Source organism: Ferrovibrio sp. (assembly GCF_046297895.1).
Classification (GTDB): domain Bacteria; phylum Pseudomonadota; class Alphaproteobacteria; order Ferrovibrionales; family Ferrovibrionaceae; genus Ferrovibrio.
The window spans coordinates 50,561-164,079 of record NZ_JBKBHC010000002.1; the positions used below are offsets into that span (position 1 = coordinate 50,561).

Here is a 113,519-nt window from a genome sequence, read left to right on the forward strand (position 1 = left end):
GCGTGCTGGGCTCGCCGTGGCCCCCGGCCGCTCCCGGCTCGCGGGCTGGCGGGGGGGCGCCGGACGCGGCCGTGGCTGATGAAACGCTGAGCGAAAAAGCCAAGACCGGCCTGAACAGCCTGCTGGCATCGCTGAAAAAGCTGAACTGAACCCGCAGCCGCGGAAACGTATCAGGCCGCGCGGCCGCCGCGGCCCCGGCCCTTCGCCTGCTGCAGCGGCGGCGTCTCGTCGAACAGCTCGGCCAGCTTTTCCATCATCACGCCGCCGAGCTGCTCGGCATCCACGATGGTGACGGCGCGCCTGTAGTAGCGCGTGACGTCATGGCCGATGCCGATGGCGGTGAGTTCGACCGGCGAGCGTTTTTCGATCCAGTCGATCACCTCGCGCAGATGGCGGTCGAGGTAATTGCCCGGATTGACCGACAGCGTCGAATCGTCAACCGGCGCGCCGTCGGAGATCACCATCAGGATGCGGCGCTGCTCCGTGCGGGCCAGCAGGCGGTCATGCGCCCACATCAGCGCCTCGCCGTCGATATTTTCCTTCAGCAGGCCCTCGCGCAGCATCAGGCCGAGATTGCGCCGGGCGCGGCGCCAGGGCGCATCGGCACCCTTGTAGACGATGTGCCGCAGGTCGTTCAGGCGGCCGGGCTGGGCCGGCTTGTTGTCGGACAGCCATTTCTCGCGGCTCTGACCACCCTTCCAGGCCCGCGTGGTGAAGCCGAGAATCTCGACCTTCACGGCGCAGCGCTCCAGCGTGCGGGCCAGGATGTCGGCGCACATCGCCGCCACCGTGATCGGGCGGCCGCGCATGGAACCGGAATTGTCGATCAGCAGCGTGACGACGGTATCGCGGAAATCGGTGTCGCTTTCCTGCTTGTAGGACAACGGCAGGGTCGGGTTGGCCACCACGCGGGCCAGGCGGGCGGCATCGAGGATGCCTTCCTCAAGATCGAAATGCCACGAGCGCGACTGCTTGGCCATCAGGCGGCGCTGCAGCCGGTTGGCCAGCTTGCCGACCACGGATTGCAGGTTGGAAAGCTGCTGGTCCAGATGGTGACGCAGGCGGGCAAGCTCCTCGGCATCGCACAGGTCGTCGGCGCCCACCACTTCGTCGAACTGCTTGGTATAGGCCTTGTAGGTCGCTTCGCGGTTATGGCCCATCATGTCGGAAGCCGGCGGGCGACGGCCCTTGCCGGCTTCCTCGCCGGAGCCGGCCACCTGCTCTTCCATGCCGGCCTCGGCATCCATCTCGACCGCCTCGCCGCCCGCGGCATCGGCCGCATCGGCCTGCTCCATGCCGCTGGATGAGGCTTCGCCCTGTTCGGACTCGGACCCGTCGGACTGGCTCTGCGGCTGCTGGCCCTGGCTGTCCTGATCCTCGCCTTCGTCCTCGTCGTTCAGGTCGCCGTCTTCGTCGTCAACCAGCTCAAGATCCTTGATCAGCTTGCGCGCGACCTTGGCGAAGGCACGCTGATCGTCGATGCGCGCCAGCATGCCGTCCAGGTCGGCGCCGCCCTTCTGCTCGATCCAGTCCCGCCACAGCGACACCATCTTCTGCGCCTGGGCCGGGATCGGCTCGCCGGTCAGACGTTCGCGCGCCAGCAACCCCAGAACATCGGCAAGCGGCGCTTCCGATTTTTCCCTGATCTTGGCGTAGCCCTTGCTGCGGCAGCGTTCTTCCAGCGCTGCGTTCAGGTTCTGCGCCACGCCAGCCATGCGGTTGGCGCCGATCGCCTCCACGCGCGCCTGCTCGACGGCATCGAACACCGCGCGTGCCGTGCCGCCCTGCGGCAGCAGGCGGGAATGCAGGCCATCGTCGTGATGGCGCAGCCGCAGCGCCATGGCATCGGCCATGCCGCGGATCTGCGCCACTTCCGCCGCCGGCAACTCGCGGCCCGGCACGGGCAGGCGCGCGCGTTTGCCACGCAGGCCCGGCGTCTCCGGCCCGAAACTGACCTGCAGGTCGCGGTCATGCGAAATGGCCCGCGTCGCCGCGGTCAGCGCGCGCTTGAAAGGCTCGATCGGGCTTTCCGGCTTGTTGGCCATGCCAGGAGGTCCAGACTACGATGCCGCTGCCGGTTCAGTTCAGGTCGGCCTTGGCCGCGGTTTCCGGCAGTTCCTCGCCAAAGCAACGCTGGTAGTATTCGGCCACCATCGGCCGCTCCAGCTCGTCGCACTTATTGAGGAAGGTGAGCCGGAAGGCGAAGCCGACGCTGCCGAAGATGCGCGCATTCTCGGCCCAGGTGATCACCGTGCGCGGGCTCATGACGGTGGAGATATCACCGTTGATGAAGCCGGCGCGGGTGAGTTCGGCCACGGCCACCATGTTCTGGATCGTCTTCTTGCCCTGCTCACCGGTATAGCTCGGCGACTTGGCCATCACGATGGCGACCTCGTCCTCGGCCGGCAGGTAGTTCAGCGTGCAGACGATGCTCCAGCGGTCCATCTGGCCCTGGTTGATCTGCTGCGTGCCGTGATAAAGCCCGGTGGTGTCGCCCAGGCCGACGGTGTTGGCGGTGGCGAAGAGGCGGAAGGCCTTGTGCGGCCGGATCACGCGGTTCTGGTCGAGCAGCGTGAGCTTGCCCTCCACTTCCAGCACGCGCTGGATCACGAACATCACGTCCGGACGGCCGGCATCGTATTCGTCGAAGACCAGCGCCACGGGCGACTGCAACGCCCAGGGCAGGATGCCTTCGCGGAATTCCGTGACCTGCTTGCCGTCGCGCAGCACGATGGCGTCCTTGCCGACCAGGTCGATGCGGCTGATATGGCTGTCGAGGTTGACGCGCACGCAGGGCCAGTTCAGGCGGGCGGCGACCTGCTCGATATGGGTGGATTTGCCGGTGCCGTGATAGCCCTGCACCATGACGCGGCGGTTGTAGGCGAAGCCGGCCAGGATCGCGAGCGTGGTCTCGCGGTCAAAGCGATAGCTCGGATCCAGATCCGGCACATGCTCGGTGGGCTGGCTGAAGGCGGGCACCTTCATGTCGCTGTCGATGCCGAACACGTCACGCACGGAAACGGTGATATCCGGCAGATCGTTCGCCGGCATGGAAACGGGCTTGGTCTGAAGGGCCGTCATCGTCACTCTCGGGTTCTTGCTTGGGCTTGAATTCGCGCCGTGGGGGAGATCATTTGTTCAAGTATAGCCGCGTGTCTGGAGAAAGGCATAGGCCTGGTTAATGCTTTTCAGCCGTTCTTCGGCCTGTTTGTCACCGCCATTGGCATCCGGATGGTAGCGTTTGACCATCAGCTTGTACTGCGCCTTCAGGTCGGACTTCCGCAGCGGCAGCGTCACTTTGCCCAGATCGAAGCCAAGCTGCAGCAGCGCCTCGCGTTCGCGCGGATCGATCTGCAGTTCGGCCTTGGTCTTGCGGCGGCCGGCGCCCAGCGTGATGCCCACCTCGGCCAGGATGCCCAGATCGTCCTTGACCCAGACCTGAGGCTCTTCGCGCTGCGGCTTGGTGCCCAGCCGCCATGTGGGGCGATGCCCCAGCACATCCTGGCGCTGATAGCGTTCGACATCGTCAGCACTCATGCCGCGGAAGAAATCCCAGCCGGCATTGTACTGCCGCACATGATCCAGGCAGAAATGCCAGCGCCCGTCGCGCGGCTCACGGCTTTTCGGCGCGGGAAAACGCCCTTCTTCGCGGCAACCGGGATGATCGCAGCGCCGCAGCCCACGGCGGCCGAAAGCGGCTTCCGCCTCGGCGTCGAGAAAGATTTTCTGCTGGGCGGAACGGGCACGCGTCATGACCGATAAAGTATGGGTCCAAGGGGTGACACTGGCAAGGCAATAGCCCCTGCCATAGGGTTATGGCCGACCTGCATTTTTCTTGAGCGATCGGGGAGATTTCGTCATGTCGCTGGCCGAGCGGATCCACACCAACCTGACCCGGGCCCTGCAACCCCAGATGCTGGAACTGATTGATGAATCCGCCATGCATGCCGGCCACGCCGCGATGAAGGGCCTGCCGGCGGGGGAAACCCATTTTCGCCTGAAAATCGTGGCCGAGGCCTTTGCCGGCATGACCCGGGTGCAGCGCCAGCGGCGGATCTACGCGATCCTGGAGGCTGAACTGGCCGACGGCGTGCATGCCCTGGGCATCACCGCCCTCACCCCCGCCGAGGCCGCAGCCGGAAAATAAGTCGCGCGATTCTGCATCTAGTTGATTCTCCAGCACAACTAGTCGCGACAGATTCATGTGGATAATGCAACCTTTTCATTTGATTATTTCACGACTGCCCATTATAGGTTGCAACATGCCGATGACACGCCGCCCTCAGCATGCAAGTGCAGCCACAACCAACGCGCCAAGCCTGGTGACGCGCAACCTCAGGCTGGGCCGGGGCCGCACCAGCATCCGCCTGGAACACCTGGAATGGGCGGCGCTGGATGCCATCTGCGCCGTCGAGGGCATCGACCGGCATCAATTCGCCACCCAGGTCGACCGCGATCCCATGCGTCGGGAAAAGACCCTGACCTCGCGGGTGCGCAGCGCCATCCTGGCCTATTTCGTGGTTCGCTCCGGCGTCGGCGTCACGGGCATCGCGGGAACCGGCATTGCCGGCGCCCTGCAGGCGGCCACCATGCAGAATGCCGCCCTGCCCAACGGCCATGGTGACCGGCACGGCTTCAGCGCAAAACCGCCAGCAGCAGGACAGGAAGAGTCGCGAAACTGAGCAGGGTGGATATCACTACCAGGCTGGCCGTGGCGGCCGGATCGCGATTGAAGCGCACCGCGAACACGTAGTTCACCACCGCTACCGGCATGGCGCACTGGATGATGAATGTGCCGCGCGCCGCCCCCTCCAGCCCGAACAGCCCGCTCAGTCCGAAACCCACGGCGATACCCAGGCCCAGCCGCAGCAGCGACAGGATCAGGCCGTTCTTTAAGTCCTGCACCTTCAGGGTGGCCAGCGATACGCCGAGTGTGAGCAGCATCAGCGGAATGGCAATGCCGCCGGCTACCTGCAGGCTGCGCATGATCCAGAGCGGCGGCTGCAGCGCGATCATGTTGCCCAGGATGCCGAACAGGATCGCATAGATCATCGGCGAGCGCAGCACTTCGCGCAGGTTGCCGCGGCCGGCCATGATCGACTGGCCGAACGTCCAGTTGCCGAGCGAGGCGACGGCGAAGAACAGGATGCCGAGCGCCAGGCCCTGCGGTCCATAGGCAAAGAGGCAGAGCGACAGCCCGGCATTGCCGGCATTGGGAAAGGTGAGCGAGGAGACGAAATTGCGCACCGGCAGGCCGAGCAGCTTCAGTGCCGCGGCGCTGACGGCCATCACCGTGGCCAGGGCGATCACGCTGGCCAGCACCATCGTGCCCAGCATGCCGCGGTCGATCTCGGATGACAGCAGGCTGTGCAGCACCAGGCAGGGCGTGCCGATATTGGTGGCCAGCAGGCTGACGGTCTCGACCTGGAACGGGCGGCCGCGCTTGGCCCACAGCCAGCCGAAGCCGGCCAGCACGAAGAGCGGCGCAATGACCGAAAAAACCTCGGCGATCAGGGTGAGCGGCATGGCGGCGCTTATGCGGCCGCGGCGAGTTGCTCGCGCAGCAGGGTCTCCACCGCCTCGGGCGCCACGTCGTTGCGCTGCACGGCGCGGCCGATGGCCTCGGCCAGGATGAAGACCAGCCTGCCGTCGCGCACCTTTTTGTCCTGCTTCATGTGCTCAAGCAGCACTGCCGGCGAAAACAGCCGGGCGCCATCGACATCGCCGAGCCGCGCCGGCAGGCCGCTTTCGGCCAGGTGCCGCTCCACGCGCGGCGCCAGAGCGGCATCGCACAGGTCAAGCATGGCCGACAGCCGGAAGGCCAGCCCCATGCCCACGGCGACGCCTTCGCCATGCAGCAGGCGCTGGGAATAGCCGGTCTCGGCCTCCAGCGCATGGCCGAAAGTATGGCCAAGATTGAGCAGGGCGCGTTCGCCCTCCTCGCGCTCGTCGGCCGCCACGATGCGCGCCTTGTGGGCGCAGCAGCGCGCCACGGCCTGCGTGCGCAGGACCATGTCGCCGGCCAGCAGCTTCGCGCCGTTAGTCTCCAGCCAGGCGAAGAATTCGGCATCGCCGAGCAGGCCGTATTTCACCACCTCGGCATAGCCCGCGCGCAATTCGCGCGGCGACAGCGTATCGAGCAGGGCGACATCGGCCAGCACCAGCCGCGGCTGGTGGAAGGCGCCGATCAGGTTCTTGCCCTGGCGGCTGTTGATCGCGGTCTTGCCGCCGACGGAGGAATCCACTTGCGCCAGCAGCGAGGTGGGCACTTGGATGAAATCCATGCCCCGACGCAATACCGACGCGGCGAAGCCGACCAGGTCGCCGATCACGCCGCCGCCCAGGGCGATGACGTGGTCGCGCCGCTCGACCTTCAGCGCCAACAGCGCTTCGCACAGCTGCTCGAAACCGGCATAGGATTTCTGCTTTTCGCCCGGCGGCAGGATCACGGCCTCGCAGCCGACATTCTTTAGCGCCAGCGCGCGCTTCAGCGTGTCGAGGTGTTTCGCCGCCACGTTCTCATCGGTGACGATCACGGCATAAGGCCGGCGCAGCAGCGGCGCGATATGTTCGCCGGCCCGCTCCAGCAGGCCGCCGCCGACCAGAATGTCATAGGCGCGATCGCCCAGCGCAACGCGCACCTTTTGCTCTGTCATTGCTCTTACTCGGTCGGGAAAGGCGCGACCGGCTCGGCATGATGCCGCTCGGCCAGCTTGCGATAGGCTGGCGGCAACGCCAGCAGAATCTGTTCGACCACCGCCTCGTGCGGCCCGTCGATGCTGGTGACGGTGATGTCGGCCTCGGCATAGACTGGATAGCGCTCGCGCATCAGCCGCTCCAGCGTTCCGCGCAGGTCGCCGTTGGCCAGAAGCGGCCGGTTGCCGCGCCGCGCGCAGCGCTTGGCCAGCACATCGAGTTCGGCCTTGAGCCAGATCGAGATGCCGCGCTGGCCGATGCGGACCCGCGTTTCCGGATTCATGTAGGCACCGCCCCCGGTGGCCAATACGATGCGCGGCTGCTCCAGCAGGCGGGCAATCACCTTGCGCTCGCCGTCGCGAAAGGCCGCTTCGCCATGGGCGGCGAAGATTTCCGGGATCGTGGCCCCGGCAGCCTTTTCGATCTCGGTATCGGCATCGATGAAGTCGAACCCCAATCGTCCGGCCAGGCGACGGCCAACCGAACTTTTACCGGCGCCCATCAGGCCGACGAGCACCAAGCTGCGCAGACCGTCCGCATCAGCCCCCGTCTTGTCGGACCCGGCCCTGTCGGACACGGCCTTGTCGGACCCGCCCGTCTGCGCCCCGCCGCTCGAGTCGGACGGCGCGGCAACGGCAGCGACGGTATCGATAAAGCTCACGCCCATTCCCGTGATCCAGGCCCGCATTCTCGGGCCGGTTTCCGCCGGCCGCTTCGACATACCCATGCGGCCCGCGATTGCCTCATTCGGGCCGCGCCGGTACAATAAAGCAATTGCGTCACAATTCCAGCGCGCACCCCTCCATCTGGTCGCGCTGCAACACGGAGTCCGCGCCGCATGGCCCGTATGTCGATCATCCTGCTCCTGTTTCTCGTGCTGCTGATCGGCGGCGGTGGCGCCTTCCTGGCTAGCTGGGACATTCCGGCCCCGCGCGCCAAGGTCGAGAAGGTGATCCCCGCCGACCGGCTTGGGAAATAGGCGATGCGCGACGGGCCCGCACACCGCCGTCGCCGCCTCGCGGGCCGCGGCATCCTGCTTGCCGGGATAACCCTGCAGGCGGTTCTGGCAGCGGGCTTCGACCTGCAGGCCCAGCCTATACGCCTGACCCCGCCCGGAACGGAGCAGCGCCCTGACACGCCGCCGCAGGATAGTACCCCCCCTATCGGCCAGCCCGGCATGGGCCAGCCAGGCGGCGTACAGACAGCCCCCCTGGCTTCGCCGCAGCCCTCCACCGAGCTCGCCCCGCCCAACGGCAAATCGCCCGAATTCGTGATTCAGCCGCTGTCGGCCCCCGATCCATCGACGGCTGGCCTGCTGGACGACACCAATGGCGGGCTCGGCGCCGACATGTGGCAGGGCACCAGCCGCGCCCAGGCCGTGCAGTCAATCGGCATACTGCCCGCCCCCGTGAGCGCCAGCGCCCTGCGCGACCTGCAACGCCGCCTGCTGCTCACCACCGCCCAGCCGCCGGCCGGCAGCGGCGGCACGCCCAGCCTGCTGGGCCTGCGCGTGGAGCAGCTCTATCGCCTGGGCCAGATCGCCGCTGCCGAACAGCTTGGCACGCCACAACCGCCCGATCTGAAGGACCCGATCTTCCGCCAGATGCCCTTCGAGGTGGCGCTGCTGAAAAACGAGCTGGCGCGAGCCTGCGACCTGGCCGCGGCGGCCCTGCGCGAGGATGCCTCGCCCTATTGGCAGAAGGCGGCCGTGTTGTGCCGGTACAGCGCCAAGGACATTGCCGGCGGCGACCTGGCGCTCAGCCTGTGGCGCGATGGCGGCGGCGGCGAGGATCCCGCCTTCAACGCGCTGGCCGCCGCATTGCGCGGCGATGCGCGGGCCAAGGTGGAAACGCTCGGCGGCGCAAGCCCGCTGCATTTCGCCATGCTGCGCACCGCCGGCCGGCCGCTGCCGAAAGACACGCTGGATGTCGCACCGCCGGCCCTGCTGGTCGCGCTGGCCGCTTATGACAAGGCCGATGCCGAATTGCGGCTGAATGCCGCCGAGCGCGCCGTACGTTACGGCGCCCTGCCCGCCGAGTTGCTGGCAGAGGCCTATGCCGCCGCCGAGATACCCGAGGCGCAACGCGCGGCATTGACGGCGGCGATCGCCGGCGGCAAGGACAAAAGCGCGCGGGCCGCTGCCTATCTGTATCAGTCCGCCCGGGCGGCCGGCGATGCCAAGACACGGGCCGAACTGGTGCGCCGGGCCTACGATCTGGCGATGGCACGCGACCTGCTGCTGCCCACGGCGGCCGCCTACAAGCCGCTCCTGAACAACCTGGTGCCCAACGAGGCCAGCATTGCCGCCGCGCCCGCCGTGATCCGCATGGCGCTGGCGGCTGGCGAGACCGGCACCGCGCGGCTGTGGCGCAATATCCTGATGGCCCTGCCGCCCGAACGCGACAATGCCGGCGAGATCGCCGCCGAAGCCTGGCCATTGCTGCTGATCGCCGGCGAAGACGGCGACTGGCGCGACAGCCGATATGAGGCCTGGCTGGCCGCACACAAGGACATGCCGGCGGCGCAGCGCAATGCCCGCGCCGCGCTGCTGCTCAGCCTGGCCGAAGGCGCCGGGATCGCCGTGCCGACCGAGCGCTGGGACAGCCTGCTCAACGCCGCCGTCACTGGCGGCAGGGTGCCGCCGGTAGCGGTCTGGCGCAACCTGCTGCGCGCTTCCGAGGCCAAGGCAAAGGGTGAAACCGTGGCCCTCGCGCTGGCATTGCTAGGCCCCAATGGCGGCCTGGATGCCGACGGCCAGAGCCTGGCGACCGCGCTGGGCGCGCTGCGCAATGTCGGGCTGGCGGCGGAGGCGCGCCAGATCGCGCTGGAAGCGGCGCTGCTGCGCGGCTTCTGATCCCGCCATGGCCAAGCCATGAGGCATTCGGCCGACCGGCATATCGACGCCTTTCTGGAGATGCTCAGCGCCGAACGCGGGCTGGCGAAGAACTCCCTGCTGGCCTATCAGACCGACCTGGCCGATTTTGCGGGCTTCCTGACCGCGCGCAAGGAAGCCGTCGAGCATATTGGGATCGACAGCCTGCGCCTGTATGTGCAGGGCCTGGCCGATGCCGGACTGAAACCGGCCACGGCGGCGCGGCGGCTGTCGGCCCTGCGGCAGTTCTTCCGCTTCCTGCTGCAGGACGGCATCCGGCGCGATGATCCCGCCGCCCTGCTGGATGCGCCGAAGCGTGCAAGGCCGCTGCCCAAATTGCTGAGCGAGGACGAGGTCGACCGCCTGCTGCAGGCCGCGCGCGCATTGCGCGACGATCCAGCCGAGTCTGCACGCCTCGCCGCCCTGCTGGAGGTGCTGTATGCCTCCGGCCTGCGGGTAAGCGAGCTGGTGTCTCTGCGCTGGCCGCCTTTCGGCGACGATCCGCGTTTCCTGGTGATCCGCGGCAAGGGCGGCAAGGAACGGCTGGTGCCCTTAAGCGAGCCGGCACGGCAGGCCATCGAGGATTATGCCGGCTGGCGCGGCGATTTCATCACCGGCAAAAGTTCACCCTGGCTGTTTCCCTCGCGCGGCGAAAGCGGCCACCTGACGCGCCAGCGGTTTGGTCAGCTGCTGAAGGACCTAGCGGTGGCGGCCGGGATCGATCCCGCGAAAGTGTCGCCCCATGTGCTGCGCCATGCCTTCGCCAGCCATCTGCTGGCCCATGGCGCCGACCTGCGCGCCGTGCAGAAGATGCTGGGCCATGCCGATATCAGCACGACGCAGATCTACACCCATGTTCTGGAAGCGCGGAAGCAGGCGCTGGTGCGCCAGCATCATCCGCTGGCGAAAAACTGACCAACGGAAGTAATTTTATTTCGCAAACGCTTCTCCCAACGTCAGACTTGCCAAGCCCCTCCGCTCCAGTTAGCAGATGCAGCAAGACCAAAGGGAGAGTCAGTGCCATGAGCTTCAAGACCATCACCCCCGCCCCGGCCCGGCTGAACCGCTGCGAACTGGCGGTGCCGGGCAGCAATGTGAAGCTGTTCGAGAAGGCGGCAAAAAGCGCCGCCGACGTGATCTTCCTCGATCTTGAAGACGCCGTGGCGCCCGACGACAAGCCGCAGGCGCGCAAGAACATCATCCAGGCCCTGCATGACGTGGATTGGGGCAACAAGACCATGTCGGTGCGCATCAACGGCCTCGACACCCATTACATGTACCGCGATGTGGTGGAGGTGGTGGAGGGGGCCGGCGACAAGCTGGATCTTGTGATGGTGCCCAAGGTGGGCACGGCGGCCGATATCTATGCTGTCGACATGCTGCTGACCCAGATCGAGACGGCGAAAGGCTTCAAGAAGCGCATCGGCATCGAGGCGATCATCGAGACCGCGCTTGGCATGCAGAATATCCATGAAATCGCCGCCGCTTCGCCGCGCCTGGAAAGCCTGCATTTCGGCGTGGCCGACTACGCGGCCTCGACGCGGGCGCGCACCACCTCGATCGGTGGCCCGAACCCGCTCTATGGCGTGCTGACCGACAAGGACGGTGACAAGCCGCGCGAGTATTTCTGGGGCGACATGTGGCATTACGCCATCGCCCGCATGGTGGTGGCGGCCCGCGCCAACGGCCTGCGGCCGATCGATGGCCCGTTCGGCGATTTCTCGGACAACGAGGGCTACACCGCCCAGGCCAACCGCGCCGCCATCCTGGGCTGCGAAGGCAAGTGGGCGATCCATCCCAACCAGATTCCGCTGGCCAACGCGGTCTACACCCCGCCGGACGAGGAAGTGAAGAAGGCCCGCCGCATCCTGGAAGCCATGAAGGACGCGCAGGCCAAGGGCCAGGGGGCCGTGGCGCTGGACGGCAAGCTGATCGACATCGCCTCGATCCGCCAGGCCGAGGGCATCGTCAGGCAGGCGGAACTGATCGCAAAAGGCTAGAAATACAAGGCCGGGGATACGCGGCGCGGTCAGCCCGCCGCAGCAGCGGCGGGCCTGCCCTGGACAACCTTGTCCTGCCCTTCAGGCGCATGGTGGAATTCCGGCACCAGGGTATTGAGCAGGGATAGCATGGCCGCGTTGTCGCGCTGTGCCGCGGCAGCCGCCAGCTTCGCCAGCGCCTGCTCCAGTTCGTTACTGTCGATCACGCGTGGCGAGGCCAGCAGCACGCCTTCCTCCGGCGTCTTCACCAGGCTTTCATCCTGGTGCAGAACTTCCTCATAGAGTTTCTCGCCCGGCCGCAGACCCGTGAACGCGATCTTTATGTCGATATCGGGCCGCTTGCCGGCGAGGCGGATCATCTGCCGCGCCAGATCCTGGATGCGCACGGGCTCGCCCATGTCGAGCACGAAGATCTTGCCTTCGGCATGCAGGCCGTCGCGCGGCATGGCTGCGGCCTGCAGGATCAGCTCGACCGCCTCGCGGGTGGTCATGAAAAACCGCGTGACATCGGGATGCGTCACGGTCAGCGGACCACCATTGCCGAGCTGGCGCTGAAACAGCGGCACCACGGAACCTGAAGACCCGAGCACGTTGCCGAAGCGCACCGTGACAAACTGCGTGCCGGCATTGCCGCCGACGGAGCGATCGAGATCGAGGCTCTGGCAGACCATCTCGGCGATACGCTTGGTGGCCCCCATCACGTTGGTGGGGTTCACCGCCTTGTCGGTGGAGATCATCACCATGACGGCCACATGATGGCGACGGCAGGCATTGGCGATGATCTGCGTGCCGATCGCATTGGTCAGCACCCCCTCGCCGATATTGGCTTCCACCAGCGGCACATGCTTGTAGGCGGCAGCATGCAGCACAATGTCCGGATGATACTGGGCGAAGGCAAGCTCGACCGCTTCGGCATTGCGGACATCGCCCAGATGGGCGATGCGCGGCACCGTCGGCGCATGCTCGGCCAGCTCCATGTCGATCTGATACAGCGCATGCTCGCTCTGCTCGAACAATACGATCAGGGCGGGGCCAAGGGCCGCCACCTGACGCACCAGCTCAGATCCGATGGTGCCACCAGCCCCGGTGATCAGCACGCAGCTGCCGCCAATCAGTTGCGTCACCGCACGGCGATCCAGCACGCGCTGCGGCCGGCCCAGAAGGTCTTCTACCGCGATCGGCTGCACGTCCTGCCGCCCATCGCCCTCGCCGCGAAATTCGGTGAGGCGCGGCAGGCGCGCCACCGTGACGCCGAGCTGGGCCGACGTTTCAACCAGGTCACGGATGACGCGTCCGCTGAAGCGGTCGTCGGCCACGATGATGCGGCGCGGGCGGTCCATTTCACGTAGCTGCCCAATGATGGCCTGCAGGTTCGCGAGGCTGCCCAGCACCCGCACGCCACGCAGGTCGCGGCCATGTCGGTGCTCGGATTCATCTATGATGCCGACCACGCGATACACCGCGTCGCTGCGTTCCATTTCGCGAATGAAGGCATCGGCGGCCTTGCCCGAACCAAGCAGCAATACTGGAATGCGCTTATCCTCACCGCGCTTCAGAGCCTGGATCAGGCTGCCTTCCTTCCAGGTGCGGTAGAGCAGGCGCGGACCGGCCAGAAGGGTGACGAGAATAAAGAACTGCAAGACCAGGGCACTGCGCGGATAGGCATCCAGCCGGGTGACGAAGAACAGCAGAGGTAGGAAGATCAGCAGCGACAGGATGGTGGCGCGCAGGATCGCCATCATGTCGCGCAGGGAAGCGAAGTGCCATATCCCGCGGTAAAGACCGGCATACCGGAACACCACCGCAGCCACGACCGCAAAAGCCAGCATACCCTCCCAGGCATCCACCGGCGACCAGGGTATGTCGGCCAGCCAGTAACGCAGCCACAGCGCCAGGACGAAGGAGGCCGCCGCCATGACGATGTCATGCAGGGCCACCAGCAGAATGCGGCGGTTCATGTGCGGGATTTTCAACAGGTCAGCAGCCAAGGGTTTCGTGCAAAAGTGGCATATTGCTTCATCTTAACCGCTTCGCCCATTCAGCGAAATGCCCGCAAAAAACGACAGACCCCGGCACCGCGTTGGCGACATTGCCTTACCACGAACAGTGGCTGCATAAAAATACCGTAGGCCGCCCCGGCGAATCGCGATGCCGCCCTGGCCCGGCATTCGGCACGAGGAGGGCTTTCTGAACGACAAAGAGTAGACGGCGGGGCATCTCCGCGCTCTACCGGCTGGCCTGCAACCGGTCAAGTCACCTTTTGGCTTTCCGCCAAAAACCGCTTTCCTGGTCCGGTTTGTTGACAGGAAGGGCCGGCCGGGCTACCCCCCTTGACAGTCGCAACCGAAAGACCCCCTGTGACCCCTCGCGCTGCCGAAACCATTGCCGTAATCGGCCTGGGCTATGTCGGCCTGCCGCTGGCCGTGACCCTGGCCCGGCATTTCTCCGTTCTTGGCTTTGACATCGACCAGAGCCGAGTCGAGGAGTTGCGCCGCGGCGAGGACCGCACCCGCGAGGTTGCACCGGATGTCCTCCGCGCCTCCAGCCTGCGACTGAGCGCCGATGCCGCCGAACTGCCTGGCAAGACCGTCTATATCGTGACCGTGCCGACCCCGGTGGACGAGAAGAACATTCCCGACCTCAACCCGGTACGCTCGGCCTCGCGCACGGTTGGCCGCGCCCTGCGGCAGAACCCGGCGCCGCAGGCCATCGTCGTATACGAGAGCACCGTCTACCCCGGCGTGACAGAGGATATCTGCGGCCCGATCCTGGAGCAGGAATCCGGACTGGTCTGCGGCAGAGACTTCTTCCTCGGCTATTCGCCCGAGCGTATCAATCCCGGCGACAAAGTGCATACCGTGGACAAGATCGCCAAAGTGGTGGCCGGCCAGACACCGGAAAGCGCGGCCCGCCTGGAACATATCTACGGCAAGGTCACGTCGGGCGGCATACATATGGCGCCGACGATCAAGACTGCGGAAGCCGCCAAGGTGATCGAGAACGCCCAGCGCGACATCAACATCGCCTTCGTCAACGAGATCGCGATGATCTTCGGCAAGATGGGCATTTCAACCTACGATGTGCTGGAAGCGGCCGGCACGAAGTGGAATTTCCTGAAATTCCAGCCCGGACTGGTGGGCGGCCACTGCATTGGCGTCGATCCCTATTACCTGGCCCATCGCGCCGAGGAACTGGGACACCATGCCCGCATCATCCTCTCGGGTCGCGCCATCAATGACGGGATGGGCGCCTATGTCGGCAACGCGGTATCGGCGCGCATCAAGCCGGGCAGCAATGTCCTGGTGCTGGGCCTGACCTTCAAGGAGGACGTGCCCGATCTGCGCAATTCCAAGGTGGCCGATCTGATCGGCAGCTTGAAGGATCTGGGCCACAGAGTGAGCGTGCATGACCCGCTCGCCGACCCTAACGAAGCACAGCACGAATATGGCGTGATGCTCAGCCCCCGGCTCGATCAGCTTGGCGGTTTTGATGCCGTGGTGGCCGCCGTGCCGCACTGGGAATACCGCGCCATCGATCAGGCCGGGCTGGCCCGGCTGGCCTGCGAGGGCGGCCTGATCGCCGACCTGAAGGGCATCTGGCGCAGCCAGCCGATCCCGCCCGGCCGACAATACTGGACGCTGTAGCAGGATTTGCCCGCGGCCCACTGGACATCGCCGGTGCGCTGACCGAAATATCCTGTGCCAACAGGAGTCGCGCTATGTCCGAACAGATCGATACCCGCATTCCGGTCTCCGTGATCACCGGCTTTCTCGGGGCCGGCAAAAGCACTCTGCTGAACCGGCTGCTGCGTCACCCCGACATGGGTGAGACGGCCGTGATCGTGAACGAGTTCGGCGAGATAGGCCTGGACCACGCGCTGATCGCCTCCAGCCAGGAAGACACCATACTGCTCAGCTCCGGCTGCCTGTGCTGCACGGTTCGCGGCGATCTGGTGAACACCTTCCGCGACCTGGCCGCAAAACGCGACCGCGGCGAGGTCAAGCCATTCAAGCGCGTGGTGATCGAAACCACCGGCCTGGCCGATCCGGCCCCCGTGCTGCATACACTGATGAGCGATCCGGTGGTGGCCGAGCGCTGCCGCCTTGAGAGCGTGGTGACGCTGGTGGACGCCGTGAACGGCGACGGCACGCTGGATCACCACAAGGAGGCGATCAAGCAGGCGGCGGTGGCCGATCGTCTGGTGCTGACCAAGGTGGATCTGGCCGAACCCAAGGCCGTGCAGCACCTGCGCCACCGCCTGCGGCACCTCAATCCGGGCGCCCCGGTCCTCACCGCGATTGGCGGCGACATCGCGCCGAAGCAGCTCTTTAATGCCGGCCTTTACGACCCTGCCACAAAGAGCTTCGATGTACAGAACTGGCTGCGTGCCGAGGCCTATGGGGAGGATCACCACCATCATCACGATCATCATCACGATCACCATCATGATCACCATGGCCACGATCATGGGCACGATCATGGGCACGATCACGACCATGACCACCACGATGATCACGGGCATTTCCTCAAGCCGGATGGCAGCGTCGATGTCAATAGGCACGATACAAGCATCCGGTCTTTCTGCCTGACCTTTGAACAGGCCTTCGAGTGGAACACGCTGGCCACCTGGCTGGACCTGCTGGCCGCCTATCGCGGCGACAACCTTCTGCGCGTGAAAGGCCTCGTGAACGTGCAGGGCGTCGACCGTCCGGTGGTGATCCACGGCGTGCAGCACCTTTTCCATCCGCCGGCGACCATTCCGGCCTGGCCCGATGCGGATCGCCGCAGCCGCATCGTTTTCATCACGCGCGACCTGCCGCAGGAAGTGATCGAGCAGACTCTGAGCGCGTTGCAGCAGGCTGCACCGGATACCGCCGCCGCACCATGAAATTCCAGACATGAACGGCACCGTAGAGCACCCGGCCGATCCGGAGCTTACCGCGCTGATCAACGGCCTGCGCAAGACCGCGCGCGACCGGGTCTTTGCCGTCACCTATGGCGGCCGCCGGCTATGGGTGAAGACGGCGGGCATGCCGCGTCTGCGCTCCGCCGTGCTGATGCAGCGCGCCATCGCCACTCTGTTCCGTCTGCCGATCCTGCTGCCGCCGCGCAACCAGACCGGCGCGCTCGGCCTGGCTGCCGAGGCCGCGGCGATCCGGACGCTGGCGCAGGCCGACCTTCCGGTGCCGGCCGTGATCGCCTGCTCTGGCCAATGGCTGGTACTGAGCGATGCCGGGGAGGCGCTTGAGCCGCGACTGAATGCCGCCACTGATGCCGCCGAACGCTGGCGCCTGATCGCCGAGGCTGGCGCGCTGCTCTGCCGGCTGCACGCCGCCGGCCACTGGCATGGCGGAGCGCAAATCCGCAACTTCAGCCTTTCCGACGGCAGGCCCGGGCTGCTCGATTTCGAGGACCACACCCTGCCCGGCATGACGCTGGCCGAACGCCAGGGCCGCGACCTGCTGCTGTTTCTCTATTCGCTGGTGCGATACGATCGCGGTACCGTCGAGCCTCAACTTCCGCGCATCGCAGCCGCGATGCTGCGCGAAGCCATGCCGGACACACGCAACGCCATACGCCGACTGCGGCGCCGCATGGCCTGGCTGCTGACGCTGGCGCGTTGGCTGGCGCCCTATGCCGGTCGTGACGTGCGCCAGGCGGCCGCGGCCGATGCGGCCATAGGCGCTGCGCTGGCGCAGTACGTCGACTGACGCAGGGCGTCAGTCGACGGTCAGAGCCGTTATTCCATGAACAGGCTGAGTGGATCGGGACGATAATCGCCGAACGGCCCGATATCGCGATAACCGGCTTTCCGGTACAGAGCTATGGCCTCGGGTTGGCGGATACCGGTTTCGAGCCGGATGCAGGTCAGGCCGAGTTCGGCCACCCGGGCCTCCAGCCGCTCCAGCAGGCGGCGGCCCAGTTTAAGCCCGCGCGCAGCCGGCGCCACATACATGCGCTTGATCTCGGCATAACCGCCCTGATCCACCACCGCGCCATAGCCAAGCAAAGCGCCGTCCGTCTGCCGGGCCACGAAGAAACTGACCTCGGTTCCCTGCAGGCTGGCGACATCGAGCAGATGGTTGCTCTCGGCCGGATAAAGCTTGGCATACCATGCATCGGCCGCCTGCAGCAGCGCGATCACATCAGCCTGAGCGGGGTTTTCGATGGCAATCATCGGCATGGTCAGAACCCGGGCGCGGCCAGACCGATGCTGCCCACGCTGATGCCGCGCCAGTTGTTCAGCGGCTGCTCGACCAGCGGGCGGATCGCCTCGCGGCCGGCCTCGTCCAGCCAGCCGAGATGCTCGAGCAGCCCGCCCAGTGCGGTCTGTGCGGCGCGTGCCGTGCCATCGAGGACCTTGAGCGCGATGCCAAAGCCGGCCTCGGCCGAGGCGGCCGTATAGACGCCCTCGGCGCCGGTCTTGGCGATAAAGCGGCCTTGGCCGGCTAGCATCACCGCCGTGCAGAAGCGGCCCGTGCCGGCCACGAAAAAGGGTTCGGCCGCCACCGCGGCCGCAATGCGCCGCGCCGCCCTCGCGCGTTCGGGCGCCAGACCATGGCCGGTGACGAAGCGCGCGAAGCCATGGGCCAGCGCATGCAGCGGCAGGGCGATGGTGGGCATCGAACAGCCATCGGTGGCCACCATGCCAGGTGCCAGCTTCACGGCGCAGACATCCTCGATGGCGGCCGTGACGCGCCGCTGCACCGGATGATCGGGGCTGACATAGCCGCGGATATCCTCGCCCAGATGGGTGGCGACCGAGACCATGCCGGCATGCTTGCCCGAGCAGTTGTTGTGCAGGCTGGTGGGCGACAGGCGGTCGCGGGCAAGCTGGCGTGAGGTTTCCTCGTGATAGGGCCAGTGGGCACCGCATTCGAGGTCATCCGGCTGGCGGCCGATGCGGGCGAGCCAGGCGGCAACGGTTTCGGTGTGGCGTATTTCGCCGCCATGACTGGCGCAGGCCATGGCCAGTTCGGCCTGACTCAGGGAAAAGGCATCGGCCGCACCGGTCTCGACCAACGGCAGGGCCTGCAGGGCCTTGTTGGACGAGCGCGGGAAAATCGCCTGCGCCACATCGCCCCAGGCCGCCACGGTCTTGCCGTCCGCATCGACCACCGCGGCAATCACCGGATGGCGGCTTTCCACTTGCGAACCGCGCCTGACCTCGACGATAAAGGGCCGCGTGCCGGGAGCCGGCAGGGGGCCGAAGGGATTGCCCATGGCTGTACTCCTGAATTGTCTCCGGGCGCTTATACACGCAAGGCCCATACAGTCAAAGAACGGGCAAGCAGAGAACGGGGTTGCCGATGCGCGGCTTTTTCGGGATCGGCGTCGAACGCCTCAGCAAGCCGATGAATGCGGGCAACCTGTTCCGCACGGCGCACGCCTTCGGCGCCAGTTTCGTCTTCACCATCGGGGCGACCTATTCGGTGACGGCGGCACGTTCGGACACCAGCAAGACGCCTGAGAATCTGCCCTGGTATGCCTACGACAGCGTGGCCCAGCTCAGCCTGCCGCAGAATTGCCAACTCGTCGGCATCGAATTGCTGGATGAGGCAGTGGAACTGCCGCGCTTCCGCCATCCATTGCGCGCCGCCTACGTGCTGGGCCCCGAGATGGGCTCGCTGAGCCCCGAACTGGTTGCCCGCTGCGATCATGTGATCAAGATTCCAACCAGCTTCTGCGTCAATGTCGGCGTGGCCGGCGCCATCGTGATGTACGACCGGCTGATCACCCTTGGGAAATTCGGCGAGCGGCCGCTCTCCCCCCTGGCCAGGGACAAGGCCGGGATCGGGGCCGGGATCGGGGCCGGGATCGAGGGCGGAGCCAATCCGGGCGGCCGGCACCCCAAGAGGACCACCCAGCCTCGCGACTGAGGGCCGGCCGGACCGGTCGCGGCAATCTCCGGTTAAGCAGCAGGGTGTTGTGCCCGATTTCTAATAGAATCAAGGCTCTGCTCATTCCCTTTTAACCCTCTGCCTGCCATAGTAGGCCGTAATTGGCTCGTAACAGAAGGCCAGGGGTGAAAGCAGGCACGCGGCCATGAATGTAAGCGCACCGACGGGCATTACCGAAGCCACCGGCGGCGTCGTCCTGTGCCAGGATGCGCACGCGCTGTCGGAACGGCGTGCACGCGCCATGATCGGCCGCGTCTGCCGCGACTATCTGGACGAAAACATCCTGATTCCGATCGAGCTGCTGCATCACAGCGGCCATGCCAAGCTGCTCAACGGCGCCGAGAACCTCTGCGCCGCGCTGGTGCAGAAGGCCGCCGTCGCCCAGGCCCAGGCCACCAATTCGCCGGTTCGCGACAAGGTCAAGAAGCTGTATGCCATCACCACGGCAGCCATCACGCAGGTGGAGACCTTCGAGAAGCGCCTGCCGTCCACCCCGCTGACCCACCGCCTGCTGGCCCAGCTGATCGCCTCTGACCCGCTTTACGGCACCCGCATCGCCTACTCCGCCCTGGCGCATCACCTGGAATTCTCCAAGAACTGGACGGAAAAGGCCGACCGCTGCCTGGCGCTGTTCGACACCGGCATCGACCAGGGCGCCATCGGCATCCTCGATGAGGCCCTGGCGGAAATCCTGCAGGCCAAATCGTCGGTCCCCGAACTGCTCGGCAAATTCCGCGATGCCCGCCTGCGCATCATCCAGCTTATGGCCATCCTCGACAAACGCTATGCGATCGACGATGCGGCCTACGACACCGAGTTTGCCCAACGCCTGCATGCCGTGGTGGCCAAGCACAGCATGCCTGCCCTGCGGGACGCGGTGATCCAGTTGCTGCGGCGGCTGCTGATTTCATCGGTGCCGCTGCTGTCCGAGGAACCGGCAGAGGAGTTCCCCGCCACGCGCGAGGTCTATGCGCTGCTCACCAAGGACCGCGATTTCGCCCTGGAACTCGGGGCCGCGGATCTGTTCGAGAAGCGCATGGTGCGCCTGGTGACGGCCGAGAAGCTGAACAAGCTGGTACCGGGCTATTACTCCGCTCCCAAGCTGATGACCGCGCTCAAGCTGTTCGAGGAAGTGATCGGTGACGGGCCGAAGGAAATCCTGCTCAAATACATCGCCTATCTCTACGAGCACCGCGATCTGGAGAAGGAATTCGTCGATCCCGCCTACACCACAGAGGAAAAGGTCGAAATCGCCAACGAGCTGCGCAAGCTGACGATCAGTACGGGGCTTTCCGATCACCGCCGCGAGCAGTTCCTCGGCATTCTCGACCCGCTGATCCAGCGCCTGTCAAAGGGCGACCAGCGACGCTCGACCCGCAACCAGTGCGGCCCCGAGGATCATGTGGTTCTGGAAGGCGCTCGCATTCCGCTGAAGAACTGGAGCGCCATCGGCCTGCTGTTCGGCCCGATCAGCGGCACCTTCCTGGAAGGAGAGCTGCTTAAACTGACGGTGAAGATCAAGAATCCGAAGCTGCAGATCACCTTCGATGCCGAGGGCGATGTGGTGCGCTACACCGACGAGGGCTTCGTGGCGATGAAATACCGCTGCCTCGATACCCAGGCGGCCAAGAAGGTGGCGCTGTATTTCGACCCGCTAGCCGGCGCGAAGGCCTGAGACGAGCGTGGCCGCACCGGGCGGCTTTACAGCGAACGGCCCAGATAATCGGCCACATTCTGCGGCAGGAAGCCCGCCTTGCGCACCGCTTCCTTCAGCCGGTCTTCCGCAACACCGAACCTGTTTGCCCAGTAGCGGACATCCTGCTCGGTGCTGACATTCACCCGGCGATACCGGGCCGCCAGCACTTCCCGCGCCCTGTCGCCAGCCCGCGCATTGCGATGCCCCTCCTGCGAGGGGGTCGCGGTGGTCGGCTGGCTCGCCGCCACCGGATCGCTGGCAGGGAAACTGTCGCGCAACCCGGCATCGAGGGCATCGTCCCGGCTGGATTTACGTTCCGGCATGGCATCCTCCTGTTTGCATTACAGTACGGAAACGCCGGGCCGGACCCCGGGTTCCTGCGCGGGGCAGAAGACCGCTGGCTTCGGGCCGCAACCAGAAAGCGCGATGCGGGAATGGCAACCCGGCATTCGCGCAGGCCGGCGATCGATCATCACCCCTTCTCAAGCACTGGCAGGAGGGTTAGCCTGTGGGGCAACTACAAATCAAAATTCGGGGGCCGTCATGCGCCGCTTCTTCGCCGGGCTGGCTGTGAGTGTCCTGGGGCTGGCGTTCGCACCCTGCTGGACCGTGGCAGTGGCACAGCAACAGCCGGCCGCCGCGCTAGCGGCGCCGCCGCGCAGCATCGCCGATATCGTCGCCATCCTGGACCAAGAAAAACCCGATCCGGCGCGCCGCGCCCGGCTTGTTGCAGCCGCCGAAGCCGCCGAGCCCCCGGGGCTTGATGCCCGCGAGCGCAGCCGCTTCCTCTATGGGCGCGCCCAGGCAGCCAACCAGGTCGGGCGCACCGAGGCGGCGCTCGCGGATACCGAGACGGCGATCAGGCTGGGCCAATCCGTGGGCGACGACGTCTATCGCATGCAGCAGCTATATGCCGGATTGCTGCGCATGACCGGCAAGCCGCAGGAGTCGCTTCGTTACTACATCGAGATTGCCGAGACCGAAAGCCGAGGGCGGCAGCGCGGCCGACTGTTCAGCATCTATCGCAGCATCGTGCAGGGCGCGACGGTAGGCGGCGATTTCGCCATGGCGCAGCGCTACCTCGGCTATGCCGAGCAGCAGTTGCGCGAAATCACCAACAATGTACGAAGCCAGAACGTATTCATGTTCGTTTCGTCGTGGCAGGCCGATATCGACACTGCAAAGTCGATCCTGGCCACCAATCGCGGCCAGTATGCCGAGGCAGAAAGCCATCTGGTTTCCGCCCTCGCCAACAACCGGGAAGCCCTGAACCGTTCGAAACACTGGCCCGACCCTCCGGCGGCCGGCACCATAGAATCCGGCGGCGACATGCTTCTCTCCAACCTCGGCGAAACCAAGCTGGCGCAGGGCCGCATGACCGAGGCGGAAGTCGACATCCGCCAGGCCCTGCTCAGTGCGCTGCGACGCGAAGGCAAGTACACGTTCCGCACGGCGATCTATGTCAGCAGCCTGTCGAACGTGCTGCTTGAACAGGGCCGCCTGGCCGAGGCGGAAAAGATGGCGCGCACTGCGGCCGACATCTATCGCGAGATCGGCTATGACGAGAATGCGCCGGCTGCGCTGGCCACGATGCGCGCCGTAGCCAATACGCTGGTGCTGCAGCGCCGCTGGCAGGAAGCCGCCGAGCTGTATCAGCGCATGATGGCCGCGACCGCCGACTGGAGCGATGCCCGCGCCAGGGCGGTCCGCCGCAACCCGGCCCGCATCCTGACCATGGCGCGCACGGGGCAGGGCAGCGCGGCGGCCGAGGTCGCCGCGCAGACGGTGCAATACAAGTCCGAGCGCATGGGCGACAAGCATTTCGAGGTGGCGATGGATCGCGGCCTGCACGGCATCGCGCTGGCCGCAGCCGGCCGCGACCCCGAAGCGATGGCCGCCTTCCGCGATGCCGTGCCGATCCTGCTGTCGGCCTCGCGGCAGGCCGAAACCGAGGAATCCGGATTGGCCACGCGCGATTTCTTCGTGCAGACCATCATCGAGGACTACATCGTGCTGCTGGCGCGCGTGCAGGGTAAGCCGGCCGGCGCCGGAATCGACGCGGGCAGCGAGAGCTTCCGCCTGGCCGATGCGGCGCGCGGCCGTAACGTGCAGCGCGCCCTGGCGGCCTCGGCGGCGCGCGCCTCGGTGCGCGACCCCAAGCTGGCCGAGCTGGTGCGTCAGGAACAGGACCAGCAGAAACAGATCGCGGCCCAGTTCGGGCTGCTGTCGAACCTGCTGGCCCTGCCGCCGGAACAGCGCGACGACAAGACGATCCAGGTCATGCGCAAGGATGTCGATGCCCTGCGCGACAGCCGTGCCCGGACGCGCCAGCAGATCGAGAAGCAGTTTCCAGATTATGCCAGCCTGATCGACCCCCGTCCGCCGGCGGTAGACGAAATTCGCGCCACGCTGCGCGAGGGCGAGGCGCTGGTGTCGTTCTATCTGGCACAGGAAAACAGTTTCGTGTGGGTTGTGCCAAAGCAGGGCGCCGTCGCCTTCGCGACCGCGCCGCTGGGCGCGAAGGCCATCGAGGCCAAGGTGCAGAAACTGCGCCTCGCGCTGGAACCGCAGGCGGAAACCCTGGGCGATATCCCGCCCTTCGATCTCGCGCTTGCGCATGAACTCTACGCGGCCCTGCTGCAGCCGGTGGAGGCCGGCTGGAAACCGGCGAAAAGCCTGTTCGTCGTCACCAACGGCGCGCTCGGCCTGCTGCCGCTGGCCTTGCTGCCAACCGCGCCCGCGCAAGCCGACGCCAAGGCCGCTCCGCTGTTCAGCGGCTACAAGTCCGTGCCCTGGCTGGCGCGCAGCCATGCCGTGACGCAACTGCCCTCCACCGCGGCGCTGAAAACCTTGCGCGGCCTGCCGGCGGGCGCGACGAAGCGCGAGCCGCTGATCGGCTTCGGCGATCCCTACTTCAGCGCCGAACAGGCCGCCGAGGCCGCCACCGAGGCTCCGCTGCAGATCGCCTCGAGCGATCCGGTTGCGGTGCGCGGCGCCAAGCTGAAGCGCCGCAACGCGCCGCAGACCACGGGCGTCGACAGTGCCGAACTGGGATTGCTGCCGCGACTGCCCGACACGGCCGACGAACTGCGCTCGGTGGCGCTCGCCATGCAGAGCGATCCGGCCAAGGCGCTGTTCCTGGGCAAGCAGGCCAATGAACGTACCGTTCGCCAGACGCGGCTGGACAATTATCGCGTGGTGGCATTCGCCACCCATGGCCTGATCCCGGGCGATCTGAACGGGCTGACCCAGCCGGCGCTGGCGCTGACCGCACCTCAGGTGGCCGATGTGGACGGCGACGGCCTGCTCACCATGGACGAGATCCTGGGGCTGAAGCTGGATGCCGACTGGGTGGTGCTGTCGGCCTGCAACACCGGCACCGGCGCGGGCGCGGGCGCGGAAGCGGCCTCGGGGCTTGGTCGGGCCTTCTTCTATGCCGGTACCCGCGCCCTGCTGCTTACCAACTGGTCGGTGCATTCGGCCTCGGCGCGCGATCTGGTGACCGACCTGTTCCGCCGTCAGTCCGCCGATGCGCGGCTGGGTCGCGCCGAGGCATTGCGCCAAGCGATGGTCGCGCTGCTGGACGGGCCGGGCTATCAGGAGGGCGGCCAGACGCTGTTCAGCTATGCCCACCCGATCTTCTGGGCGCCCTACAGCCTGATGGGCGACGGCGGCTAGACGGTCACTTCTCGGTCAGCGCGCGGGGCGCGATGCCCGCGCCCGGATCGCGGTCAAGGCGCGCGATCCAGCGCTGCGCGGCGGCATCGTCGGGCAAGCCGCGCAGGATCGCCTGCGCGCCATTGGCATCGCCGGCCGCCAAGGCCTTCATGGCGGCATCATAGGCAGTGAGAATCTGGTTCTGCCATGCCGTGGCCCGCCCCTTGCGCGCCAGCGGTTCGAAGATCTGCACGGCGGCCAAGCGGCCCACCACCTGCACGCTGTCGATGCGCCGCGCCAGCACGGCATCGCCTGCGGCATTCATCGTCGCCTCGCTGGCCAGGATCGTGGTGCCGTATTGCTTGTTGGCGCCTTCCAGTCGGGCCGCCAGGTTTACCGCATCGCCCATCGCGGTGTAGTTGAAGCGGCGCGGCGAACCGATATTGCCGATCAGGGCGCGACCGGTATTCAGTCCGATGCGGGTATGCAGCACGCGGCCCTTCACGGCGAAGCGCTCGGGCTCGCGCAGCAAGGCGTCGCGCATGTGCAGGGCCGCGCGCAGGGCATGGGCGGCATGCTTGGCGTCGTTCAGCGGCGCGCCAAAAACCGCCACGATGGCATCGCCTATATACTTGTCGACGAAACCGCCATGGCCCTCGATGATTGCCGTCATCGTCGAGAAATAGCCGTTCAGGGCCTGTACCAGCTCGGCCGGCGAACAGCTTTCGGCAATCGACGTGAAACCGGCGATGTCGCTGAACAGGATGGTGACCTCCCGTTCCTCGCCGCCCAGGCTGGGCAGGCGGCCGCTGGCCACCATGCGGTCGACCATGGTGGAGGGCAGATAGAGCGAGAACAGGCGGGCGATCAGCCGCTTGTCGCGATCGGCCACCGTGAAGCGGTAGGCGATGGCGGCCCCCAGCACCAGCAGCAGCGCAGCAGCAACGTTCAGCCAGGGCATGACCATGTCATGGCGCAGCAGCAGCGCGGCAATGAACGGCAACGACACGCCCCCGCCCAATGCCGCCGCCAGACCCGGCAGCAGCGGCAGGAGAAAGACTGCCAGCCCGCCCGCCAGGGCCGCCAGCAATGCCGCGATGAAAAGCGCGGCGGAAGACCATTCGCGCAGCTCGCTGCCATCCAGCAGGTTGTTGATCGCGGCGGCATGGATGAACACGCCGGGCAGGCTGTCGCGCGCGAAGGGCGCGGGCTGCGGGCGCGGCAGGATGCAGGGCGGCGGCGGATTCGCGCCGTCGCGCGCGGTCACCAGCCGCTTGGACGTGAGGCGGCGGTCTTCGACATCCAGCACCGTGCCAATCAACACGACGCGGCCGGCGAAATGCCGGCGAAAATATTCCGTGTTGCCGGCCGCGGCGCAGGCCTGCAGATCGGCCAGCGAGTAGCTGGGCACATCGCCTGGCCCGGTATTGAATCCAATCAGGATGTTGCCATGGGCATCGGCGGCAATCCGGCGCGCTCCCAGCGCATAGCCGCCGGTATCGCGCACCAGGGGGGTGCCGGCGCGGCGCTGTGCCAGTTCGGCGGCGATGCCCGGCTCGCGCCCACCATCGGCGGTGGCGAAATCGAGCGGCACGCGGCGGATGATGCCGTCGGGGTCCTCGAACACGTTCAGCGCGCGGATATTGCCGCCGCCGCCCACGGCGACCTGCTGCGCCTGATGCGGCAGGATCGGCTGGTGCGAATGCTGCACCTTGCCCAGTACCAGCTTGCCGGCGCGAGCGGCATTGCGCATGGCGACCAGGAAATCGCGCTCAAACCCACGCTGGAAGGCATCCAGCGTGGTGGGGTAGACCACGTCGAAGCCGATCACAGCCGCCTCTGCGGCCACGGCGCTCAGCACCGGCGCCAGCAGCGGCGGCCAGGCGGCCTGCGGCATGTCGCTGAAGGGTGGCGTGCGATAGGTGGCTTCGTCGATCGCCACCACCACGGCATGGCTGCGCTCCGGCTCTGCCTGCGGCCCGAACAGCAGGTGGCGCAACGGATAGGCGAGATCGAGGGACGGGCCGCGCAGCCACATCCCCGCAGGGCTGGCCAGCAGGGCTGCCGCCCCCAGCGCCGCCGCGGCGATGACGGCCAGATCGCGCAGGCGCTGGCGGCTCATGCCGGGATCAGAAGCGGACGAGGCGCAGCAGCAGCGGCCCGCCGCCATCCGCGGCGCCGGGATCGATGCGGAATATGGTGGTCTTGCCGTGCAGAACGGCACGATAGATGCCGCCGGCATAAAGCGGCTTACCGGCCTTGGCCAGATCGAACAGCTTGCCGCCGGCCTTGTAGACCAGCACGGTTTCGGGCTGATCCAGCCGCTCGATGGTGAGTTCGCCCGGCTGCTCGACGGCAAAAACCGGGGCCGTGTAGAGCAGCGTCACGCTGGGCTCGGGCACATTGGCCGGCGTCTTGCCGGTGCCGGGGCCGCGGCGGAACACCATGGCGCCGCTCTTGCCGGCCTGGCTGCCGCCGAGCGCCAGGTTGGCGGCGCATTTGAGTTGTTCCTGCTGGATCTTGCCGCCGCTGACGGCCGACGATTGTGCGCCGATGGTGACAGTGCCGCCGGTGATGGTCTCGCGCAGGCAGGACTGCATATAGCCCAGCGTGATCCGGCCGTTGGCAGGCAGCGTGATGACGCGGCCAGGTTCAAGGAAATCGAATACCTCGATGCCGGCCACCGGCGCCGATAGGTCCTCGACCACGGCGGCGGCCTTCTGCTGGGCCAGCGCCGGACCAGCCATGATCAGACCGCCGATGAGCGCGACCAGTACAAGACGAATTCCCATAGCATCCCCCTGCCCCGCCTGGCGCCAGTATACCGCCAACCGGGCGGGGGACGGCAATACGGCCGCTTGCCGGCAAAAAAGAAAACCCCGGCGGATCGCTCCGCCGGGGTTCCATCTTCGGTAGAGATACGCGCCTTACTGGGCGGCGTCTTCGTCCTTCTTCTTGCGCATGGCGGCACCCAGGATGTCGCCGAGCGAGGCGCCCGAGTCGGTGGAGCCGTACTGCTCCATCGCCTTGCGGTCCTCTTCCATTTCCAGCGCCTTGACCGACAGGGTCAGCTTGCGGGCCTTGCCGTCGATGGTGACGATCTTGGCATCCAGCTTGTCGCCGACCGAGAAGCGGTCTGGACGCTGCTCGTCGCGGTCGCGGCTCAGTTCGGCCTTGCGGATATAGCCCTGCACGCCGTCGCCGACGGTGACGGTGATACCGCGCGGATCAACGGCCGCCACGGTGCAGGTGACCACGCCGCCCTTCTTCAGGTCGCCAAGCGACTGGAAGGGATCGTTGCCAAGCTGCTTGATGCCGAGCGAGATGCGCTCCTTCTCGACGTCGATGTCGAGAACCTGCGCCTTCACCACCTGGCTCTTCTGGTATTCGCCGATGACCTGCTCGCCCGGCTTGTTCCAGTCGAGATCCGACAGGTGCACCATGCCGTCGACACCGCCATCGAGACCGATGAACAGGCCGAATTCGGTGATGTTCTTGATCTCGCCCTCGATGGTCGAACCGACCGGATGCTTCTCGGCGAAGGCATCCCACGGATTCGACATGCACTGCTTCAGGCCCAGGCTGATGCGGCGCTTGGCCGGATCGACCTCGAGCACCATCACTTCGACTTCCTGCGAGGTCGAGACGATCTTGCCCGGATGGACGTTCTTCTTGGTCCAGCTCATCTCGGAGACGTGCACCAGACCCTCGACGCCCGGCTCCAGCTCCACGAAGGCGCCGTAGTCGGTGATGTTGGTGACGCGGCCCATGAAGCGCGCGGTGACCGGGTACTTGGACTTCACGCCCTCCCACGGATCGGCCTCGAGCTGCTTCATGCCGAGGCTGATGCGCTGGGTTTCCGGGTTCACGCGGATGACCTGCACCTTCACGGTCTGGCCGATGGAGAGAACCTCCGAGGGATGGTTCACGCGGCGCCAGGCGATATCGGTGACGTGCAGCAGGCCGTCGACGCCGCCCAGGTCAACGAACGCACCGTAATCGGTGATGTTCTTGACCACGCCGTCGAGGATCTGGCCTTCCTTGAGGTTGGAGACCAGCTCGCTGCGGGCTTCGGCGCGGCTTTCCTCCAGCACGGCGCGGCGCGACACGACGATGTTGCCGCGGCGGCGATCCATCTTGAGGATCTGGAACGGGGTGGGCTGGCCCATGAGCGGGCCGATATCGCGCACCGGGCGCACATCGACCTGGCTGCCCGGCAGGAAGGCGACGGCACCCGACAGGTCGACGGTGAAACCGCCCTTGACCTTGCCGAAGATCACGCCTTCGACGCGCTGGTTGGCGTTGAAGCTCTGCTCCAGCTTCTCCCAGGCTTCTTCGCGGCGGGCCTTGTCGCGGCTGATCACCGCTTCGCCCATGGCATTCTCGATCCGGTCGAGGAACACCTCGACCACGTCGCCGATCTTGATCTCGGCGGAACGGCCCGGACCGGCAAATTCCTTCAGAGGGACGCGGCCCTCGCACTTCAGGCCCACATCGATGAGGGCGAAATCGTTTTCGACGCCGACAACGATGCCCTTGACCACCGAGCCTTCCATCGCAGACGAGCTGGTGAAGGACTCTTCGAGCAGGGTCGCAAAATTCTCGTTATCCGCGGAATAGGTTTCCGCAGCCTGAGCTGCACTACGCTTAGCCATATTTTCTCCTAGACGCCCCTGTATGTTGGGCCTGCCGGGGTGCTGATCAAAAAGGCACCGCCGCGGGGCAAGCAGGCATCCGGCGCCGACGCAAGCGAACCGGGTGGGTTGAGTGGGCCGCCTGAAGCGGGCGTCAGCGCTTCAGGATTGCCGCGACGGCCTCGGCAGCCGCAGCAACGGCGGCTTCTATAGCCAAATCCGAGGTGTCCAGCAAGTGGGCATCGGCGGCGGGCTTGAGTGGCGCGGCGGCACGGGCCTGATCCTGGGCGTCGCGCTGGCGCAGATCGGCCAGCACCCGCTCAAAACTGACATTTTCGCCCTTATCCACCAATTCCCTGTAGCGCCGCTCGGCCCGCACCTCGTCGCGGGCGGTGACGAACAGCTTCACGGGGGCATCCGGGCAGACCACGGTGCCGATATCGCGGCCATCCAGTACGGCGCCGGCCTTACCATGGGGCGGCTGGTGGGCGAAACGGCGCTGGAATTCCAGCAGGGCGGCACGCACACCGGGGATGGCCGCCACCTTCGAGGCCGCCAGCCCGACCACCTCGCTGCGCAGTTCCGGGGCGGCGCGATCCGATTCATCCAGCGATTCCGCAGCCTTGGTGGCAATCACCGGATCGGCCGGATCGCCGCCCTGGCGCAGCACTTTCGCCCCCACGGCGCGATAGAGGGCACCGGTATCGAGATAAGCGTAGCCGAACCGCTCGGCCAGCCGGCGCGCCAGGGTGCCCTTGCCGGCGGCAACCGGGCCATCCACGGCAATGACGACCGATTTCAAGGAACCCGGGTTGCGCGGCGTTTTTTCAGGCATGTTCATGCCTCTTGGTAAACTGCCCGCGCCGCGTGAAACAAGGGTCGCCCGGACAATTCTGGCAGCCGTCGGCTGCGCGTTCAGAACAACAAGGCAACAGGAAATCGGGCTATTCCCAGCGCTTCAGGATGGCCGCCAGCGTGCCGTCGCGCCGCATGGCGGCCAGCGCCCCGGCCAGCCGTTCGGCGCGATCGGGCCTGGTTCTCGGCACGGCGATGTAGCGCGGCACCTCAGCCAGCGGCGGAGCGAGCACATGCAGCCGCACGCCCTCGCGCCGGGCGAAGAATGTAAGCGTCTCGCGGTCGCCGACGATCAGATCGACGCGACGCGCGGCGAGCATGCGCACGAGCTGGCTGTTATCGCCGGCGGCGGCCTCCTTCGTCAGGCCGAGGGCGGTGTCGAACGCCTCGCCATAGGTGTAGCCACGGATCGTGCCGATGCGATAACCGCGCAGGTCGGACAATTCGTTCCAGCGCAGGTCGCTGTCTGGCCGTCCCGCGAAGACGGTCTGACCCGTACGAAAAGGCCCGACCATGAAATATTTCTCGAAGCGGTCGGGCCGACCGACGAACTGGAAGGCGGCATCCACCTCGCCGCGTTCAAGCAGATCCTGCACCCGCACCCAGGGCTGGGGATCGATCTGGGGCACGGCGCCGGCGCGCCGCACCAGCGCATCGATGATCTCGGCATCCAGGCCGGCCACGCGTCCCTGTTCGATGAAATTGTAGGGCGGGAAATTCTCATCGCAGGCAATGCGCCAAACCTGCGCTGCCGCCGGGCTGGCCAGAAGCAGCGCGATCAGAATCAGCACAAGCCTGCGCATCGAGACATCGCGTTCCGCGTGATGGAGACGACACTTCACCCGGTTGCGGTGCAGCATGCAAGTAAATCCTGCACGCGACGAAATGTTTTCAAGCCGATACGGAGCGCTTCTCATTTGCCAGCGTATCGGTGTCCGGCTACGCCTGTGCCCATGGAGTGGGCATGGATACCGATCACGATCTGGGCCGCTTTCTGCCAGACCATCCGCACCGGCCTGCAGAAGCAGCTGAAAGGCCGCCTGAGCACCAATGGGGCCAGCTTCACCCGTTTCGCCTACGGCCTGCCGCTGGCTGCCGCCTATCTGGGCGCCACTATCTGGGCCACCGGCAAGGCCATGCCGGCAGGCCATGCCGAATTCTATCTATGGACCACGCTTGGCGCCGTGGCGCAGATCCTGGCCACCAACCTGCTGATCCTGGCGCTGACCATGCGCAATTTCGTGGTGGCTACCGCCTATTCCAAGACCGAGGCCCTGCAGGCGGCCGCCTTCGGCATGCTGATTCTGGCCGAGCCGGTATCTCCGGGCGGCGTGGCCGCCATCGTGATCGGTACGCTGGGCGTGCTGCTGATCTCGCTGAAGGGCAGCGACAACCCGACAAGGGCCTTCCTGCTGGGCTGGACCGAACGTTCGGCGCTGATCGGCATCGGCTCGGGCGCGCTATTCGCTGTCTCGGCCATCGGCTTCCGCGCCGCCTCGCTGTCGCTGGGCGAAGACTTCCTGCCGCTGGCCGCGGCAACAACCCTGGTGCATGCCATCCTGCTGCAGATCGCATTGATGATGGGCTACCTCGCCTGGCGCGAGCCGGGCGAACTGCGCCGCGTGGCGCAGGCCTGGCGGCCGGGCCTGATCGTAGGCATGGCCTCGGCTGCCGGCTCGGCCGGATGGTTCACCGCCATGGCCCTGCAGGTGGCGGCCTATGTGCGCATGCTGGGCATGACCGAAATGGTCTTCACCTTCCTGATGTCGTATCTGGTGTTCCGCGAACGGCCGACGCGCAGCGAGATCCTTGGCGTGATCGTCCTGCTGGCAGGCATCCTGCTCGGCCTCGCCGTGCGGAAATGAAAACGGGCGGCAGGTTGCCCCGCCGCCCGTTGACCGGATTCAAGACTGGCGTCGTTACGCCACGATGAACTTGATCAGGAAGACCAGGGAAACGACCGCCATCACCGGATGGACGTCCTTGACGCGGCCGGTGCAGGCCTTCAGCACGACATAGGTGATGAAACCCAGACCGATGCCGGTGGCGATCGAGAAGGTGAAGGGCATCATCACCGCGGTAACCACGCCCGGCAGATATTCGGTGATGTCCTCCCAGTCGATGCGGGCGAGGCTGCTGGCCATCACGCAGGCCACGAAGATCAGGGCCGGCGCGGTGGCATAGACGGGGATCGAGCCGGCGAGCGGCGCGAAAAACAAGGCCAGCAGGAACAGGATCGCCACCACCACGGCGGTGAGCCCGGTGCGGCCGCCGACGCGAATGCCGGCCGCCGACTCGATATAGCTGGTGGTGGTGGAGGTGCCGAGCGCCGCGCCGGCGATGGTTGCCGTGGAATCGGCGACCAGCGCACGGCCCAGACGCTTGAGCTTGCCCTCCGAGTCCATCAGGCCGGCGCGCGGCGCGACCGCCACCAGCGTGCCGGCGGTGTCGAACAGGTCGACCATCAGGAAGGCGAAGACGATGGTGAGCAGGCCGAGCGACAGCGCGCCACCAACATCCATCTGCAGGAAGGTGGGAGCAAGACTGGGCGGCGCCGAGACGATGCCGCCGAAGGGCGACAGGCCCAGCGCGATGCCAAGCACGGTGACGCCCAGGATCGAGATCATGATCGCACCCGGCACCTTGCGGTAATCGAGAACGGCGATGATGAAGAACCCGAGGATCGCCATGCCGACCGCCGGGCTCATCAGCTTGCCCAGCCCGACCAGGGTGGCGGCGTGATCGACGACGATGCCGGCGTTCTTCAGGCCGATCAGCCCGAGGAAGAGGCCGATGCCGGCGCCGATGGCATATTTCTGCGACATCGGGATCGAGTTGATGATCTTTTCGCGCACCGGCAGCAGGGACAGGATCAGGAACAGGATGCCCGACACGAAGACCGCGCCGAGCGCGACCTGCCAGGTATGGCCCATGCCCAGCACCACGCCATAGGTGAAATAGGCGTTCAGCCCCATGCCGGGAGCCAGCGCGACCGGATAATTCGCGTACAGGCCCATGATCGCTGTGCCGATCGCCGCCGCCAGGCAGGTGGCGACAAAGGCCGCACCCTTGTCTATGCCGGCATCGCCCAGGATCGCCGGATTGACGAAGATGATATAGGCCATGGTAAGGAAGGTGGTGACGCCGGCCAGCACCTCGGTGCGGACGGTGGTGCCGTTTTCGGCAAGCTTGAAATACCGATCAAGCATTTGTGTGATCCCCCTCGTCGTCGCCCGGCCGCCCATGCCCCCCGGCATGCCGTTGCGGTCGAGTCGCTGCATTCGACTTTAGTATGAAACTTTCTTCCGGCCTACCCGTTCGTTAACAACAGACCGACCGATGACCCTTCCCCAGATCGAAATACTGGCCCTGCTTGCGGTGACCCTGGCGCTGTTCGTCTGGGGGCGCTGGCGGCACGACGTGGTGGCGCTGGCCGTGCTGTTCATCGCGGTGGCCGTCGGCCTGGTGAAACCGGAATCGGCCTTCGCCGGTTTTGGCCACCCGGCCGTGATCACGGTGGCATCCGCGCTGGTGATCAGCCGGGCCATTGCCGGCACCGGCGTGCTGGATGCCGCCGCCACCTGGCTGGCTGGCAGGGCGCGGAATCCGACCCTGCTGCTGCTCCTGCTTTGCCTGCCGGCGGCCTTCGCCTCGGCGGTGATGAACAACGTGGCGGCGCTGGCGCTGATCATGCCGGCCGCGATCGCCGCCTGCCAGGCCGCCGGGCGCTCGCCCAGCCTGGCGCTGATGCCGCTGTCCTATGCCACCGTGCTGGGCGGCGTGATCACGCTGATCGGCACGCCGCCGAACGTGATCGTCTCTGGCGTGCGCGCCGACAAGCTGGGGGAAGGTTTCGGCCTGCTGGATTTCGCGCCCATCGGCATTCCCGTCACCCTGGCCGGCGTGGCTTTCATCGCGCTGGTCGGCTGGCGCATCGTGCCGCAGCGCGTGGCGGCCGGCCGCGACGATCATGGCGGCGTGCAGGAATACCTGCTGGAAGCCACGGTGGAGAAGGATTCCACCCTGATCGGCAAGCTGCTCGGCGACGTGTTCGGCATGGTGGAAGAATACGATGCCGCCCTGCTCGGCCTGAAGCGCGGGAGCGTGCAGATACCCGGCGCCGCGCAATGGACGCCGGTACGCGAAGGCGATGCATTGCTGATCGAGGCCGCACCCGAGAAAGCCGGTGCGATGCTGAAGCCATTGGGCCTGGCGCTGGTCAAGCCCGGCAAGGATGTACAGCCCGAAAACAAAGCCAGCGACCTGCATATCGCAGAGGCGGTGGTGCGGCCTTATGGCAGCATCATCGACCTGACGCCCGCCGAGTTGCGTCTGCGCCAGCGCCATGCCGTGAACCTGCTGGGGGTGGCGCGCGAGGGCAGCAGCCGGTTCGGCGGACTGAAGGACTGGCGTTTCCATGCCGGCGACGTGCTGCTGCTGCAGGGCGAGGCCGACCGCGTGAACGAGGCCATCGGCGCGCTGGGCCTGCTGCCGCTGGCGCAGCGCGACCTGCCCCTGCGCCGGCCGGGCAATCTGTTGCTGACGCTCGGCATTCCTCTGGCCGGTCTGCTGGCGCTGATCCTCGAACTGGCGCCGGCCGCAATCTGCCTCGGCGCCGCGGCAACCCTGCTGCTGGTCACCAGGCGCCTGAACCTGCGCGAGGCCTATCAGTCGGTGGATGCGTCGGTGCTGGTGATGCTGGCGGCCCTGATGCCGGTGGGCGATGCCTTCGACAGCACCGGCACGACCGGCCTGCTGGCGAAGCTGCTGGTCGATCTGTCGGGCGAGATCGCACCGATCTGGCTGCTCGGCCTGACGTTGCTGCTGACCATGTGGGTATCCGACATGGTCAACAATGCCGCCACCGCCCTGCTGATGGCGCCGCTGAGCATCGACATCGCCAGACAGATCGACGTGAATCCCGACGCCTTCCTGATGGCGGTGGTGGTCGGCGCGTCCTGCGCCTTCCTTTCCCCCATCGGGCACCAGAACAACCTGCTGGTGATGGGGCCGGGCGGCTATCGGTTCGGCGATTACTGGCGGCTCGGTCTGCCGCTGCAGGTGGTGGTGTTCGTCACCAGCATGCTGGTGCTGCCGATCTTCTGGCCGCTCTAAATATACTGCTCGACCCAGCGTGTGAGCTGCGGCAGCGGCATGGCGCCGGCGATGCGCGCGATCTCGCGCCCGCCGCGAAACAGCGCCAGCGTGGGGATCGAGCGGATGTTGTAACGTGCCGCCAAGCCCTGCTCGGCTTCGGTATCCAGCTTGCCCACACGCAGGCGCGGCTCGAAGGCGGCGGCGGCCTCGTCGATCACCGGCGCCATCATGCGGCAGGGCCCGCACCAGGCCGCCCAGAAATCCACCAGCAGCGGCAGGTCGGCCGAACCGGCATGGCGCTCGAAATTCGCCGCGGTGAGCGCGAGCGGCCGGCCGGCAAACAGCGGCTGGCTACATTTGCCGCATTTGCCATGGTCGGTCAGGCGCTCTGCCGCCAACCGATTGACGGTATTGCAGTGCGGACAGGGAATAAGGACCTGATTCGACATACGGAAATCCTCGGCTGGGGACCCGGCGCGCCGCCGGCGGCTTTTCCTGTATGTGTTAGCAGATCCTAAAATAACAAGAGGTGCGGCATCGTGGGCCAAATCATCCCTATCGCTGGCACCGGGCTTGTGGAATCCTCTCTGCCAGAGGGTTGAGTGCCGCGTTCCCGAGGACCGGCAGCAGAACCGGTCCCATCACAGTCGCAGCCGCCAGACTTGGCGCGTCATCGCACGCCGCCAGTCAATTCGGAGCCAGACAGGGAGACCGTCATGCCGAATGCATCCTCCTCTTCCCATCCCAGGGTCGCCGCCCCCAGAGTCGCCGCATTGGTCGGTCCATATACGGCCGGCAAGACCACCCTGCTGGAAGCCCTGCTGTTCGCCGCCGGCGCGATCCAGCGCAAGGGCTCGGTGGCGGCCGGCACCAGCGTGGGCGATGCTTCCGCCGAGGCGCGCAGCCGCCAGATGACGGTGGAGCCGAACCTGGCGCATTGCGAGTTCCTTGGCGAACCCTGGGTTCTGCTCGACTGCCCCGGTTCGGTGGAACTGGCGCAGGAAACCTTCAGCACGCTGATGGTGGCCGATATTGCCATCGTGGTGGTGGAGCCCGATCCGGCCCGCGCGGTGACGCTGGCGCCCTTGCTGAAATTCCTCGACGCCCGGCGCATTCCGCATCTGCTGTTCGTCAACAAACTGGACCGGACCAATACCCGCATGCGCGACCTGCTGGCGGCCCTGCAGCAGGTTTCCGGCCGGCCGCTGGTGCTGCGCGAGGTGCCGATCCGCGAGAATGACGCGATTACCGGCTATGTCGATCTGGTGTCGGAGCGCGCCTATCGCTATGGCGAGCACAAGCCTTCCGACCTGATCGAAATGCCGGCCGACATACGCCCGCGCGAAAACGAGGCGCGCCAGCAGTTGCTGGAAACGATCGCCGATTTCGACGATGCCCTGCTGGAGCAGTTGCTGGAGGACCGCGTCCCGGCGCCGAAGGACATTTACGCCCTGCTGCGCAAGGACGTCGCCAACGATCTGATCGTGCCGGTCTTCTTCGGTTCGGCCGAACGCGACAACGGCGTGCTGCGCCTGTGGAAGGCCTTGCGCCACGAGACACCCCATCATGACGCCACCGCCACGCGGCTGGACGTGAATTCCGATGGCGGGGCCTTGAGTGCGACCGTGTTCAAGACCCTGCATCAGAGCCATACCGGCAAGCTGAGCCTGGCACGCATCTGGCACGGCGGCATCGCCGAGAATGCCATGCTGGGCAGCAAGCGGCTGGGCGGGCTGTACCGCGTGATGGGCAATCATGTCGAAAAGACCGCGCAGGCGCAGGCCGGCGACATCGTGGGGCTGGGCAAGCTGGACGACATCGCGACGGGCCAGACCCTGAATGCCGAAGGCCAAGGCCGCGCCATCGTCGATTGGCCGGAACCGGCGCAGCCGGTCCACGCCATCGCGCTCCATACCAGCGAGCGCAAGGACGAGGTGAAACTGACCGCCGCGCTGGCCAGGCTGCGGGAGGAGGATCCCAGCCTGGTGATCGAACAGACGGCGGGACAGCTGCTGCTGAGAGGCCAGGGCGAAATCCACCTGAAACTCAGCCTCGACAAGCTGCGGCAGCGTTTCAATGTCGGCGTACATGGCAGCGCGCCGCTCACCGCCTACAAGGAGACGATCCGCCACGGCTCGCACCAGCATGCCCGCTTCAAGCGGCAATCCGGTGGCCATGGCCAGTTCGCCGACATCAAGGTGGAGATCGCGCCGCAGCCGCGCGGCGCCGGCTATGCTTTCGTCAACCGCATTGTCGGCGGGGCGATACCGAAGAACTTTATCCCCGCCGTGGATGACGGCATCCGGGAAGCGCTGCAGCGCGGGCCGCTCGGTTTTCCCGTGGTGGATGTTGCGGTGACGCTGACCGATGGACAATACCATTCGGTGGATTCCTCCGATCAGGCCTTCCGCACCGCCGGTGGGTTGGCGATGGCCGAAGGCCTGCCGAAATGCGCTCCCGTGCTGCTGGAACCGATTCAGTCGGTCACCTTTACCGTGCCGAACGAATACACGGCGAAGGTGCATGCCATCGTGTCATCGCGGCGCGGGCAGATCCTTGGCATCACGGCGCGCGAGGACTGGCCGGGCTGGGACCAGATCGACTGCTACATGCCCGAAGCCGAGATGCACGATCTGGCCGTCGAGCTGCGCTCGATGACGCTGGGCGTCGGCGGCTTCACCGCGCGCTTCGACCATCTGCAGGAACTGGCAGGCAAGCTGGCCGACCGCGTGGTGGAGGATCGCCGCCGGGCGCTGGCGGCCTAGCCACCTAGCGGCGCACGTCTCAGCCCACCGGCACCGTGGCCTTCACCGAAGGCCGCTCGAAGAAACGCGCCGCCCAGGCCGCGGTCTGCGGATATTTCTGCCGCCAGTTCATGTCGCCGAAACGAAAATCGAGATAGCCCAGCGCGCAGGCGATCGAAACGGTGCCGATATCGACGCGGTCGCCGAACGACGGCGCGAGCTTCTCGATCTCGGCCATGGCGCCAAGCACCTTCTTCATCTGGCCATCGGCCCAGTCGGACCAGCGCTTGTCTTCCGGCCGCAGGAAGCCTTCGTAGCGCACCAGCAGGGCGGCATCGAGCAGGCCGTCGCCCAGCGCCTGCTGGCGCAGCACGGCCCAGCGCGAGGCATCGGCCGGGAAAAATTTCTTCCCCGCATGCAACGTGTCGAGATATTCGCAGATCACGCGGCTGTCGAAGAGATGCAGGCCGTCATCAGCCACCAGCGTGGGCACCTTCGCGATCGGATTGGCTCTGGCCACATCCGGGTTCTGCGCTATCGGCGTGGTGGCGGCCGGAATACGCTCGATCTTCGCATCCAGTCCGGTCTCCAGCGCCATGATGACCACTTTGCGCACATAGGGCGAGGTGGGGGAATAATAGAGTTTCATGGGGTTTCCTCGTTGACGATGGCCAAAAGACTAGCGGCCGGGCGCCAACGGCGCCATGCGGACAATTGCGACATTGAGGGAAAAGAAAAAGAGCGCCGGCAGTGCCCGGGGAGTCCCGGCACGGCCGGCGCAAGTGTCCGTCTCGCCACCCGGCCGAGGGAGATCCAGGGCCGGGGATACTCGCAGCCCGATGCGCCTCCGCATCGGATGCCGACGAATACAAAGCAGGTTTCATGCCAGCATCCACGCCCGGATTCCGGCCCGTTATAGCGTCTTTCGGCCGGTTCGATGCGCAAGAAGCGGGCGATGCCGCCGGCACCTGCCCACCCGCAAGGCAGATCGCCGCGCGCCCGGCCGCCCGTAACCGGATCAGGCCAGCAGCGCGGCGAAAAGCAGGCTGCCGGCTGCCGCCAGTGTCAGCGGCGGGCGCAGCCGTACATACCAGAACGGAGTCCAGCCGCGCAGGCCGGCCCAGAAATCGAAGCCCAGCAGCAGCACGAAACCGGCGGCCAGATACAGCCATCCGGTTTCCGCCGGCAGCCACAAAGCCGGCCAGGCATACAGCGCGGGCACCACGCTGGCGGCATACTGGTGCGGGCGATGGTGGCGCATCGCCAGACCCCAATGCACGCCGCCCATGAAGCTCAGGATCGCGATCCCATAGCCGGTGAGCAGGGTTTCGGCCACGAAGTTGCCGGGCACGGGCGCGAAGCGGACCGCCAGGGCCAGGGCGATGAAGGGCAAAGCGCCGGCGGCGCCGAGCCATAGCGCGGGGGACGGAATCCGTTCACGCATGGCCAGCCTGGGGGGCCTGGCGCTCGGCGGCTTCCATGGCGCGCAGCGCCGCGGCGTGCAATTGCGTCGCCAGCCGCTGGGTGACCGGCAGCGGAGCATGGATCATGGCCGTGCGGATCGCGCTGGCCATGCTGAGCGCCTGCAGCACATCGCCGTTGCTGGTCTCGCCCAGCACCGCGATCTCGCGGTCCAGCGTTTCCAGGATGGCGGTGAGCAACTGGGCTACGCGCATGGGAGACCCGGTTTCGGCATGCAGTGGAAAGCTGATCTCGAAAACGTCGCCGCTGCTGGTGCGGGCGGTGTAGGGCAGATGGGTGGCCATGGCATTCCTCGGAAAACGATGGAAAGAAGATGGCACGCGCCGGCGTTTCGGCCAGGGCATCAGCCTAGCGGCAGCAATTCGACAGCAACGCCGACGCGATGCGGCCCGCCGCCCAGCACCACGCCGCGCACCGGACTGATATCGCCGTAATCGCGGCCAACGGCGGCGGTCACATGTTCGTCGGAGCAGATCAGGTTGTTGGTCGGGTCGAGGTCGACCCAGCCATGGTCAGGCCCGCACCAGACGGAAATCCAGGCATGGCTCGCATCGGCCCCGCGCAGCCCGCCCTCTGCCTCATCGCCGGCCCTGAGCGTGCGGATGTAGCCCGAGACATAGCGCGCGGCCAGGCCCAGGCCGCGCAACATGGCGATCTGCAGATGGGCGAAATCCTGGCAGACGCCGGCGCGCTTCTGCATCACCGCCGCGACCGGCGTGAAGATTTCGGTGGCGGCGGGATCGTAGCGGAAATCGCGATAGATGCGATCGGTGAGGTCGGTCACCGCTTCCAGGATCGGGCGGGCGGGCGGGAAGCTGGCCTGGGCATAGGCCAGTGCCTCGTCGCTGGCCTGGGCCATCGGGGAATCATGCACGAATTCGCTTTCGCGCACCGGTTCGGGGAAGCCATCGCCACACAGCATCTCGCGCACGGCCTCCCAGGCCGGCGTGGCTTTCGCATCGGGCGGCTGCCAGGGATCGACCTCGACTTCGGCCCGCAGCTCCACATCGAAGCGGGTATGCGGCGCATCAATGGTGAGATTGGCGACGCGGTTGCCGAAATGGTCGATCTGCGCCGCGATCCGGCCCGCATTGGGATTGGTGGTGACGATGCAGGACTTCACCCGCTGGCGCGGCAATTCCGGCAGCGACAGATGCAGCAGGTGATGCGAAATGTCGACCGCCCAGGAATAGCTGTAGGAGGTGGTATGGCGCAGCCGGTATTTCATTGCGACCCCATCATGAGCCGAACCCGAAGGCGCGCGCCACCTGCACATGGCTGAAGTAGCTGCGCGAGAGCTGGTCCGATACATCCATCAATGCGTCGCAGGCGGCATCCAAACTGCCGCGCAGGCGCGTGCTGAGCTGGATCATGTCCTCGCGCGGAATTTCATCCCGATCGAACAGCGCGACCAGATCGGCGAACGGCTTGGCCAGCGCCAGGCAATCGGCGCCTCGCGGCGGTGCGTCGGGATTGGGCAAGGCATCGAGATGCTGCGCCATGGTCTGCAACTGGAATGCCAGGGCATGGGGATTGCTGCCGTCCAGCAGCAGAAGGTCGAACACCGCCGCGGCCTGCAGGGCGGCGCGGTAGCGACGGCGGTAGGTGAGTGTGGAATCGCTGACCTCCAGCGCGACACGGAATGCGGATTCGCTGTTCTGGCCCAGCACGGTGGTGGCGGCGGAGACGCTGCGGGTGATGAAGATGCCGCGTTCCAGCCGGCGGCCGAAATCGAGAAAGCGCCAGCCCGAGCCGCGCGTCATATGCTCGGCCAGCATGCCGGCGATCGCCGCCGTGGCGCGGATCATCTGGTCGCAGAATTCCAGCATGGCGTCGGCGTCGCCGGCCGCCGCAGGCTGGCTGATGCGCAATTCGCCCAGCAGATGATTGAGCATGCGCCACATATCCGCCGAGAAGCGGTGGCGCGACACGGCCGCCAGCCGCTCGATGCCGTCGACGGTCTGCCCCAGAAGCTGGCTGGGCGTGCAGGCGCGCGTGATGCTGCCCACGAACAAAGCCGAATCCGGCGACGCGGCAGCGGCTTTCTGGTCCAACAAACCACAGCGCACCATGGCGCGCGCCAGCACCGCCATCTCGACCATGTCGCGGGCCGAGGAGAAATCGCCGACCACACGCGACAGCACGGCGCGCAGCAGACGTGCGCCGCCGTCCATCCGCTCGACGCTGCGGCCAAGCCAGTAGAGGTCGTCGGCCACGCGGCTCTGCAGCGTGCCCGAGGAGCGGCGCAGCGCCAGCCGCTGGCGCGTTGCCGCGCCACGGATCACGGTGGGGCCCTGATCCTTCGCCACCACCCAGACATCCTTGTTGATGCCGCCCCGCTGCAATGTGGCGGCAAAAGGATCGTTGCTGCTGGGCACGCGGGCGAGCCCGCCCGGCATCACCACGTAATCCTCGCCATCGGCCACCACCTGCACGCGGAGCAGGATGGGCTGCGGCTCCAGTCCCTTCTCGCCCAGGCCGGGCGAGACGGACGGCATGATGCGCTCCTGCGCCACGTAGTCGCCGGGGCGCGCCTTGATCTGCGCCAGGAAACTGGCACGCTCGGTCTCGGGCAGACTGGCAACCACCACGGGGCGGTCATTCAGGCCGTGGGCGCTGCGCACCACCAGATCGTCGAAACGCGCCTCCACTTCCTTCAGCGCATAGGCCTGGCCGCACCACCAGGAGGCAATCGATGGCAGCGCCAAGCCATCGCCCAGCAGATGCTCGCTCAGGCCGGGAAGGAAGGCCTGCAGGGCCGGAGCGCCGGCCAGGCCGCTGCCGACGGCATTGCTGACATAGACCTGATCATCGCGCACGGCCTGCATCAGGCCAACCACGCCCAATGTTGAATCGGCGCGCAGCTCCAGGGGGTCACACCATTCGCCATCCAGCCGGCGCAGGATCACATCGACCGGTTCCAGCCCGGCCAGCGTCTTGATGAATATGCGGCCATCCCGCATGGTGAGGTCGGCGCCTTCCACCAGCGTGGCGCCCAGTTCGCGCGCCAGATAGATATGCTCGAAATAGGCCTCGTTGTAGGGACCGGGCGTGAGCAGCACGACGCGGGGGTTGTCCGACTGCTGCGGCGCGCGGGCGGCCAGATCGGCCTGCCAGTATTCGAAATAGGCATTCAGCGGCCGCACCCGGCATTGCCGCAAAGCCTGACCAAGCAGGCGCGACATCACGCGGCGGTTCTGCAAGGCATAGCCGGCGCCGGCCGGCGCCTGCGTGCGGTCGGCGATCACGCGCCAGATGCCATCGGGTCCGCGCACCAGTTCGGCGGCGTAATGCTGCAGCATCCTGCCCTGCGCCTTGCCATCGGTACGGCGCGCGGCGCGCAGGAAATCGCGGTGGCCATAGACCAATGCCGGCGGCAGGCGATGCTGCAGCAAAAGCTGCATCGGCCCGTAGAGATCGCGCAGCAGGGCATCGAGCAGGCGGGCGCGCTGGATCAGGCCGGCTTCGATGCCGGCCCATTCCTCTGCCGAGAGCAGCACCGGCACCGGATCAAGGCGCCAGGGCCGCTGTTCCGGCAGAGGCGGCGCGATGGCCGCGCCGCTGGGCCCCGGGCTGCCCGGCAGTTCATACAGATTGTAGGTGACGCCCTCGTCTTCCAGATACTGGCGGCCGCGTTCGGCGCGCTCGGCCAGGCCGGCGGCGCCGAGTTCGCTCAACGTCGCCAGCAGCGGCTGCCAGTGCGCACGGATCACGCCCTGGCCGGTGACCATCTCGTCATAGGCTTCCCCCGGCGCGGGCGAGGCCGGCGTCGCGGTGGGGGAAAGCTTGGCCTGCAGGGGCGAATTCATCATCCCGTCCGAATCGGACGCGAGTTTACCCGGTTCGCAGATCGAGGGTAAGCGGCTGTTCGCGCGGCAGCCCCAGCGGCGGCGGTGGCATCGGGCCAGGCGTATGGCCGATGGCGAAGAAGCGCGCACGCCGGCGTGCCTCGGCCTCGTTGCCGTTCACCGGGAAGGTGTCGTAGTTGCGCCCGCCGGGATGAGCCACATGGTAGCTGCAGCCACCGAGCGAGCGGCCATTCCAGCCGTCGAACAGGTCGAAGGTCAGCGGCGTATGCACGCCGATGGTGGGGTGCATGGCGCTGGGCGGTGCCCAGGCCTTGTAGCGCAGACCGGCGACGTATTCGCCCGGCACCCCGGTGGCGCGCAGGGGGAGCGCGCGGCCATTCACCGCCACCACATGCCGGTCATCGATCAGGCCCTTCACCTTCACCTGCATGCGCTCGACGGATGAATCGACGAACCGCACCGTGCCGCCGCCGGCCACCTCCTCGCCCAGCACATGCCAGGGCTCCAGCGCATGGCGCAGTTCCAGTTCGATGCCGCGGGCCGCAATCCCGCCGATCTTCGGAAAGCGGAATTCGGCATGGGCGGCAAACCATTCGGGATCGAAGGCAAGGCCGCGCTCGTTCAGGTCTTCCAGCACGTCGTTGAAATCCTGCAGGCAGAAATGCGGCAGCAGGAATTCGTCATGCAGGCGCGTGCCCCAGCGCACCGGCCTGCGCGCATAGGGGCGATCCCAGAAGGCGGCGATCAGGCCGCGCAGCAGCAACTGCTGCGCCAGGCTCATGCGCGCGTCCGGCGGCATCTCGAAGGCGCGCAATTCGACCAAGCCAAGCCGGCCGGTGGGGCCGTCGGGCGAATAGAGCTTGTCGATGCAGAATTCGGTGCGATGGGTATTGCCGGTGATGTCGACCAGCACGTTGCGGAAGATGCGGTCGACCAGCCATAGCGGCGGGTTCGGATTTTTCGCCACCTGCTCGAAGGCAATTTCCAGATTGATCAGCGCATCGTCGCGGCCCTCGTCCACGCGCGGATGCTGCGAGGTCGGTCCGATGAAGAGGCCGGAGAACAGATAGGACAGCGAGGGATGGTTCTGCCAGTAGCCGACCAGACTGCGCAGCAGATCGGGCCGGCGCAGGAAGGGGCTGTCGGATGGCGTGGCGCCACCCATGACGACATGATTGCCGCCCCCGGTGCCGACATGGCGACCGTCGAGCATGAATTTCTCGGTGCCGAGCCGGGTCTGCCGCGCCTCGTCGTAGAGCACTGTTGTGCGTTCGGCCAGCTCGCTCCAGCTTGCCGAGGGATGGATGTTGACCTCGATCACGCCGGGATCGGGGGTGACGCTGAAATGCAGCAGCCGCGCATCGCGTGGCGGCAGATAACCCTCCACCACCACCTTGCGGCCCAGCATCGCCGCCGTGTCCTCGATGGCGGTGACGAGGTCGAGATAATCCTCGGCCTGCTCCAGGGGCGGCATGAAGACATGCAGCAGGCCGCCGCGCGGCTCGATGCACATGGCGGTGCGCACCACAGAGGCATCCGACTGCTGGTTGGCTGGCAAGGGCTGCTGCTGGCGCGGCAGCGTCGCGTAAGTCTGCCCGCGCGCCCAGGCCTGCATGCGGTCGGCGATGACATGATGCGCCTGGCGGAACCGCTCGTGCGGCGGCAGCGGCGGCTGGTCTGTCATGGTGTCGGGGGCATACTGATAGGGATAATCCGCCGCAACCACCCAAGGCAGGGAGTCGAGCGGCAGGCGAAATCCCATCGGAGAGTCGCCAGGCAGCAGATACATGGTCTGCGGCCGGAAGAGCCATGGTCCCGAGCGCCAGCGTTTCGATCCATTGAGGCCCTCGCGCTGCAGCGGCAGGGCATATCCCACCACCCTGTCGAGCCCCTGTTCGAAGATGCGCGCCAGCCGCGCGCGCTCTTCCGGGTCGTCCAGATGCGACTGGAACGGATCGACATTCACCGGCAGGCGGCGTTCGCGCCACAGATAATACCAAAGGTCTTCATAACCCGGGATGCGATAGGCCGGATCGAGCTGCAGCCGTTCGGCCAGCGCGGCGGCGAAGATGTCGGCATCCTGTGAGGTGGCGCCGTCGCCAGCGTCTTCGTCAGCCGCCAGCAACGCGCGGTCGCGCCAGACCGGCTCGCCGTCGCGACGCCAGTGACACGACAGCGCCCAGCGCGGCAGTTGCTCGCCCGGATACCATTTGCCCTGACCGTAATGCAGCAGCGGCGAGACCGCGAACCGATCCGCCAGACGACGCAGCAGCCGGCCGGCCAGCAGGCGCTTGTTCGGACCCAGCGCCGCCGTGTTCCACTCGGCGCCGTCCATGTCGTCGATGGAAACGAAGGTCGGCTCGCCGCCCATGGTCAACCGCACATCGCCGCCCTGCAGCCTGGCATCTACTGCATCGCCGAGGCTGAGCATCTTCTGCCAGTTCTCGTCCGAGATCGGCTTGGTGACGCGCGGCGTCTCATGGAAGCGCGTGACCTTCATCTCGTAGGAAAAATCCACCTCGGCCTTTTCCAGTGCGCCGCTGATCGGTGCCGCCGATTGCGGCTCGGGCGTGGCGGCAAGCGGGATATGGCCTTCGCCCGCCATCAGGCCCGAGGTGGGGTCCAGCCCGATCCAGCCCGCGCCGGGCAGATAGACCTCGACCCAGGCATGCAGGTCGGTGAAATCGGCGGCCGGACCTTCGGGTCCGTCCAGCGGCTTGATATCGGCCACGAGCTGGATCAGGTAGCCCGAGACGAAGCGCGTGGCAAAGCCCAGATGCCGCAGGGCCTGCACCAGCAGCCAGGATGTATCGCGGCAGGAACCGCTTTTGCGCTGCAGCGTTTCTTCCGCGCTCTGCACGCCCGGTTCCAGGCGGATGAGATATTTGATCTCCTCGCTCAGGCGCCGGTTGAGACCGACGAGGAAATCGACGGTCCGTGCCTTGTCGCGCGGCACGCTGGCCAGCCACTGACTGAGCAGGCGGCCGGGCGGATCGACGCGCTGGAACGGCGCCAGCTCCTGCTCCAGGCCCGGATCGTAGTCGAAGGGGAAATGCTCGGCGTCGGGTTCGAGGAAGAAATCGAAGGGGTTGATCACCGCCATGTCGGCGACCAGATCGACCACCACCTCGAACAGATCGGTGCGTTCGGGAAACACCAGCCGGGCGAGGTAATTGCCCTGCGGGTCCTGTTGCCAGTTGATGAAATGGTCCTTCGGCTGGATCTTCAGCGAGTAACTCAGGATCGGCGTACGGCTATGCGGGGCGGGGCGCAGGCGCACGGTCTGCGGCCCAAGACTGATCAGCCTGTCGTAACGATAGGTGGTGCGATGGTGCAGCGCGACCTGAATGCTCATGCTCGATCCCGGCGGTTTCCTACCGGCACGATGCAATCGGTATGCCGGCCTGCTGTCCAGCCTAAACCGCCGATGCGACAACCTTGTTGCCCAAAGCCGGACCGCAGCGGTGGAATTTTAGGCAGAACGGCTCAGAATCCTGCCGCGGCGCCGTCGCTGCGCGGATCGGTGGCGCCTTCCAGCACGCCATCCGCATACTGCACGATGGCGCCGGCATGGCCCATGGTGCCGGTGAAAGGCGGCAGGATTTCCACATCGTGGCCGGCGGCCTTCAGGGCGGCCACCAGCGCCGGATCAAACCGGTTTTCCAGTTTCAGCGTCACGCTGTTTTCGCCCCAGGTCTTGCCCAGCAGCCAGCGCGGCGCGGTGATCGCCTGCTGCAGGCCCTGGCCGAACATGGCATACCGCGTGAAGAGCGCGGATTGCGTCTGCGGCTGGCCCTCGCCACCCATGGTGCCATAGACCATCACGCGGCCATCGGTAAAACGCGCCAGTGCGGGATTGAGCGTGTGGAAAGGCATGCGGCCCGGGACGAGCTTGCGCGGGGTGTTCCCGTCGAGCAGAAAGCTGGAACCGCGGTTCTGCCAGTTGATGCCGGTTTCCTCCAGCACGCAGCCCGAGCCGAATTCGAAATAGATCGACTGGATGAAGCTGACCGCGATGCCGTTGCCGTCGATGGCGCCCATCCAGGTGGTATCCCCCGCCGAAGCCGGTTGCGGCCAGGGTAGAGCACATTTGCGATCGATCTTTGCCGCCAGTGCGTCGAGCGTTGCCGCTTCGAGATATTTCTCCGGCGCCTCGGGCATCGCATCCGGATCGCCGACGATACGGTCGCGCACGATGAAAGCCTGTTTGGTGGCTTCGACCAGGCCATGGACGTGGTCGAAACCTTCCGCCGCACGCACGTCGAGGCGGTCGAACAGCGCCAGGATCATCAGCGAGGCCAGACCCTGCGTGGGCGGCGGGAAGTTGAAGAGCTTCGCCTGCGCGGTATTGACGCTGAGCGGCGCGACGCAGCGGGCCTGGTGGCGGGCCAGATCCTCGGCCGAGACCGGGCTGCCGATACGGGCGAGATCGGCGGCGATGCGCCGGGCCAGTTCGCCGCGATAAAAATCCTCCGTGCCCTTCGCGCCGATCGCCTTCAGCGTGGCGCCCAGGGCCGGCAGCCTCATCACGCTGCGTTCGGCTGGCGGCATTCCTTGTGACAGGAAGCGCGCGGCAAAGCCGGGCACATCCTTCAGCTCGGGCAGCTTCTCGCGAGTGAGGTCGTGCTGGCTCAGCGTTACCGCGAAGCCGTTTTCGGCATGCCAGACGGCATCCTGCACCAGACGGGAGAGCGGCAGCTTGCCGCCCAGACTGGCACTGAGCTTGAGCGCCTCGCCCCAGCCGCTGACTGTCGCGGCCACGGTGTTGGCCGCCAGCGGGCCGCGCCAGGGTATGCCGCCGAGGCCCTGGGCCTTATACAGATCCGGCGTCGCCTTTGCCGCCGCACGGCCGCAGGCCTCGACAGCCGCCACATCGCCGCCCGGCAGCCCGATCAGCCAGAAGCCGTCGCCGCCGATGCCGGTCATATGCGGATAGACCACGGTGAGGCAGGCAGCCATCGCCACGGTGGCCTCGATGGCATTGCCGCCTTCGCGCAGCACGGCAAGCCCGGCCTCGGCAGCCAGATGATGGGGAGCGGTGACCATGCCCCGGCGGGCGCGCGGTGTGTTCAGCATGCCGGCTTTCTACGACAAGGCCCGCAGCCGCACCAGCCCCACCGCCCCCGCTTCACCAGCCGCCCTTCACCAACCGATGGCGCGCGGCAGCCATGTGGCGATGCCGGGCGTGTAGAACAGGATCACCACAGCCAGTATCTGCAAGGCGATGAACGGCACCACGCCCTTGTAGATATCCATGGTGGTCACCTGCGGCGGCGCCACGCCGCGCAGGTAGAACAGGGCCCAGCCGAATGGCGGCGTGAGGAACGACGTCTGCATGTTGAGCGCGATCAGGGTGGCGACCCACACGAGGTCGACATTCGCCGCCTGCAGCACGGGCAGGAACAGCGGCACGACGATGTAGCTGATCTCGATCCATTCGATGAAGAAGCCGAGGATGAAGATCAGGATCATCATGAACCACAGCACGCCCTCGATGCCGCCGGGAACCAGCTTGAAGAAGTCATGCACCAGTTGCTCGCCCTGCAGGCCGCGAAAGGCCAGCGCAAAAACCTGGGCGCAGATCAGGATGAACATCATCGAAGCCGTAATGCGCCCGGTGGCGTAGACGGTTTCCTTCAGCATGTTCCAGTTGAGCCGACCAGCGATGCCGGCCACGACAATGGAGCCCAGCGCGCCCATCGAGGCCGCCTCGGTGGGTGCGGCGATGCCGCCGATGATCGAGCCCAGCACGGCCAGCACCAGAGCGATCGGAGGCAGGCCGACCTTAAGCACTTTGCGCAGCAAGTCCTGCCGGCTCATGGCAAAGCGCTCTTCCTGCGGAATCGGCGGCACGAGCTCGGGTTTGAACATGCCGAGCAGCAGCAGGAAGATGCAGAAAATGCCGGCAAGCATCATGCCGGGAATAAGCGCGGCGGCGAACAGCGTGCCGACCGACTGGCCCAGAATGTCGGCGAGCAGGATGATCAGCGTGCTGGGCGGGATGATCTGGCCCAGCGTGCCCGATGCACAGATGGTGCCGCAGGCGATGCTCTTGTCATAGCCGCGCCGCAGCAGCGTGGGCAGGGTGAGCAGTCCCAGAGTCACGATGGTGGCGCCGACGATGCCGGTGGTAGCCCCCATCAGCACGCCGACCAGGACGATGCCGATGCCCATGCCGCCGCGCAGCCCGCCGGAGAGATGACCGATCACTTCCATCAGTTCGTCGGCGATGCGGGATTTTTCCAGCATCATGCCCATGAAGACGAATAGCGGTATGGCGATCAGCGTGTAATTGGCGGTGACGCCGAAGATGCGCGCCGGCAGCAGATTGAACAGCAGCGGCCCGAATCCGATCCAGCCGAAGAAGAACCCGCTGATGGCCAGCGTGAGCGCAACCGGAATGCCAAGCGCGAGCAGGACGAAGAAGGAGGCGATGCAGGACAGCGCCAGGATTTCATTCAGCGGCATGTTCGAACGGCCGGTCAGGTTGGGATTCGGGTGAAACGCCGCCACCGAAGAAGGGGATCAGGGCACGCAGGGTGGCTGCCAGGCTCTGGATCAGCAGCAGCAGGAAGCCAAGCGGGATCATCGCCTTGAGAATGAAACGATATGGCAGCCCGCCGGGATCGGGCGACTTCTCGCTGATCAGGTAGGACTGCATCACATAGCCCCAGGACAGCTTGATGATAATGATCGAGAAGGTCACGGCGGCCAGGCAGGATACGACCTCGAGCGCCTGCTTCAGTCGCGGCGGGAAACGCCCATAGAGGATATCGACCCGCACATGGCCTTCATGCTTGATCGCATAGGCTATGCACAGCAGCGAAACCGGCGCCATGAGGTGCCATTCCAGCTCCTGCATCGCCACCGATCCGGTATGGAACAGGTAACGCAGCAGGACGTTGAAGGCCATGACACAGACCAGCGCAAAGCCGGTCCAGGACGCGAGGCGCCCCGCATGCTCGACCATGAGATCGAGCATGCGGGCACCGAACTCAAGACGGGACGCCAGCATGATGGAGGCCGGTTACGCCTTGCTCATCTGACCGCGAATCTGGGTCTGATACACCGATTCCGAAATGCCGGCCCATTTGTCGTGGTTCGCCTTGAAGGCCATGAAGGCATCGTGAACTTTCTTCATTGCGGGATCCTTGGCAGCGCCGTCGTTCAGCACGGCCTCGGTCGCCTCCTTCAGCTTGGCCACCACCTGCGGCGGCAGCGGCTGGGCGATCACGCCATGGTTCTTCACAAGATCGTCCAGCGCTTCGGCATTTGTGGCCTCGCACCAGGTATGGCTGATGGCGTTGCAGGCCGCAGCGGCGGCACGCACGATTTCCTGCAGATCGCCGGGAAGGGATTCCCAGGCTTTCTTGTTGACGATCAGCTCGGTGACGTTGGAAGGCTCATGCCACCCGGTGGTGTAGTAGTATTTCGCCGCCTTCTGTAGGCCGAGGCGGCGATCCTGATAGGGTCCGACGAATTCGGCCGCGTCGATCACGCCGCGCTCCAGCGCCGGGAAAATCTCGCCGCCCGGCAGCAGTTTCACGTCGACGCCCAGCGTGGCGTAAACCTTGCCGGCCAGGCCGGGTATGCGCATCTTCAGGCCCTTGTAGTCATCGAGGCCCGTGATCGGCTTGCGGTACCAGCCGGTCATCTGCACGCCGGTATTGCCCATCGCCATCGGTACTAGGTCGAAGGGCGCATACAGCTCTTCCCACAGCTTCTGGCCGCCGCCGTGATAGATCCAGGCCGTCATGCCCTGGAAATTCAGGCCGAAAGGCACGGTGGTGAAATACTGCGCAGCGGGAATCTTGCCGGCCCAGAAATAGCTGTTGGCGGCATTCATCTCGACGATGCCCTTCGACACGGCATCGAAGCCTTCCAGGGCCGGGATCAGTTCGCCGGCGGCGAAATGCTGGATCACCAGCCGCCCGCCCGACATCTTCTTCACCATCTCGCAGAAATCGGTCGGGCTGCCCGGGCCCGCCACATAGAAGGGCGAACCGGGACCATAGGCATTGGTCATCTTCCACTGAAAGGTCTTGCCCTGCGCCGTGGCGATGTTGGGCTTGGCGAAGGTGGCGGCTGCGGCAGCGCCGCCGAGCAGACCGGCTTTCACGAAGGAACGGCGTTTCATGGCATGCCTCTTTTGTTGCTGCATGGAAGGTCCGGGAATGACCTGACCGTGTATGCAATCGATATGCCATCGCGGCGCGGCGCCGCATAAATTGGTACAGCCTTGTTTTGCCGATCCCTCCTTCCGCAAACGCGAACCAATCCGCTGCTGCACAGACATGCGGTCCTTGAGCAATGCCGCGTTAAGCGGCAGCGCAATGCCTTGGGAATGCCGATTTCGATGGCAGACTTGCGGTCTAGAAAGCGCGGCGCGACATGTAGACGACCGGCAGCTCTTCGCCCGCCGCCGGCATCACGCCCGCGGTTTCGGCCACATAACCAAGCCGTTCGTACAGCGGCACCGCGTTGATGTTGGCGCGCACATACAGGTGCGTATAGCCGGCCTGCATTGCCGCGGCCTCGGCGGCGCGCACCAGCGCACTGGCCAGGCCGCGCCGCGCCCAGCCGGGATGCACGAAGACTTTGCGGATGCGTGCCGTATGCGGCCGGTCGGGAAATTCCAGCCAGCCGGCGGTGGCGACCAGGCCGTCGGCGGCATGGCGCGCCAGGACAAGATGCGACCGCGCAAGATCATCTGCATAATCGGGGGCGGCGATCAGGGCTTCGTGGGCCGCGATCTGCGCCGGCGTGTGATGGCCGGCAGCAAGCCGGCGGAAGGCCAGCGCATGCAGGGTGCGGACGGCGTCGGCGTCGTTGGGACGATACGGCGCGAGTACTATATCTTCGGGCAGCGGCATGGATGCGAGGGTAGGAATCCGTGAACGGAGCGGTCAAGCCGCCGCGATGCCGCCTTATTGTTTTGTCTGGATCGCTGCATGAAACATGCGCCTTTCGTCTTTCCCCTGCTTGCGCTCGGCCTTGTCGCCTGCGCGGGTCCGGCGCCGGATGCCGTCCTGCTGCCCGACCGTGCCGCGCGCGCCGAGGACTGGAGCCGTTTCCTGCCCGCACTGTTTCCAGGCCTGAGCGCCTGCATCGCCGCGCATCCGAGCCAGCCGGCATTCGCCGAGGGCGTGGTGCCGCAGAATCGCGGCATGATTCTGGTCCGCGTGATCGGTGCCGACGGCAAAAGCCTGGACTGCCAGGCAGGCAGCGGCGGCCAGCCGGCACCGCAGCTCGCGCCGACCGAGGACTGGCGCCAGCAGGGTCCCTCCTTCACGCCGGCGAACCGCCCGGAGCCCTTTGCCCCCTGCCTGCTGCCGGAACCGGTGCTGGCCCGCGACGGCCGGCTGCTCGGCTGGCTGGGCTATCGCCGCGCCGATTGCACGGATCGCGGCAAGGCGGCGCCATGAATCAGCCGACACCTTGACGCGGCAGCCGGGATGTCGAAGGTGTCGGGCATGAGATCCATCCTCACCGCCGCCCAGATCGAGGCCCGCCTGCTTTACCGCGACGGACTGATGCTGGTGCTCGACAAGCCGGCCGGCCTGGCCGTGCATGCCGGTCCGGGCGGCGGCGACAATCTGGAGCGCTATTTCAGCTTCCTGCGCTTCGGCCTGCCGCGCCCGCCCGCCCTGGCGCACCGGCTTGACCGCGACACCTCGGGCTGCCTGGTGCTGGGCCGGCACCCGAAAGCCCTGCGCAAGCTGGGCAAGCTGTTCCAGGAAGGCAAGGTCGAGAAGGTATACTGGGCGGTGGCGCGCGGCCGGCCGCAGCAGGCCGAGGGCCGGGTGGACATGCCGCTGAAAAAACTTTCGACGCGCAATGGCGGCTGGCACATGGTGGTGGCCGAAGACGGCCAGCATGCCGTGACCGACTACCGCCTGCTGGGTGGCACGGAGGAGCTGAGCTGGATCGAATGCCGGCCGCGCACCGGCCGCACGCACCAGATCCGCGTGCATCTGGCATCGCTGGGCTGCCCGATCCTGGGCGATACGCAATATGGCGAGACACCCCAGCAGCCGCTGCACCTGCACAGCCGCAGCATTACCCTGCCGCTGTATCCCTCGCGCGCGCCGGTGAGCGTGACCGCGCCACCGCCCGCGCATATGCTGGCGGCACTGACCGCCTGCGGCTATTCGCAGCAGCAGCATGAGCAGCAGGCGCAGGCAGGCGGCACCGCGTAGAAACGACATGGCCGCCCTGCAGCTTTTGCAGGGATCCCGGCCGGCCGGGCGTGTATGATGCCGACTGCCGTATCCTGTCCGCCAGCCATTCCCCACCAATGCTGATTCCCCTGATCGTTGCCTGCGCGCTGTTCATGGAGAACCTCGACTCCAGCGTGCTCGCCACAGCCCTGCCCAGCATCGCCGAGTCACTGGGCGAGAGTCCGCTCAAGCTGAACCTCGCCATCACCTCCTACCTGTTCAGTCTGGCCGTGTTCATCCCGGTCAGCGGCTGGGTTGCCGACCGCTTCGGCGCACGCACGGTATTCCGCGCCGCCATCGCCGTCTTCACCATCGGTTCCCTGCTCTGCGGCCTGGCCGATTCCTTCTGGACCCTGGTGGGCGCACGCGTGCTTCAAGGCCTGGGCGGCGCCATGATGGTGCCGGTCGGGCGGCTCGTGATGCTGCGCTCGATTCCGAAATCGGAACTGATGCGCGCGATCGCCTGGCTGACCGTGCCGGCCCTGATCGGGCCGGTGATCGGGCCGCCGCTGGGCGGTTTCCTCACCACCTACCTCTCCTGGCGCTGGATCTTCTGGATCAACCTGCCCATCGGGCTGCTCGGCATGGTGCTGGTGACGCTCTACATCCCCAATGTGCGCGAAGAGAATGTGCCGCCGCTGGACTGGCGCGGCTTCCTGCTCTCGGCCATCGGGCTCTGCGGCCTCGTCTTCGGTTTCGAGACCATCGGCCGCGGCCTGCTGCCGGATACCGTGGTGGCCATCCTGCTGGTCATGGGCGGCATGGGCATCGGGCTCTATATCCGCCATGCACGCCGGCATCCGCATCCGGTGCTGGACCTGAGACTGCTGCGCGTGCCGACCTTCCGCGCCGGTGTGGCGGGCGGTTTCCTGTTCCGCATCGGCGTCGGCGCCCTGCCCTTCCTGTTGCCGATGATGCTGCAGCTTGGTTTCGGCCTCTCGGCCTTCGAGTCCGGCATGCTCACCTTCGCCTCGGCGGCCGGCGCGCTGACCATGAAAATGGCGGCCGCGCCGATCCTGCGTCGTTTCGGTTTCCGCCACGTACTGATCGGCAACGCAGTCTTGAGCGGGGCCTTCATCGCCGTCTGCGGCCTGTTCCGGCCCGATACGCCGCATCTGCTGATTCTCGGCCTGCTGCTGTTCGGTGGCTTCTTCCGCTCCCTGCAATTCACCAGCATCAATACGCTGGCCGTTTCCGATATCGAGAATGCCCGCATGAGCCGTGCGACCAGTTTCACCAGCATGATGCAGCAGCTCTCGCTCTCCGCCGGCGTTGCCGTGGGCGCCATGGTGCTGCACGCCACCGTCACCTGGGGCGGTGGACCGGAACGGATCGGCGCGGGAGATTTCATGCCCGCCTTCCTCACGGTTGGCCTGACGGCGATGCTGTCGGCCATCATCTTCCTGCGCCTGCCGGCGGATGCGGGCGCTGCGGTGAGCGGGCACCGCCTGTTCGCACCGACCCAGCGCCTGAGCCAGGGCAGCCCGCTGCCACCCGACAAACCATGACTGCCATTCCCGAAATTGCCGGCCTGGCCCTGCTGGTCCGTGGCCTGGCTGCCGCCACTTTTGTCGGCGGCGTGATTGCATTGATGGAACGCTGCTCGCCATTCATCGGCGGCATCGTGCTGGCCCTGCCGATCGTGACGGCACCGGCCTATCTGTTCCTGCTGCTGCAGCACGATGCCGGTTTCATCGCCGTCGCCGCGCAGGGCAGCCTCGGCACCATCGGTGCGGTGCTGCTGTTCATCGCCGCCGTGATTGCGCTGGTGCGCCGCTTGCCGATGCCGGCCGTGCTGGCCTGTGCGCTGGGTATCTGGTTTGCCGTCGGTCTGCTGATCCGCCTGCTGCCGCCGCACCTGCTCACCTCTCTGGCGGTCATGGCCATTGCCGGCCTGCTGGCCTGGCTGGGCGGCCGCCGCGTGCCGCTGACCGCGCCGGCGGCGCGTGGCCGCTCGCCGCTGTCCGAGATCGTGCTGCGCGGCGCCATGGCCGGCGGGCTTGTGATCGGTGTCAGCCTGCTGGCCGATCTGTTCGGCCCACGCATTGCCGGCATCTTCGCTTCCTTCCCGGTCGCGCTGCTGGCCGTATGCTGGTTCCTGCCACGTCGACTGGATGCGGCCGGCATCCGTGCCGCCATGCGCGCCACCCAGATCGGCATGGTCAGCCACATCCCCTTCTTCTGCTGCCTGATCCTGCTGGGGCCGGCTTTCGCCGCCCAGGGCCTGCCGCGATTTGCCGCCTTCGGACTGGGGCTGGTGGGTTCGCTGCTGGTGGCGCTGACGCTCGCCACGCTGCGCCGGCGCCAGATGAAGCGGGTTAACGGGGCCTGATCCATCCGATCCGACCCTTTTGAGCCAGGCGGCGCCGTGCTACATGGCGCCATCCCTGAAAACCAGTCCGGCCGCCGCCATGACCACCCGCCTGAACCCGATCTTCGCCGACGCGCCCACCACGATCTTCGAAACCATGTCGCGGCTGGCGCTGCAGCATGATGCGATCAACCTGGGCCAGGGTTTCCCCGACGATCCCGGTCCGGAAGATGTGCGTGCCAAGGCCGCGCAGGCCGTGGTGTCGGGCTGGAACCAGTATCCGCCGATGATGGGCATTCCGGAACTGCGCCAGGCGGTGGCCGAGCATTACAAACGTTTTCACAAACTCGACCTCGACTGGCAGTCGGAGGTGATGATCACCTCGGGCGCCACTGAGGCCCTGGCCGACAGCCTGCTGGCGATCCTGGAGCCGGGCGACGAAGTCGTGCTGTTCCAGCCGATGTATGATGCCTATCTGCCGCTGGTGCAGCGCGCCGGCGGCATCGCCAAATTCGTCACCCTGCGTCCGCCGCACTGGCGGCTGGACGAGGCGTCGCTGGCCGCCGCCTTCTCGCCGAAAACCAAGGCGGTGGTGTTCAACAACCCGCTCAATCCCACTGCCACGGTCTTTCCGCGCGAGGACCTGGAGCTGCTGGGCCGCTTCCTGACTCAATACAACGCCATCGCGATCTGCGACGAGGTCTGGGAGCATGTGCTGTTCGACGGCCTGACGCATACGCCGCTGATCGCCATTCCCGGCCTGCGCGAGCGCTGCATCAAGATCGGCTCGGCCGGCAAGATCTTCTCGCTCACCGGCTGGAAGGTCGGCTTCGTCTGCGCCGCGCCGCAGATCATGAAGGTGCTGGCCAAGGCGCACCAGTATGTCACCTTCACCACGCCGCCCAACCTGCAGGCCGCCGTGGCCTATGGCCTGGGCAAGACGGACGGGTATTTCGCCGGCATGCGCCAGACCCTGCAGACGGCGCGCGACCGCTTCGCGGCCGGCCTGACCGAAGCCGGCCTGGCCGTGCTGCCCAGCAAGGCGACCTATTTCCTCAATGTCGACTTGGCGCCGATCTATGCAAAAAGGGGCAGCAACGCCATCGACGATGCCGATTTCTGCACCCGCATGGTGGAACAGGCCAAGGTGGCCGCCATCCCGGTCAGTGCCTTCTACGCCCAGGACCATGTGCGCAGCGTGGTGCGCTTCTGCTTCGCCAAAAGCTACGACAAGCTGGACGGCGCGGTGGAGCGGATCGCGCAGTTCATCAGGAAGGGCTGAGACCTCAGCGCACGGCCTTCAGCAGTTCGCGCGGCACATCCACGCCGCGCACCCGGCCGCGCAGATATTGCGGCGGCAGATAGACCTCGCCGCCCAGCGCATCGGCCGCCCGCCAGGCCCAGAAGGGATCGTTGAGCAGGCCACGCGCCAGCGCCACCAGGTCGGCACGGCCGTCCTTGACGATGGCTTCGGCCTGGGCCGGTTCGGTGATCAGGCCGACCGCCATGGTGACCATCCCGGTGGCTTTCTTCACGGCTGCGGCAAACGGCACCTGATAGCCCGGACCGGTGGCGATCTTCTGCTGCAGCGAGACGCCGCCGGAGCTGACATCGACAAAATCGCAGCCCAGTTCTTTGAGCGCTGACGCGAAGCGGATGGCATCGGCCACCTCCAGGCCTTCGGCGCCCATCCAATCGCTGCCGGTGATGCGCATGCCCAGCGGCTTGTGCGCAGGCCAGGCGGCACGCACGGCGGCAAAGACTTCCAGCGGAAAGCGCATGCGGTTGTCGAGGCTGCCGCCATAAGAGTCATTGCGCCGGTTGGAGATCGGCGAGACGAACTGGTGCAGCAGATAGCCATGGGCGCCGTGCAGCTCGATCAGGTCGATACCGGCACGATCTGCACGCAGTGCGGCTTCGATGAAATCGCGCTTCACCCGCGCGAGGCCTTCCTCGTCCAGCGCCTGCGGCACATGCCATCCCTCGCCATGGGGCAGCGCGCTGGGCGCCTCGGTCAGCCAGGCTTCCGGCCCGGTCAGCGGCTTGCCGCCACGCCAGGGCAGGTCGGTGGAGGCCTTGCGGCCGGCATGGGCGAGCTGGATCGCGACCGGCGTGCGACCAAACCGCTTCAGATCGGCCGCAACCGCGGCGATGGCCCCTTCCTGCACGGCATTATAGAGTCCGAGACAGCCGGGCGTGATGCGGCCCTGCGGACTGACATGAGTGGCCTCGGCCATGATCAGGCCCAAGCCGGCGGCGGCATAGCGGCCGAGATGGATGCGGTGCCACTCGTTCGGCACGCCATCGGTGGCGGAATACTGGCACATCGGCGACAGCACGATGCGGTTGGGCAGCGTGACGGAGCGCAGCTGCAGGGGCTCGAACAGGGCGGACATATCGGGATTACCGGAGGCTGGTTGGAACGACGCCGCTTAAGTGTGGCGCTGTGCGCCGCGATTTCAAGCGCATCGCTTCCGGCGCACCAATCTCAGGATTGGTCACGCCAGGCGTAATTGAAGCTGACCGAGATCCGTTCCTGCTTTGTGAAGCTGGGCGGCACCTCGTGCCGCAGCCAGCTTTCAAACAGCACGAGTCCGCCGGCCTTCGGTTTCACGCTGTAATGCAGCTTCTCGCGCGGCGACAGGTCGTCGCGTTTGGGCGGCGCGGCCATCAGACGATCGAGCCGCGGATCCTCGAACTTGATCGCGGCCGAGCCGCGCGGCGCCTGTACATAATAGGTGCCGCTGATGAAGCTCAAGGGATGCAGGTGCAGGCCATGGGTGACCGGGCCGGCCATCATGTTGACCCAGCAGTCGGTCATTTCCAGCCGGCGGCCGCGCAGGTCGTAGCCCAGCGCCTTCGCATAGGCCCTCGCATGCGGCGCGATGGCCTTTTCCAGAGTCGCAAAGGTGGACGAAATGCAGTGCAGCTTGTCGTGGCTGCCATAGGAGGTGTAGCCGCCGGGATAGTTCTTCGCGCTCCAAGCCTGGCCGGCGGCATCGGCCAGCCGCAGGGATTCGCATTCGTCGATCAGATCGCGGTTGAACCGGTCCAGGCTGCTCTTTTTCAGGGGCGCGGCATAGATGCGGGTGGGAAACAGACTGATCAGGGTCATCAGAACATCTCGAAATACTCGCGGTGCTCCCATTCGCTGACTTCGAGCTGGTAGCGCGCGATCTCGGCTTCCTTGATATGCAGGAAATAATCGATGAAGCGGTCGCCGAAGCCGGCACGGTAGCAGGCATTGCCCCTCAGTGCGGCGAGCGCAGCATCCAGCGAACGCGGCAGCATCGGTGCCGGCGTTTCATACGGCACATCGGCCGAGGGCGGCGGCTCGGCCTGTTTCGCCATGCCGTCCATGCCCGCGATCAATTGCGAAGCCATGTAGAGATAGGGATTGGCGGCCGGTTCGCCCAGGCGGTTCTCAATACGGCTGGCCGGATCACCCAGCGCGCCGAGCACGCGGCACATCACACCGCGATTGTCCCGCCCCCAGATGGCGCGGTCGGGCGCCAGCGAATAGGGACGGTAGCGGCGATAGGCATTGATGGTAGGTGCGGCAAAGGCGGCCGAGGCCGGCGCATGCTCCAGCAGTCCGGCAAGGAAATGCCGGCCAACGGCCGAGAGCGGCTGGCCATCTTCGGTCGGCACAAAGGCATTGGCGCCCGTCTTGCGGCTTTTCAGCGACTGGTGCAGGTGCCAGCCCGAGGAGAATACGTTGGGCAGCTTCGGCCGGCACATGAAGGTGACGTGATAGCCATGCCGGCGCGCGATCTGCTTGGCCGCAGAGCGGAACAGCACCATGGTATCGGCGGATTCGAGATTGCTGCCGGGGCGGAAGGTGAATTCCGCCTGGCTGGGCCCGAACTCCACCTCCAGCGAGCGCAGCGGCAGCCCCAGCGCCTGCACATCCTTGCGCAGGATTTCATAGATCCCGTCATACTGGTCGTAACGCTGCTCGGTCAGGTACTGATAACCCTGCGTCAGCAGGCTCACTTCGGGCGGATTGCCGGGCTGGCCGGCATCGGATGGCGCCAGTTTCGGATCTTCGAGCCTGAAGACATGGAACTCGACCTCCAGGCCCGAGACATAGTCGTAGCCCTGCGCATTCAGCCTGGACAGCGTGTCGCGGAATATCTGCCGCGTCGAGAAGGGCACCGGCCGGCCATCGGCGAAATAGAGATCGCAGAGCAGCCAGCCGCTATGCGGCGCCCAGGGCAGGATCTTGAAGGTGGTCGGATCGGGCACCATCAGGATGTCGGCGGCGCCCTGCATTTCCGGCAGGCCGAAGCCGCCGCCCTGGGTGAAGACCGGAAACACCGTACGATGGGAGGTGTCCTTGGCCAGCAGCGTGGTGGTGAAGCCGACGCCTGAGCGCATCGCGCCGGCCAGTTCCTCGGCTACCACCGTCTTGCCGCGCAGGATGCCGTGCTGGTCGGCAAAGGAAAACCGCACCACGCCGAGGCCGCGGCCCGATACCTCACGCTCGACGGCCTCGGCCGCCTTCTTCTGCTCCGGCGTCCACAGGCCGTGCCGTTCGACAAAACTCACGCTGATGCCCCCCGGCTGCTATGCCAGCCCTTATTCCGCCGCCTGCGCCAGCCATGGCGCCTGGCGGCGCTTGCGTGCATCGGCCTCGCGCCAGTATGCCTGCCATTGCGCCGCGGGGGCAACACCATCCACCGTGATCGGGCCGCGGATGGCCTTGGCAGTTTCGGCATCCAGCACCATCAGCGGCTTTTCGCCGCCCTGCTCGACCTGGTCGATGGCCTTCATCAGCATGGAACGGTAGTTGACGATGGCCTTGTCGGTGCTGCCCAGATGCTCACGGGTACGGTCCTGGATCGGCCCCTGGCTTTCGACCGCCCATTGATCGTGCACGTTGATGTCGAAACCCATGCCGGTATAGGTCTGGGTCTTCTGCTGTCGCGGATCGAAGCCATAGTTGTTGGTCTTGTTCAGGCGCGGGACATAGTCGGGCAGGGTATACAGTTCCAGTCGCTGGGCCCGCATCTGCGCCTTGTCGACCGGCGCGCCGAAACTGGTGAAGATGGCATACCAGTAGCAGCTCACGTCGTCGATCGGCACATGCCACTGGGTGATCGTCATCTCGGCCGAAAGCGGGATGTTGAAGGCCTGCGGGAAGACCAGGTTGGTGACGCGCACATGGGTGCTGGCGTCGCTGATCTGGCGCAGGGCGAACAGCCGCATGCCGTAATCCGTGCGTTCCACCTCGATCTGCGGACGGTCGAATTCGCGCAGCACCTTGGTCATCGGCATGTCGGAATCGGCCGAGGCGGCGCGGAACTGCTTGCCATAGCTGGCGCTGGTGTCCTCGTCCTCGAAGAAACGATGCAGGAAGGAGGCATGGGCCGGATCGATGCCCACCTCGAGGGCCTGCAGCCAGTTGCAGGCGATATGTCCCTTGAAGGCGAAGACGTGGCTGTCGGGCGCAACGAAGCAGTCGAATTCGGGGAAGGCCGGCGCCTCGCCGTCTCCGAGATAGGCGAACAATATCCCGCTGCGCAGGACCACCGGATAGCTTTTCTGTTTGATCCGCTGACACAGGCGGCTGCTCTCCGGCTCGGCCGGGGTTTGCAGGCACTGACCCTTCACATCGAACAGCCAGCCATGGAAGGGGCAGCGCAGGCCGCCATCCTCGGGCCGGCCGAAGGCCAGATCGGCGCCGCGATGCGGACAATCGCGGTCCAGCAGGCCGTAGCGGCCCTGCTCGTCACGGAACAGCACGAAATCCTGGCCCAGCAGTTTCACCGCGCGCACCGGGCGTTCGGGGTCGATCTCGTCAAGCAGCGCGGCCGGCTGCCAGTATTGCCGCAGCAGCTTGCCTGCCGGCCTGTCCGGTCCCACCAGCGTCATGCGCATGTTCTGTTCGTGCGTGGTCATCGCGGGACTCCCTCAGATCCGGCCGGCGCATTCCGCCTTGACGGGCCCTCCCACAGGCCCGAGAATGTCCGACTAGCGAACATATGTGCGATTTTAAACCTGCCGCGATTGCCCCGCAACGAGAAAACCATGACGCGCCTGCGCCAAGCCGATGCCGAGAAACGCGCCGCCAGCGGCCGCGGCCCCGATTTTCTCGAGGCGCTGGCCCGGGGCATAAGCGTTCTGACCGCCTTCGACGGCAGCCGGCCGCAGATGAGCCTGAGCGATGTGGCCCGGGCCGTGGACCTGCCGCGCGCCACCGTGCGGCGCGCACTCTACACGCTGGAGCAGCTTGGCTATATCGACAGCGACGGCCGGCTGTTCCGGCCGACGCCGCAGGTGCTGCGGTTCGCCGCGGCGTATCTCAGCAGCGCAGGAAATGCGTCGGCCCTGCAGACCGCCTGCGACCGGCTCTGCGCCGCCACCGATGAAGCATGCTCGGCTGCGGTGTTGCACGGGCAGGAAGCCGTCATGGTGGCGCATGCCTCGCCGCCGCGCTTCATGTCCTCCGCGCCTGGCATCGGCTTCCGCGTGCCGGCCTTCTGCTCGGCGCTCGGCCGCATTCTGCTCTCGGCCCACAGCGTCGAGCCGACGGGAATCCGCGCCCTCACGCCGAAGACCGTGACCGACGGGGCGGAACTGAAGGCCATCATCGCAAAGGCGGGACGCGAGGGATATGCGCTGTCCGATCAGGAGGCGGAACTGGGCTTCCGCTCGCTGGCCGTGCCCGTGCGGCGTTTCGACGGCCGCGTGGTTGCCGCGCTGAATATCGGCATCCGCATCGAAAGCGCCACACCCAAGCAGATGAAAGACAGTTTCCTGCCCCTGCTGCTGGAGACGGCAGAAGGCCTGCGCGATCAGGTGGTATAGGCGTTCAGATCGGATAGATCAGTGAATTGAGGATCAACTCGCTGTCGAACACGCAAAGGCGTTCTTCCAGCAGCAGCGCGCCCCTCTCGCCATAGACGAAGCGATCGAGATAACGCCCGACATTGTAAACCTCGGATACCGAACCGGGCTTGGTGCGGAACACGGCATAATTCGCCGTCGCCTGTATGGTCTGGCCATCATCGGACAGGATGCGGGCAACCCCGATTACATGCCGCTGGTAATACGGCGCATGGAACAATGTATTGCTCACGCCATAGGCGCGATCCTTCAGCATGCCCTGGCCCTCCAGCGCCATGGTGCAGAGCGGCAGGCCGGCATCGAAATTCTCGCGCGGGATCACCTTGTACAGACAGTCGGGCGTGAACATGGCGATCCAGGCATCGAAATCGCCGCGATCCAGGCAATCGCCATAGGCTGCGTTGAACTGGTCGACGCGGTACTGCGATTCCAGAATCGAAACCGCGAGGGCATGGGGCCGCATCGGCATGGTCAGATCTCCATCACCTTGCGCCAGTAGCCATACATGCCGCGGATCAACGTCTCGGTCACCATATGCGGAGTCGGCGCCGCCCCGCGCCCGTCCAGTTCGCAGATGGTGCTGGCATCGCCGCCGTTCTGGCGGAATCCATCCTGCGAGAATTCGATCACCTCGCCATCGTCGGCCGAGACGAAGCCGGCCGGACCGAACAGGTTGGCCTGGCGCAGGCGGCGGCGCGTCATTGCCTCGTCATCCTCCTCGAAGCCGAAATGCGTCCAGACGAAATCGAAGGCGTCCGGCCCGGCCGGGATGATGTGACGGGTGGACAGCGAATTGACCTGTTGCTGGATGATCACGCTGGGAAACAGGGTGATCATCGTCACCGTGGGACCCTTCCACCAGTATTCCGGCACCACATCGAGCAGGCGCGGATCGTTCAGCGCCATATCCTTCTTGAAGCTGGTGACACCTTCGGTGACCGCCTTCGCCTCGCCGCCGGCATTGCGCTGCGAGATCATCACGGCATGGCGGCCGTGGCTGTCCATCACCATGCGCGACTGCTGGTCGGCCCGCCACAGGCCGAACGTGACGAACCAGGTGTGCAGCAGGCCCGGATGATACGGGTCCTTGATGTTTTCCATCATCAGTTTCCAGTTGCCCGGAATGCGCTGGCGGTTGGTGCCGAGGATGGTGAGTTTGCGGCCGTCGAAGATGCGGTTCAGCCAGGGCATCACGTCGGGGCCGAAATAATCCTCCAGCGCGGGCGCTGCGGGCGAGAAGCTGGCGAAGACCAGGCCGTTATAGGTGGCGACCTTCAGCTTCGTCAGGCCATGCTGCTTCAGGTCGAAATCCGCCGGCATGCCGCCCTGCACGCTGCCATCCTCCTGCTTCACGCCATGGCGGAAGGGCAGGCCGGCAAGGTCGCCATTCAGCTTGTAGGTCCACTGGTGATAGGGGCAGACGAAGTTGCGCGCATTGCCGCGCTGTTTCTGGCAGAAGCGCACGCCGCGATGGGCGCAGCGGTTCTCCACCGCGTTCAGGCTGCCGTCGCGGTCGCGCACCACGATCACCTGGCGCTCGCCCACATATGACAGCTTGTAGTCGCCCGGCTTGGGCAACTCGGCCTCCAGCGCGACGTAACACCAATGGTCGCCGCCATGGAAGAACCGCTCCAGCTCGCGCTGATAGACGCCCGGATCGGTATAGGCCCAGTAGGGAATGCGGCTGGAGCCGTCGCCGTTCCAGCGCGGCAAGGCATCGGCCGCGACAGAGCGCGGCAACCCGGCATGGATGGTCATGCGATCCTCCCGATACGGAATTTATTTGCAATTGCAAATATATTTACCCCGCGCCTGGCTGCCGTCAATGGCCTTGGATCGCCGCCCTTCCCTTGCGTAACCGATTGATCCGGACAGCGAAAACCCCGACGATGCCGACAGTCGGGGAGGAAAACCAATGTTCGACCGGCATTACGCGGTCTGGCCCAAGGGCGTGCCCAAGCACCTGACCCTGCCACAGACCAGCCTGTACGAGAATATCGAGATTTCCGCCCGCCGGTTCCCGAACAAGCCGGCTCTGCTCTATTACGGCGCGGCGCTGTCCTATGCCGCACTCAGGGACCATGTCGACCGCCTGGCCGGCTGGCTGGAGCAGCGCTGTGGCGTCAAGAAGGCCGACCGCGTGCTGCTGTACATGCAGAACAGCCCGCAATTCGTGATCGCCTATTACGCCATCCAGCGCCTGACCGCCGTGGTGGTGCCGGTCAATCCGATGAGCAAGACCGAAGAGTTGCGCCATATCGCGGCCGATACCGGCGCGGGCACGGTGATCTGCGGCCAGGAATTGCTGGCCTTCATGCAGCCGCTGCTGGGCGAGACGCTGCAGCATGCCGTGGTGGCCGCCTATGGCGACTATGTCACCGCGCCCACCGACCTTTCGCTGCCCGATGTGGTGGCCGCGCCGCGCACCGCCTTCGATACGCCTGGCACCGTGCCCTGGAGCACTGCGCTGGCGGCGAATCTGGCTGCGTCGCCGCATCGCGCCAGTCACGACGACTGGTGTGTATTGCCCTATTCCTCGGGCACCACGGGTGCGCCGAAGGGCTGCCTGCATACCATCCGCGGCGTGACGGCCACCCTGTTCGGTTCGATTGCCTGGAACCCCGCCACGCCGGAATCGGTGCAGCTTGTCACCCTGCCGCTGTTCCATGTCACCGGCATGCAGAATTCGATGAACGCGCCCCTGTTCAACGGCGCGACGCTGGTGCTGATGACGCGCTGGGACCGCCGCACGGCCGCCGAACTGATCCAGCGCCACCGCGTGACGCACTGGCGGAACATCACCACCATGTGCATCGATTTCCTGTCCGACCCCGAAATCGGAAAATACGATATCTCAAGCCTGATCGGCATCGGCGGCGGCGGCGCGCCCATGCCCAAGGCGGTTGCTGCCAAGCTGAAGGAACTGACCGGCCTGGATTACATCGAGGGTTACGGCCTGTCGGAGACCATCGCCGCCACGCATATCAACCCGGTCGACAATCCGCGCCCACAATGTTTGGGGATTCCCGTCTTCGACGTCGATTCCCGCGTGGTCAACCCCGATACCCTGCAGGAACTGGGGCCGGGCGAGACCGGCGAGATCGTGGTGGCCGGCCCGCAGATCTTCCTGGGCTATTGGAACCGGCCGGAGGAAACGGCCGCGGTGTTCTTCGAGCGCGACGGCAAGCGCTTCTTCCGCACCGGAGACCTCGGCTATTACGACGATGACGGCTATTTCTTCCTGGTCGACCGGCTGAAGCGCATGATCAATGCCTCGGGCTTCAAGGTCTGGCCGACCGAGATAGAGGCCATGATGTATGCCCATCCCGGCATCCGCGAGGTCTGCATCATTGCCACGCCGGACGCCCATCGCGGCGAGACGGTGAAGGCCGTGATCGTGCCGAGGGATGATGCGAAAGACCTGACGGCCGAGGACATCCAGGCCTGGTGCCGCGACCGCATGGCCGCCTACAAGGTACCGCGCGTGGTGGTGTTCGCCGATGCGCTGCCGAAATCGGCCACCGGCAAGATCCTGTGGCGCGTGCTGCAGGACCAGGAACGCAGCCAGCCGTCGGATTAGGTCGGGAAACCCGCCTTCTGCGGCCACAGATTGGCGAAGGCGCGGACCGATACCGAGGCATAGACGCCATTCCGGGTGAAGGGTTCGTCCTTCAGCCAGGCCTCGGCAGCCGCGCGATCCGGAAAATCAATCACAAGCAGGCTGCCCTGCATGGTCGAGCCATCATCGGCCAGCAGCGGCCCGGCAAAAGCGATGCGGTCGGCGACCTGCGCCAGGTAGTCCTTGTGTGCCGGCCGCCATTTCAGTCGCAGGTCGGAGGCGCCCGCCTTGTCGAGGTTATAGAAGCAGAACAGCATGGCGCCTCCCCCGATCAGTAGTCCAGGCTGCGCGGCAGCCACAACACCACATCGGGCACCGCGATCAGCAGAATCAGGGCCAGCAGCATCGCCAGCACGAACCAGACCGCCCAGCGCGCCGTCTGCTCGATCGGCACGCCGGCCAGCTTGGACGACACCATCAGATTCACCGCCATCGGCGGCGTGAACTGGCCGATCGCCACCATATAGGTGAGCAGCACGCCGAACCAGACCGGGTCCCACGCAAAGGCCTTCATCATCGGCAGCAGGATGGGCAGGAAGATCAGGAAAATCGAAATCCCGTCTAGCACCATGCCGACGAACAGCAGCACCACCACGATCATCGCCAGCGTTCCGTAGGAACCCAGGCCACTGCCGGTGATGGCCCTGGCGATCGGATCGACGATCCCCAGCGTATTCACCGCATAGGCGAAGATGCTGGCCAGGGCCACCACGACCAGAATGATGCCCGAGGTCTCGGCCGCATCGACCAGAATGTCGAGCAGTTCCTTCATACGGATGGTGCGATAGATCACCATGCCGACGAAAAGGCCGTAGACGACCGCCACCACCGCGGCCTCGGTAGGCGTGAACCAGCCCATCCGCATACCGCCCAGGATCAGCACCGGCGCGGCCAGCCCCCAACTGGCCGCCCGCAGCGAGGGCCAGAAAGGCGGCCGCCGGGTATCGATGTCAGCCAGGCCGAAGCCATGCCGTCTTGCCAGCCAGACCGCCGGAATCATCAGTGCGAGGCCCGCCAGAACGCCCGGAATCATGCCGCCGGCAAACAGCGCCGGCACGGAAGCTCCCGGCACCAGAACGGAATAGACGATGAAGGCGATGGACGGCGGAATCAGGATGTCGGTTGCCGCCGCCGCGCCGATCACCGTGGCGGAATAGGCCGGCGGATAGCCGGCGCGCGCCATCGCGGCCAGCATCACGGCACCAACCGCCGCCGCCGTCGCCGGACCCGAGCCTGAAATGCCGCCCAGCAGCATGGCAACCGCGATGGCCACCACCGGCAGGCGGCCGGGCTTGCGGCCGACGATGGCGATGGCCAGATTGACCAGGCGCTCGGCCACGCCGGATTTCTCGAAGATCACACCGACCAGCACGAACATCGGCAGGGCCAGCAGCGGATATTTGGCGATGCCGGCATAGAAATTGTTCGGCAGCGACATCATGCCCAGATCGGCCAGCCAGATGCCGAGTGCGCCGCCCAGCATCAGCGCCACCCCGATGGGCACGCCGGCCAGCATGAAAACGATGAAAACGGCAAAGATGGCAAAGCCGATCATGGCTGACCCCGCCATTTGCGCCAGAAGACCTGCGCGGCACGAACGGCGATGCCAGCCGACAGCACCGGCAGCCATATGCTGTACCACCATTGCGGCACGCCGATGCCCGGCGAGGTCACGTCGAAGCGGTAGTCGTCATAGGCGAAGCGCGCCGCCAGCACGGTGAGGATGACGAAGGCCAGCGCGGTGGCCGCCGCCGAGACCAGGGCGAGCGCGCGACGGCGGCGGGCCGAGCCGCGCTCGAAGAATGCCTCGATGCGGATATGGCGGTCGCGGGCCACGGCGGCGCTGGCCGCGACCATGGTGAGGATCACCATCAGCGAGACGGATATCTCTTCGGTCCAGGCGAAGGACTGGCTGGTGAAGTAGCGCGTGATCACATTGGCGAAGGTGATCGCCGCCAGCAGCAGCATGACCAACGCGCCAACCCAGTCTTCCCAGCGCAGCCGGCCGCGCCCCGGAGGCTGCGGCGCCATGGATGGATCGGGTTTCGAGGATTCCTGCACGCTGCTCCCCCCAATACAGGCAACCGGCAGCGACGGGCCGGAAAAGCAAAGGCCGGGAAATCCCGGCCTCGCTTCCGGCCTGCGCCGATCGCTGCGTCGTTCAGGCCTTCTTGCGGGCCGCCGCCACCGCGGCTTCGGCTTTCTTCACCAGATCGGGCCCGATCTGCTGCACCCACTTGTCATAGGCCGGCTTGACCGCCTGCTTGAAGGCATCCTTCTCGGCGGCCGTCAGTTCGGTGACCTTGACCCCCAGCGCCTCGACTTCCTTGACGAAGGAGCTGTCATTGGCGGTGAGGCCCTTGCGGGCGATGGCGATTTCCTGCTTGCCGGCGTCGATGGCGGCCTGGCGCACGATCTTCTGGTCGTCGGCGCTCCAGGATTTCCACACATCCTGGTTGGCGACGAAGATCAGCGGATCGGCCACGTAGCCCCAGCGTGTGACGAATTTCTGCGCCAGGGTGTTGAGCTTGGCCGCGGTGAAGACATGCAGCGGGTTTTCCTGGCCCTCGACCGCGCCGGAAGCCAGCGCCGGCTGAGCATCGGCCCAGCTCATCTGCGTCGGATTGGCGCCAAGCGCGGTGAAGGTGTCGTTGAAGATCGGCGAGCCGACAACGCGGAACTTCAGGCCCTTCATGTCGGCCGGCTTGCGGATCTCGTGCTTGGAGTTCGATACCTCGCGGAAGCCGTTCTCGCCCCAGGCCAGCGGCACAACGCCGTTCTTTTCAACCAGGCCCATGATCTCCTTGCCCACTTCGCCCTGCACCATGGCATCGAGGCCGGCATGGTCCTGCGCCAGGAAGGGCAGCGAGAAGAGATTGAGCTGCTTGATCTGCGGCGACCAGTTGATGGTCGAGCCGATGGCAAGGTCGATCACGCCCTGGCGGATCGCAGTGAATTCGCGGGTCTGGTCGCCGTTCACCAGCGACACGCCGGGATACATCTTGATGTTGATGCGGCCCTGGGTGCGCTCCTTAACCAGCTCGATCCAGATGTCGCCGCCCTTGCCCCAGGGAAAAGCCGAACCGACGACGGTGGACAGCTTGTATTCAGGTTTGTAGGTGCTGGCATAGGCGCTGCGGCCGATGATGGCGGGCGCGGCGAAAAGCGCGGTGCCGGCGATGCCGGCCTTGAGCAACGTGCGACGATCCATGGTCCGTTTCCTCCAGTGTTTATTCTTGTTGTTCAGCCAATACAGCATTCCATGCGGCGCGCCAAGACGGTACGGACACGGAGCGAAGCATGTGCCGCTTTCCTGCGCTGCTCATCGCGCAAGCAGCTCGCGCGCCTTTGCCGCGATGCGTGCCGGCGTCACGCGCGCCTCCGCTTCCAGCACCGGCGCATAACCCACCGGAGCGCGCAATCCGCCCAGCCGCGCCACCCTGACGTTGCCCCGCTCGGCCAGGGTCGCCACGATTTCGGCGCCGAAACCGGCCACCTGGATCGCCTCGTGCGCCACCAGCACCCGGCCGGTCTTCGCTGCGGATGCGAAGACGGCCTCGCGATCCCAGGGCCAGAGCGTGCGCAGGTCGATCACTTCGGCGCTGACGCCTTCCCGCGCCAGCGCCTCGGCCGCTTCCAGCGCCCAATGCACCGCCTTGCTCCAGCTCACAATGGTCAGGTCGTTGCCGGCGCGCCGGATGGCCGCCCTGCCCAGCGGGACGGCGGCGGCCGGATCGACCTCGCCCTCCAGGGCCCAGAGTTCCTTGTGCTCGAAATAGGTAACCGGATCGCCGCATTGCAGCGCCGCCTGCAGCAGCGCGTAATTGTCCTGCGGCGTTGAGGGCGCCACCACCACAAGGCCCGGCACATGGGCGAACCAGCCCTCCAGCGACTGCGAATGCTGGGCGGCCGAGGCGCTCCAGATGCCGATGGGCATGCGGATCACGGCCGGTACGCGGCCCTGGCCGCCGAACATGAAGCGGTTTTTAGCAGCCTGGTTGATGATCTCGTCCATGGCGCACAGCGCGAAGTCGATTACCCGCAGTTCGATCACCGGCTTCAGACCGGTCAGCGCCATGCCGACGGCGGCGCCCATGATCGTGGCCTCGGAAATCGGTGTATCGATCACCCGCTCGGGGCCGAAGCTTTCCTGCAGGCCACGATACTGGCCGAAGATGCCGCCACGACCGATATCCTCGCCCAGCGCCACGACGGACGGATCCTGCCGCATGGCATCGCCGAGCGACGCGGCGGCAGCGGCGGCATAGCTCATCACAGCCATTGTCCCGCCCCCGTATCCTGGATATGCGAGAAAGCCGCATCCGTCTGCGGCCAGGGCGCCAGTATGGCGGTTTCGATGGCGGCGGCGACCTCATTGCGCGCGGCCTGCAGCACCGCGTCGATCCCGGCCTGATCCATGCCATGGGCACGCAACTGCGCCGCCGTCACCAGCAGCGGATCGGATTTCAATGCCGCTTCCAGTTCCTTCGGATCGCGGTAGGCAGCGGGATCGACCGAGACATGGCCCTTGAAGCGATAGGTGCGGGCATGCAGCAGGCGCGGCCCGCCGCCAGCGCGGATGTCATTGATCATCTGCCGCGCGGTTTCGCTGACCGCGCCGGCATCGTTGCCATCCACCACGGCGGCTTCGATGCCGAAACTGCGCGCACGCGCCGCCGCGCCCTCGCCGGCCGACATCGCGCCGGTCTTGGTGGTGGCGGACCACTGGTTGTCTTCGCAGACGAACAGGATCGGCAGCCGGAAGGCGGCAGCCCAGTTTAGGCTTTCGGCAAACGGTCCGCGGTTGATGGCGCCGTCGCCGAAGAAAGTGACGGCGATGGCGTCCGCCTTGCGGATCTTGATCGACTGCGCCGCACCCAGCGCAATCGGAATGCCGGCGGCAACGACGCCGTTGGCGCCCAGCATGCCGACCGAAAAATCGGCAATGTGCATCGAACCGCCGCGCCCGCCGCAAAAACCGGTCGCCTTGCCGAACAGCTCGTGCATCATGCGCGTCAGGTCGGCACCCTTGGCCAGCGTGTGGCCATGGCCGCGATGGGTGGAGGTGAGATAGTCGGTGGCGCGCAGATGGCGGCAGACGCCGGCGGCCACGGCTTCCTGCCCGGTGGAGAGATGCAGCGGGCCGCGCACATGCGCCTGGCCGGCGGCCTGCTGGCCAAAGGCAGCGACGCCGCCCCTGCTCGCCTCCTCGGCCGCATCCTCGAAGGCGCGGATGCGGCAAATCATGCGATAGAGCTCCAGCAGCTCGGCTGCCGGAATGTTGGGCGGGTTCACGGGCCTGTTCTCGGGACTTTGTGTTCTCGTTGCCCCGACCGTAGCAATGGATCGTACAATGATCAATCGACGCGGCTGCGCAAAAGCGCAGAAACATGCCTGAGAATCCAGGCCCGACAGCCCCTGCGGCTCAAAGCCAGCGCGGGAAGAGCAGGTTGTTCTCCAGGTGGATATGCTCCATCACGTCGTCCACCAGCTTGCGCGTGCCGGCATAAAGCGCCCGCCAGGTGGTGCAGGCTCCCTCCGGCGGCACGCCGCCATCGGTCAGCGCCTCGATCAGGCGCAGGCGCTCGCCATGTTCCACATGCTCGTCCTGCATCACGGCGATGGGATGCCCGATCATCGGATGGCCACCCTGCTTCATCATCGGGAAGAGCATCATCTCCTCCTTCTGCATGTGGGTCTCCAGTTCCTGCAGCGTGTCGGCCAGCAGATCGGCAAGCCCAGCGGGCACGGCAGGATGGTCGCGATGCACGGCCTCCACGCGCCGCGCCAGGCGGATCAGCTCGGGCAGCTCGGCCCGGTGCACGGCATGATAACGGACCAGGATATGCTCGATCAGCTCTGCCGTTTCGGCCGGGGTATCGGCCGGTGCGCCGGAATCCAGCGCCTTCAGCTCGCCCTCCAGTTCGGCCACGGCAAGGCCGCGCCGGGCAGCCGCCTCCTTCAGGCTGATGCCGCCGCCACAGCAGAAATCCAGCTTGTGTGCGCGGAACACGCCGGTGGCGCCGGGCAGTTTCGCCGCGATATCGGCCAGGCTGCGATTGCCGTAGGTCTGGGTATCCATCTTGGTTTCCTTTCTTCTTCAGCCCGGATATCAGCCCGGGCGGCCGTCGATGCGGGGCAGGATCAGGATGCGCGCATAACCGAACACGAAGGCGGCGAAACCGGCCGACCAGAGCAGGCCGCTGGCCACCAGCAGAAGATGGCCGAAGGCCAGTTCCGGAACTGCCGCGGCGATCACGCGCGCCAGCGCGCCGGCGGCGACCAGCAGGTAGGCCGCAGTGGCGGAAGCCGGCGCGGCCAGTCGGCGGCCAGTATGGCCGAGCGAGGCGCGCGTCATCACGGCCAGGATCATCAGGCCGACACCGCCGCTGCCCAGGGCGTGGATGCCGGTCGGGCCCGGCACCAGGCCGGCCGCGCCGGCGGCCTCAAGCGCGAAGCCGAGCGGCAGGAAGGCATAGCCCAGATGCAGCGACCAGATGATCGGCAGCTGCAAAACCTCGCGCCGCCACCAATGCAGCAGCCGCCAGCCATGCAGCAGCGCAGCCAGCAGGCAGGCTCCGACCTGGACCTGCACAGGCAGTGCCGCCAGCTTGCCCGCCAGGGCTGCAACCAGCGCCGCGTTGGCCGCCAGGCCCAGCTTGGGGGCTGGCACGATGGAAACGCTGTGGCCGGCCTGCAGCAGGCCGCCGATGGTGAAGGCGGGAATGATGCGGCCGCCGATGATGCCGATGGCGAGCAGGAACAAGCCCAGCGCCGCCTGCAGGCTGAGCATGGCCATATCCTGCCAGCCGTATTGCAGGGACAGATGCCAGAGCAGATTGAGACCGGCCAGCGCCGACAGGATCACGACGAAGACGCCGTTGCGCCTGGCATTGCGCTTCAGGATGCCCGGCCCGATGAAGGCGATCAGCAGCAGCCAGAATCCGACATCCGCGGCGGCAAAGAGCGCGGCCCAGGGCAACAGCGACAGAATCTGCGCCATCAGCCAGAAGCCGACCAGCAGCAGCAGCCGGAAGCCCCGCACCGGCCCGGCCTCGGTCCAGTTCGGCACCGCCGTCAGCAGGAAACCGGCCAATGCCGCGGCGGCAAAGCCGAACAGCATCGCATGCCCGTGCCACAGGATGGGGCTGTCGCCCAGCGGCAGGTCCAAGCCCATGGCCCAGCCTGCCGTCCACAGCAGGATGAAAAGACTGGCCTGCAGTCCGCCGAGCAGGAAGAAGGGCCGGAATCCGCTTTGCAGGATGGCTGGCCAGCCCGATGCGGTTTTATTGCGCTCTGCGGCAGCGCTCGCCTGCGTCATCGTCCCACCAGTTCCATCAGGCCTTCGCAACAGCCGCAGGCCGGCGACGGCAATTCGCCGGGCGCGACGGCGCGGAAGCGGCCGCTGGCGCCATCGAGCGCCTGAATCTGGCCGTGCTGGAGATCGAAATGCCAGCCATGCAGGGCAAGCCGGCCGGCCTTCACGCGCTCGGCGATCCAGGGAAAGCTCTGCAGGTTGCGCAATGACAGGTCGATGGCGGCTTTCTCCAGCCAGCGCAGGCGTTCGGCCTCGCCGGCTTCGCTGGCAAGGTTTTCCATCTGCGTCACCATCTCGCCGGCCATGGCGACCCAGTCGGGCAGGAATTCGAAATCGGCGCTGCCGCCGCGGCGCTCGGCCAGAAAGCGGATGCCGCCGCAATGGGAATGGCCCAGCACGATGATGTGATCGACCTCCAGCGCGCGCACGCCGAATTCCACTGCGGCGCTGGTGCCCTTCGGTACGCCGCGCGGCTTTTCGTAGGCGGGCACGAGGGCTGCCACGTTGCGCACCACGAACAGGTCGCCGGGCTGGGCTTCGGTGAGCAGCGCCGGATCGGAGCGCGAGTCCGAACAGGCGATCACCAGAACGCGCGGCGACTGGCCCTCGCTGACCAGCTTTTCATACGGCCGGTCGTCGCCTTCGAAGAAGCTGTCATGGAAATGCTCGAAGCCGCGCAGCAGGCGGCGCAGCGCAAGCGTGCCGGAACTGTGTTCGCGGTCCGGCATAGCGTATCACTGCAGCAGCGGCGAGTCGGCGCCGGCCAGGGCCACGCCGGTGATCTCGGCTTCGGCCGCCAGCACGGATATGTACTGGCGGATGGCCGTACGGAAGACAGACTCGGCCAGATAATCCGCGACGCGCTCGCGCACCTGCTCATATGCCATCTCTCGACCGGCCTCGCGCTGCAGGAGCTGCAGAACATGGAAACCATAGCGGCTGGGCACCGGCACGGGCGAAAGCTGGCCGACCTCCAGGCTGTCCAGGAAGGTTTCGAATTCAGGGATCGTGCTGCCGCTGGCGAACTGCCCCAGATGGCCGCCGGAGTCTTTCGACGGACAGGCGGAGTGCTGCTGCGCAAGCTGGCTGAACAGTTCCGGGTCCCGCTGCAGCACCGCGATCAGTCTTTCCGCCTGGATTCGGGCCGCCTCTCGCTCCTCCTCGTCATCCGGCATCGCCGCCAGCAGGATATGGCGGGCCTCGTAAAGCGCGGGACTGCGAAACTGGCTGCGGTTGGCGTCGAAATAGCGTCGGCAGCTTTCCTCGTCCGGCGCCGGCAGAGAAACCTCGGCCGCGATCAGGCGATCGATGGCATCCTCGGATTCGCGGTTCAAGCCCAGGACGGCGGCGCGCTGCAGCAGCAGTTCGCGTACCGCCAGCGCCTCGGCGGCGCGGCGGCCGGCCTCTTCCGCCGTGGCGGCCGGATGATACTGCATCTCGGCCAGCACGGCGGCTTCGTCGATGGCCACATCGTTCACGCGGATGACGTCCATGACTGCTCTCCTTACAGGCTCGGCCGGGCCGGCGAGCGGCGCCGCACGACCTGATAACTGCGGAAGACATAGCCGACCGGCGCGCTCCAGATATGCACCAGGCGACTGAAGGGAAAGAGCACGAAGATGGTGATACCGAGCACCAGATGCAGCTTGAACGGCCAGTCGACATTCATGACCAATTCGGCCGCACCGCCACGGAAGGTGACGATGCGCTGTGCCCATTCCGACAGGGCCAGCATGGTGCTGCCATCGCTGTGCTGCACCGAGAAGGGCAACGTGATGAGACCGAGCACAAGCTGCAGCCACAGCACGAGCAGGATGGCGATATCCATCGGCGACGAGGTGGCGCGGATGCGCGGATCGGTCAGGCGACGATGCAGCAGCAGGGTCAGCCCAATGAAGCAGATCACGCCGGCCGTGCCGCCGGAAACCACGGCCACCATCTGCTTGGCGCCGGCGGTGATGAAATGCTCATACAGCCAATGCGGCGTGAGCAGGCCGACGAGATGGCCAAAGAACAGGAACAGGATTCCGATATGGAACAGGTTCGAGCCCCAGCGGAGCTGGCGGGCCCGCAGCATCTGGCTGGAACCGCTGCGCCAGGTGTATTGGCCGCGTTCGAATCGCACCAGGCTGCCAATCAGGAAGACGCTGAGGCCGATATAGGGATAGATCCCGAACAGGAAATGCTCGACATACTGCATCATGGTCTGTTCCTCCGGTCTCAGCGCGGGGATGGGTTGTTCATGGCCTGCACCCAGGCCGAGGCCTTGCCGCAGCCATTGCCGGCGCGGGTCGGATCATTGTCCGGCCCGAAGGTGACGGCGGCTTCCTCCCAGGCGCGGTCGAGTGCCTCGAAGCTGTCATCGTCCTCTTCCGCAGGCCGCGCCGGCGCCACAACGGCACCCGCATCGGCCAGCGCGAGCAGGGCGGCGGGCACGGCCGCATAGGCCGACTGGCGCTTCTCCAGCCGGTCGCGCAGCAGCGCGAAGATCGGCGCCGCATCGCGCAGGATGGCGCGGGCCTCCTTGGGATCGATCTGGCTGAGGAATTCCAGCAGCAGCGGTAGGTAATCGGGCAGTTCGCGCGGATGCGGCTCAAAACCGTGGCTGCGGTAGAGTTCGATCAGCGCCACCATGGCCGGGCCACGGTCGCGCGAATCGCCATGCACATGCTCATACAGATGCAGGGCGACGGAGCGGCCGCGGTCGAACAGGCTGGTGAAACGCTCCTGCAGGGCCATCAGGTCGGCGGCACCGAGCTCGGCCACCAGATTGCCGAGGGCGCCGGCCATCTTCGGACTGGGCTTGAGATCCGCCTCGATGATGGCGCGGATTTCCGGCAGGGCCGCCTGCAGATCGGCGGTGGGATAGTCGAGCAGGGCCGACAAGGCTTTGAGGATACGCATGGTGATCACTCCCCGGCCGCGGCCTGACGGCCCGGCGCGAACAGGTTGGCCGGTTCCTTGCCGCCGGAGCAGCCGGCGCCGAAGGAGAAACCGCAGCCGCCGCGCAGGTCGAAGGCGTTTTCGGCATATTCGCGATGGGTGGATGGGATCACATAGCGATCCTCGTAATTGGCGATCGCCATGATCTTGTACATGTCCTCGACCTGGGCGAGGCTTAAGCCCACCTGCTCAAGCACGGCCTTGTTCTCCTTGGCCTCGACATGGCGGCTGCGCATGAACACCCGCATGGCCATCATGCGCTCCAGCGCCTGCACGACCGGTTCCTCAGCGCCAGCGGTGAGCAGGTTGGCCAGATACTTCACCGGGATGCGCAGGCTGCGCACATCGGCGATCTCGTCGGCCATGGCGATCTTGCCGGCATCGGCGGCGGCCTGGATCGGCGACAGCGGCGGCACATACCACACCATGGGCAGGGTGCGGTATTCCGGATGCAGCGGGAAGGCGATCTTCCAGTCGATCGCCATCTTGTAGGTCGGCGAATTGCGGGCCGCCTCCAGCCAGTTCTCCGGCACGCCGTCGCGGCGGGCCTGTTCGATCACCGCCGGATCATGCGGGTTGAGGAAGATGTCGAGCTGGGCCTGATACAGATCCTGCTCGGTCGGCGCGCTGGCGGCTTCCTCGATGCGGTCGGCATCGTAGAGCAGCACGCCGAGATAGCGGATACGGCCGACGCAGGTTTCCGAGCAAACCGTCGGTTCGCCCGCCTCGATGCGCGGGAAGCAGAAGATGCACTTCTCGGCTTTGCCGGACTTCCAGTTGTAGTAAATCTTCTTGTAGGGGCAGGCGCTGACGCACATGCGCCAGCCGCGGCACTTGTCCTGGTCGATCAGGACGATGCCGTCTTCCTCGCGCTTGTAGATCGAGCCCGAGGGACAGGCGGCGACGCAGGCCGGGTTCAGGCAATGCTCGCACAGCCGCGGCAGGTAGAACATGAAGGTGTTCTCGAACTGCCCGTAGATTTCCTTCTGGATGCCCTCGAAATTCTTGTCCTTCGAGCGCTTGGCGAATTCGGTGCCGAGGATTTCCTCCCAGTTCGGGCCCCACTCGATCTTTTCCATCCGCTTGCCGGTGATCAGCGACACCGGACGGGCCACCGGCATGGCTTCCGATTCCGGCGCCGTCTGCAGGTGGTCGTATTCAAAGGTGAAGGGTTCGTAATAATCGTCGATCTCGGGCAGGTGCGGATTGGCGAAAATCTTCGCCAGGATGCGCCACTTGCCGCCGATGCGCGGCTCGATTTTGCCGCCGCGGGTGCGTTTCCAGCCGCCCTGCCACTTGTCCTGGTTTTCCCATTCCTTCGGGTAGCCGATCCCAGGCTTGGTCTCGACGTTGTTGAACCAGGCGTATTCGACGCCTTCGCGCGAGGTCCAGACATTCTTGCAGGTGACCGAGCAGGTGTGGCAACCGATGCACTTGTCCAGATTGAGGACCATGGCGATTTGAGCACGGACTTTCATGGGGCGATCTCCTTGGTCGAGCCGGTCTATTCAGCCGCCGCGGTGCCGGGCCGCGGGCCGTCCAGCCAGTCCACATTGGCCATCTTGCGCACTACGACGAATTCGTCGCGGTTGGTGCCGATCGTGCCGTAGTAATTGAAGCCGTAGCTGAGCTGGGCATAGCCGCCGATCATGTGGGTCGGCTTGACCGTGGCGCGCGTCACCGAGTTATGGATGCCGCCGCGGGCACCCGTGATCTCGCTGCCCGGCACATTCACGATCTTCTCCTGGGCGTGGTACATCAGGATCATGCCCTCGTTGACGCGCTGGCTGACCACCGCGCGCGCCACCAAGGCACCGTTGGAATTGAAAACCTCGACCCAGTCGTTGTCCTCGACGCCGGCCTTCTTGGCATCCACCTCGCTGAGCCAGACGATCGGCCCGCCGCGCGAGAGCGTGAGCATCATCAGGTTATCGGTATAGGTGCTGTGGATGCCCCATTTCTGGTGCGGCGTGATGAAGTTGAGCAGGATTTCCGGGTTGCCGTTGCTGCGCTTGCCATGCACCTCGGCCACGCTGCGCGTGTCGATCGGCGGGCGGTAGCTGGTCAACCCCTCGCCGAAGGCCAGCATCCAGGGATGATCCTGATAGAGCTGCTGGCGACCGGTGAGCGTGCGCCAGGGGATCAACTCGTGCACGTTGGTATAGCCGGCATTGTAGCTGACATGCTCGGATTCCAGACCGCTCCAGGTCGGCGACGAGATGATCTTGCGCGGCTGCGCCTGCAGATCGCGGAAGCGCAGCTTGTCGTCCTCGCGCGGTATCGCCAGGTGGGTATGGTCGCGGCCGGTCGCCTTGGAGAGTGCCGCCCAGGATTTCACCGCCACCTCGCCGTTGGTTTCCGGTGCCAGCGACAGGATCACCTCCGCCGCATCGATGTCGGTCTCGATCTTCGGCAGGCCCTGGGTGATGCCCGGTTCGGTGACCTTGCCGTTCAGCTTGGCCAGGAAGGTCACCTCATGCTCGGTGTTCCAGTTGATGCCCTTGCCGCCATTGCCGATCTTGGTCATCAGCGGGCCGAGCGCCGTGAACTTCTTATAGGTGTTCGGGTAGTCGCGTTCGACCACCGTGATCTGCGGCATGGTCTTGCCCGGAATGGGTTCGATCTCGCCCTTGCGCCAGTCCTTCGGATCGAAGGCCTGGCCCAGTTCTGCCGGCGTGTCGTGCATCAGCGGGGTGAGCACGACATCCTTCTCGACGCCGAGATGGCCCTCGCAGACGGTAGAAAACTTCCTGGCGATGCCCTTGAAGATTTCCCAGTCGCTGCGCGCTTCCCAGGCCGGATCCACCGCCGCCGACAGCGGGTGGATGAAGGGATGCATGTCGGAGGTGTTCATGTCGTGCTTCTCGTACCAGGTGGCCGTGGGCAGCACGATGTCGGAATACATGCAGGTGGTGGACATGCGGAAATCCAGTGTCACCAGCAGGTCAAGCTTGCCTTCCGCGCCGTCGCGCCAGACCAATTCTTCCGGCTTGCGGCCGCCCTCCTGGCCCAGATCCTTGCCCTGCACGCCATGCTGGGTGCCGAGCAGGTATTTCAGGAAATACTCGTGACCCTTGCCGCTGGAGCCCAGGATGTTGGAGCGCCAGACGAACATGTTGCGCGGGAAATTGGCCGGATTGTCGGGATCCTCGCAGGACATGCGGACAGAGCCGCTTTTCAGCTTCTCCACCAGATAGGGTGCGGGTTCCTGCCCGACCGCCGCGGCATCTTTGGCAAGCTGCAGTGGATTGCGCTCGATCTGCGGCGCGCTGGGCAGCCAGCCCATGCGTTCGGCCCGCACGTTGAAGTCGATCAGCGAGCCGGTCAGCTTCTTCGGCGCCACCGGCGACAGGATTTCCTCCACCGCCAGCTTCTCATACCGCCACTGGCCGGTATGGGCGTAGAAGAACGACGTGGAGTTCTGCTGGCGCGGCGGACGATGCCAGTCCAGCGCGAAAGCCAGCGGCAGCCAGCCGCATTGCGGGCGCAGTTTTTCCTGGCCCACGTAATGCGACCAGCCGCCACCCGACTGGCCGACGCAACCACACATCGCCAGCAGGTTGATGATGCCGCGGTAGTTCATGTCGGCGTGGTACCAGTGGTTCACCGCCGCGCCGAGGATGACCATGGACTTGCCCTTGGTCTTGTCGGCGTTGTCGGCGAAGGCGCGCGCCACGGCAACCACCTGTTCGCGCGGCACGCCGGTGATGCGCTCCTGCCAGGCCGGCGTGTAGGGCAGATCCTCGTCGAAGCTTTTTGCGGTGTTCGGATCATTGATGCCGCGATCAACGCCGTAATTGGCCAGGAAGAGATCGTAGACTGCAGCCGCCAGAACCGGGCCGTTCTTGGTCTCGATCCGCTTGACCGGGATCTTGCGCTCGATCACATCGGGGTGGACGCTGTGATTGAAATGCTCATGGGCGATCCCGCCGAAATACGGGAAGGCCACCGCCTTTAACTCGTCCTCGACGCCCTTCAGGCCCAGGCGCAATTTCGTCTCGCCGCCGCCGGCTTCCTTCTCCTCCAGGTTCCATTTGCCCTGCTCGCCCCAGCGGAAGCCGATCGAGCCCATCGGCGCGACCAGTTTGCCGGTCTTCTCGTCGATGGCGACGGTCTTCCAGTCCGGGTTGTTGGTCTGGCCCAGGTTGTCGGCAAAATCGGAGGTGCGCAGGAACCGGTCCGGCACCAGACGGCCGTCGCGCTCGACAAGCATCACCAGGTTCGGCATGTCGGTATAACGCCGGCAGTAATCCTGGAAATATTCGCTGCGGCCCCTGGCGTGGTATTCGCTCAGGATCACATGGCCCATCGCCATGGCCAGCGCCGCATCGGTGCCCTGCTTGGGATGCAGCCAGAGGTCGGCGAATTTCGAGGCCTCGGAATAATCGGGCGTCACCACCGCCACCTTGGCGCCCTTGTAACGCACCTCGGTCATGAAATGGGCGTCCGGCGTGCGCGTCTGCGGCACGTTCGAACCCCACAGCATCAGGAAGGTGGAATTGTACCAGTCGGCCGATTCCGGCACGTCGGTCTGTTCGCCCCAGGTCTGCGGCGAGCTCGGCGGCAGATCGCAATACCAGTCGTAAAAGCTCATGCAGACGCCGCCGATCAACGACAGATACCGGCTGCCGGCCGCATACGACACCATCGACATGGCCGGGATCGGCGAGAAACCGATGATGCGGTCGGGTCCGAATGCCTTGATCGTGTAGGCGTTCGAGGCGGCGATGATCTCGTTCACCTCGTCCCAGGTGGCGCGCACGAAACCGCCCAGGCCGCGGGCCGACTTGTATTCCTTGGCCTTGGCCTTGTCCTCGACGATGGACTGCCAGGCCGCCACCGGATCGCGGTGGGTCTGCCTCGCCGCGCGCCACAGCCGCATCAGTCGGCCGCGGATCATCGGATACTTCACCCGGTTGGCGCTGTAGAGGTACCAGGAATAGCTGGCGCCGCGCGAACAGCCGCGCGGTTCGTGATTGGGCAGATCGGGCCGCGTGCGTGGATAGTCGGTCTGCTGCGTCTCCCAGGTGACGATGCCACCCTTCACATAGATTTTCCACGAGCAGGAACCGGTGCAGTTGGCGCCATGCGTCGAACGCACGATGCGGTCATGGGCCCAGCGGTTGCGGTAGGCATCTTCCCAGGCGCGGTCTTCGGTGGTGACCAGTCCGTGCCCGTTGGAGAAATCACCGACCTGTTTGCGGAAATACGTCAGACGATCGAGAAAGCGGCTCATGGTTGGGGCTCCATTGGCTCGCGTCAGCAGGGACGCTCGGCGCCCTTGCGGGCGTAATACCACCAGTTGATGGCGACATTGACCGCGTAATAGAAAGCGGCCCAGTAGAAGAAGGCGTTCGGCGAGCCGAACAGCGTCATCGAGTAGCCCAGCATGATGCCGGCCGCGAAAGGGCCATAGGCGGCGATCGCGCTGGTCCAGCCGATCACGCCCGCGGCCTGACGCGGCTCGAACAGCATCGGCATCTGCTTGAAGGTCGAGGCGTTGCCAATGCCGGAGAAGAAGAACAGGCCCAGCATGAAGGCGAGGAAATACGGGAAGTCGGCCAGCGAGGTGGGCGAGGTATAGAAGGTGACGCCCACGGCGCAGACGATCAGGCCGATGCCCGACCATTGCGTGACGATGGCGCCGCCGAAGCGATCCGACAGTGGACCGGCGATGACGCGCATGATCGAACCGATCAGCGGCCCGAGGAAGGCATAGGCGAGCGGATCCGGGGCGTTCGGGAAACCGCCATAGGTCTGGCGGATCAGCAGCGGGAAAGTGGCCGAGAAGCCGGAGAACGAGCCGAAGGTCATGACATACAGCGTCGTCATGAAGAAGCCGTGCTTGAGCTTGAAGATGTCGAGCTGGTCGCGGAAATTGGCGCGCACGGGCACGCTGCGCAGCATGAACCACGCCAGGATGCCGAACAGGGCGATCAGCGGCACATAGACCAGCGCGGCGTTCTGCAGCCAGATCTTGCTCTGCACGCCGGCGCGGGTGAAATCCAGCGGTTCGCCGGCCAGGCTGCCGAACAGGGCCATGCCGATGATCCAGGGCGTGACGAACTGCACGATGCTGACGCCGAAATTGCCGATGCCCGCCTGGATCGCCAGTGCCGTGCCCTGCAGGCGCTTGGGGAAGAACAGGCTTGTGCTGGGCATGAAGGACGAGAAGTTGCCGCCACCCAGCCCGGCCAGGAAAGCCAGCACCATCAGCACCCAGTAGGGCGTGGTCGGGTCCTGCACGGCATAGAACCAGCCAATAGCCGGGATCAGCAGGCTGAGCGTGGAGATCGCCACCACATTGCGCGTGCCGTATAGCGGCACCAGGAAGGTCTGAAAGATACGCAGCGTGCCGCCGGCCAGTCCGGGCATGGCCGCCAGCCAGAACAACTCGCTCTGGGTCAGCTTGAAACCGGCGCCGGGCAGGCGCACCACCAGGGCGGAAACCATGAACCAGACGATGAAGGCCATGGTCAGGTTGGCCGTGGTGATGATCAGCGTACGCCAGGCAATCGCCTTGCCGGTGCTGTCCCAGAATTGCTGGTTCTCGGGTTCCCAGCGGCTCAGCCAGTGGCCGCCGCGGCTTGGGGTGTTGTCGGTGGCAATGGTCATGGCTCAGGCCTCCTTGGGCCGGACGGACGCGGCCGCCGGCGGCGGAACGCCAGCCAGCTTGGCCGGCGCGCCGCCCTCGGCGAGTTCGGGCAGATCCTGCGGACCGCGCAGGGCCGGATGCTTGCGGCGCTCCATGCGGATGATCGCGAAGTGCATCCAGGTCAGCGCCGTGGCGACCAGCGCAAACAGCAGCATGAAGCAGCTCGTCCACACGCCGACGATGTCGTTCAGCGCGCCGAAGGCAATCGGCAGGACAAACCCGCCCAGGCCGCCGATCAGGCCGACCACGCCGCCCACGGCGCCCACATGGTTGGGGTAATAGACGGGGATGTGCTTGTAGACGGCGGCCTTGCCCAGCGACATGAAGAAACCGAGCACGAAGGCGATCACGGTGAACGGGATGAAGCCGATGGCGATGGTGAAGGTGATCGGGCCCTTGATGCCGTGCACCGTGTAGTCGGTGGCCGGATAGGAGAGCAGGAAGGTGCAGATCACCGAGACGATGAAGGTCCAGTACATCACCCGGCGCGCGCCGTATTTGTCGGACAATACGCCGCCATAGGCGCGGAACAGGCTGGCCGGGATCGAATAGGCCGCACCCAGCATGCCGGCCGATTTAACATCCAGGCCGTAGACGCCCATGTAGTAACGCGGCAGCCACAGGGCGAGCGCGACGAAGGCGCCGAAGACGAAGAAGTAGTACAGCGAGAAGCGCCAGACCTGCAGGTTCTTCAGCGGCGCAAGCTGGGCCAGCAGCGGTTCGGGTTTGGCCCCCGTGCGTTTGCGCTCGGCCAGCGCCGGATCGTCCTTGGTGAACAGCAGGAAGGCAATCGCCATGACCAGGATGGCGACGGCCCAGATCTTGGCCACCATCTCCCAGCCGAAGGCCACCATCACGAAGGGCGCGACGAATTTGGTGACGGCGGCGCCGACATTGCCCATGCCGAAGATGCCGAGTGCGGTGCCCTGCTTCTGCTTGGGATACCATTTCGACACATAGGCGACGCCGACTGCGAACGAACCGCCGGCAATGCCGACGCCAAGGGCCGCGAGCAGGAAGGTCTCGTAGGAATAGGCCGAGGTGAGCAGCCAGGTGGCGATCGCGGCCGCCACCATCACGGTCGTGTAGACCAGGCGCCCGCCATACTGGTCGGTCCAGATGCCGAGCAGCAGGCGACTGAGCGAACCGGTCAGAATGGGGGTACCGATCAGCAGGCCAAACTGGGTCTCATTCAGGCCGAGATCCTTTTTGATCTGGATGCCGATGATCGAAAAGATGGTCCAGACGGCAAAGCAGACGGTGAAGGCCACCGTACTCATGACCAGGGCGGTGGATTGGCCGGGCGGATTGGCGGCTGGGGCAGATTGAGAGGCCATCGTGTCTTCTCCTGCATCCCGGATTGCAGCGGCGGGATACAGGGGCATGATGAGTGAGCCCCTCGCAAAACCGATTGCGTTAGATCAAGCGCATCAGCGTGCTGCTTTTTTTGCAGCGCGACAACTTGATACGCGTCAAATTTCAGTGGCTATGCCTGCAGGACTATGCTTGATATCGGTCAATGCCGGATCGGCCGCAGCCCCTATCCTGCCCCCGGTCATGGAGGTGAAACATGCGCGCTGTGGACCAGGAACTGCTCGAAAAAACCGAGATATATCAAAGGCTCGATCACGCCATCGTCGAGCGTCTGGTTCGTGATTGCCCGGTACGGGAATACCCGAAAAACGCCATCCTGACCCAGCAGGGCGATCAGTCGGAATACGTGCACCTGATTCTGAGCGGCCGCGTCGCACTCATGGCCGAATGCTGCGATGGCGAAAGCACGGTGGTGACCACTTTCGGCAACGGCGAGATTTTCGTCAGCGCCGCCACGATCCTGCAGCTTCCCTATCTGGTCACCGCCCGCACCACGGCGCCGTCCCGGGTATTGCTGATTCCAAGCGCGCGCTTTCGCCAGGCGCTCGAAACCGAACATGCCCTGGCCCTGATGATGGTGGATCGGCTGGCCCGGCACTGGCGCCTGCTGGTCGAACATCTGCGCGAACTGAAGCTGCACACTGCCATCGAACGGCTGGCGAGCTATCTGGTGCGGCACAGCCCGACCGCTAGCGGCCCGGCCAACTTCCGTCTGGCCGACGACCGCAAAACCATCGCCGCCGAACTCGGCATGAGCTCGGAATGCCTGTCGCGCACCTTCCAGCAGCTGCGCAGTTACGGCATCCGTGCCAGCGGCAGCCGGATCGACATCGCCGATGTGCGCAAGCTGCGCGATCTCTATCGGCCGGTGGCCCGCGCGGCCGCGCCAGGCCGGGCGGCCGCAGACGAGGCCAGGACGCAGGAAGGCGCAGTTCTGAACTGAACCGGCACCGTCTATTTATAGGCGGCACAGCCCTCGCAGACGGTACCGCACACATCGCCATTCAGATGGGCGCGGCGCAGGTTCTGGAAGACCGGCGAGTTCCATGCTTCAGCAAAACCCTCTGCCGTCAGGTCACCCATATGGAAGCGACCGTCATGGTCGAAACAGCAGGCCGATAGCTTGCCATCCCATGTGATATGCCCTTCGGTGAATACCGCCCAGCACGGCAGCGGCGGACGCAGAGCCGCGGCGCGGCCGCGATTGCCGGCCACGGCCGACCATCCGCGCATGTCTTCCTCGCCGCTGACCAGATCGGCCTGGCTGTAGAGCGGCAGGGCATAAACCTCGTCGACATAGGGGCGGATCTCGTCGAGCGCCTGCTGCATCCGCTCGCCCTGTTCGCCGTCATACTCGATGTAGGAAGCGTACAGCCCGCAGCCATACCCTGCTTCGTCGCGGATGGCGCGGGCGGCACGGATATTGGCCTTGATCGCATCGAAGAGTCGCGGCTTGACGCCGGCCACATCGCTGAACTGTTCGGCATCGGCATAGTTATAGGAGAATTTCAGCGAGTCGAGGCCGGCCTCCATGCAGGCGCGCACCCGATCGGGCAGGGCCAGCGACCCGTTGGTGGTGAGGAATACATAGGGATAGCCACATTCCTGCTTGGCATAGGCCACGGCCTCGGGCAGCCATGGCACCATGAAGGACTCGCCCAGGTAAAACAGGCCCAGCTCCTCCACGCCGGCCGCGCGCATCTCGCGCACCAGCCGCTTGAACAGGTCCTTGTCCATGTCCTTCTGGTCGCGCAGACGCATGTCGCGGGCGCAAAAGGCACAGGCAAAATTGCAGCGCCCCGTCAGCTCGATCTTGACGGAGCGCGGCACGGGTGCCACGGCGCGGGCGCGGGCGGGTTCGATAAAGGTGATGGCATCGATACGGTCGGTGATCGTCATGAGTTGCATCCTTTCTGGAGTGTCACGCATACGATTACGCTGACCAGCATTATTGAATCGCGGGTTAACGCGCTCTGCGGTGTATTGACGCGCGGCGCGGATCGTTCCGCACAGGCGTTGACCGGCGTCAAGAATCCGGTGCGGCAGACCTTGTAATATCCATCCGTCCGGCCCAGGACGGTAAAACGCTCACGCTGGAGTTTAGACGCATGACAGACATTCCGATCGGCGTTGTGACGGTTTCCGACCGGGCCAGCGCCGGCATTTATGAGGATCGCGGCGGACCGGCCATCGTCGCCGAACTGAAACGGATTCTCGTCACGCCGTGGCTGGCGGAAACAAGGGTGATCGCCGACGAACGGCCGCTGATCGCGCAGACCCTGTGCGACCTGAGCGATCGGCTGCATTGTCCGCTGATCGTCACCACCGGCGGCACCGGCCCGGCCCTGCGGGATGTGACGCCGGAAGCGACCGAGGATGTCTGCACCAAGATGATGCCGGGTTTCGGCGAGCTGATGCGCAGCGTCAGCCTGCAATCCGTGCCGACCGCGATCCTGTCGCGCCAGACCGCCGGCATCCGCGGCCGCAGCCTGATCGTCAACCTGCCCGGCAAGCCCGCGGCCATCGCCGAATGCCTGGCGGCGGTGTTTCCGGCCATTCCCTATTGCATCGACCTGATCGGCGGGCCGCGCCTGGAGACCGATCCGGCGGTCTGCGCTGCCTTTCGGCCGCGCGCCTGATTTTTAAAGAGTGCCGATCGCGCCATCGACACGGCATTTCAGGAACGCTAAACCGGTCGCATGACACAGCGGCTCGGCCTCATCGGCTATGGCGGCATCGGGCAGTCGATCCTGACGGCCTGGACGCAACGACCCATCGGCGGCTATCGCATGGCGGTGCTGCTGGTGCGGCCCCGCCAGCGCGCGGCGGCGCAGGCCGCCTGGCCCGATCTTGCGGTGACCGACAGCATCGCCGACTTCCTGGGCCACCGCCCCGACATCGTGATCGAGGCCGCCGGCCAGCCGGCAGTGCGCGAGACGGCCGAGGCCGCACTGGCGCAGGGCTGCGATTATTACGTCATTTCCACCGGCGCGCTGGCCGATCCGGATTTCCGCGCGCGCATCCAGCACGGAGTTGGATCGGGGCCGGGGCGGGTGATCATCCCGGTCGGAGCCACGGCGGGGCTGGACGGGCTGCTGGCGATGCGCCAGGACGGCCTGCTGAGCGTGACCTATACCTCGACCAAGCCGCCGAAGGCATGGCGCGGCACGCCCGCCGAACAGGCCTTCGACCTGGATGCCATCGCAGAACCCACCGTGATCTTCGCCGGCCGCGCCGACCAGGCCGCGCTGCAATATCCGAAGAATGCCAACCTGGCGGCCACCGTCGCGCTGGCCGGACTGGGCTTCGAGCACACCCAGGTCAGGCTGGTGGCCGATCCCGCCGCCACCGGCAATACCGGCCGCATCGAGGCGGAAAGCGCATCCTCGCGCCTGAGCGTCACCGTCGCGGGCCGCAGCAGCGCGAGCAATCCGAAAACCTCGGCAATCACCGGCATGAGCGTGCTGGCGGCACTGGAGAACCGGCAGGCGCGGTTCACCTTCGGCTGAAGGTCGCTCTTATCTGAATGACCGGAAGCGCGCCGGCCCATGGCCGGCAGGCTGGCGGAGGTGGCAGTCAGAAGCTAGCTGTTCTCCAGCCCGATTTCCCTGCTTTGCACTGAAATACTGGGAAATCTCCCCATTTCGAGGGTTCTCTGGGTCATAGATCTCGAGAGTTGCACGCTAAATCAGTTGGTTAACACCAAAATGGCCTATGTGCGCCCGATATGATCAGGGAATTATCAGGGAAGGGCTTTAATTCCGGCTCTCGCCCGGTGGCGAGCCGAGCAGCCCAGCCCGCTGCTCCTGGCCACACAGAGGAAAGGCAGCCCTTAAAAACAACATCACGTACTGCATATCGGCAGTCGGCTGAATCTCGTGGACCACCTTAGTCGTGCTTATTAATGACGTTCAATAAATTAAGAGAGGGTCGATTTTCGCCCATATGATTAGTCTGGGCCGATTAATAAGTTCAGTTTTTGAGTTCGTAATTCGAACAATCGTCTCAAGCACGCTAATCGCGGTTGATAAAATTGGGCCAATTCTTTTGATGTGGTTAAGGCTGGCAAGACCAAAAGCGTCCATCGAGCGCTACCAACAAATGCTCTCTGGTCCAGATCGGATAGCCTTTCATTCTGGAAAATCGCAGTTCGTCCAGGAAATAAGCACAAACAATGCATGGCTTAGCCCGCAGGCACTCAGCGCCGAAGATTGAAGACAAACTTCGTAATAGGGTTCGGAGAAAGCCACCCATTCAGCCAGCCGATGGCAGCTTGTCGATCAAACTCTTAAATTTCCCGATATGCCGAATGCCATCGAAACGCGGATCCGTCCGAATCCATACGCTCGACAGCTCGCGATATTCCAATGCAAGCTCAAGCTCGGACATTGCGGCACCCATCGCACCGACTGATGCCGCCAAAGTAGCGTTCGCAAAATGCGTTGACCGCACACCACCATCCTTCCTAATCTTCTCGGCACGCGTTTTATCGCCAGCCCATGCCTCAATCTCGGCTCGGGCAAAGACCAGATCAGGGATGCGACCCGTTATCCGCTCGATCTCAGTCAGCACAGTCAATGATGGGATCGGTCGCTCGGCCAAAGCATCGTTGAGCGCGCAAAAGACCATCGCCTCCACAGATTGGGTGATGTGGTGCTTGAGTGCAACAAATGCGTCTTACCGCCTGGCTTGGAAATAGCAGACAGCTTCGGCGATATCCTGCTGGCTGGAGAATGGCTCGATGCGGCGCGCCTCCTTGAACTGCAAGTCGGCCGCATCATGGTCTTCCATGATCGTCAGCAGGACGCCGAACAGCCTGCTGGCGCGGGCGTTAGTCCCGAGTTCAAGCGCATTCCTGAAATGCGCTGCCGCGGCATGGCGATCCCAGTTCAGCCAGCCCGCGATCGTCGCCAACCCGCTATGCGCCTCGACCGAATCTGGATCGATCTGCAATGCCCGCTGGACATACTGCTCGGCATGGGCCAGTGCCGTCGGCTGATCAACCAGCCCCAACCTGTACAGATCGCAGTAACAATCCGCCATGCCTGTATAGCCACGTGCATAATCCGGCGCTTCCTTGCTGACGCTTGTGAAAAGCTCCAGGGCCTCTTGAAGCGCGGCTGGAACCTGCTGATCCAGCAGTCGACGGGCACGATAGATCCGCCCCAAAGCATCGAGCGCGGCCGGACTGGCGCCGACCTTTTTTGACCGCATATGCGAACTGTCGAAGCGAATCCTGCTGATGATTGTAAGGGATATCTGTTCCTGGACGCTCAGTGGTTCACCCTTGGGAGCATCTATTCGGTCGGTGAACACTACAAAGCCCTGAGGGTCGCAGATCTCGAAGGTCACCCGGATGCGATCGCTCTCATATCTGACCGTGCCCTGGACAATCGCATTTATGCCCAGCTTCTTGGCCATGTCTGAAATATTGATGCGGCTGTTCTTGTATTGGAAGGCAATGCTTCTGGACGTGATCCGCAATCCCTGCAGATCGCTCATTCCGAACATGACCTCTTCGGTCAGGCCTTCGGCGAATTTCTCTTCATCTGCGGACGCCGACAAGGCGCGAAACGGCAAAACCACAATTGCGGCACCGGCACCGGCACCGAAAACACGCTTTGCCAGGTCATCATTCGCAGTCGGAACGACCGCGAGTTCTGCCTCTGTTGAGAACTTAGGAACATAGCCGCCGATCGGAAGCGTGATTCGTATATGATCGTGCTGACCGTCGCCATCATAGTATTCCTGCAGCTTCCTGCGCAGACGACGCGCTTCGACGCGGACGGTGGAATCAATCCGCGGATCGTAAGGCGGATTGCGGCCATAGACCGCGTTGCCAATAACCGCTTCCTTCAGGGTGGAAGCTTTTGCGTCGAGCGTTTGCTCGACGATGAACTGCAGGAAATCGATCAGGCGGCCGGAACCCACGAAGATCGCGTTTTCTTTCAGCCGCTGCACATGGGCGCGAATGTCTTCGGCGTTGGCGCCAGAAGTCGACTCGTTCTGCTTCCCCTTTGTAACCAGCAAATCCGTTATCCCTGTTGGCGCGTCAGCGTTTCTTTATGGCCGGTACTCAGGCCTCTCATGCCAGTTATGGATAACAATATCATGCTGTTACAGGAATGCTCCTTTTTAATGACTAACTGTTAGTCCCTACCGCGCCATGCGCCCGAAACCGCTGGGTGCACGACGCATGCCGGCTACAGCCTGACCGGGGAATCCGACCTACCCCTAACTAACGGTAAGTCCGCCGGTGGCTCACTTGGACCGCCCCTCCTGCGTTGACTAATCATGATGTCATTGAGGATTCTGGCGCAATTCGACTTTCCGCGCGCACGGTCCTTGTTGTTCAACGGTGTCGCGTCAAAGTCCATGCCCCACTCAACATCCACTGCCACACGGATATCGAGACTAGGACTGGGCGTCCTCTTCGTGGCTGCCCTCGGTGCCGGATTCTGGTGGTCGATCCAGCCGCCGCCACTGATTGTCCAGGGCGAGGTCGAGGCCGCGCGCGTGGACCTGGCACCCCGGGTGTCCGGGCGCATTAAGGAACTTCATGTCGATGTCGGAGATACCGCAAAGGCCGGTGCCGTGGTTGTCGTTCTGGACAGCCCACAGTTGCAGGCCAGCTTGGTATCCGCGCAGGCTGCCCTTGAGGTCGCCAGGGCCGACAGGGATCGCGTCTACAGCACACGGCCGGAGACCATCCAGGCCAAGCGGGCCGATGTTGAGCGCGCCCAATCGGCGCTGACACTGGCGCAACAGGTTTATGCCCGCCAGACCCAGCTTCTGCAGTCGGGCAATACGCCACAGCAGCGCGTGGACGAAGCCACCAACAATCTGCGGGCGGCGCAGAAAGCACGCGACGCCGCATCTGCCGAACTGTCTCTGGTCACCAAGGGCGCCAGCGATGAAGAACGCATTCTGGCGGATGCCCGGGTCAAACAGTCCGAAGCCGTTCTGCACCAGACCGAAACCGATGTGAGCGAGCTGACTATCCGCGCGCCCATCACGGGCCAGGTGACCACCCGCGTGGCCGAACTGGGCGAATTGTTCAATCCGGGCTCGCCTCTGCTCTCCATCGTCGACCTTGCCGACATCTGGCTGACCTTCAACATCCGCGAGGATCTGCTGTCCGGCCTGAAGGTCGGCGATGTTTTTGAGATCACGGTTCCCGCCTTGAAAGGTCAAGCCATCAAGGTCCGGGTGACCGCCATCAATGCACAGGGGCAGTACGCGAACTGGCGCGCCACCAAGGCGACGGGCGACTTCGACCTGCGCACTTTCGAGGTGCGAGCAAAATCGGTTGAGCCGAACAACCTGCTGCGACCCGGCATGAGTAGCGTGGCCAGGTGGGCAGGCGCCACCCAGAGACGCCCGGGGACCTGACAGATGTCTGTCGCGCGCCCTGGCATCATGCTGGCGCTGGTTCGCGAGATCCGCTGGATTTTTCGGCGTAAGGTGGTCGTTTTCATGACCATCATTTTCCCGCTGCTGGTTTTCTACATTCTGACAGGCGTGTTTGGCACCGGCCTGCCGGTCGGGTTGCCGATTGCCGACATCGACAAGGACCATTCCAGCCTGTCCCGCCACATGCTGCGGATGGTCGATGCCTCACCCGATGTTGCAATCACGAATCAGGTGGATGATATCGTCGCCGGGCGGCAGCTCATCCTAGAAGGCAAGGCCTATGCCATTGTCCTGATACCGGCCAACCTGGAGCGCGATGTAAAAGCCGGGCGGCGACCCGAAGTCATCTTCTTCTACAACAATCAGTTCATGACCATCGGCAGCATTGTGTCGCGGGCCCTCAATGAAGCCCTGTCGACAGCCGCGGCCGAGCTGGCGATCTCCACACGCCTGGCCCATGGGCAGGTTCAGGCTCTCGCCGTCAGCGCAGTCGCGCCGATACCGGTGCAGCAGAGCGCACTTTTCAATCCGACGCTCAACTACATCTACTTTCTGCTCGCGTCTTTCATCCCGACAATCCTGCAAATCTTCGTCTGCGCCACCTCGGCCTATACCGTCGGCCTGGATCGCTACCGGATTGCCGGCCTCGGCACTCTCCACCGGATCGGCGGCAGCCTGGGCAATGCCCTGATCGGCAAGACTTTGCCCTACACCGTCATCTTCTTCCTGACCTTGACGTCGGCTGACCTCTACCTGTTTGGCCGCCTCGACGCGCCATTCCGCGGGCATCTTGCCGTTCTGATTGCTTCTTCTGTGCTGTTCGTCGCGTCCTACCAGTTGATCGGCATCCTGTTTGCACTCGTTGCCAGGGACCTCGCCCAGGCGCTGGGCATCGCCGGACTCTACACTGCCCCATCCTTCGGGTTTGTCGGCATCAGCTTTCCAAAAGCTGCAATGGGCTGGTTCGCCAAGGCCTGGTCGCTTCAGCTGCCGCTGAACTGGTATCTGGAGATACGCCTCGACCAGACCCTGCGCGGCGCCTCGCTCGAGGCCTCGGCGAGACCGCTGACCATCCAGCTGATGATCGCAGCCCTGTTGACGGTCCTGGTCGTGCTGCGTCTCGAGTTTCTTCGTCGGCAGCGTCTTGCATCGCTGCCAGGACGAGAGGCCCGGATATGAAGGATTTCCTGCAACAGGTCGCCGCCGAACTTCAGGAAATCCGCCGCACACCCGCAGCGTTATCCACGATGGTTATGGCCATCCTGATATACGCTGCTTTTTATCCACAGCCGTATCTCAATGAAGCTGTCCGGGATGTCCCGACCCTCGTCATCGATCAGGATAATAGCACAACAAGCCGGGAACTGGCCCGCCGAGTCGACATCGGCGAGGGCGCCAGGATTGTGGATGTGGCAGGCAGCATGGACGAGGCGCGGACCAGACTCCTGGCGCGCGATGCCGTAGCCGTTTTCATCATCCCGAATAATTTCGAACGTGACATCCTCGCCGGACGCCAGTCGCCCATCGCAGCATACGGCGATGGCAGCTACTTCCTGATCTACAGGCAGGCAATGTCGGCCATTTCCTCGGCAGCCAGATCGATTGGTGCCGAAGCCACCACAAGCCGGCTGGTTGCCGGCGGCATGGAACCGAATGTGGCCCGAGCGATGTCCGATCCCATGCCGGTTACCGCCATTCCATTGTTCAATCCCCAGGGTGGCTATGCCAGCTATGTCGTTCCAGCAGCACTTGTACTCATCCTGCAGCAGACCCTGATGATGGGGATCATCATCCTGAATGCGCCCCGCAAAAATCAATCGCGGGGCTCTGAGCCGTTGCTGCCGAAGGTCTGCGCTTATATCGCACTCTACCTGATCTGGTCGGCACTCTATCTGTTCATGGTGCCGCACTTCTATGGCCTGCCACGGCTTGGCTCGCCCGGCGGCATCATCCTCTTGCTCATTCCCTTTCTGGCTTCAACAAGTTTTCTCGGCCTGTTTCTCAGCCGCATGATTCCCAATCAGGAGATTGGAATCCTGCTGCTCGTCGTGCTCGGCATGCCGCTTTTCTTTGTGGCCGGCGCGGCCTGGCCCATCGAGGCCATGTCGCCGGCCGTCCATTACCCGAGCCTTCTGATTCCCAGCTCGTCTGCAATCCGCGCTCTCGTTCAGATGAACCAGATGGGCGCCACACTAAGCGATGTGCGACATGAGGTATTCGTACTTTGCGGATTGACCGGCTTCTTCGCACTTCTTGCCTATTCGATCCGGTTCTTCCAGCGAGCCGAGTAATCCCATCATGACCTGGTGAAAAATGATCTTCAGCCCCCAGCCTCCGCCCACTCGCCGCCGTTTTCTGCTCAGCGCAGCGGCGATCGTTGTCGCCTCTTCGCCGATTGGTGCGATGGCACGCATCATCCAGGGCTCGGTGCCTTGGCAGGCCGGCCTGGCAGGCCCGCCCAGACAGGTTCGCGTTGGTCCATGGCAGTTCTTCACGCCGCTTGAGGCAGAAACCATCGATGCCGCCGTTGCGCGCCTCATTCCGGCAGATGCGCTTGGACCGGGCGGCAAGGAGGCCGGCTGCACGACCTACATCGACTATCAATTGGCCGGATATTTCGGCAGCTTCGAGCGACTCTACATGCGCCCGCCTTTTGCGGCGGGCACCGCCGAACAGGGAATCCAGAGTCCCGTCACGCCGGCACAGCATTACCGCCGCGCCCTGACCGCACTGGACAAACACTGCCGGAATTCATTCAACGGCAAATCCTTTGCAGCCCTGACGGCAGAACAGCAGGACAGCCTTCTGAAAGGCCTAGAGACCGGCGCCTTCAAGCTAGAGGGGGCAGACGGCAAGGCGTTCTTCGAGCTTCTGTACCAGAACACGATGGAGGGATTCTTCGCTGATCCAATCTATGGCGGCAATCGCGACATGGTCAGTTGGAAGCTGATTGGCTTCCCTGGCACCCGCTACGACTTCCGCGACCATGTGACCAAGCACAATGAACCCTATCCGCTGCCGCCCGTCAGCATTCTCGGTCGTACGGATTGGAATTGAGGAGAGCAGCATGCCCCGCAAACTCCCTAAAAAAGACGTTGTCATTGTAGGCCTCGGCTGGACCGGCAGCATTCTGGCATACGAACTCTGCAGCGCCGGCCTAGATGTTGTTGCAATCGAGCGCGGCCCATGGCGCGACACAGCAACGCATTTCGCACCTGGCTATGCCGCGGACGAACTCCGTTATGGCATTCGGTTAGATCTGTTCCAGCAGCCGGCGCAAGAGACCTACACAATGCGCAACAATCAGTCGCAGGTGGCGCTGCCGATCCGTCAGTTCGGGTCTTTCCTCCCCGGAAACGGGGTCGGCGGCGCCGGGGTTCACTGGAATGGCCAGACGTGGCGCTTCCACCCCACCGATTTCCGGCTGAAGTCGCATATCCGCGAGCGGTATGGCGCCCGCAAGTCCGGAGACATGACGCTCGAGGACTGGGGCGTCACCTATGACGACCTGGAACTGCATTTCGACAGGTTCGAATATCTCACCGGCATCTCCGGCAAAGCGGGCAACCTGAATGGCAGGATCGTCGATGGCGGCAATCCCTTCGAGGGATGGCGGTCGCGCGAATATCCGCTGCCGCCGATGACAATGACCTATGCCCCGACGCTGTTTGCCGAAGCCGCCCGGAAGCTGGGATACAAACCCTTCCCAAGTCCGTCCGCCAATGCCTCCGATGTCTATACCAATCCACTCGGCGTTCGCATGGGCCCCTGCACCTATTGCGGTTTCTGCGAACGTTTCGGCTGCGGCAACTATTCCAAGGCGAGCCCGCAGGTGAATGTTCTGCCCGCGCTGATGCGCATGAGCAACTTCACCGCACGGACGGACAGCGAGGTGCTCAAGATCGAACTGGATGCCAGCGGAAAGCATGCCACCGGCGTTACCTTCGTTGACACGAACGGCGAGGAGTATACACAACCAGCCGATATCGTTCTGCTCTGTGCTTACGGCCTGCACAACGTACGACTGATGCTGCTGTCCGGCATCGGCAAACCCTACGACCCGCAAACCGGTGAAGGCACTGTCGGCCGGAACTACTGCTACCAGACCAATTCCGCCGCCACGCTTTTCTTCGACGACAAGAACTTCAATCCCTTCATCGCGGCTGGTGCCCTGGGGATGACCGTCGATGAATTCAACGGTGACAATTTCGACCATGGCAACGTCAATTTCATTGGCGGCGCCGGCATCAACTGCATCCCGACCAGCGGGCGTCCCATCACCCGGCGCCCTGTGCCGCCCGGAACGCCGCGATGGGGCTCGGAATGGAAGAAGGCCACCAAGGACAACTATCTCAGTTCCTTCACCTTCACTTCCCAGGGCAGCAGTTATCCGCTGCGCGGCAACTACCTCGACCTGGACCCGACCTACAAGGACCGTTTCGGTCGCCCGCTGATGCGCCTGACCTTCGATTTCCCGGAGAACGACGTTGTGATGTCCAGGTGGATCACCAGCAAGATGGAGGAAATCTGCAAAAGCCTGGCGCCACGCCAGTATGTACTCAATCAGGTCCGGACGCCGTATTCGGTCGTGCCCTACCAGAGCACGCATAATACCGGCGGCGCCATCATGGGGGACAATCCCAAGGTCAGTGCCATTAATCGCTACCTACAGTCCTGGGACGTTGCGAACGTCTTCGCCATCGGGGCCTCCGCCTTTGCCCATAATGCCGGCTACAACCCGACCGGCACAGTCGGCGCACTGGCCTACTGGGCTGCAGATGCCATCAGGAATCAGTACCTGAAGTCTCCCGGCCCGCTGGTGAGGGCTTGAACATGCGCAGCCTCCTCATTTCAACAACCCTGCTGAGCCTTGTTTCCCTCACTGCGGCGCAGGCGCAGACGACCGACCAGGATTTCACCACCCTGGACAAGGGCCGCTACCTGGCAATCGTCGGGGATTGCGTGGCCTGCCACACCAAGCCGGGCGGCCTGCCGTTTGCCGGCGGCCTAGAGATGCAGACGCCGTTTGGTGTCATCGTCTCGCCCAATATCACACCGGATCGGGAGACCGGCATCGGCAGATGGTCCGAAGACGATTTCATCAAAACCATGCAGCATGGTGTGGCGCCGGGCGGAAAGCGCCTCTATCCGGCTTTCCCTTATCCCTACTACACCCTCACCAGCAAAGCCGACCTGTCGGCCATCTGGGCCTATCTGAACACGCTTGAGCCCGTGAACAATCGGGTCGAAAGCAATCAGCTGCCGTTCCCCTTCAACATCCGCACCAGCCTGATCGGCTGGAACATTCTTTCCTTCCGGTCAGGCGAATTCAAACCCCGGCCCGACAAGACGGAGGAGTGGAACCGCGGCGCCTATTTGGTCGATGGCCTTGGGCATTGCGGCGCGTGCCATACACCAAAGACCCTGTGGGGTGGCGACAAATCGGCAAAGCTTGAAGGCGGCGTCCTGCTGGGCTGGACCGCCCCCAACATCACGGCTGCCGACAAGCAGGGCCTTGGGCTCTGGACGGTGGACGACATTGCCGCCTATCTGAAGACGGGCACCAACCGGCTGAGCATAGCTTCAGGCCCGATGAAGGAGGTCATTGAGAATTCGACTTCCAAGATGTCCGACCAGGACCTGAAAGCGATCGGCGTCTATCTGAAGGATGTAGCGGGCGCACCGGACCTGACGAAGCCGCTGCTCGAAACCGACACCAAGATCCGTGTCGGTAAGGCGATTTACCAGGACAATTGTGCCGCCTGCCATACCTTCAGTGGCCAGGGCATCGCCGAACTCTTCCCGCCGCTGAAGGGCAGCAGCGTAGTCCAGCAGAAGCATGCCGACACCCTGATACGGATCACGCTGGAAGGCACCAAGGCGTCGGTGACGGATGCGCGGCCGACCGGGCCGGCCATGCCGCCCTTTGGCTGGCGCCTGAACGACGACCAGGTGGCCGCAGTGCTGACATACATCCGGAACAGCTGGGGCAATGCTTCCCCCGAGGTCTCCGCCAGCAGCGTGAGAGCCGCGCGAGCTGACATGCAGCCATGACCTCGGGAATGCTGCTGCCCGGTTCCCTCTTGCCGGGCAGCAGCATGTTTTTACGGCCGGGCGCCCGGCTTGCGCGGCAGCCGCACCTGCACGTCGCTGAGACCGACGATGTCGCCGTCCTGATCCGTCGCTTCCACATAGACCAGCGCATAATCCCGGCCGTTGCCGAGGACATGGATATCCCGCACCTTGCCCTTGCAGGTAATCTTCGCGCCAATCGGCCCCGGTTTGGTGAACTTGGAATCGATGGAGACGATTTCCGCCAGCGGCCCGTAGGTGCGCAGCACCACCGACGCCATGTAGGACATGCTCATCATCCCGTGCTGGACCGGCTTGGGCGTTCCGAAAACTCTGGCACGCTCGCACCACGACGGATCCATGTGCACGGGATTCATGTCGAGACTCGCAACCCCGTAAGCATCCACCATCTCCTGGGTGACTTCGTATGCGATGGTCACCAGGCTGTCTCCCGTCTTCAGATCGTCCAGATAGGGCAACGGCTGCATCGCGTCCTGACCGGCCCGCGCACTGGTATTTGCCTGCGTCATTGTTTCTTCTCCTGCGTTTCGCTGTTTCTCAGGCCGTGGCAAAGCCGCCGACATCGCGCCGTGACGACGGCAAGATGAGCGTGCCGAGACATTCGGCCTTTTCGCGGCCGTCGTGATCGACAAGGGTGACACGCGTGGTCATATAGGCCTTGTCCCGGCGCCAGAAACGGTCGCAATTCTCCTGGACCAGATGAATCCGGTCGCCGACATGAATGCGCTCCCGGTAGTCGATGCGCTGGAACGGATTGCGGGCACCCGGCGTCCGGATCCACGAGCCCTGGCTGTCGGGCTGGGCGAACCAGAAGGCGATGGTTGTGGTGAAAACGGGGTGAACCATGATGGTTCCCCGCGGCGCGTGCCGGCGGGCAAAGTCACGATCGACGAACAGTGGATGGGTTTCGCCGACAGCGAGGTTGTAGCTGAGGACATCTTCTTCCTCGACCACGAAAACCTTCGGGTGCTTCCACTTCTCTCCAACCGTTAGGGTGTCCCAGAATTCGATCGCTTCCCAGTTGTCGAGGAACTCCCGGTCATAGCCCTTCTGCTTCTCCGTTGTAAGGAGATGTTCGAAACGTCTGGTTTTCTCGCTCATGGCGCCCTCCTTTATTTCTCCATATGGAGTAGTTTTCGGACAAGCCTGTCGACGGGTGACGGCACCCGCATCGATGCCTTCACCTAGCGGCAGAAGGCAATTAACTCCTCCGATTGGAGAACTATTATTGAAACTCGGCAGCTCGTCAATGCCGAAAAGAGCACGCGCGGCAGCACTGGCCCAGCCGGCCGTTAGACGATACGACTAACGGGGTGGCCGCAGGGATTTCGGAATGGCAAAGACCGCGAAGAAGAAGACGGTGAAGAAAAGCGGCGACGAGCTCACCGCACGTGGCGCCCAGCGCCGGCAGGAACTGCTCGACGCTGCGCTGCGGATTATCGTCCGTGACGGCCCGGGTGCAGTCAGCCTGCGATCCGCCGTCAAGGAAGCCAAGGCCAGCCATGGTGCCGTGCTGTATTACTTCGGCACCCGGGAGGAACTGATCCACGCTGCCCTGAAGCATATCTCAGAACGCAACATCGAGGCACTCGCGGTGGCCTGGAAAGGATTCGAGGCCGCTGCGGCCAATCCGGCCAGGCTGGCAGAGATGATCTCCCGCCATTCCGCCCGGCAAATGATCGATGACCGCGGCATGGGCATCACCATCATCGAGCTGCACCTGGCAGCCGCCCGGCATCCCGAACTGGCGCCGGCGATCCGGGAATGGGGGCGCGCCTATGCCCGCATCAGCCACGACACCTTCGTCCGCCTCGGATCATCCAACCCCGAAGCCGACTCGGCCTTGATGACCAACATGATCAGCGGCCTGGTCATGCGGCAGCTCGCCCTGCATCGCCCCGATTTCGAAGCGGCCATCCTGCGCCCTGCGATAGAGCGACTACTCCGCAGCTTTGCCGGACCTAAAGCCGCCAAGACCGCAACAAGCCGGAAGCCGGCCTGAGCGGCTAAAGCGCGTTCCGTGTCCCCAGGATGGCGGTCGCCTGACTGGAAAAGACGCCGCCGTTGCCATGGGCCAGCGCAATGTCGACACCAGGAACCTGGCGCTCCCCGGCACTGCCCCGCAGCTGCTCGACAGCCTCGATCAGCGCGAAGATTCCGTACATGCCGGGATGGACGCAGGACAGGCCGCCACCATTCGTATTGACCGGCTGCGACCCGCCCGGTCCGATATGGCCGTCGGCCACGAATGATCCGGCCTCGCCCCGCTTGCAGAAGCCAAGGTCCTCCAGGAACAGCAGGACATTGATGGTGAAGGCATCATAGAGCTGCAGGACCTTCACATCCTGCGGCCCCGCCTTAGCCATCCTGAAGGCCCGGGCGCCGGACTCCTTTGCAGGCGTCGTCGTCAGATCCGGCATCGAAGAGATGCTGCGATGGCTATGCGCCATGCCGGCACCCAGGATATAGGCCGGCGGACGCGGCAGGTCGGCGGCCCGATCCTTGCGGACAACGACCACGGCACCAGCCCCATCCGTCACCAGGCAGCAGTCGCGGACGCTCAATGGCGAACTGACCATTCGGCTGGCCAGGACATCCGTGATCGTGAGTGGCCCACGTTCAAAAGCCATGGGATTCTTCTGCGCCCAGGCGCGGGCATCGACAGCCACCTGGGCCAGGTGGCGCCGCGTTACGCCGTATTCGTGCATATAACGGGCCGCCGCCAGCGCATAGGCGTTGACGGCACCGGTCGGAGTATACGGCGCTTCGAATGGCGAGGCGTTCAGGACGGCGCGCGCCTTGGCATAAGGCACGCGGTTACTTCCGGTTCGCGGATTGCTGCCATAGGCAATCAGGACGGCATTGCACAAGCCCTGCTCCAGCGCCAGCATTGCCGGAACGAGATGGGCGATGAAAGACGAGCCGCCGATGCCGGTGCCATCCGAAAAGGCCGGCTGGATGCCGAGATACTCGCACAGCGAAAGCACTGGCATATTGGTTTCGAGGCTGGCCGTTATGACGCCATCAATATCCCTGAGGGTCAGCCCTGCATCGGCGATCGCGCGCCGCGACGCCTCGGCCGCCAAATCCAGTTCGGAATATCCCGGCGCCTCGCCGCAGCCGGCGAGGCCGACACCGACGACAGCGCACTGGCCACGCAAATCCCTAGACATTAATGTCACCTGCGGGCTTGAAGACTAGGGATGGCACCTCCTGGGGCCGGACCACGGCCATGACAGGCATGCCAATCTGCACCTTGTCCGGCGCCATACCGTCGACACAGCTCATCATTCTCGGACCTTCGGCCAGGTCGATGAGGGCGATGTTGTAGTTTCCGCCCAGTTCGGGCTTGCGGCTGACGACAGTCACCGAATAGATGGTGCCGCGACCGGATGCCTCCACCCATTCCAATTCGCCGGAACCGCAATGCGGGCAGGACACACGGGGATAGAAAACATGCTCCCCGCTGGCCCTGCAGCGCTGGATCTTGAAGCTGCCTTCCTGCAGGAAGGCGAAGAACTGCTCCTGGGGACCTCTGGCTTCACTCATTGCGCGGCTTCCTGATTCCGCTCGGCATCCTGCCGGCGCAGCTCGCGCCGGAGCAGTTTGCCGGTCGGATTGCGGGGGAGAGACTGGCAGAACTCGATCCGCCGGGGCTTCATGTAACCCGGCAGACGCTCGGCGCAGAAAGCCATCAGCTCATCCGGGGATGGCTTTTGCCCACCCGGAATCACATAAGCAACCACCACTTCGCCCCAGCGGTCGTCCGGCACGCCGATCACGGCAGCTTCACGGACGCCGGGATGGCGCTGCAGGCATTCCTCGATATCGTTCGGAAAGATATTCTCGCCGCCCGAGATGATCATGTCCTGCTTGCGGTCCACCAGATACAGGAAGCCATCGTCATCGACGCGCCCCATGTCGCCCAGGCTGAACCACTCGCCGCGATGCGCCGCCTGGGTTCGCTCGGGATCGCGCCAGTATCCGGAGAACAGTCCCGGCCCGCGGATGTAGACTTCACCCACCTCTCCCGTGGGTACTTCATGTCCGGCCTCATCCAGAACCCGGATTTCCACCTCCCGGATGGGACGACCCACCGAGCGGTCATGGGTGGCGAGATCAGATGAATGGATCGCCGTGACGATGCGGGTTTCGGTGGCGCCATAAAACTCGGTAAGTGCCGGCCCGAAGGCCTTGAGCACTTTTTCCTTTACGGTGCTGGGAAGCGGCGCGCCGCCGCTGATCAGGCAGCGCAGACTGGAAACATCGGCAGTCGCCAAGGCCGAACACTCCACCAGCCGTTCCAGCATAGTCGGAACCACAAAGGAGTTCGTCACCCGGTATTTCTCGACAAGCTCAAGGTACGTCGCGGGGTCGAACTTCTCCGGCACGATGGCCGTGCCGCCCAGATAGATGGCCAGCGAGGCGAAATCCCGAGGCGCGGAATGCCAGTAGGGTCCCGCATTCAGGGTCACGTCATTGGATGTCAAGCCGTAATCAAGCGCCTTGTAGAGATAGCCCACGACGATTGCCCGGTGCGAGACTAGGGCGCCCTTCGGCGTGCCGGTGGTGCCGGACGTGTACCCGATATAGAGCGTGTCTTCAGGCGATACCTGTACGTCAGGCGCCCTGGCTTCGCCAGACCCGATCAGGGTCCCGAGCGACGGATAGCCGGTAGTTTCGTCGCTGGACATGGCAAAAATCCGGCTATCGAGACCGCGGCGAATTCCATCGCTGAGGCTGTCCAGGATCGGAATGAACTCGCCGTCGATGAACAGGACATTGAGGTCCGCATGTACCATGCGGAATTCAAGGTCGCCGGCTTTCAGCAGGAAGTTTAGTGGCACCAGCACGATGCCAAGGCTGCCAAGGGCGAAATACAGCGTCAGGTAATCCGCGCTGTTGCGCGCCAGAATGCCGGCACGGTCGCCCTTCTTCAAACCAGTCCGCGTCAGCGCATTAGCCAGTCGCCAGACACGGTCCCGCAACGCCTTGTGAGAAATGGCAGGGCCATTCTCGGTGACGATTGCGGGCCGGTCCGGATAGAGGCGCGCATTACGCTCGATGCTGCGCCCGATGATCATGCAGCGGCTGCGACAGGGAATTCGAGGTGAGCTTCGCCAACCGCGACGGTTTCGTCGCGCTGGTTCTTCACTTCGACCTTCACGGTAATCCACCGGGACCTGGTGGTGTTGAGCTTGGCGATTACTTCGCCATACGGGCGAATGGTATCACCCGGCTTCACCGGCATGAGCCAGCGGGTTTCCAGCCGGCGATGGATGCCGCCATGCTCGTACGACCAGTCCGTCAGCATCCGGGTGATGAGCCCGAAGTTGTTCATGCCATGCATGATGATGCCGCCAAAATTGGAACGACCGAAATTCTCCTGCATGTAGTTGTCGTCAAGATGCAACGGATTGAAATCGAGCGAGGCTTCGCAGAACTGGCGGATCGTTTCCCGGGTCGGTGCGAAAGACGGGCCTTCAATCTTGGCGTTCACCTTCAGGGTGTCAAAGAAATCGGTCATGGCCTGCCTCACATTGCACGGATGGTCCAACCGCGGCCCGAGCAGATAACCTCGCCGTTCTGGTTGGTGAAGACATTGTCGTGGATGACGAACAGGCGCTCCCGCTTGATGAACTTGTCGAGCGCGCGCGCCTGCAGGTGAATGGTGTCATCGGGCCGGGCCGGGATGTTGTAGCTCCAGGACTGGCCTGCATTGACGGTACCGGGGCTGCGCATCCAGTCGTCATTTGGCGTGCAGGCGAACATCAACAGGATGTGGATGGCCGGCGGCGCCACGATGCCGCCAAAGCGACTCTTCTTGGCGTAGAGCTCGTCGAAATACAGCGGGTTCATGTCGCCGACCGAACGGCAATACTTCTGGATCGCCTCCAGGGTCAGCACATACGGAATGGTTTTGCGCGGCTCGCCGGGAACGATGTCGTCCCAGATTTTCCGCGCGTCCGCGTCCTTCCAAAAATCAGTCGCAAAGCCCTGCTCCACGGTTTCCTCCGGTTCACTAGATGAACATTATGATCTCTAGATGAACACCTTGCACATTTGCCGCACACTTGGCAAGAGACATGAGTCATCAGGCGGGCAAAATGGTTGAAGAAGCCAATCGAGATCCACAGGCCTTTCTCAGGTCGTTTGCACGGGGCTTGGCAGTCATTGAGGCGCTGGGGCGACCACCGGGTCGTTTCACGCTCGCAGAACTGGCTACGGCATCGGATCTGAATCGCGCGGCCGCCCGCCGTGTGCTGCTGACGCTGATCGAACTCGGCTACTGCAAGTCCGACGGCAAATACTATTTCCTGACACCGCGGACGCTCGGCCTTGGCCTGTCATTCCTGAACGGCTTGCCCTACTGGGGCTACGCGCAGTTCGTCCTGGAGGACCTGCGCGCCGAAGTTGGCGAATCCTGCGCCATGGCCGTGCTCGATGGCTCGGATATCCTTTACATCCTGCGCCTGCCCGCACGCCGCATCCTGACCAACAATCTGGGTATTGGCAGCCGGCTGCCGGCCCACGCAGTCTCTTTGGGGCGCGTGCTGCTTGCCGGTCTGCCGGAAGACGAACTCGAGACCTATCTGGCCAAAACGGATCGCAAGGCCTTCACCAGCCGCACCCTGACGGATGGCAAAGCCCTGAAGAAAGAACTGACCAAAGTGCGCGACCAGGGCTATGCTTGGATCGAGTCCGAACTGGATCCGGCGATCTGCGGTTTGTCGGTTCCGGTGCGGGACGCCGCCCGCAATGTCATGGCGGCTGTCAGTGTCAATACGATTGCCGGATCGCTGACCGAGGCCCAGGCGAAAGAACGCCTTCTGCTGCCTCTTCGCAAGGCGGCAGAGGAAATCCGGGCCCGGTCAAACTTCTAGGCCTGCGTAGAAAAAGGACGGGGCAGGTCGACTCTGCGCGACCCGGCCCGCCCTCCCGAAGTCCGGCGCTTACTGGGCTTCGATTTTCGCGCGCTGGATCACGTCAGACCATTTTGCCATCTCGGCATTCACAAAGGTGGTGAATTCCTTGCCGGTCAGGCTACCCGGATCCACGTCCAGCTTGGCGAATTTCGCCTTGATCGTGTCTGACGCCAGGATTTCCTTCATCACGGCCTCCAACCTGGCCTGCACCGGCGAGCCGTTATTGGCCGGCATGTACATGCCGAACCAGGCCGTCGCCTCGAAGCCCTTCACACCAGCTTCATCCATCGTCGGAATCTCCGGCATGGCGGCCGAACGCGTCTTGCTGGTCACGGCCAGGACACGGACCTTACCCGAAGCCACTGCCGGCAGAACGGTCGGTAGGGAATCGAACATCATGGGCAGATGGCCGCCCAGCAGGTCCGTCATCGCCGGCGCCGCGCCCTTGTAGGGAACATGCTCGATGTCGATATTCGCCATGAACTTGAACAGTTCGCCCGACAGGTGGTTGGCACCACCGATTCCGGAGGACCCGAAGGTCAGCTTGCCAGGATCTTTCTTCGCCAGCGCAATCAGTTCAGCGACGTTCTTGGCTGGAACGCTCGGGTTGACGAGAAGCGCGTTCGGAACGCTGCCGATCAGTGCGACCGGCGAGAAATCCTTGGCCGTGTCATAAGGAAGCTTCTTGTAGAGGCCGGGATTGATCACATGGTGCGTGGCGGTCAGCAGCATGGTGCCGCCGTCGGGGGCCGACCGCGCCACGATCTCGGAGCCAATCGCGCCGCTGGCACCCGCCCGGTTTTCGACGATGACCGTGGTGCCAAGCTTTTCGCTCAGCGAGACCGCAACATCGCGCGCCAGGATGTCGGTCGTTCCGCCTGCGGGGAATGGCACAACGACCTTCACCAGATTCGGGAAGCTCTGCGCAACCGCAGGGGTTCCGATGACGCTTGCGACCGCAATGCCAGCGGTCAGGGCTGCTGCCCAGATGGTTTTCTTCACGAGCCTTCCTCCATTCATTTGTCTCGACCTGCGGTTTGCACTGGTCGATGACCGGCCTTCTGCCGTGGGGCGTCTGGTCGGGCTGAGAAAATTGTTCATCTAGTGAACTATTTATTCTCTAAGTGAACACTAGGACATGCTTTCAGCTGGTTGGCAAGCCCCATTGAGCAATGCAGCCCACTTAAATAACTCCGTATGGAGAACTCATGGCTCGAGATAGATTTATCGGCGCAGGCCGGACTGAGCCGTTTCACTATCCAATCGATAGTTTCAAAAGCATGCGGTTTGGCTGCTAACAGGTCGCTTCCTTGGAGGCACCCCGATGGAAATGCCACCTTCTCCGCATCACCGCGGAGCAGGGACTGATGCTAGGCCTTTCAATCAATGACCTTATCACTAGCCCGTATGTCCAAACGGGGGCTTTAGCTGTGTTCGGCGTGATCGTCACCCAGCTCACGTGGAAGCGATACCCGATCCGCCGTTTGGCATCACAGGTGTCATTCTTCTTCATCCTGACTGGTCTGCTCTTCTACCACCATATCGTGCCCTACGAAGTCGCCCCCGAGACGACACCGCTCGTCGAACGGACATTCATCGCAATGGCGAAAATTGTCTGGTGGCTATACGTCGCCTGGGTACTCACGAGCTGCGCCCGGGCGTTCCTCATCCTGGAGCGTCGCCCACGAGAAGGAAAACTTATCCAGGATCTGGCCGTTGCTCTGATCTATCTGGGCTCCACGCTTTCCATTGTCGCCTATGTCTTCCAAGCGCCAATCGGAACGTTGATTGCCACATCAGGCGTGTTCGCCATCATCCTCGGCATGGCCCTGCAGAGTACCTTGTCCGACGTGTTCTCCGGCATCGCCCTGAACATGAGCCATGCCTATGCGGTCGGTGACTGGCTTGTCCTGAATGAGAATGGCATTGAGGGCCGCGTCATCGAGACCAACTGGCGGGCAACCCACCTTCTGAACGGGTCAAACGACCTAGTAATCATCCCCAATAACAGCCTGGCCAGAGCGCACCTGATCAATCTCAGCAGTCCGAACCGCACCCATGGCGTGCGGCTGAATGTCCAGGTTGTGCCAACGACGGTCCCGTCCGCCATTTCCGATGTCTTCCGGACCGTGCTGCTCAGCAGCAACTCGATCATGGCGTCGCCCCCACCCAGGGTCGAGATCAAATCCCTGACGTCCGAAGCGATCGAACTTGAACTGTCCTTCCGCGTCCGCGACTTCACGGCCGCCGCCGCTGCCAGGCACGAGGTCTATGATCTCATCTATCGTCACACCAAGGCTTCCGGGCTCTCCCTGGCACCTGCCAAGGAAGTGTCTCCAACGGACTCAAGCGCCGCCGGTCGCAGCACAGCCCTGCGCCTGCTCGATGCATTGCCGATCTTCGCGTCTTTAACGGAGGAAGAAAAAGAGGAGCTGGCCCATGGGATGAAGCGCAGAGTTTACCGCAAAGGCGATATTATCGCCGAACAGGGGGTAACACTCACATCCCTGTTTATCATCCGATCCGGCGTGGTAAGCATCAACCTTCGCGGCGATACCACGAATGAGTTCAGCCGCCTTTCGCCCGGGGATTATTTCGGCGAGTTTGGACTTTTCACCGGCTCCGAGGAAATCGGCAGCATCCATGCGCTGACGGGCGTCGTAGCTTATGAAGTGGACAAAACATCCGTGGCCAAGCTGATGCAGGAGCGTCCAAGCATCGCAGACGAAGTCAGCGTCACACTCTCCCGGCTGGCCAAAATGGCAAATGCGGGCAATTCAGCCCCCCAGCGCCCGTTCGGGACGGCCTCTTCTCTCGTAGGCCGGATCAGGCAGATGCTCGGTGTCCCGGTGGAATAGCTGCCGCCCCAGTGGATCAATCGCGATCCGGGACAATTACGGCAGTTGTTCTCTGAACTGATAGCGCGTCACCACGCGCAACGGCGTGCTGCCGTTATTTGTGATGGTGACATAGCTTGGCCCGCGGCCTGTGTGCCCCAGCCGATCGTAGACTTCCGCCTGCCCGCCGGCCGGCACGCCGATCACACGACCATCAGGCAACTGCAAGCTACCCCCTGATGTACCGCGATTCACGATCGTGAGCGTGGTGTAGCTTTCGCGATCACCGACATCGACAATAGCGCTTGTGCCTGGAATGATATTGAAGCTTCCAGCCCAGGCGGTTCCGGAGAGATGACCAAAAACTAATGCTGCGGCCAGGAACATACTGCGGGACATGGCAATCTCCTTAAACCCTTCGTTCGTGTACAGGGCCTCTGCAACCGAATTTAGATGTGCAGGCGCCACGCTGCCATGGCGCCTGCCAGAGTTCAGGCCTTGAAGAAAGCAAGAAGGTCTTCGTTGATCAAGTCGGCGTTGACGGTCGCCATGCCGTGACTCAGACCTTTGTAGACCTTCAGTGTGCCGTTCTTGACCAGCTTGATGGCCAGGTGGGCGCTGTCTGCAATCGGCACGATCTGGTCGTCGTCGCCATGCATGATCAGCACCGGCACGGTGATTGCCTTCAGGTCTTCGGTGAAGTCGGTTTCCGAGAAGGCCTTGATGCAGTCATACTGCGCCTTGGTGCCGCCCATCATGCCCTGGCGCCACCAGTTCTGGATAATACCCTGGGATGGCTTGGCGCCCGGCCGGTTGAAACCGTAGAAGGGACCCGTCGGTACATCCAGAAAGAACTGCGCGCGGTTGGCGACCTGGGCGGCGCGGAAGCCGTCGAAGACCTCAATCGGCAGGCCGCCGGGATTCTTATCCGACTTCACCATGATCGGCGGCACGGCGCCGATCAGCACGGCCTTGGCGACGCGGCCTTTCTCGGCGCGCGCGACATAGCGCGCCACTTCGCCACCGCCGGTGGAATGCCCGACATGAATGGCATTCTTCAGGTCCAGCGCCTTCGCCAGTTCGATCACGTCGGCGGCATAGGTATCCATCTCGTTGCCGGTATGGGTCTGGGTCGAACGGCCATGGCCGCGACGATCATGCGCGACGACCCGGTACCCCTTCAGAAGGAAATACATTAGCTGCGCATCCCAATCGTCTGCGCTGAGCGGCCAGCCATGATGGAACACGACAGGCTGGGCTGTCTTCGGACCCCAGTCCTTGTAGAAGATTTCGGTCCCGTCGCCCATCGTCACGAAGCTCATGGCTTTATTTCCTTTAGTGGGTTGCGAAGACTGAGCGCCGGACATCGGGACCGTTTGTGCGGTCGCATGGACGACTGGTAGTGCGGAAGTTACCAATGTAGTGGCAGCGGCAATAAGAACCTTACGGCGAGAGATCGCGGGCTGTTCCATTGTCCTTGCTTCTCCCCGGGCCAGGAGTGATCGGTTTATGCGAATTGTCCGAGCCCTGCGCGCATGCGGAAAACCGAATTGCGCCAGAATCCTCAATTACTTCATGATTATTCAATGCAGTGTGGAGGATCCAAGTGAGCCACCGGCGAACTTACTGTTAGTTAGACGCAGATCTTTTTGCCGCAACCCGATAACCTTCAATTATGGAAAATCCCGCCGTGGGCTGGCGCCTGCGCCACACCAGGCCGGCGAAGTAACCAGCCGTACCGCCGTTCCTACCCTTGTCAGCGTGCCGACATGCGCGCACCGGCATCGAGCGAAATCGTGGTCGCGTTGAGATACTGGTTTTCCGCGATATGCCGCACCAGGCCACCGAATTCCTCGGCCTGGCCCATGCGGTTGGGGAACAGGATCATGCGATTGATGATCGACTGTGACACATTCTCCGGCAGGCCCGCCACCATCGAGGTGTCGAACAGGCCTGGCGCAATGGTCACCACGCGGATGCCGAGTTCGGCAAGGTCGCGCGCCACCGGCAGGGTCAACCCCATCACGCCGGCCTTGGACGCGCTGTAGGCCGCCTGACCGATCTGGCCCTGCCAGGCCGCACCCGAGGCGGTGTTGATGATGACCCCGCGTTCGCCGCCGGCTTCGGGTTCATTCGCGCTCATCACTTGGGCAGCGAAACGGATGACGTTGAACGTTCCGGTCAGGTTGACCGCGATCACCTTGCTCCAGGTCGCAAGCGGGAATGGCTGGCCGCGTGACAGCGTCTTTGCCGAGTCGGCAACGCCGGCGCAGTTCACCGCCACATGAATGGTGCCGAAAGCCTGCACGGCCGCATCAATGCCAGCCTGCACGCTGGCTTCATCCGCCACATCGACGCTGCGTACGATGCAATTGGCGCCAAGCTCGGAAGCCAGTGTGGCGAGCTTCGTCTCGTCGCGGTCGAGGCCAACCACTTTGGCCCCGGCGGCCGCCATATTCTTGCAGGTGGCAAGGCCAAGACCGGATGCGGCGCCGGTGACAACGGCGACCTTGTTCTGGAGATTCATTGTTTTCCTCCCAGGAATTAAACGGCAGTGGTTTTAGCGGCCGAGGATGATCACGCTGGCAATCGCCTCTTCGATGCCATGCAGGCCCCCGCCATTCTCGGCCAGCGCCAGCCGCGCACCCTCGACCTGGCGCGGGCCAGCTTCGCCACGCAGCTGCGTCACCAGTTCAAAGACTTGCGCAAGCCCGGTAGCACCGACCGGATGGCCCTTGGATTCCAGGCCGCCGGAAGGATTGACCGGAATGCGGCCGCCCAGCGCGGTCTCACCGCGCTCGGACATCGGTCCGCCATCGCCAAAATCGCAGAAGCCGAGATTCTCGATCTGGATGATCTCGCCCATCGCGGTCGCGTCATGCACCTCAGCCACTGAAATGTCCTTCGGGCCGATGCCGGCCTTTTCATAGGCGCGTTTGGAGCCCAGCGCGGTGCAATGCTTTTCGACCTCTGAAGGGTCGCGGTCACTACCGGACTGCAGCACACTGGCTAGCACCTTGATGGCGCGGTTCTTGTCGATGCCAAGCCGACGCAGGCCCGATTCAGTGACCAGCAGCGCCGCCGACGCGCCGTCCGAGATCGGTGAGCACATCGGCAGGGTCAGCGGATAGGTGATCGGCGGCGCGGCGAGGATCTGGTCGACCGTATAGGCATCGCGGAACTGCGCCAGCGGATTGTGCACCGAATGGGTATGGTTCTTCGCGGCAACGGCCGCGAGATGACGCTGCGTGGTCCCGAAGCGCTTCATATGCGCGCGCGAGAAGGCAGCATAGACATCCATGAAGGCGCTGTAGGGTTTCGGGGAGGTCGTGCCGTCCGGCACCTCGACGCCATCGCCCAGCTTCAGCAGGCGCTCGCGGATCGCCGGGATATCCTCGACATCCCAGGCGCCATCGAAGGCCGAGAACATCAGCTCGCGGTCGGTGGAGAACATCTTTTCCGCACCGAGCGCCAGTGCCACGTCACCATCACCGGCCTTGAGGAAGTTGACCGCCAGATTGAAGGCTGTGGCGGCGCTGGCGCAGGCATTTTCCACATTCACCACCGGAATGCCGCCAACGCCCATGCTGCGCATCACCACTTCGCCGCGGATCATATGCTGGCGTTCCATATGGCCCTGCGCCGAATTGGCGAAGAAGGCGGCTTCCGCCGGCTGGCTGTCGAGGCCGGCATCCTTCAGCGCGCACTGCACGGCCTCTCCGGCCATGGCCTTGATCGTCTTGTCGAGCTGGCGACCGAAATACGTCATGCCGACGCCGGCGATATAAATCTGTTCCATCTTTTCCTCCCTTGGGATTGGCTGCGGCACGACAGGCCGTTCTGGCCTCGCGGCGCTTGCCAATATTTCTTTATAGTCTACATTGTGACCTATAATATGATTTAATGACTCATGAGTCAATAAACGGAGGAAACCCTTGAACGCATCCGCTGATTCCAGCGTCCTGGTCGAGGTTCGCGATAGTGCCGTCTGGATCACCCTGAACCGGCCGGCCGCCCTCAATGCCATCACTCCATCCATCGTCGCCGGCATCCAAGCCGCGCTCGACCGCGCCGACCAGGACGATATCCGCGCCGTGGTGCTGACCGGCAACGGCCGTGCCTTCTGTGCTGGCGCCGACCTCAAGTTCGTGCGCGCCAGCAGTAGTGAAGATGGCGCGAATGTCAGCAATTTCCTGAATTCCGTGCTCGACATGATGACCCGGCTGGAACGCTTCCCCCGGCCGGTGATCGCGGCGGTGAACGGGCTGGCGATGGCGGGCGGGCTGGAACTGCTGCTGTGCTGCGATCTGGTGATCGCCGCACGCTCGGCCAAACTGGGCGATGCCCATGCGAATTTCGGCCTGCTGCCGGGCGGCGGCAGTTCCGTACGGCTGCCGCGCAAGATCGGCCCCACCCGCGCCAAATATCTACTGTTTACCGGTGAGTCGGTTCCGGCCGAAGAGCTTGTCGCAGCCGGACTGGTGAACGAAGTGGTGGAGGATGCCGATCTGATGGCCGCCACGAGGCGCCTTGTGGCCAAACTGGCGGTGAAAAGCCCGCTGGTGCTGCGGCGCATGAAGGCCTTGGTCGATGATGGTCTGGAGCAGCCGTCTGCTCAGGCGCTGCGGTTGGAACTTCTAGCGTCGGAAGTACATGCGCAGAGCGCCGACCTGAAGGAAGGGCTGGCCGCATTCGTGGAAAAGCGCCAGCCGCGCTTTACCGGTCGCTGATCGGGGGAGAGTACGCAATGACTGAGAGCCGTTTTGCCCGACTGCGCAGCATCCAGAGCCATGCCTATGAGGCGGCGCCCGCCATCCGCGCCCAGTTCGATGCCGCCGGCCTGCGTCCGGCTCAGCTGGGCGATGCCGGTGATCTGGCGCGCCTGCCCGTCTTCAAGAAGGATGCAATGATCGAGCAGCAGCGCCTGGCGCCGCCCTATGGTGGCTTCCTGGCCGCGCCGTCCGCGGAGATCGAACGCATCTTCGTCTCGCCTGGCCCGATCAACGAGCCGCAATTCCGCGGCGAAGTGGACGGCCTGGGCTTCGGCGCCGCCTTCGCCGCTGCCGGCATCGACAGCAGCGACGTGGTGCTGAACACCTGGTCGTATCATTTGGTGCCGGCCGGGCTGCTGCTGGATGAAGGCCTGCGCAGCACCGGCGCCGCAGTCATTCCCGCCGGCACCGGCGGCAGTGAAATGCAGGCCAAGCTGATCCGCGACCTCGGCGTCACCTGTATTTGTGCCGCCACAGCCTATTTCGTCACCCTGGCGGAAACCCTGGAGCAGGCCGGCCACGAACTGCCGCGCGACTGGCGGGTCAAATCCGCCCTTCTGGGCGGCGAATTCGGTGACTGGATGGGCAAGCGGCGCCGGCTGGAAGCGCGCTATGGCCTGCGGACCTTCTCGGTCTATGCCACGGCTGATTTCGGCCTGATCGGTTTCGAGCGCGATGCCCAGGAAGGCTACGAAATCCACCCCGACCGCATCGTGCAGATCTGCGATCCGGTGAGCGGCAGC

Annotated in this window: 101 protein-coding genes (1 of these 101 cut by a window edge); 36 read left to right on the forward strand and 65 right to left on the reverse strand. The window is 64.7% G+C overall.

Going from position 1 to position 113,519, the window contains the following annotated elements:
* Positions 1-170 precede the first annotated feature (170 nt).
* Genes cobT through ACK4FK_RS02830 form a run of 3 tightly spaced genes read right to left on the reverse strand, consistent with a single transcriptional unit; the run spans position 171 to position 3,753 of the window.
* Entirely contained in the window at positions 171-2,045 is a 1,875-nt protein-coding gene (gene cobT / locus ACK4FK_RS02820; RefSeq protein WP_409740807.1) for a cobaltochelatase subunit CobT, read from the reverse strand.
* 34 nt (positions 2,046-2,079) lie between these two features.
* Positions 2,080-3,081, reverse strand: coding sequence for a cobaltochelatase subunit CobS (gene cobS, locus ACK4FK_RS02825; protein WP_409740810.1), 1,002 nt, complete (start codon positions 3,079-3,081; stop codon positions 2,080-2,082).
* 57 nt (positions 3,082-3,138) lie between these two features.
* Positions 3,139-3,753, reverse strand: coding sequence for a DnaJ domain-containing protein (locus ACK4FK_RS02830; RefSeq protein WP_409740813.1), 615 nt, complete (start codon positions 3,751-3,753; stop codon positions 3,139-3,141).
* 106 nt (positions 3,754-3,859) lie between these two features.
* On the opposite strand from ACK4FK_RS02830, the gene ACK4FK_RS02835 reads away from it, so the two are divergent.
* Together ACK4FK_RS02835 and ACK4FK_RS02840 are read left to right on the forward strand one after the other, a co-directional pair.
* Positions 3,860-4,147 (forward strand): BolA family protein, encoded by a 288-nt coding sequence (locus tag ACK4FK_RS02835; protein WP_409740816.1) that lies wholly within the window; start codon positions 3,860-3,862, stop codon positions 4,145-4,147.
* A gap of 121 nt (positions 4,148-4,268) precedes the next feature.
* Positions 4,269-4,682, forward strand: coding sequence for a ribbon-helix-helix domain-containing protein (locus tag ACK4FK_RS02840; protein ID WP_409740819.1), 414 nt, complete (start codon positions 4,269-4,271; stop codon positions 4,680-4,682).
* Here the strand turns inward: ACK4FK_RS02840 and ACK4FK_RS02845 are convergent.
* The 3 genes from ACK4FK_RS02845 to ACK4FK_RS02855 are packed head-to-tail and all read right to left on the reverse strand — an operon-like array spanning position 4,636 to position 7,363.
* Entirely contained in the window at positions 4,636-5,526 is an 891-nt protein-coding gene (locus ACK4FK_RS02845; RefSeq protein ID WP_409740822.1) for an AEC family transporter, read from the reverse strand. The genes ACK4FK_RS02840 and ACK4FK_RS02845 overlap by 47 nt on opposite strands.
* A gap of 8 nt (positions 5,527-5,534) precedes the next feature.
* Positions 5,535-6,656: a 3-dehydroquinate synthase gene (gene aroB / locus ACK4FK_RS02850; protein ID WP_409740824.1), complete on the reverse strand. Its 1,122-nt coding sequence runs from the start codon at positions 6,654-6,656 to the stop codon at positions 5,535-5,537.
* Between the two features lie 5 nt (positions 6,657-6,661).
* Entirely contained in the window at positions 6,662-7,363 is a 702-nt protein-coding gene (locus tag ACK4FK_RS02855) for a shikimate kinase (protein WP_409740827.1), read from the reverse strand.
* A gap of 171 nt (positions 7,364-7,534) precedes the next feature.
* On the opposite strand from ACK4FK_RS02855, the gene ACK4FK_RS02860 reads away from it, so the two are divergent.
* The 4 genes from ACK4FK_RS02860 to ACK4FK_RS02875 all read left to right on the forward strand — a co-directional run bounded on the left by ACK4FK_RS02860 (position 7,535) and on the right by ACK4FK_RS02875 (position 11,568).
* On the forward strand, positions 7,535-7,675 hold the full coding sequence (locus ACK4FK_RS02860; RefSeq protein ID WP_409740830.1) for a hypothetical protein: 141 nt from the start codon (positions 7,535-7,537) through the stop codon (positions 7,673-7,675).
* 3 nt (positions 7,676-7,678) lie between these two features.
* Positions 7,679-9,550 carry a hypothetical protein gene (locus tag ACK4FK_RS02865; protein ID WP_409740833.1) on the forward strand — a complete coding sequence of 624 codons (1,872 nt, stop codon included), beginning with the start codon at positions 7,679-7,681 and terminating at the stop codon, positions 9,548-9,550.
* A gap of 18 nt (positions 9,551-9,568) precedes the next feature.
* Positions 9,569-10,483 (forward strand): site-specific tyrosine recombinase XerD, encoded by a 915-nt coding sequence (locus ACK4FK_RS02870; RefSeq protein ID WP_409740836.1) that lies wholly within the window; start codon positions 9,569-9,571, stop codon positions 10,481-10,483.
* Positions 10,484-10,590: 107 nt separating this feature from the next.
* Positions 10,591-11,568, forward strand: coding sequence for an HpcH/HpaI aldolase/citrate lyase family protein (locus tag ACK4FK_RS02875; protein ID WP_409740838.1), 978 nt, complete (start codon positions 10,591-10,593; stop codon positions 11,566-11,568).
* 29 nt (positions 11,569-11,597) lie between these two features.
* On the opposite strand, the gene ACK4FK_RS02880 is transcribed toward ACK4FK_RS02875, so the two are convergent.
* The gene (locus tag ACK4FK_RS02880) at positions 11,598-13,526 is read right to left on the reverse strand and encodes a polysaccharide biosynthesis protein (RefSeq protein ID WP_409740841.1); all 1,929 of its coding nucleotides are present in this window, start codon (positions 13,524-13,526) and stop codon (positions 11,598-11,600) included.
* Positions 13,527-13,925: 399 nt separating this feature from the next.
* Between ACK4FK_RS02880 and ACK4FK_RS02885 the strand changes: the two genes are divergently transcribed.
* The 3 genes from ACK4FK_RS02885 (at position 13,926) to ACK4FK_RS02895 (ending at position 17,279) form a co-directional block, all read left to right on the forward strand.
* The gene (locus ACK4FK_RS02885; protein WP_409740844.1) at positions 13,926-15,212 is read left to right on the forward strand and encodes a nucleotide sugar dehydrogenase; all 1,287 of its coding nucleotides are present in this window, start codon (positions 13,926-13,928) and stop codon (positions 15,210-15,212) included.
* 74 nt (positions 15,213-15,286) lie between these two features.
* Complete coding sequence (locus ACK4FK_RS02890) at positions 15,287-16,456, forward strand: CobW family GTP-binding protein (RefSeq protein ID WP_409740847.1); 1,170 nt, start codon at positions 15,287-15,289, stop codon at positions 16,454-16,456.
* 10 nt (positions 16,457-16,466) lie between these two features.
* Entirely contained in the window at positions 16,467-17,279 is an 813-nt protein-coding gene (locus ACK4FK_RS02895; protein WP_409740850.1) for a hypothetical protein, read from the forward strand.
* Between the two features lie 29 nt (positions 17,280-17,308).
* Here the strand turns inward: ACK4FK_RS02895 and ACK4FK_RS02900 are convergent, their stop codons facing one another.
* Together ACK4FK_RS02900 and ACK4FK_RS02905 are read right to left on the reverse strand one after the other, a co-directional pair.
* Complete coding sequence (locus ACK4FK_RS02900) at positions 17,309-17,752, reverse strand: GNAT family N-acetyltransferase (RefSeq protein WP_409740853.1); 444 nt, start codon at positions 17,750-17,752, stop codon at positions 17,309-17,311.
* Between the two features lie 2 nt (positions 17,753-17,754).
* Complete coding sequence (locus ACK4FK_RS02905) at positions 17,755-18,792, reverse strand: asparaginase (RefSeq protein ID WP_409740856.1); 1,038 nt, start codon at positions 18,790-18,792, stop codon at positions 17,755-17,757.
* An 86-nt stretch (positions 18,793-18,878) separates the two neighbouring features.
* On the opposite strand from ACK4FK_RS02905, the gene ACK4FK_RS02910 reads away from it, so the two are divergent.
* Together ACK4FK_RS02910 and ACK4FK_RS02915 are read left to right on the forward strand one after the other, a co-directional pair.
* The gene (locus ACK4FK_RS02910; protein WP_409740858.1) at positions 18,879-19,448 is read left to right on the forward strand and encodes an RNA methyltransferase; all 570 of its coding nucleotides are present in this window, start codon (positions 18,879-18,881) and stop codon (positions 19,446-19,448) included.
* A gap of 166 nt (positions 19,449-19,614) precedes the next feature.
* Complete coding sequence (locus ACK4FK_RS02915) at positions 19,615-21,144, forward strand: hypothetical protein (RefSeq protein ID WP_409740861.1); 1,530 nt, start codon at positions 19,615-19,617, stop codon at positions 21,142-21,144.
* 26 nt (positions 21,145-21,170) lie between these two features.
* Here ACK4FK_RS02915 and ACK4FK_RS02920 read toward each other — a convergent pair whose 3' ends face one another.
* Positions 21,171-21,488, reverse strand: a complete 318-nt coding sequence (locus ACK4FK_RS02920) for a DUF3606 domain-containing protein (RefSeq protein WP_409740864.1) — start codon at positions 21,486-21,488, stop codon at positions 21,171-21,173.
* 220 nt (positions 21,489-21,708) lie between these two features.
* Here ACK4FK_RS02920 and ACK4FK_RS02925 point away from each other — a divergent pair, with 220 nt between their 5' ends.
* Positions 21,709-24,843, forward strand: a complete 3,135-nt coding sequence (locus tag ACK4FK_RS02925) for a CHAT domain-containing protein (protein ID WP_409740867.1) — start codon at positions 21,709-21,711, stop codon at positions 24,841-24,843.
* A 4-nt stretch (positions 24,844-24,847) separates the two neighbouring features.
* Here the strand turns inward: ACK4FK_RS02925 and ACK4FK_RS02930 are convergent, their stop codons facing one another.
* The 5 genes from ACK4FK_RS02930 to ACK4FK_RS02950 all read right to left on the reverse strand — a co-directional run bounded on the left by ACK4FK_RS02930 (position 24,848) and on the right by ACK4FK_RS02950 (position 31,171).
* Positions 24,848-26,944: an adenylate/guanylate cyclase domain-containing protein gene (locus ACK4FK_RS02930; protein WP_409740870.1), complete on the reverse strand. Its 2,097-nt coding sequence runs from the start codon at positions 26,942-26,944 to the stop codon at positions 24,848-24,850.
* A 7-nt stretch (positions 26,945-26,951) separates the two neighbouring features.
* Positions 26,952-27,614, reverse strand: coding sequence for a hypothetical protein (locus ACK4FK_RS02935; protein ID WP_409740873.1), 663 nt, complete (start codon positions 27,612-27,614; stop codon positions 26,952-26,954).
* A gap of 135 nt (positions 27,615-27,749) precedes the next feature.
* Entirely contained in the window at positions 27,750-29,477 is a 1,728-nt protein-coding gene (gene rpsA, locus ACK4FK_RS02940; protein WP_409740876.1) for a 30S ribosomal protein S1, read from the reverse strand.
* A 133-nt stretch (positions 29,478-29,610) separates the two neighbouring features.
* Complete coding sequence (cmk, locus tag ACK4FK_RS02945; RefSeq protein ID WP_409740879.1) at positions 29,611-30,297, reverse strand: (d)CMP kinase; 687 nt, start codon at positions 30,295-30,297, stop codon at positions 29,611-29,613.
* A 103-nt stretch (positions 30,298-30,400) separates the two neighbouring features.
* Positions 30,401-31,171 (reverse strand): substrate-binding periplasmic protein, encoded by a 771-nt coding sequence (locus tag ACK4FK_RS02950; protein ID WP_409740882.1) that lies wholly within the window; start codon positions 31,169-31,171, stop codon positions 30,401-30,403.
* A gap of 93 nt (positions 31,172-31,264) precedes the next feature.
* Between ACK4FK_RS02950 and ACK4FK_RS02955 the strand changes: the two genes are divergently transcribed.
* Entirely contained in the window at positions 31,265-32,176 is a 912-nt protein-coding gene (locus ACK4FK_RS02955) for an EamA family transporter (RefSeq protein ID WP_409740885.1), read from the forward strand.
* Between the two features lie 54 nt (positions 32,177-32,230).
* On the opposite strand, the gene ACK4FK_RS02960 is transcribed toward ACK4FK_RS02955, so the two are convergent.
* Positions 32,231-33,520: an NCS2 family permease gene (locus tag ACK4FK_RS02960; RefSeq protein ID WP_409740888.1), complete on the reverse strand. Its 1,290-nt coding sequence runs from the start codon at positions 33,518-33,520 to the stop codon at positions 32,231-32,233.
* 130 nt (positions 33,521-33,650) lie between these two features.
* Between ACK4FK_RS02960 and ACK4FK_RS02965 the strand changes: the two genes are divergently transcribed.
* Positions 33,651-35,426 (forward strand): SLC13 family permease, encoded by a 1,776-nt coding sequence (locus ACK4FK_RS02965; RefSeq protein ID WP_409740890.1) that lies wholly within the window; start codon positions 33,651-33,653, stop codon positions 35,424-35,426.
* Here ACK4FK_RS02965 and trxC read toward each other — a convergent pair.
* Positions 35,423-35,857 carry a thioredoxin TrxC gene (gene trxC, locus ACK4FK_RS02970; protein ID WP_409740893.1) on the reverse strand — a complete coding sequence of 145 codons (435 nt, stop codon included), beginning with the start codon at positions 35,855-35,857 and terminating at the stop codon, positions 35,423-35,425. The genes ACK4FK_RS02965 and trxC overlap by 4 nt on opposite strands.
* Positions 35,858-36,124: 267 nt before the next feature.
* Here trxC and ACK4FK_RS02975 point away from each other — a divergent pair, with 267 nt between their 5' ends.
* Positions 36,125-38,173: an elongation factor G gene (locus ACK4FK_RS02975; RefSeq protein WP_409740896.1), complete on the forward strand. Its 2,049-nt coding sequence runs from the start codon at positions 36,125-36,127 to the stop codon at positions 38,171-38,173.
* A gap of 19 nt (positions 38,174-38,192) precedes the next feature.
* Here ACK4FK_RS02975 and ACK4FK_RS02980 read toward each other — a convergent pair whose 3' ends face one another.
* The 11 genes from ACK4FK_RS02980 to ACK4FK_RS03030 all read right to left on the reverse strand — a co-directional run bounded on the left by ACK4FK_RS02980 (position 38,193) and on the right by ACK4FK_RS03030 (position 52,316).
* Positions 38,193-38,801 (reverse strand): glutathione S-transferase, encoded by a 609-nt coding sequence (locus ACK4FK_RS02980; protein WP_409740899.1) that lies wholly within the window; start codon positions 38,799-38,801, stop codon positions 38,193-38,195.
* Positions 38,802-39,170: 369 nt separating this feature from the next.
* A complete protein-coding gene (locus tag ACK4FK_RS02985; protein ID WP_409740902.1) occupies positions 39,171-39,596 on the reverse strand; it encodes a DUF3429 domain-containing protein in 426 nt (141 codons plus the stop codon).
* Positions 39,589-39,918 (reverse strand): hypothetical protein, encoded by a 330-nt coding sequence (locus ACK4FK_RS02990; protein ID WP_409740903.1) that lies wholly within the window; start codon positions 39,916-39,918, stop codon positions 39,589-39,591. Before ACK4FK_RS02990 ends, ACK4FK_RS02985 begins: the two co-directional genes overlap by 8 nt.
* 59 nt (positions 39,919-39,977) lie before the next feature.
* Positions 39,978-40,862: a transglutaminase domain-containing protein gene (locus ACK4FK_RS02995; protein WP_409740906.1), complete on the reverse strand. Its 885-nt coding sequence runs from the start codon at positions 40,860-40,862 to the stop codon at positions 39,978-39,980.
* Positions 40,863-40,872: 10 nt separating this feature from the next.
* Positions 40,873-43,446, reverse strand: a complete 2,574-nt coding sequence (locus tag ACK4FK_RS03000) for a circularly permuted type 2 ATP-grasp protein (protein WP_409740908.1) — start codon at positions 43,444-43,446, stop codon at positions 40,873-40,875.
* A 22-nt stretch (positions 43,447-43,468) separates the two neighbouring features.
* Positions 43,469-46,798, reverse strand: a complete 3,330-nt coding sequence (locus tag ACK4FK_RS03005; RefSeq protein ID WP_409740911.1) for a DUF2126 domain-containing protein — start codon at positions 46,796-46,798, stop codon at positions 43,469-43,471.
* A gap of 131 nt (positions 46,799-46,929) precedes the next feature.
* A complete protein-coding gene (locus tag ACK4FK_RS03010) occupies positions 46,930-48,519 on the reverse strand; it encodes a gamma-glutamyltransferase family protein (RefSeq protein ID WP_409740912.1) in 1,590 nt (529 codons plus the stop codon).
* Positions 48,520-48,585: 66 nt separating this feature from the next.
* Positions 48,586-49,911 carry a TRAP transporter large permease subunit gene (locus ACK4FK_RS03015; protein WP_409740915.1) on the reverse strand — a complete coding sequence of 442 codons (1,326 nt, stop codon included), beginning with the start codon at positions 49,909-49,911 and terminating at the stop codon, positions 48,586-48,588.
* Positions 49,898-50,458 carry a TRAP transporter small permease subunit gene (locus tag ACK4FK_RS03020; RefSeq protein WP_409740917.1) on the reverse strand — a complete coding sequence of 187 codons (561 nt, stop codon included), beginning with the start codon at positions 50,456-50,458 and terminating at the stop codon, positions 49,898-49,900. The genes ACK4FK_RS03015 and ACK4FK_RS03020 overlap by 14 nt, the downstream gene beginning before the upstream one ends.
* 12 nt (positions 50,459-50,470) lie before the next feature.
* Complete coding sequence (locus ACK4FK_RS03025) at positions 50,471-51,580, reverse strand: TRAP transporter substrate-binding protein (RefSeq protein ID WP_409740920.1); 1,110 nt, start codon at positions 51,578-51,580, stop codon at positions 50,471-50,473.
* A 235-nt stretch (positions 51,581-51,815) separates the two neighbouring features.
* On the reverse strand, positions 51,816-52,316 hold the full coding sequence (locus tag ACK4FK_RS03030) for a GNAT family N-acetyltransferase (RefSeq protein ID WP_409740923.1): 501 nt from the start codon (positions 52,314-52,316) through the stop codon (positions 51,816-51,818).
* Positions 52,317-52,394: 78 nt separating this feature from the next.
* Here ACK4FK_RS03030 and ACK4FK_RS03035 point away from each other — a divergent pair, with 78 nt between their 5' ends.
* From ACK4FK_RS03035 to ACK4FK_RS03055, 5 genes are all read left to right on the forward strand, one after another.
* Positions 52,395-52,868, forward strand: coding sequence for a hypothetical protein (locus ACK4FK_RS03035; protein WP_409740926.1), 474 nt, complete (start codon positions 52,395-52,397; stop codon positions 52,866-52,868).
* Positions 52,869-52,916: 48 nt separating this feature from the next.
* The gene (locus tag ACK4FK_RS03040; RefSeq protein ID WP_409740928.1) at positions 52,917-53,642 is read left to right on the forward strand and encodes an RluA family pseudouridine synthase; all 726 of its coding nucleotides are present in this window, start codon (positions 52,917-52,919) and stop codon (positions 53,640-53,642) included.
* Between the two features lie 98 nt (positions 53,643-53,740).
* Positions 53,741-55,171: a DHA2 family efflux MFS transporter permease subunit gene (locus ACK4FK_RS03045; protein ID WP_409740931.1), complete on the forward strand. Its 1,431-nt coding sequence runs from the start codon at positions 53,741-53,743 to the stop codon at positions 55,169-55,171.
* Positions 55,168-55,995: a hypothetical protein gene (locus tag ACK4FK_RS03050; protein ID WP_409740934.1), complete on the forward strand. Its 828-nt coding sequence runs from the start codon at positions 55,168-55,170 to the stop codon at positions 55,993-55,995. Before ACK4FK_RS03045 ends, ACK4FK_RS03050 begins: the two co-directional genes overlap by 4 nt.
* A gap of 43 nt (positions 55,996-56,038) precedes the next feature.
* Positions 56,039-57,256 (forward strand): aminotransferase, encoded by a 1,218-nt coding sequence (locus ACK4FK_RS03055; protein WP_409740936.1) that lies wholly within the window; start codon positions 56,039-56,041, stop codon positions 57,254-57,256.
* A gap of 4 nt (positions 57,257-57,260) precedes the next feature.
* Here the strand turns inward: ACK4FK_RS03055 and ACK4FK_RS03060 are convergent, their stop codons facing one another.
* The 4 genes from ACK4FK_RS03060 to ACK4FK_RS03075 all read right to left on the reverse strand — a co-directional run bounded on the left by ACK4FK_RS03060 (position 57,261) and on the right by ACK4FK_RS03075 (position 61,878).
* Positions 57,261-58,370, reverse strand: coding sequence for an NADH:flavin oxidoreductase/NADH oxidase (locus ACK4FK_RS03060; RefSeq protein ID WP_409740937.1), 1,110 nt, complete (start codon positions 58,368-58,370; stop codon positions 57,261-57,263).
* 92 nt (positions 58,371-58,462) lie between these two features.
* The gene (locus ACK4FK_RS03065; RefSeq protein ID WP_409740939.1) at positions 58,463-59,089 is read right to left on the reverse strand and encodes a TIGR02466 family protein; all 627 of its coding nucleotides are present in this window, start codon (positions 59,087-59,089) and stop codon (positions 58,463-58,465) included.
* Positions 59,089-60,525, reverse strand: coding sequence for a glutamine synthetase family protein (locus ACK4FK_RS03070; protein ID WP_409740941.1), 1,437 nt, complete (start codon positions 60,523-60,525; stop codon positions 59,089-59,091). Before ACK4FK_RS03070 ends, ACK4FK_RS03065 begins: the two co-directional genes overlap by 1 nt.
* Positions 60,526-60,555: 30 nt before the next feature.
* The gene (locus ACK4FK_RS03075; RefSeq protein WP_409740943.1) at positions 60,556-61,878 is read right to left on the reverse strand and encodes a Rieske 2Fe-2S domain-containing protein; all 1,323 of its coding nucleotides are present in this window, start codon (positions 61,876-61,878) and stop codon (positions 60,556-60,558) included.
* A gap of 129 nt (positions 61,879-62,007) precedes the next feature.
* On the opposite strand from ACK4FK_RS03075, the gene ACK4FK_RS03080 reads away from it, so the two are divergent.
* Complete coding sequence (locus ACK4FK_RS03080; RefSeq protein ID WP_409740944.1) at positions 62,008-62,787, forward strand: IclR family transcriptional regulator C-terminal domain-containing protein; 780 nt, start codon at positions 62,008-62,010, stop codon at positions 62,785-62,787.
* Between the two features lie 4 nt (positions 62,788-62,791).
* Here ACK4FK_RS03080 and ACK4FK_RS03085 read toward each other — a convergent pair whose 3' ends face one another.
* Complete coding sequence (locus tag ACK4FK_RS03085) at positions 62,792-63,295, reverse strand: aromatic-ring-hydroxylating dioxygenase subunit beta (RefSeq protein ID WP_409740946.1); 504 nt, start codon at positions 63,293-63,295, stop codon at positions 62,792-62,794.
* A gap of 2 nt (positions 63,296-63,297) precedes the next feature.
* The gene (locus ACK4FK_RS03090) at positions 63,298-64,584 is read right to left on the reverse strand and encodes an aromatic ring-hydroxylating dioxygenase subunit alpha (RefSeq protein ID WP_409740948.1); all 1,287 of its coding nucleotides are present in this window, start codon (positions 64,582-64,584) and stop codon (positions 63,298-63,300) included.
* 157 nt (positions 64,585-64,741) lie between these two features.
* On the opposite strand from ACK4FK_RS03090, the gene ACK4FK_RS03095 reads away from it, so the two are divergent.
* Positions 64,742-66,406: a long-chain fatty acid--CoA ligase gene (locus tag ACK4FK_RS03095; RefSeq protein WP_409740949.1), complete on the forward strand. Its 1,665-nt coding sequence runs from the start codon at positions 64,742-64,744 to the stop codon at positions 66,404-66,406.
* On the opposite strand, the gene ACK4FK_RS03100 is transcribed toward ACK4FK_RS03095, so the two are convergent.
* The 16 genes from ACK4FK_RS03100 to ACK4FK_RS03175 all read right to left on the reverse strand — a co-directional run bounded on the left by ACK4FK_RS03100 (position 66,403) and on the right by ACK4FK_RS03175 (position 84,698).
* A complete protein-coding gene (locus tag ACK4FK_RS03100; protein ID WP_409740951.1) occupies positions 66,403-66,702 on the reverse strand; it encodes a YciI family protein in 300 nt (99 codons plus the stop codon). The genes ACK4FK_RS03095 and ACK4FK_RS03100 overlap by 4 nt on opposite strands.
* Before the next feature lie 14 nt (positions 66,703-66,716).
* Positions 66,717-68,000 (reverse strand): TRAP transporter large permease, encoded by a 1,284-nt coding sequence (locus ACK4FK_RS03105; protein ID WP_409740953.1) that lies wholly within the window; start codon positions 67,998-68,000, stop codon positions 66,717-66,719.
* A complete protein-coding gene (locus ACK4FK_RS03110) occupies positions 67,997-68,506 on the reverse strand; it encodes a TRAP transporter small permease (protein WP_409740956.1) in 510 nt (169 codons plus the stop codon). The genes ACK4FK_RS03105 and ACK4FK_RS03110 overlap by 4 nt, the downstream gene beginning before the upstream one ends.
* Positions 68,507-68,606: 100 nt before the next feature.
* Positions 68,607-69,656, reverse strand: coding sequence for a DctP family TRAP transporter solute-binding subunit (locus ACK4FK_RS03115; RefSeq protein ID WP_409740959.1), 1,050 nt, complete (start codon positions 69,654-69,656; stop codon positions 68,607-68,609).
* Between the two features lie 111 nt (positions 69,657-69,767).
* On the reverse strand, positions 69,768-70,727 hold the full coding sequence (locus tag ACK4FK_RS03120; RefSeq protein ID WP_409740962.1) for an alpha-ketoacid dehydrogenase subunit beta: 960 nt from the start codon (positions 70,725-70,727) through the stop codon (positions 69,768-69,770).
* Entirely contained in the window at positions 70,718-71,740 is a 1,023-nt protein-coding gene (locus ACK4FK_RS03125; RefSeq protein ID WP_409740965.1) for a thiamine pyrophosphate-dependent dehydrogenase E1 component subunit alpha, read from the reverse strand. The genes ACK4FK_RS03120 and ACK4FK_RS03125 overlap by 10 nt, the downstream gene beginning before the upstream one ends.
* 130 nt (positions 71,741-71,870) lie before the next feature.
* Entirely contained in the window at positions 71,871-72,527 is a 657-nt protein-coding gene (ytfE, locus tag ACK4FK_RS03130) for an iron-sulfur cluster repair protein YtfE (RefSeq protein ID WP_409740968.1), read from the reverse strand.
* A 30-nt stretch (positions 72,528-72,557) separates the two neighbouring features.
* Positions 72,558-73,766: an NnrS family protein gene (locus ACK4FK_RS03135; RefSeq protein ID WP_409740970.1), complete on the reverse strand. Its 1,209-nt coding sequence runs from the start codon at positions 73,764-73,766 to the stop codon at positions 72,558-72,560.
* Complete coding sequence (locus ACK4FK_RS03140) at positions 73,763-74,491, reverse strand: carbonic anhydrase (protein ID WP_409740972.1); 729 nt, start codon at positions 74,489-74,491, stop codon at positions 73,763-73,765. The genes ACK4FK_RS03135 and ACK4FK_RS03140 overlap by 4 nt, the downstream gene beginning before the upstream one ends.
* 6 nt (positions 74,492-74,497) lie before the next feature.
* Positions 74,498-75,256, reverse strand: a complete 759-nt coding sequence (locus tag ACK4FK_RS03145) for a peptidylprolyl isomerase (protein ID WP_409740975.1) — start codon at positions 75,254-75,256, stop codon at positions 74,498-74,500.
* Positions 75,257-75,267: 11 nt separating this feature from the next.
* Positions 75,268-75,966 (reverse strand): respiratory nitrate reductase subunit gamma, encoded by a 699-nt coding sequence (gene narI, locus ACK4FK_RS03150; protein ID WP_409740978.1) that lies wholly within the window; start codon positions 75,964-75,966, stop codon positions 75,268-75,270.
* A 17-nt stretch (positions 75,967-75,983) separates the two neighbouring features.
* Positions 75,984-76,667, reverse strand: coding sequence for a nitrate reductase molybdenum cofactor assembly chaperone (narJ, locus tag ACK4FK_RS03155; protein ID WP_409740981.1), 684 nt, complete (start codon positions 76,665-76,667; stop codon positions 75,984-75,986).
* A 5-nt stretch (positions 76,668-76,672) separates the two neighbouring features.
* A complete protein-coding gene (narH, locus tag ACK4FK_RS03160) occupies positions 76,673-78,184 on the reverse strand; it encodes a nitrate reductase subunit beta (protein WP_409740984.1) in 1,512 nt (503 codons plus the stop codon).
* A gap of 26 nt (positions 78,185-78,210) precedes the next feature.
* A complete protein-coding gene (locus tag ACK4FK_RS03165) occupies positions 78,211-81,942 on the reverse strand; it encodes a nitrate reductase subunit alpha (RefSeq protein ID WP_409740987.1) in 3,732 nt (1,243 codons plus the stop codon).
* A 23-nt stretch (positions 81,943-81,965) separates the two neighbouring features.
* Positions 81,966-83,321: an MFS transporter gene (locus ACK4FK_RS03170; protein WP_409740990.1), complete on the reverse strand. Its 1,356-nt coding sequence runs from the start codon at positions 83,319-83,321 to the stop codon at positions 81,966-81,968.
* Between the two features lie 3 nt (positions 83,322-83,324).
* Positions 83,325-84,698 carry an MFS transporter gene (locus ACK4FK_RS03175; RefSeq protein ID WP_409740993.1) on the reverse strand — a complete coding sequence of 458 codons (1,374 nt, stop codon included), beginning with the start codon at positions 84,696-84,698 and terminating at the stop codon, positions 83,325-83,327.
* A gap of 233 nt (positions 84,699-84,931) precedes the next feature.
* On the opposite strand from ACK4FK_RS03175, the gene ACK4FK_RS03180 reads away from it, so the two are divergent.
* Complete coding sequence (locus ACK4FK_RS03180) at positions 84,932-85,678, forward strand: cyclic nucleotide-binding domain-containing protein (RefSeq protein WP_409740996.1); 747 nt, start codon at positions 84,932-84,934, stop codon at positions 85,676-85,678.
* Between the two features lie 11 nt (positions 85,679-85,689).
* Here the strand turns inward: ACK4FK_RS03180 and ACK4FK_RS03185 are convergent, their stop codons facing one another.
* Positions 85,690-86,634, reverse strand: coding sequence for a radical SAM/SPASM domain-containing protein (locus ACK4FK_RS03185; protein ID WP_409740999.1), 945 nt, complete (start codon positions 86,632-86,634; stop codon positions 85,690-85,692).
* A 209-nt stretch (positions 86,635-86,843) separates the two neighbouring features.
* Here ACK4FK_RS03185 and mog point away from each other — a divergent pair, with 209 nt between their 5' ends.
* Both mog and ACK4FK_RS03195 read left to right on the forward strand, forming a co-directional pair.
* Positions 86,844-87,374 (forward strand): molybdopterin adenylyltransferase, encoded by a 531-nt coding sequence (mog, locus tag ACK4FK_RS03190; protein WP_409741001.1) that lies wholly within the window; start codon positions 86,844-86,846, stop codon positions 87,372-87,374.
* A 60-nt stretch (positions 87,375-87,434) separates the two neighbouring features.
* Complete coding sequence (locus ACK4FK_RS03195; protein WP_409741004.1) at positions 87,435-88,244, forward strand: aspartate dehydrogenase; 810 nt, start codon at positions 87,435-87,437, stop codon at positions 88,242-88,244.
* A gap of 745 nt (positions 88,245-88,989) precedes the next feature.
* Here the strand turns inward: ACK4FK_RS03195 and ACK4FK_RS03200 are convergent.
* Together ACK4FK_RS03200 and ACK4FK_RS03205 are read right to left on the reverse strand one after the other, a co-directional pair.
* Positions 88,990-89,373, reverse strand: a complete 384-nt coding sequence (locus ACK4FK_RS03200; RefSeq protein ID WP_409741007.1) for a hypothetical protein — start codon at positions 89,371-89,373, stop codon at positions 88,990-88,992.
* 39 nt (positions 89,374-89,412) lie between these two features.
* Positions 89,413-90,765, reverse strand: a complete 1,353-nt coding sequence (locus ACK4FK_RS03205) for a hypothetical protein (RefSeq protein ID WP_409741010.1) — start codon at positions 90,763-90,765, stop codon at positions 89,413-89,415.
* A gap of 405 nt (positions 90,766-91,170) precedes the next feature.
* Between ACK4FK_RS03205 and ACK4FK_RS03210 the strand changes: the two genes are divergently transcribed.
* The 6 genes from ACK4FK_RS03210 (at position 91,171) to ACK4FK_RS03235 (ending at position 98,202) form a co-directional block, all read left to right on the forward strand.
* Positions 91,171-92,127, forward strand: a complete 957-nt coding sequence (locus ACK4FK_RS03210) for an HlyD family secretion protein (RefSeq protein ID WP_409741012.1) — start codon at positions 91,171-91,173, stop codon at positions 92,125-92,127.
* A gap of 3 nt (positions 92,128-92,130) precedes the next feature.
* Positions 92,131-93,327 carry an ABC transporter permease gene (locus ACK4FK_RS03215; RefSeq protein WP_409741015.1) on the forward strand — a complete coding sequence of 399 codons (1,197 nt, stop codon included), beginning with the start codon at positions 92,131-92,133 and terminating at the stop codon, positions 93,325-93,327.
* On the forward strand, positions 93,324-94,439 hold the full coding sequence (locus ACK4FK_RS03220; protein WP_409741017.1) for an ABC transporter permease: 1,116 nt from the start codon (positions 93,324-93,326) through the stop codon (positions 94,437-94,439). Before ACK4FK_RS03215 ends, ACK4FK_RS03220 begins: the two co-directional genes overlap by 4 nt.
* A gap of 112 nt (positions 94,440-94,551) precedes the next feature.
* Positions 94,552-95,205 carry a gluconate 2-dehydrogenase subunit 3 family protein gene (locus ACK4FK_RS03225; RefSeq protein ID WP_409741020.1) on the forward strand — a complete coding sequence of 218 codons (654 nt, stop codon included), beginning with the start codon at positions 94,552-94,554 and terminating at the stop codon, positions 95,203-95,205.
* Positions 95,206-95,215: 10 nt separating this feature from the next.
* On the forward strand, positions 95,216-96,979 hold the full coding sequence (locus tag ACK4FK_RS03230) for a GMC family oxidoreductase (protein WP_409741022.1): 1,764 nt from the start codon (positions 95,216-95,218) through the stop codon (positions 96,977-96,979).
* A gap of 2 nt (positions 96,980-96,981) precedes the next feature.
* A complete protein-coding gene (locus tag ACK4FK_RS03235) occupies positions 96,982-98,202 on the forward strand; it encodes a c-type cytochrome (protein WP_409741025.1) in 1,221 nt (406 codons plus the stop codon).
* 50 nt (positions 98,203-98,252) lie between these two features.
* On the opposite strand, the gene ACK4FK_RS03240 is transcribed toward ACK4FK_RS03235, so the two are convergent.
* Positions 98,253-98,750, reverse strand: coding sequence for a MaoC family dehydratase (locus ACK4FK_RS03240; protein WP_409741028.1), 498 nt, complete (start codon positions 98,748-98,750; stop codon positions 98,253-98,255).
* Between the two features lie 28 nt (positions 98,751-98,778).
* Positions 98,779-99,342 (reverse strand): MaoC family dehydratase, encoded by a 564-nt coding sequence (locus ACK4FK_RS03245; protein ID WP_409741029.1) that lies wholly within the window; start codon positions 99,340-99,342, stop codon positions 98,779-98,781.
* A gap of 232 nt (positions 99,343-99,574) precedes the next feature.
* On the opposite strand from ACK4FK_RS03245, the gene ACK4FK_RS03250 reads away from it, so the two are divergent.
* Positions 99,575-100,243 (forward strand): TetR/AcrR family transcriptional regulator, encoded by a 669-nt coding sequence (locus ACK4FK_RS03250; protein WP_409741032.1) that lies wholly within the window; start codon positions 99,575-99,577, stop codon positions 100,241-100,243.
* A 4-nt stretch (positions 100,244-100,247) separates the two neighbouring features.
* On the opposite strand, the gene ACK4FK_RS03255 is transcribed toward ACK4FK_RS03250, so the two are convergent.
* Genes ACK4FK_RS03255 through ACK4FK_RS03275 form a run of 5 tightly spaced genes read right to left on the reverse strand, consistent with a single transcriptional unit; the run spans position 100,248 to position 104,247 of the window.
* The gene (locus ACK4FK_RS03255) at positions 100,248-101,414 is read right to left on the reverse strand and encodes an acetyl-CoA acetyltransferase (RefSeq protein ID WP_409741035.1); all 1,167 of its coding nucleotides are present in this window, start codon (positions 101,412-101,414) and stop codon (positions 100,248-100,250) included.
* Positions 101,407-101,790, reverse strand: coding sequence for a Zn-ribbon domain-containing OB-fold protein (locus ACK4FK_RS03260; protein ID WP_409741038.1), 384 nt, complete (start codon positions 101,788-101,790; stop codon positions 101,407-101,409). The genes ACK4FK_RS03255 and ACK4FK_RS03260 overlap by 8 nt, the downstream gene beginning before the upstream one ends.
* The gene (locus tag ACK4FK_RS03265; RefSeq protein ID WP_409741041.1) at positions 101,787-103,325 is read right to left on the reverse strand and encodes a class I adenylate-forming enzyme family protein; all 1,539 of its coding nucleotides are present in this window, start codon (positions 103,323-103,325) and stop codon (positions 101,787-101,789) included. The genes ACK4FK_RS03260 and ACK4FK_RS03265 overlap by 4 nt, the downstream gene beginning before the upstream one ends.
* Positions 103,322-103,768, reverse strand: coding sequence for a MaoC family dehydratase (locus ACK4FK_RS03270; protein WP_409741043.1), 447 nt, complete (start codon positions 103,766-103,768; stop codon positions 103,322-103,324). The genes ACK4FK_RS03265 and ACK4FK_RS03270 overlap by 4 nt, the downstream gene beginning before the upstream one ends.
* A gap of 8 nt (positions 103,769-103,776) precedes the next feature.
* Positions 103,777-104,247, reverse strand: a complete 471-nt coding sequence (locus ACK4FK_RS03275; RefSeq protein ID WP_409741046.1) for a MaoC family dehydratase — start codon at positions 104,245-104,247, stop codon at positions 103,777-103,779.
* Positions 104,248-104,348: 101 nt separating this feature from the next.
* On the opposite strand from ACK4FK_RS03275, the gene ACK4FK_RS03280 reads away from it, so the two are divergent.
* The gene (locus ACK4FK_RS03280; protein ID WP_409741049.1) at positions 104,349-105,125 is read left to right on the forward strand and encodes an IclR family transcriptional regulator C-terminal domain-containing protein; all 777 of its coding nucleotides are present in this window, start codon (positions 104,349-104,351) and stop codon (positions 105,123-105,125) included.
* A gap of 69 nt (positions 105,126-105,194) precedes the next feature.
* On the opposite strand, the gene ACK4FK_RS03285 is transcribed toward ACK4FK_RS03280, so the two are convergent.
* On the reverse strand, positions 105,195-106,268 hold the full coding sequence (locus tag ACK4FK_RS03285; protein ID WP_409741052.1) for a Bug family tripartite tricarboxylate transporter substrate binding protein: 1,074 nt from the start codon (positions 106,266-106,268) through the stop codon (positions 105,195-105,197).
* A 329-nt stretch (positions 106,269-106,597) separates the two neighbouring features.
* Between ACK4FK_RS03285 and ACK4FK_RS03290 the strand changes: the two genes are divergently transcribed.
* A complete protein-coding gene (locus tag ACK4FK_RS03290) occupies positions 106,598-108,025 on the forward strand; it encodes a mechanosensitive ion channel family protein (RefSeq protein WP_409741055.1) in 1,428 nt (475 codons plus the stop codon).
* A gap of 36 nt (positions 108,026-108,061) precedes the next feature.
* Here the strand turns inward: ACK4FK_RS03290 and ACK4FK_RS03295 are convergent, their stop codons facing one another.
* From ACK4FK_RS03295 to ACK4FK_RS03310, 4 genes are all read right to left on the reverse strand, one after another.
* Entirely contained in the window at positions 108,062-108,403 is a 342-nt protein-coding gene (locus ACK4FK_RS03295; RefSeq protein ID WP_409741058.1) for a hypothetical protein, read from the reverse strand.
* A 92-nt stretch (positions 108,404-108,495) separates the two neighbouring features.
* On the reverse strand, positions 108,496-109,326 hold the full coding sequence (locus ACK4FK_RS03300) for an alpha/beta fold hydrolase (protein WP_409741061.1): 831 nt from the start codon (positions 109,324-109,326) through the stop codon (positions 108,496-108,498).
* 434 nt (positions 109,327-109,760) lie between these two features.
* Positions 109,761-110,531, reverse strand: a complete 771-nt coding sequence (locus tag ACK4FK_RS03305; RefSeq protein WP_409741064.1) for an SDR family NAD(P)-dependent oxidoreductase — start codon at positions 110,529-110,531, stop codon at positions 109,761-109,763.
* Between the two features lie 33 nt (positions 110,532-110,564).
* Positions 110,565-111,803 (reverse strand): thiolase family protein, encoded by a 1,239-nt coding sequence (locus ACK4FK_RS03310; RefSeq protein WP_409741067.1) that lies wholly within the window; start codon positions 111,801-111,803, stop codon positions 110,565-110,567.
* 136 nt (positions 111,804-111,939) lie between these two features.
* On the opposite strand from ACK4FK_RS03310, the gene ACK4FK_RS03315 reads away from it, so the two are divergent.
* Both ACK4FK_RS03315 and ACK4FK_RS03320 read left to right on the forward strand, forming a co-directional pair.
* Complete coding sequence (locus ACK4FK_RS03315; RefSeq protein WP_409741070.1) at positions 111,940-112,734, forward strand: enoyl-CoA hydratase/isomerase family protein; 795 nt, start codon at positions 111,940-111,942, stop codon at positions 112,732-112,734.
* A 17-nt stretch (positions 112,735-112,751) separates the two neighbouring features.
* Positions 112,752-113,519 carry the 5' portion of a phenylacetate--CoA ligase family protein gene (locus ACK4FK_RS03320; RefSeq protein ID WP_409741073.1) on the forward strand. The gene runs 444 nt beyond the window's last position, so the window shows 768 of its 1,212 coding nt (coding positions 1-768); the start codon lies at positions 112,752-112,754; the stop codon falls past the right edge of the window.

Bases quoted from the DNA above. Each gene is read 5' to 3' on its own strand.
- cobT (WP_409740807.1), bottom strand. From the start codon at position 2,045: ATGGCCAACAAGCCGGAAAGCCCGATCGAGCCTTTCAAGCGCGCGCTG.
- cobS (WP_409740810.1), bottom strand. From the start codon at position 3,081: ATGACGGCCCTTCAGACCAAGCCCGTTTCCATGCCGGCGAACGATCTG.
- ACK4FK_RS02830 (WP_409740813.1), bottom strand. From the start codon at position 3,753: ATGACGCGTGCCCGTTCCGCCCAGCAGAAAATCTTTCTCGACGCCGAG.
- ACK4FK_RS02835 (WP_409740816.1), top strand. From the start codon at position 3,860: ATGTCGCTGGCCGAGCGGATCCACACCAACCTGACCCGGGCCCTGCAA.
- ACK4FK_RS02840 (WP_409740819.1), top strand. From the start codon at position 4,269: ATGACACGCCGCCCTCAGCATGCAAGTGCAGCCACAACCAACGCGCCA.
- ACK4FK_RS02845 (WP_409740822.1), bottom strand. From the start codon at position 5,526: ATGCCGCTCACCCTGATCGCCGAGGTTTTTTCGGTCATTGCGCCGCTC.
- aroB (WP_409740824.1), bottom strand. From the start codon at position 6,656: ATGACAGAGCAAAAGGTGCGCGTTGCGCTGGGCGATCGCGCCTATGAC.
- ACK4FK_RS02855 (WP_409740827.1), bottom strand. From the start codon at position 7,363: ATGGGCGTGAGCTTTATCGATACCGTCGCTGCCGTTGCCGCGCCGTCC.
- ACK4FK_RS02860 (WP_409740830.1), top strand. From the start codon at position 7,535: ATGGCCCGTATGTCGATCATCCTGCTCCTGTTTCTCGTGCTGCTGATC.
- ACK4FK_RS02865 (WP_409740833.1), top strand. From the start codon at position 7,679: ATGCGCGACGGGCCCGCACACCGCCGTCGCCGCCTCGCGGGCCGCGGC.
- ACK4FK_RS02870 (WP_409740836.1), top strand. From the start codon at position 9,569: ATGAGGCATTCGGCCGACCGGCATATCGACGCCTTTCTGGAGATGCTC.
- ACK4FK_RS02875 (WP_409740838.1), top strand. From the start codon at position 10,591: ATGAGCTTCAAGACCATCACCCCCGCCCCGGCCCGGCTGAACCGCTGC.
- ACK4FK_RS02880 (WP_409740841.1), bottom strand. From the start codon at position 13,526: ATGAACCGCCGCATTCTGCTGGTGGCCCTGCATGACATCGTCATGGCG.
- ACK4FK_RS02890 (WP_409740847.1), top strand. From the start codon at position 15,287: ATGTCCGAACAGATCGATACCCGCATTCCGGTCTCCGTGATCACCGGC.
- ACK4FK_RS02895 (WP_409740850.1), top strand. From the start codon at position 16,467: ATGAACGGCACCGTAGAGCACCCGGCCGATCCGGAGCTTACCGCGCTG.
- ACK4FK_RS02900 (WP_409740853.1), bottom strand. From the start codon at position 17,752: ATGCCGATGATTGCCATCGAAAACCCCGCTCAGGCTGATGTGATCGCG.
- ACK4FK_RS02905 (WP_409740856.1), bottom strand. From the start codon at position 18,792: ATGGGCAATCCCTTCGGCCCCCTGCCGGCTCCCGGCACGCGGCCCTTT.
- ACK4FK_RS02910 (WP_409740858.1), top strand. From the start codon at position 18,879: ATGCGCGGCTTTTTCGGGATCGGCGTCGAACGCCTCAGCAAGCCGATG.
- ACK4FK_RS02915 (WP_409740861.1), top strand. From the start codon at position 19,615: ATGAATGTAAGCGCACCGACGGGCATTACCGAAGCCACCGGCGGCGTC.
- ACK4FK_RS02920 (WP_409740864.1), bottom strand. From the start codon at position 21,488: ATGCCGGAACGTAAATCCAGCCGGGACGATGCCCTCGATGCCGGGTTG.
- ACK4FK_RS02925 (WP_409740867.1), top strand. From the start codon at position 21,709: ATGCGCCGCTTCTTCGCCGGGCTGGCTGTGAGTGTCCTGGGGCTGGCG.
- ACK4FK_RS02930 (WP_409740870.1), bottom strand. From the start codon at position 26,944: ATGAGCCGCCAGCGCCTGCGCGATCTGGCCGTCATCGCCGCGGCGGCG.
- ACK4FK_RS02935 (WP_409740873.1), bottom strand. From the start codon at position 27,614: ATGGGAATTCGTCTTGTACTGGTCGCGCTCATCGGCGGTCTGATCATG.
- rpsA (WP_409740876.1), bottom strand. From the start codon at position 29,477: ATGGCTAAGCGTAGTGCAGCTCAGGCTGCGGAAACCTATTCCGCGGAT.
- cmk (WP_409740879.1), bottom strand. From the start codon at position 30,297: ATGAACATGCCTGAAAAAACGCCGCGCAACCCGGGTTCCTTGAAATCG.
- ACK4FK_RS02950 (WP_409740882.1), bottom strand. From the start codon at position 31,171: ATGCTGCACCGCAACCGGGTGAAGTGTCGTCTCCATCACGCGGAACGC.
- ACK4FK_RS02955 (WP_409740885.1), top strand. From the start codon at position 31,265: ATGGAGTGGGCATGGATACCGATCACGATCTGGGCCGCTTTCTGCCAG.
- ACK4FK_RS02960 (WP_409740888.1), bottom strand. From the start codon at position 33,520: ATGCTTGATCGGTATTTCAAGCTTGCCGAAAACGGCACCACCGTCCGC.
- ACK4FK_RS02965 (WP_409740890.1), top strand. From the start codon at position 33,651: ATGACCCTTCCCCAGATCGAAATACTGGCCCTGCTTGCGGTGACCCTG.
- trxC (WP_409740893.1), bottom strand. From the start codon at position 35,857: ATGTCGAATCAGGTCCTTATTCCCTGTCCGCACTGCAATACCGTCAAT.
- ACK4FK_RS02975 (WP_409740896.1), top strand. From the start codon at position 36,125: ATGCCGAATGCATCCTCCTCTTCCCATCCCAGGGTCGCCGCCCCCAGA.
- ACK4FK_RS02980 (WP_409740899.1), bottom strand. From the start codon at position 38,801: ATGAAACTCTATTATTCCCCCACCTCGCCCTATGTGCGCAAAGTGGTC.
- ACK4FK_RS02985 (WP_409740902.1), bottom strand. From the start codon at position 39,596: ATGCGTGAACGGATTCCGTCCCCCGCGCTATGGCTCGGCGCCGCCGGC.
- ACK4FK_RS02990 (WP_409740903.1), bottom strand. From the start codon at position 39,918: ATGGCCACCCATCTGCCCTACACCGCCCGCACCAGCAGCGGCGACGTT.
- ACK4FK_RS02995 (WP_409740906.1), bottom strand. From the start codon at position 40,862: ATGAAATACCGGCTGCGCCATACCACCTCCTACAGCTATTCCTGGGCG.
- ACK4FK_RS03000 (WP_409740908.1), bottom strand. From the start codon at position 43,446: ATGATGAATTCGCCCCTGCAGGCCAAGCTTTCCCCCACCGCGACGCCG.
- ACK4FK_RS03005 (WP_409740911.1), bottom strand. From the start codon at position 46,798: ATGAGCATTCAGGTCGCGCTGCACCATCGCACCACCTATCGTTACGAC.
- ACK4FK_RS03010 (WP_409740912.1), bottom strand. From the start codon at position 48,519: ATGCTGAACACACCGCGCGCCCGCCGGGGCATGGTCACCGCTCCCCAT.
- ACK4FK_RS03015 (WP_409740915.1), bottom strand. From the start codon at position 49,911: ATGCCGCTGAATGAAATCCTGGCGCTGTCCTGCATCGCCTCCTTCTTC.
- ACK4FK_RS03020 (WP_409740917.1), bottom strand. From the start codon at position 50,458: ATGCTGGCGTCCCGTCTTGAGTTCGGTGCCCGCATGCTCGATCTCATG.
- ACK4FK_RS03025 (WP_409740920.1), bottom strand. From the start codon at position 51,580: ATGAAACGCCGTTCCTTCGTGAAAGCCGGTCTGCTCGGCGGCGCTGCC.
- ACK4FK_RS03030 (WP_409740923.1), bottom strand. From the start codon at position 52,316: ATGCCGCTGCCCGAAGATATAGTACTCGCGCCGTATCGTCCCAACGAC.
- ACK4FK_RS03035 (WP_409740926.1), top strand. From the start codon at position 52,395: ATGAAACATGCGCCTTTCGTCTTTCCCCTGCTTGCGCTCGGCCTTGTC.
- ACK4FK_RS03040 (WP_409740928.1), top strand. From the start codon at position 52,917: ATGAGATCCATCCTCACCGCCGCCCAGATCGAGGCCCGCCTGCTTTAC.
- ACK4FK_RS03045 (WP_409740931.1), top strand. From the start codon at position 53,741: ATGCTGATTCCCCTGATCGTTGCCTGCGCGCTGTTCATGGAGAACCTC.
- ACK4FK_RS03050 (WP_409740934.1), top strand. From the start codon at position 55,168: ATGACTGCCATTCCCGAAATTGCCGGCCTGGCCCTGCTGGTCCGTGGC.
- ACK4FK_RS03055 (WP_409740936.1), top strand. From the start codon at position 56,039: ATGGCGCCATCCCTGAAAACCAGTCCGGCCGCCGCCATGACCACCCGC.
- ACK4FK_RS03060 (WP_409740937.1), bottom strand. From the start codon at position 58,370: ATGTCCGCCCTGTTCGAGCCCCTGCAGCTGCGCTCCGTCACGCTGCCC.
- ACK4FK_RS03065 (WP_409740939.1), bottom strand. From the start codon at position 59,089: ATGACCCTGATCAGTCTGTTTCCCACCCGCATCTATGCCGCGCCCCTG.
- ACK4FK_RS03075 (WP_409740943.1), bottom strand. From the start codon at position 61,878: ATGACCACGCACGAACAGAACATGCGCATGACGCTGGTGGGACCGGAC.
- ACK4FK_RS03080 (WP_409740944.1), top strand. From the start codon at position 62,008: ATGACGCGCCTGCGCCAAGCCGATGCCGAGAAACGCGCCGCCAGCGGC.
- ACK4FK_RS03085 (WP_409740946.1), bottom strand. From the start codon at position 63,295: ATGCCGATGCGGCCCCATGCCCTCGCGGTTTCGATTCTGGAATCGCAG.
- ACK4FK_RS03090 (WP_409740948.1), bottom strand. From the start codon at position 64,584: ATGACCATCCATGCCGGGTTGCCGCGCTCTGTCGCGGCCGATGCCTTG.
- ACK4FK_RS03095 (WP_409740949.1), top strand. From the start codon at position 64,742: ATGTTCGACCGGCATTACGCGGTCTGGCCCAAGGGCGTGCCCAAGCAC.
- ACK4FK_RS03100 (WP_409740951.1), bottom strand. From the start codon at position 66,702: ATGCTGTTCTGCTTCTATAACCTCGACAAGGCGGGCGCCTCCGACCTG.
- ACK4FK_RS03105 (WP_409740953.1), bottom strand. From the start codon at position 68,000: ATGATCGGCTTTGCCATCTTTGCCGTTTTCATCGTTTTCATGCTGGCC.
- ACK4FK_RS03115 (WP_409740959.1), bottom strand. From the start codon at position 69,656: ATGGATCGTCGCACGTTGCTCAAGGCCGGCATCGCCGGCACCGCGCTT.
- ACK4FK_RS03120 (WP_409740962.1), bottom strand. From the start codon at position 70,727: ATGGCTGTGATGAGCTATGCCGCCGCTGCCGCCGCGTCGCTCGGCGAT.
- ytfE (WP_409740968.1), bottom strand. From the start codon at position 72,527: ATGGATACCCAGACCTACGGCAATCGCAGCCTGGCCGATATCGCGGCG.
- ACK4FK_RS03135 (WP_409740970.1), bottom strand. From the start codon at position 73,766: ATGACGCAGGCGAGCGCTGCCGCAGAGCGCAATAAAACCGCATCGGGC.
- ACK4FK_RS03140 (WP_409740972.1), bottom strand. From the start codon at position 74,491: ATGCCGGACCGCGAACACAGTTCCGGCACGCTTGCGCTGCGCCGCCTG.
- ACK4FK_RS03145 (WP_409740975.1), bottom strand. From the start codon at position 75,256: ATGGACGTCATCCGCGTGAACGATGTGGCCATCGACGAAGCCGCCGTG.
- narI (WP_409740978.1), bottom strand. From the start codon at position 75,966: ATGATGCAGTATGTCGAGCATTTCCTGTTCGGGATCTATCCCTATATC.
- narJ (WP_409740981.1), bottom strand. From the start codon at position 76,667: ATGCGTATCCTCAAAGCCTTGTCGGCCCTGCTCGACTATCCCACCGCC.
- narH (WP_409740984.1), bottom strand. From the start codon at position 78,184: ATGAAAGTCCGTGCTCAAATCGCCATGGTCCTCAATCTGGACAAGTGC.
- ACK4FK_RS03165 (WP_409740987.1), bottom strand. From the start codon at position 81,942: ATGAGCCGCTTTCTCGATCGTCTGACGTATTTCCGCAAACAGGTCGGT.
- ACK4FK_RS03170 (WP_409740990.1), bottom strand. From the start codon at position 83,321: ATGACCATTGCCACCGACAACACCCCAAGCCGCGGCGGCCACTGGCTG.
- ACK4FK_RS03175 (WP_409740993.1), bottom strand. From the start codon at position 84,698: ATGGCCTCTCAATCTGCCCCAGCCGCCAATCCGCCCGGCCAATCCACC.
- ACK4FK_RS03180 (WP_409740996.1), top strand. From the start codon at position 84,932: ATGCGCGCTGTGGACCAGGAACTGCTCGAAAAAACCGAGATATATCAA.
- ACK4FK_RS03185 (WP_409740999.1), bottom strand. From the start codon at position 86,634: ATGACGATCACCGACCGTATCGATGCCATCACCTTTATCGAACCCGCC.
- mog (WP_409741001.1), top strand. From the start codon at position 86,844: ATGACAGACATTCCGATCGGCGTTGTGACGGTTTCCGACCGGGCCAGC.
- ACK4FK_RS03195 (WP_409741004.1), top strand. From the start codon at position 87,435: ATGACACAGCGGCTCGGCCTCATCGGCTATGGCGGCATCGGGCAGTCG.
- ACK4FK_RS03215 (WP_409741015.1), top strand. From the start codon at position 92,131: ATGTCTGTCGCGCGCCCTGGCATCATGCTGGCGCTGGTTCGCGAGATC.
- ACK4FK_RS03220 (WP_409741017.1), top strand. From the start codon at position 93,324: ATGAAGGATTTCCTGCAACAGGTCGCCGCCGAACTTCAGGAAATCCGC.
- ACK4FK_RS03225 (WP_409741020.1), top strand. From the start codon at position 94,552: ATGGCACGCATCATCCAGGGCTCGGTGCCTTGGCAGGCCGGCCTGGCA.
- ACK4FK_RS03230 (WP_409741022.1), top strand. From the start codon at position 95,216: ATGCCCCGCAAACTCCCTAAAAAAGACGTTGTCATTGTAGGCCTCGGC.
- ACK4FK_RS03235 (WP_409741025.1), top strand. From the start codon at position 96,982: ATGCGCAGCCTCCTCATTTCAACAACCCTGCTGAGCCTTGTTTCCCTC.
- ACK4FK_RS03240 (WP_409741028.1), bottom strand. From the start codon at position 98,750: ATGACGCAGGCAAATACCAGTGCGCGGGCCGGTCAGGACGCGATGCAG.
- ACK4FK_RS03245 (WP_409741029.1), bottom strand. From the start codon at position 99,342: ATGAGCGAGAAAACCAGACGTTTCGAACATCTCCTTACAACGGAGAAG.
- ACK4FK_RS03250 (WP_409741032.1), top strand. From the start codon at position 99,575: ATGGCAAAGACCGCGAAGAAGAAGACGGTGAAGAAAAGCGGCGACGAG.
- ACK4FK_RS03255 (WP_409741035.1), bottom strand. From the start codon at position 101,414: ATGTCTAGGGATTTGCGTGGCCAGTGCGCTGTCGTCGGTGTCGGCCTC.
- ACK4FK_RS03260 (WP_409741038.1), bottom strand. From the start codon at position 101,790: ATGAGTGAAGCCAGAGGTCCCCAGGAGCAGTTCTTCGCCTTCCTGCAG.
- ACK4FK_RS03265 (WP_409741041.1), bottom strand. From the start codon at position 103,325: ATGATCATCGGGCGCAGCATCGAGCGTAATGCGCGCCTCTATCCGGAC.
- ACK4FK_RS03270 (WP_409741043.1), bottom strand. From the start codon at position 103,768: ATGACCGATTTCTTTGACACCCTGAAGGTGAACGCCAAGATTGAAGGC.
- ACK4FK_RS03280 (WP_409741049.1), top strand. From the start codon at position 104,349: ATGGTTGAAGAAGCCAATCGAGATCCACAGGCCTTTCTCAGGTCGTTT.
- ACK4FK_RS03285 (WP_409741052.1), bottom strand. From the start codon at position 106,268: ATGAACAATTTTCTCAGCCCGACCAGACGCCCCACGGCAGAAGGCCGG.
- ACK4FK_RS03295 (WP_409741058.1), bottom strand. From the start codon at position 108,403: ATGTCCCGCAGTATGTTCCTGGCCGCAGCATTAGTTTTTGGTCATCTC.
- ACK4FK_RS03300 (WP_409741061.1), bottom strand. From the start codon at position 109,326: ATGAGCTTCGTGACGATGGGCGACGGGACCGAAATCTTCTACAAGGAC.
- ACK4FK_RS03305 (WP_409741064.1), bottom strand. From the start codon at position 110,531: ATGAATCTCCAGAACAAGGTCGCCGTTGTCACCGGCGCCGCATCCGGT.
- ACK4FK_RS03310 (WP_409741067.1), bottom strand. From the start codon at position 111,803: ATGGAACAGATTTATATCGCCGGCGTCGGCATGACGTATTTCGGTCGC.